This is a genomic window from Microbacterium sp. ZXT2-5 (assembly GCF_055329545.1).
This window is the reverse complement of the sequence record NZ_JBUZWD010000001.1, coordinates 2909348-3023266: the sequence shown is the minus strand read 5'-3', so window position 1 is coordinate 3023266 and position 113919 is coordinate 2909348. Positions and strand designations below refer to the sequence as shown.

The 113919-nt window shown below is 71.7% G+C and carries 106 protein-coding genes, 1 tRNA gene and 2 riboswitches; of the genes, 41 read left to right on the top strand and 66 right to left on the bottom strand.

The genetic code is table 11. The features are described from left to right. Positions 1-420 precede the first annotated feature (420 nt). The 3 genes from dapD to ACZBH1_RS13500 all read left to right on the top strand — a co-directional run bounded on the left by dapD (position 421) and on the right by ACZBH1_RS13500 (position 4943). Positions 421-1377 carry a 2,3,4,5-tetrahydropyridine-2,6-dicarboxylate N-succinyltransferase gene (gene dapD / locus ACZBH1_RS13510; protein ID WP_336396378.1) on the top strand — a complete coding sequence of 319 codons (957 nt, stop codon included), beginning with the start codon at positions 421-423 and terminating at the stop codon, positions 1375-1377. A gap of 91 nt (positions 1378-1468) precedes the next feature. Further along, positions 1469-3865 (top strand): GMC oxidoreductase, encoded by a 2397-nt coding sequence (locus ACZBH1_RS13505; RefSeq protein WP_463646631.1) that lies wholly within the window; start codon positions 1469-1471, stop codon positions 3863-3865. A gap of 4 nt (positions 3866-3869) precedes the next feature. Further along, positions 3870-4943 carry an alpha/beta fold hydrolase gene (locus tag ACZBH1_RS13500; protein ID WP_336396380.1) on the top strand — a complete coding sequence of 358 codons (1074 nt, stop codon included), beginning with the start codon at positions 3870-3872 and terminating at the stop codon, positions 4941-4943. A gap of 28 nt (positions 4944-4971) precedes the next feature. Here the strand turns inward: ACZBH1_RS13500 and ACZBH1_RS13495 are convergent, their stop codons facing one another. The 8 genes from ACZBH1_RS13495 to ACZBH1_RS13460 all read right to left on the bottom strand — a co-directional run bounded on the left by ACZBH1_RS13495 (position 4972) and on the right by ACZBH1_RS13460 (position 13452). After that, on the bottom strand, positions 4972-6270 hold the full coding sequence (locus ACZBH1_RS13495) for a citrate synthase (protein ID WP_336396381.1): 1299 nt from the start codon (positions 6268-6270) through the stop codon (positions 4972-4974). A 188-nt stretch (positions 6271-6458) separates the two neighbouring features. Further along, positions 6459-7577 (bottom strand): succinyldiaminopimelate transaminase, encoded by a 1119-nt coding sequence (gene dapC, locus ACZBH1_RS13490; RefSeq protein ID WP_463646630.1) that lies wholly within the window; start codon positions 7575-7577, stop codon positions 6459-6461. A gap of 1 nt (position 7578) precedes the next feature. Beyond that, on the bottom strand, positions 7579-7899 hold the full coding sequence (gene fdxA, locus ACZBH1_RS13485; protein WP_336396383.1) for a ferredoxin: 321 nt from the start codon (positions 7897-7899) through the stop codon (positions 7579-7581). Positions 7900-7946: 47 nt separating this feature from the next. After that, positions 7947-8345: a DUF6113 family protein gene (locus ACZBH1_RS13480; RefSeq protein ID WP_336396384.1), complete on the bottom strand. Its 399-nt coding sequence runs from the start codon at positions 8343-8345 to the stop codon at positions 7947-7949. A 42-nt stretch (positions 8346-8387) separates the two neighbouring features. Continuing rightward, positions 8388-8702 (bottom strand): AzlD domain-containing protein, encoded by a 315-nt coding sequence (locus ACZBH1_RS13475; protein ID WP_336396385.1) that lies wholly within the window; start codon positions 8700-8702, stop codon positions 8388-8390. Next, positions 8699-9481, bottom strand: a complete 783-nt coding sequence (locus ACZBH1_RS13470) for an AzlC family ABC transporter permease (protein ID WP_336396386.1) — start codon at positions 9479-9481, stop codon at positions 8699-8701. The genes ACZBH1_RS13475 and ACZBH1_RS13470 overlap by 4 nt, the downstream gene beginning before the upstream one ends. An 88-nt stretch (positions 9482-9569) precedes the next feature. After that, on the bottom strand, positions 9570-11483 hold the full coding sequence (gene typA / locus ACZBH1_RS13465) for a translational GTPase TypA (protein ID WP_336396387.1): 1914 nt from the start codon (positions 11481-11483) through the stop codon (positions 9570-9572). Between the two features lie 163 nt (positions 11484-11646). Further along, on the bottom strand, positions 11647-13452 hold the full coding sequence (locus ACZBH1_RS13460; RefSeq protein ID WP_463646629.1) for a dipeptide ABC transporter ATP-binding protein: 1806 nt from the start codon (positions 13450-13452) through the stop codon (positions 11647-11649). A gap of 32 nt (positions 13453-13484) precedes the next feature. Between ACZBH1_RS13460 and ACZBH1_RS13455 the strand changes: the two genes are divergently transcribed. Then, positions 13485-14093, top strand: coding sequence for a PH domain-containing protein (locus ACZBH1_RS13455; protein WP_336396389.1), 609 nt, complete (start codon positions 13485-13487; stop codon positions 14091-14093). 7 nt (positions 14094-14100) lie between these two features. On the opposite strand, the gene ACZBH1_RS13450 is transcribed toward ACZBH1_RS13455, so the two are convergent. From ACZBH1_RS13450 to ACZBH1_RS13440, 3 genes are all read right to left on the bottom strand, one after another. After that, the gene (locus ACZBH1_RS13450) at positions 14101-15288 is read right to left on the bottom strand and encodes an ABC transporter permease (RefSeq protein WP_336396390.1); all 1188 of its coding nucleotides are present in this window, start codon (positions 15286-15288) and stop codon (positions 14101-14103) included. Position 15289: 1 nt separating this feature from the next. Beyond that, positions 15290-16807: an ABC transporter permease gene (locus ACZBH1_RS13445; RefSeq protein ID WP_378881356.1), complete on the bottom strand. Its 1518-nt coding sequence runs from the start codon at positions 16805-16807 to the stop codon at positions 15290-15292. A 170-nt stretch (positions 16808-16977) separates the two neighbouring features. Continuing rightward, positions 16978-18828 carry an ABC transporter family substrate-binding protein gene (locus ACZBH1_RS13440; protein ID WP_463646628.1) on the bottom strand — a complete coding sequence of 617 codons (1851 nt, stop codon included), beginning with the start codon at positions 18826-18828 and terminating at the stop codon, positions 16978-16980. Positions 18829-18987: 159 nt separating this feature from the next. Between ACZBH1_RS13440 and ACZBH1_RS13435 the strand changes: the two genes are divergently transcribed. Then, complete coding sequence (locus ACZBH1_RS13435) at positions 18988-19863, top strand: CPBP family intramembrane glutamic endopeptidase (RefSeq protein WP_463646627.1); 876 nt, start codon at positions 18988-18990, stop codon at positions 19861-19863. A 36-nt stretch (positions 19864-19899) separates the two neighbouring features. On the opposite strand, the gene gcvP is transcribed toward ACZBH1_RS13435, so the two are convergent. From gcvP to ACZBH1_RS13415, 4 genes are all read right to left on the bottom strand, one after another. Beyond that, on the bottom strand, positions 19900-22791 hold the full coding sequence (gcvP, locus tag ACZBH1_RS13430) for an aminomethyl-transferring glycine dehydrogenase (protein ID WP_463646626.1): 2892 nt from the start codon (positions 22789-22791) through the stop codon (positions 19900-19902). Continuing rightward, positions 22788-23171 (bottom strand): glycine cleavage system protein GcvH, encoded by a 384-nt coding sequence (gene gcvH / locus ACZBH1_RS13425; protein ID WP_336396395.1) that lies wholly within the window; start codon positions 23169-23171, stop codon positions 22788-22790. Before gcvH ends, gcvP begins: the two co-directional genes overlap by 4 nt. After that, positions 23168-24385, bottom strand: a complete 1218-nt coding sequence (locus tag ACZBH1_RS13420; RefSeq protein ID WP_463646625.1) for a glycine cleavage system aminomethyltransferase GcvT — start codon at positions 24383-24385, stop codon at positions 23168-23170. The genes gcvH and ACZBH1_RS13420 overlap by 4 nt, the downstream gene beginning before the upstream one ends. A gap of 48 nt (positions 24386-24433) precedes the next feature. Beyond that, positions 24434-24543, bottom strand: a riboswitch (glycine riboswitch). A 1-nt stretch (position 24544) separates the two neighbouring features. Continuing rightward, a riboswitch (glycine riboswitch) is annotated at positions 24545-24641 on the bottom strand. 84 nt (positions 24642-24725) lie between these two features. After that, the gene (locus ACZBH1_RS13415) at positions 24726-25898 is read right to left on the bottom strand and encodes a MarP family serine protease (RefSeq protein ID WP_463646624.1); all 1173 of its coding nucleotides are present in this window, start codon (positions 25896-25898) and stop codon (positions 24726-24728) included. Between the two features lie 154 nt (positions 25899-26052). On the opposite strand from ACZBH1_RS13415, the gene ACZBH1_RS13410 reads away from it, so the two are divergent. The 6 genes from ACZBH1_RS13410 to ACZBH1_RS13385 are packed head-to-tail and all read left to right on the top strand — an operon-like array spanning position 26053 to position 32745. Beyond that, positions 26053-26754, top strand: a complete 702-nt coding sequence (locus ACZBH1_RS13410; protein WP_336396759.1) for an NUDIX hydrolase — start codon at positions 26053-26055, stop codon at positions 26752-26754. A gap of 26 nt (positions 26755-26780) precedes the next feature. Next, complete coding sequence (gene nadA, locus ACZBH1_RS13405) at positions 26781-28133, top strand: quinolinate synthase NadA (RefSeq protein WP_378881368.1); 1353 nt, start codon at positions 26781-26783, stop codon at positions 28131-28133. After that, the gene (gene nadB, locus ACZBH1_RS13400; RefSeq protein WP_463646623.1) at positions 28130-29713 is read left to right on the top strand and encodes an L-aspartate oxidase; all 1584 of its coding nucleotides are present in this window, start codon (positions 28130-28132) and stop codon (positions 29711-29713) included. Before nadA ends, nadB begins: the two co-directional genes overlap by 4 nt. After that, entirely contained in the window at positions 29707-30564 is an 858-nt protein-coding gene (gene nadC, locus ACZBH1_RS13395; RefSeq protein ID WP_463646622.1) for a carboxylating nicotinate-nucleotide diphosphorylase, read from the top strand. The genes nadB and nadC overlap by 7 nt, the downstream gene beginning before the upstream one ends. 22 nt (positions 30565-30586) lie before the next feature. Then, entirely contained in the window at positions 30587-31741 is a 1155-nt protein-coding gene (locus tag ACZBH1_RS13390) for a cysteine desulfurase family protein (RefSeq protein ID WP_463646682.1), read from the top strand. Positions 31742-31791: 50 nt separating this feature from the next. Then, positions 31792-32745 carry a glycosyltransferase family 2 protein gene (locus tag ACZBH1_RS13385; RefSeq protein ID WP_463646621.1) on the top strand — a complete coding sequence of 318 codons (954 nt, stop codon included), beginning with the start codon at positions 31792-31794 and terminating at the stop codon, positions 32743-32745. Positions 32746-32760: 15 nt separating this feature from the next. Here ACZBH1_RS13385 and ACZBH1_RS13380 read toward each other — a convergent pair whose 3' ends face one another. After that, on the bottom strand, positions 32761-34779 hold the full coding sequence (locus ACZBH1_RS13380; RefSeq protein WP_336396761.1) for an ABC transporter ATP-binding protein: 2019 nt from the start codon (positions 34777-34779) through the stop codon (positions 32761-32763). 47 nt (positions 34780-34826) lie between these two features. On the opposite strand from ACZBH1_RS13380, the gene ACZBH1_RS13375 reads away from it, so the two are divergent. The 3 genes from ACZBH1_RS13375 to ACZBH1_RS13365 all read left to right on the top strand — a co-directional run bounded on the left by ACZBH1_RS13375 (position 34827) and on the right by ACZBH1_RS13365 (position 37385). Continuing rightward, on the top strand, positions 34827-35030 hold the full coding sequence (locus ACZBH1_RS13375; RefSeq protein WP_336396402.1) for a hypothetical protein: 204 nt from the start codon (positions 34827-34829) through the stop codon (positions 35028-35030). A gap of 167 nt (positions 35031-35197) precedes the next feature. Then, a complete protein-coding gene (locus tag ACZBH1_RS13370) occupies positions 35198-36691 on the top strand; it encodes a DHA2 family efflux MFS transporter permease subunit (protein WP_463646681.1) in 1494 nt (497 codons plus the stop codon). Between the two features lie 91 nt (positions 36692-36782). Beyond that, entirely contained in the window at positions 36783-37385 is a 603-nt protein-coding gene (locus ACZBH1_RS13365) for a carboxymuconolactone decarboxylase family protein (RefSeq protein WP_378881379.1), read from the top strand. Here the strand turns inward: ACZBH1_RS13365 and ACZBH1_RS13360 are convergent. The 5 genes from ACZBH1_RS13360 to ACZBH1_RS13340 form a co-directional block, all read right to left on the bottom strand. Beyond that, positions 37372-37881, bottom strand: a complete 510-nt coding sequence (locus tag ACZBH1_RS13360; protein WP_336396404.1) for a hypothetical protein — start codon at positions 37879-37881, stop codon at positions 37372-37374. The genes ACZBH1_RS13365 and ACZBH1_RS13360 overlap by 14 nt on opposite strands. Before the next feature lie 34 nt (positions 37882-37915). Further along, positions 37916-38038, bottom strand: a complete 123-nt coding sequence (locus ACZBH1_RS13355) for a hypothetical protein (RefSeq protein ID WP_336396405.1) — start codon at positions 38036-38038, stop codon at positions 37916-37918. Between the two features lie 67 nt (positions 38039-38105). Beyond that, positions 38106-38936, bottom strand: a complete 831-nt coding sequence (locus ACZBH1_RS13350; protein WP_463646620.1) for a DNA-formamidopyrimidine glycosylase family protein — start codon at positions 38934-38936, stop codon at positions 38106-38108. A 55-nt stretch (positions 38937-38991) separates the two neighbouring features. Then, entirely contained in the window at positions 38992-39372 is a 381-nt protein-coding gene (locus ACZBH1_RS13345) for a hypothetical protein (protein WP_463646619.1), read from the bottom strand. Positions 39373-39470: 98 nt separating this feature from the next. Continuing rightward, positions 39471-39731: a hypothetical protein gene (locus tag ACZBH1_RS13340; RefSeq protein WP_452325313.1), complete on the bottom strand. Its 261-nt coding sequence runs from the start codon at positions 39729-39731 to the stop codon at positions 39471-39473. Between the two features lie 166 nt (positions 39732-39897). Between ACZBH1_RS13340 and ACZBH1_RS13335 the strand changes: the two genes are divergently transcribed. Next, on the top strand, positions 39898-40686 hold the full coding sequence (locus ACZBH1_RS13335; RefSeq protein ID WP_463646618.1) for an EI24 domain-containing protein: 789 nt from the start codon (positions 39898-39900) through the stop codon (positions 40684-40686). A 22-nt stretch (positions 40687-40708) separates the two neighbouring features. Here ACZBH1_RS13335 and ACZBH1_RS13330 read toward each other — a convergent pair whose 3' ends face one another. Then, entirely contained in the window at positions 40709-41893 is a 1185-nt protein-coding gene (locus ACZBH1_RS13330; protein ID WP_378881391.1) for an aminotransferase class I/II-fold pyridoxal phosphate-dependent enzyme, read from the bottom strand. A gap of 136 nt (positions 41894-42029) precedes the next feature. Between ACZBH1_RS13330 and ACZBH1_RS13325 the strand changes: the two genes are divergently transcribed. Next, positions 42030-42809 (top strand): patatin-like phospholipase family protein, encoded by a 780-nt coding sequence (locus tag ACZBH1_RS13325; protein WP_463646617.1) that lies wholly within the window; start codon positions 42030-42032, stop codon positions 42807-42809. 30 nt (positions 42810-42839) lie between these two features. Here the strand turns inward: ACZBH1_RS13325 and ACZBH1_RS13320 are convergent, their stop codons facing one another. The 5 genes from ACZBH1_RS13320 to ychF all read right to left on the bottom strand — a co-directional run bounded on the left by ACZBH1_RS13320 (position 42840) and on the right by ychF (position 46962). After that, the gene (locus ACZBH1_RS13320) at positions 42840-43640 is read right to left on the bottom strand and encodes a DUF1206 domain-containing protein (RefSeq protein WP_463646616.1); all 801 of its coding nucleotides are present in this window, start codon (positions 43638-43640) and stop codon (positions 42840-42842) included. A gap of 61 nt (positions 43641-43701) precedes the next feature. Further along, entirely contained in the window at positions 43702-44406 is a 705-nt protein-coding gene (locus ACZBH1_RS13315) for a phosphatase PAP2 family protein (RefSeq protein ID WP_378881400.1), read from the bottom strand. Positions 44407-44513: 107 nt separating this feature from the next. Continuing rightward, a complete protein-coding gene (locus tag ACZBH1_RS13310; protein ID WP_336396414.1) occupies positions 44514-45104 on the bottom strand; it encodes a class I SAM-dependent methyltransferase in 591 nt (196 codons plus the stop codon). 52 nt (positions 45105-45156) lie between these two features. After that, a complete protein-coding gene (locus ACZBH1_RS13305; protein WP_378881403.1) occupies positions 45157-45846 on the bottom strand; it encodes an alpha/beta fold hydrolase in 690 nt (229 codons plus the stop codon). Between the two features lie 42 nt (positions 45847-45888). After that, positions 45889-46962, bottom strand: coding sequence for a redox-regulated ATPase YchF (ychF, locus tag ACZBH1_RS13300; protein WP_378881406.1), 1074 nt, complete (start codon positions 46960-46962; stop codon positions 45889-45891). Positions 46963-47057: 95 nt separating this feature from the next. Here ychF and ACZBH1_RS13295 point away from each other — a divergent pair, with 95 nt between their 5' ends. Then, on the top strand, positions 47058-47714 hold the full coding sequence (locus ACZBH1_RS13295; RefSeq protein ID WP_336396417.1) for a methyltransferase domain-containing protein: 657 nt from the start codon (positions 47058-47060) through the stop codon (positions 47712-47714). Between the two features lie 25 nt (positions 47715-47739). Here ACZBH1_RS13295 and ACZBH1_RS13290 read toward each other — a convergent pair whose 3' ends face one another. Next, positions 47740-48498 carry a class I SAM-dependent methyltransferase gene (locus ACZBH1_RS13290; protein WP_452325306.1) on the bottom strand — a complete coding sequence of 253 codons (759 nt, stop codon included), beginning with the start codon at positions 48496-48498 and terminating at the stop codon, positions 47740-47742. Between the two features lie 87 nt (positions 48499-48585). On the opposite strand from ACZBH1_RS13290, the gene ACZBH1_RS13285 reads away from it, so the two are divergent. Both ACZBH1_RS13285 and ACZBH1_RS13280 read left to right on the top strand, forming a co-directional pair. After that, positions 48586-49188 carry a 3'-5' exonuclease gene (locus ACZBH1_RS13285; RefSeq protein WP_336396419.1) on the top strand — a complete coding sequence of 201 codons (603 nt, stop codon included), beginning with the start codon at positions 48586-48588 and terminating at the stop codon, positions 49186-49188. A 57-nt stretch (positions 49189-49245) separates the two neighbouring features. Beyond that, positions 49246-50565: a DNA recombination protein RmuC gene (locus ACZBH1_RS13280; protein ID WP_463646615.1), complete on the top strand. Its 1320-nt coding sequence runs from the start codon at positions 49246-49248 to the stop codon at positions 50563-50565. Positions 50566-50593: 28 nt separating this feature from the next. On the opposite strand, the gene ACZBH1_RS13275 is transcribed toward ACZBH1_RS13280, so the two are convergent. Both ACZBH1_RS13275 and glpX read right to left on the bottom strand, forming a co-directional pair. Next, positions 50594-50809: a UDP-N-acetylmuramyl pentapeptide phosphotransferase gene (locus ACZBH1_RS13275; RefSeq protein ID WP_463646614.1), complete on the bottom strand. Its 216-nt coding sequence runs from the start codon at positions 50807-50809 to the stop codon at positions 50594-50596. A 177-nt stretch (positions 50810-50986) separates the two neighbouring features. Beyond that, positions 50987-51976 carry a class II fructose-bisphosphatase gene (gene glpX / locus ACZBH1_RS13270; protein WP_336396422.1) on the bottom strand — a complete coding sequence of 330 codons (990 nt, stop codon included), beginning with the start codon at positions 51974-51976 and terminating at the stop codon, positions 50987-50989. Between the two features lie 194 nt (positions 51977-52170). Here glpX and fbaA point away from each other — a divergent pair, with 194 nt between their 5' ends. Next, the gene (fbaA, locus tag ACZBH1_RS13265; protein ID WP_336396423.1) at positions 52171-53202 is read left to right on the top strand and encodes a class II fructose-bisphosphate aldolase; all 1032 of its coding nucleotides are present in this window, start codon (positions 52171-52173) and stop codon (positions 53200-53202) included. Between the two features lie 65 nt (positions 53203-53267). Here the strand turns inward: fbaA and ACZBH1_RS13260 are convergent, their stop codons facing one another. From ACZBH1_RS13260 to ACZBH1_RS13245, 4 genes are all read right to left on the bottom strand, one after another. Continuing rightward, the gene (locus tag ACZBH1_RS13260; protein ID WP_336396424.1) at positions 53268-53819 is read right to left on the bottom strand and encodes an MOSC domain-containing protein; all 552 of its coding nucleotides are present in this window, start codon (positions 53817-53819) and stop codon (positions 53268-53270) included. Between the two features lie 40 nt (positions 53820-53859). Then, complete coding sequence (locus ACZBH1_RS13255) at positions 53860-54450, bottom strand: sigma-70 family RNA polymerase sigma factor (protein WP_463646613.1); 591 nt, start codon at positions 54448-54450, stop codon at positions 53860-53862. A gap of 131 nt (positions 54451-54581) precedes the next feature. Then, a complete protein-coding gene (locus ACZBH1_RS13250; protein ID WP_463646612.1) occupies positions 54582-55148 on the bottom strand; it encodes a DUF6264 family protein in 567 nt (188 codons plus the stop codon). Then, positions 55145-56185, bottom strand: a complete 1041-nt coding sequence (locus ACZBH1_RS13245; protein ID WP_336396763.1) for a 4-hydroxy-3-methylbut-2-enyl diphosphate reductase — start codon at positions 56183-56185, stop codon at positions 55145-55147. Before ACZBH1_RS13245 ends, ACZBH1_RS13250 begins: the two co-directional genes overlap by 4 nt. A 153-nt stretch (positions 56186-56338) precedes the next feature. Here ACZBH1_RS13245 and xseA point away from each other — a divergent pair, with 153 nt between their 5' ends. From xseA to ACZBH1_RS13210, 7 genes are read left to right on the top strand one after another with little or no spacing between them, the layout of a single operon-like run. Then, complete coding sequence (gene xseA, locus ACZBH1_RS13240) at positions 56339-57691, top strand: exodeoxyribonuclease VII large subunit (protein WP_336396427.1); 1353 nt, start codon at positions 56339-56341, stop codon at positions 57689-57691. A 10-nt stretch (positions 57692-57701) separates the two neighbouring features. Further along, the gene (locus ACZBH1_RS13235; RefSeq protein ID WP_336396428.1) at positions 57702-57959 is read left to right on the top strand and encodes an exodeoxyribonuclease VII small subunit; all 258 of its coding nucleotides are present in this window, start codon (positions 57702-57704) and stop codon (positions 57957-57959) included. Then, the gene (locus ACZBH1_RS13230) at positions 57959-58606 is read left to right on the top strand and encodes a DUF4245 family protein (RefSeq protein ID WP_336396429.1); all 648 of its coding nucleotides are present in this window, start codon (positions 57959-57961) and stop codon (positions 58604-58606) included. Before ACZBH1_RS13235 ends, ACZBH1_RS13230 begins: the two co-directional genes overlap by 1 nt. A gap of 35 nt (positions 58607-58641) precedes the next feature. Then, complete coding sequence (locus ACZBH1_RS13225) at positions 58642-59253, top strand: carbonic anhydrase (protein WP_378882122.1); 612 nt, start codon at positions 58642-58644, stop codon at positions 59251-59253. 48 nt (positions 59254-59301) lie between these two features. Further along, positions 59302-60696, top strand: a complete 1395-nt coding sequence (locus ACZBH1_RS13220; protein WP_336396431.1) for a class II fumarate hydratase — start codon at positions 59302-59304, stop codon at positions 60694-60696. Positions 60697-60743: 47 nt separating this feature from the next. Further along, complete coding sequence (locus ACZBH1_RS13215; RefSeq protein WP_463646611.1) at positions 60744-62252, top strand: sensor histidine kinase; 1509 nt, start codon at positions 60744-60746, stop codon at positions 62250-62252. Then, the gene (locus ACZBH1_RS13210; RefSeq protein WP_336396433.1) at positions 62249-62905 is read left to right on the top strand and encodes a response regulator transcription factor; all 657 of its coding nucleotides are present in this window, start codon (positions 62249-62251) and stop codon (positions 62903-62905) included. The genes ACZBH1_RS13215 and ACZBH1_RS13210 overlap by 4 nt, the downstream gene beginning before the upstream one ends. Before the next feature lie 84 nt (positions 62906-62989). Here ACZBH1_RS13210 and ACZBH1_RS13205 read toward each other — a convergent pair whose 3' ends face one another. The 4 genes from ACZBH1_RS13205 to ACZBH1_RS13190 all read right to left on the bottom strand — a co-directional run bounded on the left by ACZBH1_RS13205 (position 62990) and on the right by ACZBH1_RS13190 (position 67478). Beyond that, on the bottom strand, positions 62990-63730 hold the full coding sequence (locus ACZBH1_RS13205; protein WP_463646610.1) for a hypothetical protein: 741 nt from the start codon (positions 63728-63730) through the stop codon (positions 62990-62992). A 198-nt stretch (positions 63731-63928) separates the two neighbouring features. Next, entirely contained in the window at positions 63929-65284 is a 1356-nt protein-coding gene (gene phoH2, locus ACZBH1_RS13200; protein ID WP_336396435.1) for an RNA 5'-3' helicase PhoH2, read from the bottom strand. A 205-nt stretch (positions 65285-65489) separates the two neighbouring features. Beyond that, positions 65490-66620 carry an aminotransferase class V-fold PLP-dependent enzyme gene (locus ACZBH1_RS13195; RefSeq protein WP_463646609.1) on the bottom strand — a complete coding sequence of 377 codons (1131 nt, stop codon included), beginning with the start codon at positions 66618-66620 and terminating at the stop codon, positions 65490-65492. A gap of 72 nt (positions 66621-66692) precedes the next feature. Next, positions 66693-67478, bottom strand: coding sequence for an isoprenyl transferase (locus tag ACZBH1_RS13190; RefSeq protein ID WP_463646608.1), 786 nt, complete (start codon positions 67476-67478; stop codon positions 66693-66695). A 110-nt stretch (positions 67479-67588) separates the two neighbouring features. Here ACZBH1_RS13190 and trhA point away from each other — a divergent pair, with 110 nt between their 5' ends. Then, entirely contained in the window at positions 67589-68332 is a 744-nt protein-coding gene (gene trhA, locus ACZBH1_RS13185) for a PAQR family membrane homeostasis protein TrhA (protein WP_336396438.1), read from the top strand. Between the two features lie 55 nt (positions 68333-68387). Here trhA and ACZBH1_RS13180 read toward each other — a convergent pair whose 3' ends face one another. After that, positions 68388-68717 (bottom strand): hypothetical protein, encoded by a 330-nt coding sequence (locus tag ACZBH1_RS13180; RefSeq protein ID WP_463646607.1) that lies wholly within the window; start codon positions 68715-68717, stop codon positions 68388-68390. 115 nt (positions 68718-68832) lie between these two features. On the opposite strand from ACZBH1_RS13180, the gene ACZBH1_RS13175 reads away from it, so the two are divergent. Together ACZBH1_RS13175 and greA are read left to right on the top strand one after the other, a co-directional pair. After that, the gene (locus tag ACZBH1_RS13175; RefSeq protein ID WP_378881437.1) at positions 68833-69228 is read left to right on the top strand and encodes a DUF4307 domain-containing protein; all 396 of its coding nucleotides are present in this window, start codon (positions 68833-68835) and stop codon (positions 69226-69228) included. A 119-nt stretch (positions 69229-69347) separates the two neighbouring features. Continuing rightward, entirely contained in the window at positions 69348-69836 is a 489-nt protein-coding gene (greA, locus tag ACZBH1_RS13170; protein WP_336396441.1) for a transcription elongation factor GreA, read from the top strand. A gap of 30 nt (positions 69837-69866) precedes the next feature. Here the strand turns inward: greA and ilvA are convergent, their stop codons facing one another. Together ilvA and ACZBH1_RS13160 are read right to left on the bottom strand one after the other, a co-directional pair. Beyond that, positions 69867-71156 carry a threonine ammonia-lyase gene (ilvA, locus tag ACZBH1_RS13165; RefSeq protein ID WP_378882125.1) on the bottom strand — a complete coding sequence of 430 codons (1290 nt, stop codon included), beginning with the start codon at positions 71154-71156 and terminating at the stop codon, positions 69867-69869. An 8-nt stretch (positions 71157-71164) separates the two neighbouring features. Continuing rightward, a complete protein-coding gene (locus tag ACZBH1_RS13160; protein ID WP_336396443.1) occupies positions 71165-72355 on the bottom strand; it encodes an AI-2E family transporter in 1191 nt (396 codons plus the stop codon). A gap of 83 nt (positions 72356-72438) precedes the next feature. On the opposite strand from ACZBH1_RS13160, the gene ACZBH1_RS13155 reads away from it, so the two are divergent. After that, positions 72439-73749: a winged helix-turn-helix domain-containing protein gene (locus tag ACZBH1_RS13155; protein WP_463646606.1), complete on the top strand. Its 1311-nt coding sequence runs from the start codon at positions 72439-72441 to the stop codon at positions 73747-73749. Positions 73750-73795: 46 nt separating this feature from the next. Here the strand turns inward: ACZBH1_RS13155 and ACZBH1_RS13150 are convergent, their stop codons facing one another. The 12 genes from ACZBH1_RS13150 to ACZBH1_RS13095 all read right to left on the bottom strand — a co-directional run bounded on the left by ACZBH1_RS13150 (position 73796) and on the right by ACZBH1_RS13095 (position 85262). Next, positions 73796-74893, bottom strand: a complete 1098-nt coding sequence (locus tag ACZBH1_RS13150; RefSeq protein ID WP_463646605.1) for a DNA glycosylase AlkZ-like family protein — start codon at positions 74891-74893, stop codon at positions 73796-73798. 87 nt (positions 74894-74980) lie between these two features. After that, complete coding sequence (locus tag ACZBH1_RS13145) at positions 74981-75547, bottom strand: LemA family protein (RefSeq protein WP_336396446.1); 567 nt, start codon at positions 75545-75547, stop codon at positions 74981-74983. Positions 75548-75629: 82 nt separating this feature from the next. Beyond that, on the bottom strand, positions 75630-76943 hold the full coding sequence (locus ACZBH1_RS13140) for a D-arabinono-1,4-lactone oxidase (protein WP_463646604.1): 1314 nt from the start codon (positions 76941-76943) through the stop codon (positions 75630-75632). Continuing rightward, positions 76940-78169, bottom strand: a complete 1230-nt coding sequence (locus ACZBH1_RS13135; RefSeq protein WP_463646603.1) for an alanine racemase — start codon at positions 78167-78169, stop codon at positions 76940-76942. Before ACZBH1_RS13135 ends, ACZBH1_RS13140 begins: the two co-directional genes overlap by 4 nt. A 72-nt stretch (positions 78170-78241) precedes the next feature. Next, positions 78242-78315, bottom strand: a tRNA-Leu gene (locus ACZBH1_RS13130). 64 nt (positions 78316-78379) lie between these two features. Then, positions 78380-79819: an NAD(P)/FAD-dependent oxidoreductase gene (locus ACZBH1_RS13125; RefSeq protein ID WP_378882127.1), complete on the bottom strand. Its 1440-nt coding sequence runs from the start codon at positions 79817-79819 to the stop codon at positions 78380-78382. Positions 79820-79853: 34 nt separating this feature from the next. Next, entirely contained in the window at positions 79854-81125 is a 1272-nt protein-coding gene (locus ACZBH1_RS13120) for a S8 family peptidase (RefSeq protein ID WP_463646680.1), read from the bottom strand. After that, complete coding sequence (locus tag ACZBH1_RS13115; RefSeq protein ID WP_463646602.1) at positions 81125-81643, bottom strand: DUF501 domain-containing protein; 519 nt, start codon at positions 81641-81643, stop codon at positions 81125-81127. Before ACZBH1_RS13115 ends, ACZBH1_RS13120 begins: the two co-directional genes overlap by 1 nt. A gap of 77 nt (positions 81644-81720) precedes the next feature. Then, a complete protein-coding gene (locus ACZBH1_RS13110) occupies positions 81721-82272 on the bottom strand; it encodes an FtsB family cell division protein (RefSeq protein ID WP_336396451.1) in 552 nt (183 codons plus the stop codon). A gap of 33 nt (positions 82273-82305) precedes the next feature. After that, positions 82306-83586, bottom strand: coding sequence for a phosphopyruvate hydratase (eno, locus tag ACZBH1_RS13105; RefSeq protein WP_463646601.1), 1281 nt, complete (start codon positions 83584-83586; stop codon positions 82306-82308). 109 nt (positions 83587-83695) lie between these two features. Further along, complete coding sequence (locus ACZBH1_RS13100) at positions 83696-84382, bottom strand: O-methyltransferase (protein WP_336396453.1); 687 nt, start codon at positions 84380-84382, stop codon at positions 83696-83698. A 31-nt stretch (positions 84383-84413) separates the two neighbouring features. After that, entirely contained in the window at positions 84414-85262 is an 849-nt protein-coding gene (locus tag ACZBH1_RS13095) for an SGNH/GDSL hydrolase family protein (RefSeq protein WP_463646600.1), read from the bottom strand. An 84-nt stretch (positions 85263-85346) separates the two neighbouring features. Between ACZBH1_RS13095 and ACZBH1_RS13090 the strand changes: the two genes are divergently transcribed. Next, positions 85347-86597: an APC family permease gene (locus ACZBH1_RS13090; protein ID WP_463646599.1), complete on the top strand. Its 1251-nt coding sequence runs from the start codon at positions 85347-85349 to the stop codon at positions 86595-86597. 10 nt (positions 86598-86607) lie between these two features. On the opposite strand, the gene hisS is transcribed toward ACZBH1_RS13090, so the two are convergent. Genes hisS through nhaA form a run of 3 tightly spaced genes read right to left on the bottom strand, consistent with a single transcriptional unit; the run spans position 86608 to position 89790 of the window. Next, complete coding sequence (gene hisS / locus ACZBH1_RS13085; RefSeq protein ID WP_452325327.1) at positions 86608-87897, bottom strand: histidine--tRNA ligase; 1290 nt, start codon at positions 87895-87897, stop codon at positions 86608-86610. A gap of 31 nt (positions 87898-87928) precedes the next feature. After that, positions 87929-88597 carry a nucleoside triphosphate pyrophosphohydrolase gene (locus ACZBH1_RS13080; RefSeq protein WP_336396458.1) on the bottom strand — a complete coding sequence of 223 codons (669 nt, stop codon included), beginning with the start codon at positions 88595-88597 and terminating at the stop codon, positions 87929-87931. Beyond that, on the bottom strand, positions 88594-89790 hold the full coding sequence (nhaA, locus tag ACZBH1_RS13075) for a Na+/H+ antiporter NhaA (protein WP_463646598.1): 1197 nt from the start codon (positions 89788-89790) through the stop codon (positions 88594-88596). Before nhaA ends, ACZBH1_RS13080 begins: the two co-directional genes overlap by 4 nt. 162 nt (positions 89791-89952) lie before the next feature. Between nhaA and ACZBH1_RS13070 the strand changes: the two genes are divergently transcribed. Next, positions 89953-92625, top strand: coding sequence for a phosphoenolpyruvate carboxylase (locus ACZBH1_RS13070; protein ID WP_378881473.1), 2673 nt, complete (start codon positions 89953-89955; stop codon positions 92623-92625). Between the two features lie 15 nt (positions 92626-92640). Here ACZBH1_RS13070 and ACZBH1_RS13065 read toward each other — a convergent pair whose 3' ends face one another. Both ACZBH1_RS13065 and ACZBH1_RS13060 read right to left on the bottom strand, forming a co-directional pair. Continuing rightward, positions 92641-94341, bottom strand: a complete 1701-nt coding sequence (locus ACZBH1_RS13065) for an MFS transporter (protein WP_463646597.1) — start codon at positions 94339-94341, stop codon at positions 92641-92643. Positions 94342-94442: 101 nt separating this feature from the next. Next, positions 94443-95042, bottom strand: a complete 600-nt coding sequence (locus tag ACZBH1_RS13060) for a gamma carbonic anhydrase family protein (protein WP_336396766.1) — start codon at positions 95040-95042, stop codon at positions 94443-94445. A 198-nt stretch (positions 95043-95240) separates the two neighbouring features. On the opposite strand from ACZBH1_RS13060, the gene gdhA reads away from it, so the two are divergent. Together gdhA and ACZBH1_RS13050 are read left to right on the top strand one after the other, a co-directional pair. After that, a complete protein-coding gene (gdhA, locus tag ACZBH1_RS13055) occupies positions 95241-96623 on the top strand; it encodes an NADP-specific glutamate dehydrogenase (RefSeq protein ID WP_452325292.1) in 1383 nt (460 codons plus the stop codon). Between the two features lie 50 nt (positions 96624-96673). After that, entirely contained in the window at positions 96674-97621 is a 948-nt protein-coding gene (locus ACZBH1_RS13050; RefSeq protein WP_378881477.1) for a DUF1214 domain-containing protein, read from the top strand. A gap of 21 nt (positions 97622-97642) precedes the next feature. Here the strand turns inward: ACZBH1_RS13050 and mfd are convergent, their stop codons facing one another. After that, on the bottom strand, positions 97643-101281 hold the full coding sequence (gene mfd / locus ACZBH1_RS13045) for a transcription-repair coupling factor (protein WP_463646596.1): 3639 nt from the start codon (positions 101279-101281) through the stop codon (positions 97643-97645). An 83-nt stretch (positions 101282-101364) separates the two neighbouring features. Between mfd and ACZBH1_RS13040 the strand changes: the two genes are divergently transcribed. Continuing rightward, positions 101365-101955 carry a hypothetical protein gene (locus ACZBH1_RS13040; RefSeq protein WP_463646595.1) on the top strand — a complete coding sequence of 197 codons (591 nt, stop codon included), beginning with the start codon at positions 101365-101367 and terminating at the stop codon, positions 101953-101955. A gap of 8 nt (positions 101956-101963) precedes the next feature. On the opposite strand, the gene pth is transcribed toward ACZBH1_RS13040, so the two are convergent. Continuing rightward, on the bottom strand, positions 101964-102548 hold the full coding sequence (pth, locus tag ACZBH1_RS13035) for an aminoacyl-tRNA hydrolase (RefSeq protein ID WP_336396466.1): 585 nt from the start codon (positions 102546-102548) through the stop codon (positions 101964-101966). Positions 102549-102655: 107 nt separating this feature from the next. Then, positions 102656-103303: a 50S ribosomal protein L25/general stress protein Ctc gene (locus tag ACZBH1_RS13030; protein WP_336396467.1), complete on the bottom strand. Its 648-nt coding sequence runs from the start codon at positions 103301-103303 to the stop codon at positions 102656-102658. Positions 103304-103560: 257 nt separating this feature from the next. On the opposite strand from ACZBH1_RS13030, the gene ACZBH1_RS13025 reads away from it, so the two are divergent. After that, a complete protein-coding gene (locus ACZBH1_RS13025) occupies positions 103561-103686 on the top strand; it encodes a hypothetical protein (protein WP_336396468.1) in 126 nt (41 codons plus the stop codon). Positions 103687-103692: 6 nt separating this feature from the next. Here the strand turns inward: ACZBH1_RS13025 and ACZBH1_RS13020 are convergent, their stop codons facing one another. Continuing rightward, a complete protein-coding gene (locus tag ACZBH1_RS13020; protein ID WP_378882136.1) occupies positions 103693-104175 on the bottom strand; it encodes a gluconokinase in 483 nt (160 codons plus the stop codon). Positions 104176-104374: 199 nt separating this feature from the next. On the opposite strand from ACZBH1_RS13020, the gene gnd reads away from it, so the two are divergent. Next, a complete protein-coding gene (gnd, locus tag ACZBH1_RS13015) occupies positions 104375-105982 on the top strand; it encodes an NADP-dependent phosphogluconate dehydrogenase (RefSeq protein ID WP_463646594.1) in 1608 nt (535 codons plus the stop codon). A gap of 57 nt (positions 105983-106039) precedes the next feature. On the opposite strand, the gene ACZBH1_RS13010 is transcribed toward gnd, so the two are convergent. Continuing rightward, positions 106040-107401, bottom strand: coding sequence for an FAD-binding oxidoreductase (locus ACZBH1_RS13010; protein ID WP_452325289.1), 1362 nt, complete (start codon positions 107399-107401; stop codon positions 106040-106042). A gap of 104 nt (positions 107402-107505) precedes the next feature. Between ACZBH1_RS13010 and ACZBH1_RS13005 the strand changes: the two genes are divergently transcribed. From ACZBH1_RS13005 to ACZBH1_RS12995, 3 genes are all read left to right on the top strand, one after another. Beyond that, positions 107506-108495, top strand: a complete 990-nt coding sequence (locus tag ACZBH1_RS13005) for an SDR family oxidoreductase (RefSeq protein ID WP_463646593.1) — start codon at positions 107506-107508, stop codon at positions 108493-108495. A gap of 95 nt (positions 108496-108590) precedes the next feature. Further along, on the top strand, positions 108591-109319 hold the full coding sequence (locus tag ACZBH1_RS13000) for a response regulator transcription factor (protein WP_336396472.1): 729 nt from the start codon (positions 108591-108593) through the stop codon (positions 109317-109319). After that, the gene (locus ACZBH1_RS12995; protein ID WP_463646592.1) at positions 109316-110938 is read left to right on the top strand and encodes a sensor histidine kinase; all 1623 of its coding nucleotides are present in this window, start codon (positions 109316-109318) and stop codon (positions 110936-110938) included. Before ACZBH1_RS13000 ends, ACZBH1_RS12995 begins: the two co-directional genes overlap by 4 nt. On the opposite strand, the gene ACZBH1_RS12990 is transcribed toward ACZBH1_RS12995, so the two are convergent. From ACZBH1_RS12990 to ACZBH1_RS12980, 3 genes are read right to left on the bottom strand one after another with little or no spacing between them, the layout of a single operon-like run. Continuing rightward, positions 110932-112494: an FAD-dependent oxidoreductase gene (locus ACZBH1_RS12990; RefSeq protein WP_463646591.1), complete on the bottom strand. Its 1563-nt coding sequence runs from the start codon at positions 112492-112494 to the stop codon at positions 110932-110934. The genes ACZBH1_RS12995 and ACZBH1_RS12990 overlap by 7 nt on opposite strands. Positions 112495-112542: 48 nt before the next feature. Next, on the bottom strand, positions 112543-113421 hold the full coding sequence (locus ACZBH1_RS12985) for an FAD:protein FMN transferase (protein WP_463646590.1): 879 nt from the start codon (positions 113419-113421) through the stop codon (positions 112543-112545). A gap of 3 nt (positions 113422-113424) precedes the next feature. Further along, positions 113425-113901 (bottom strand): FMN-binding protein, encoded by a 477-nt coding sequence (locus tag ACZBH1_RS12980; protein WP_463646589.1) that lies wholly within the window; start codon positions 113899-113901, stop codon positions 113425-113427. Between the last annotated feature and the right edge of the window lie 18 nt (positions 113902-113919).

Below are 113919 nucleotides of genomic sequence, written 5' to 3'. Positions count from 1 at the left end.
TAAATTTGGCATTTGACAAGTGCACGCTGTTGAGTTCTCAAAGATCGGACGCACCCGCGTTCTGGCCTCTCAGCCGTCGCCGCAGGGCAACTTCTCTATCTTACACATCCCGACCCGCTTGTCAAACCGCCTCAGCGGGGCACGAGACCCCACCACGGCCGACAGCACACGGAAGTGGAAGAAACCCATCCTAGACCGAAACCGGACAGACTCGCCAGGAGCTGATTCGGATGGGGTGGTCCGCTGCTTGAGGGGAGCCAGGCCTTCCGGCCTTCCGCTCTACCCTTTGGGGCGAACAACAATTACTTTACGTGGCACCGACGCACGCGTCGAATCCACCCCGCATCCCGGGCGTGTCGCACCGCCGATCCGCGTGAATACGCGGAAGCGTCGCCCTCCCACCGCGCTAGCGTTGATCGCATGAGTCAAGAACGATGGGTGTGGGGCGTCGGCCTCGCGACGACCGCAGATGACGGAACCGTGCTCGACACGTGGTTCCCCTCCCCCAGCGCCGGACGGATCCCCCTGGGATTCGACCCCAAGATGCCGCCGGACGAGTTGGACCGCCTGGCTGTCGCCGACCCGCGACGTGCCGTCTCCGTCGACGTCGTCACCCTCGAGGCGGACCTCGACGCGGCGCCGACCTCCACCTCCGACGCGTACCTGCGCCTGCACGCGCTGTCCCACCGGCTCGTCCGCCCCAACGAGGTGAACCTGGACGGCATCTTCTCCCACCTCCCGAACGTGGCGTGGACGAACGCCGGCCCGATGCATCCCGATGCGCTCACCCGGCTCCGCCCCTTCCTCGCGCGCGACGGCATCCAGGTGCAGGGCCTGGACAAGTTCCCGCGTCTGCTGGACTACGTCACCCCGTCGGGCGTGCGGATCGCCGACGCCTCCCGTGTGCGGCTGGGCGCATACCTGTCTCCCGGCACGACCGTGATGCACGAGGGGTTCGTGAACTTCAACGCCGGCACCCTGGGTCAGAGCATGGTCGAGGGTCGTATCTCGCAGGGCGTCGTCATCGGCGACGGCAGCGACATCGGCGGCGGGGCATCCATCATGGGAACGCTGTCCGGCGGCGGCACGCTCAAGGTGTCCATCGGCGCACGCACGCTGCTGGGGGCGAACGCGGGTGTCGGGATCTCGCTGGGAGACGACTGCGTCGTCGAGGCCGGCCTCTACGTCACGGCCGGCACGAAGATCGTCCTCGCGGACGAGACCCCGCGCGCGGACGGCTCGTTCCCGACCGCCAAGGGCGCAGAGCTCTCCGGCCGTGACGGACTGCTCTTCCGCCGCAACTCGCTCTCCGGCGCGGTGGAGGCGGTGCGCCGCGCCGGCGTGGGCGTGACGCTCAATGAGGCGCTGCACGCGTAGCGCGCTGCCCTCGCCGCCCCGGCACTGACGCCGCGGCGCCCCCCGGTGCCATAATGTGCGCGTCAGATCGTGACGCAAAGGGGGGCGGCACGTGGATGAACGCGACGTCGAGCACGTGGATGCCCTCGTGGTGGGCAGTGGTTTCGGCGGATCCGTGGCGGCCTACCGCCTCGCCGAGGGCGGCAGGTCGGTGGTCGTCATGGAGCGCGGACGGCCGTATCCGCCGGGCTCGTTCGCGCGCACGCCGAGCGAATTCGGCGCCAACTTCTGGTCGCCGTCCGACGCGCTCTACGGTCTGTTCGAGACGTGGAGCTTCCGTGGCCTGGAGGGGGTGGTGTCCAGCGGTCTCGGCGGCGGCTCGCTGATCTACGCGAACGTCCTCCTGCGCAAGGACCCCGAATGGTTCGTGCACGATTCCCCGCTCCCCGGCGGCGGGTACGAGAACTGGCCCATCTCGCGGGAGGACCTCGACCCGCACTACGACAGCGTCGAGGCGATGCTGGGGGCGAACCCGTATCCGTACACCGACACGGCCAAGACGGTGGCGTTCGAGCAGGCGGCCCGACGTGCCGGCCTTCCCACCTTCCGTCCGCCGCTGGCGGTGTCGTTCGCGCCCGAGCGTGAAGGGCGCCCGTCGATCGGGCTCGTGCCGACACCGGCGTACGGCAGCATTCACGGCTCCGAGCGCTTCACCTGCATGCTGTGCGGGGAGTGCGACATCGGCTGCAACTACGGCGCCAAGAACACCCTCGATCACACCTACCTCTCCGCGGCGGCCCATGCCGGCGCCGACATCCGTGCGCTCCACGAGGTCAAGGGATTCCACCGCCGCGACGGAGCGTGGGAGGTGCGCTATCGCGTGCACGACGCGGATGCCGCGACCGCGGAGGACAGGATCATCTCCGCGACCTCGTTGATCCTCGCCGCGGGGACCTTCGGGTCCACCTACCTGCTGCTGAAGAATCGGGCCTCCCTCCCCGGCCTCAGCACCGCGCTGGGAACCCGCTTCTGCGGGAACGGGGACCTGCTGGGCTTCCTGTTCAACGCCCGCGAGAGCATCGATCGCACCGCCAAGGCACGATCGCTGGTCAGCAGCCGCGGCGCGGTCATCACGAGCGCCGTCCGCGTGGGCGATCGCGTCGACGGCGACGACACCGATGCGGACGGGCGCGGCTACTACGTGCAGGATGCCGGCTACCCCGGCTTCCTCAACTGGCTGATGGAGCTGAGCCAGCTGCGGTCGGTGATCTCCCGCAGCACCCGCGTGGCCGCCCGCATGCTGGCCTCGCGGCTGTTCGGCGACGGGCGGTCCAACGTCTCGCGCGACCTCGCGGCGGCGATCGGCAAGGTCTCGCTCTCGTCCTCATCCATGCCCGTGCTCGGCATGGGGCGCGACCTGCCCGACGGGATGATGTACCTCGAGGAGGGTCGCCTGCAGATCGACTGGACAACGGCCACCTCGATGGAGTACTTCGACCGCATGCGGAACACGATGGCCCGCATCGCCGACGAGCTGGGCGCCGAGTACGCCGACAACCCGCTGTGGTGGGCCAAGCGGGTCATCACCGTGCACCCGCTCGGCGGCGCGCCGATGGGGCGGAATCCCTACGAGGGCGTGGTCGACGAATGGGGCCGCGCCTTCGGCGTCGACGACCTCTGGGTGCTGGACGGCGCCTCGATGCCCGGTCCGGTCGGGCCGAACCCCGCGCTCACGATCGCCGCCTTCGCCGATCGAGCCATCGAGCATGCGCTCGAGGCTCCCGCTCCGCGGCGCCACCGACGACCCCGGACCGGTTCCGGCGGCGAGAGGAGACACGCCATGCAGGACGCGCCCCGTCCCGGTCCCGACGCCAGGAAGGTCCGCTTCACCGAGCAGATGAAGGGATTCGTCGCCCTCGGGGCGCGCGACCCGCACGACGCCTACGAGGATGCCCGCATCCTCGACGAGAAGTTCATGTTCGAGCTGACGATCGAGACCTCCGACATCGATGCCTTCGTCGCCGACCCCTCACACGCCGGGACGGCATCGGGATACGTCGATGCGGACATCCTCGGAGGTCGCGTGCCCGTCGACCGCGGGTGGTTCCACCTCTTCGTCCGACCCGATGACGGGGCGGACCGGCGCATGGTCTACCGTCTGTGGATCACCCCCGACTCCGGTGCGCCCTTCACGGTCCTCGGGATCAAGGAGGTGCGGGACGATCCGGGCTTCGACCTGTGGGACGACACGACGACGCTGTACGTGCAGCTGCTCACCGGGCACGTCCCGCCTCCCGACGTGGGAGAGCTCGGGAAGCTGCATCCCACGGGCGACGAGCTCGTCGCGGGGGCGGGGCTGCTCCGCATCAAGCCGCTCGACTTCGCCCGGCAGATGACGACGTTCCGCGCGACCGGCGAGGACGGCGCCGCCGCGATCAGCGCGTTCGGATCGGTCTTCCTCGGGCAGCTGTGGGACGCCTACGCCGGGCTGGCCGTCAAGGGGGCGTGACCGCATGGCGACGAAAGCGGACCCGGCGCCGTGGCGGTACGTGCGCCGCGGGGCGCGCGGGCACGACACGGAGCTCATCCCGTTCCCGGCGGACGACGGGGTTCCGCTGCTGATGCTCCACCTCACCCGCCCCGGTGCGGAGACTCCCCGCGGACCGGTGATGCTCGTCCACGGCGCCGGCGTGCGCGCCGAGATCTTCCGGCCGCCGCTGGAGCGGACGCTCGTCGACGCGCTGCTCGACGACGGCTTCGACGTCTGGCTCCTCAACTGGCGTGCGTCGATCGACCTGCGGCCGGTGGCCTGGACGCTCGACGACGCCGCCGCGTACGACTACCCGGCGGCGGTGCGCCTGATCCGGCAGCGGACCGGCCACCAGACCATGAAGGCGTTCGTGCACTGCCAGGGGTCGACGTCGTTCATGATCGCCGCGATCTCGGGCCTCGTCCCGGAGGTGACGACGGTCGTCACCAACGCGGTGTCGCTGCACACGGTCCTGCCCCGCTGGTCGACCATGAAGATCCAGGTGCTCTCGCCGATGGTGCGTCGCATCAGCCCCACGCTCTCGCCGAAGTGGGGCTACAAGACGGAGGGGCCCTTCTCGCGAGTGCTGCGCTCGGTCGTCACGGCCACGCACCCGGAATGCGACAGCCCCGTGTGCGCGATGGTGAGCTTCACCTACGGCGCGGGCCATCCGGCGCTCTGGGCGCACCGCAACATCGACCGAGCCACACACGACTGGATCACGGGCGAGTTCGCCGGCTCGCCGATGACGTTCTTCGCTCAGATGCGCGACAGCGTGCGCGCCGGGCATCTCGTCCCGACGGGGGATGTGCCGGAGGTGGTGCCGGATCTCCTGGCCCGTCCGCAGACCGACGCGCGGTTCGTCTTCCTCGCGGGAGCGGACAACCGCTGCTTCCTCCCGCTCGGCCAGCGGCTCTCGTTCGCGCACTTCGAGGCGTTCGCCCCCGGCAGGCACACCCACCACGAGTTCCCGGGCTACGGGCACCTCGACGTGATCTTCGGCGCCGACGCGTGGCGCGACACCCACCCGGTCATCGTGGACGAGCTCCGACGCTAGGCGAAGGACCTCGGCAGAAGCCGTCGGGTCAGGACAGGCCGGGGTAGCTGCGCTCGGATGCGCCGACGTAGAGCTGCTGCGGGCGGCCGATCTTCCCCTGCGGATCGTTCGCCGCCTCGCGCCACTGCGCGAGCCAGCCGGGCAGACGCCCGATGGCGAACAGCACCGTGAACATGCGTGTCGGGAAGCCCATCGCCTTGTAGATCACGCCGGTGTAGAAGTCCACGTTCGGGTACAGCCGCCGGTCCTGGAAGTACGCGTCGTTGAGCGCGATCTCCTCCAGCTCCTTCGCGAGGTCCAACAGCGGGTCGCTGACGCCGAGCGCCGAGAGGACCTCGTCGGCCGACTCCTTGACGAGCTTCGCGCGCGGGTCGTAGTTCTTGTACACGCGGTGGCCGAAGCCCATCAGCTTGACGCCGTCCTCCTTGTTCTTCACCCGCTCGACGAAGCGCTGCACGCTCTCGCCCGAGTCGCGAATGCGCGCCAGCATGTCGAGCACCGCCTCGTTGGCGCCGCCGTGCAGCGGGCCGTAGAGGGCGTTGATGCCGGCGGAGATCGACGAGAACTGGTTGGCGCCCGTCGAACCGACCAGGCGCACCGTGGAGGTGGAGGCGTTCTGCTCGTGGTCCTCGTGGAGGATCAGCAGGCGCTCCAGCGCGCGCGACATGACCGGGTCGACCTGGTAGACCTCGGAGAGCACGCCGAAGTTCAGCTTCAGGAAGTTGTCGACGAAGCCGAGCGAGTTGTCGGGGTACAGGAACGCCTGCCCGATGCTCTTCTTGTGCGCGTACGCGGCGATCACCGGCAGCTTCGCCAGCATGCGGATCGTGTTGAGCTCGACGTGCTCGGGGTTGTTCGGATCGGACTGGTGCTCGTAGTACGTCGACAGGGCCGACACCGCCGACGACAGCACCGACATGGGGTGCGCCGTGTGCGGCAGGGCTGAGAAGAAGCGCTTGAGATCCTCGTGCAGCAGCGTGTGGCGACGGATCTTCTCGTCGAACTCGCCCAGCTCGTCGGCGGTCGGCAGCTCGCCGTAGATCAGCAGCCACGCGACCTCGAGGTACGTGCTGTTCTTCGCCAGCTGCTCGATCGGGTAGCCGCGGTAGCGCAGCACGCCCTGGTCGCCGTCGATGTAGGTGATCGCCGACTTGGTGGCCGCGGTGTTGACGAACCCGTAGTCGAGCGCCGTGTAGCCGGTCTGGCGGGTGAGGGTCGAGACATCCACGCTCGGCGTGCCGTCCGTGCCCCGCAGCAGCGGGAACTCTGCGGTCTTGTCACCGATCGTGAGGGTGGCCTTCTCCTGCTGGGTGCCCGCTTCGCTCACGGCGCCTCCTCGCGATTGTCGTCGTACGGGGGGTTTCGTCCACTCCGGCGCGACGCCGTGACGTCGTCTGCGTGAGGACTTCGGGAGCGGGACGGGGGATGCCGCGTCGCCGCGTTCCTACAGCCTAGTGCGCCGCTGCGCCTACTGCTGACACAGCCAAACGGACGAGGCATCCGATGGAGGAATCCTCACGACCCGTCTGCGGATGCGGCGCGCAGGCGCTCGGCCGCCCGGAAGATGCCGTCGTCGGTCGCCGTCAGCGACAGCCTGATGTGCTCCGGATGGTGCGTGCCGTAGAAGTGCCCGGGCCCCGCCAGGATCCCGAGGTCTGCGAGCCGGCCGAGGCTCTCCCATCCGTCGCGGCCCTCCGTCGCCCAGAGATACAGGCCCGCTTCGCTCCCGTCGATCCGGAACCCGGCCGCCTCGACCGCAGGACGCAGCACCTCCCGGCGGCGGCGGTACAGCTCCTTCTGGGCGGCGACGTGCGCGTCGTCTTCGAGAGCGGCGACCATCGCCGACTGCACGGGCGCCGGCAGCATCAGGCCGAGGTGCTTGCGCGCGGTCAGCAGGCGCGCGACGATCGCCGGATCTCCGGCGAGGAAGGCCGCGCGGTAGCCGGCGAGATTGGACTGCTTGCTCAGCGAGTACACCGACAGGATGCCGCCGACGCCGTCGGTGACGCGGGGGTCCAGCGCTGAGGGCACCGGCTCGGAATCCCACGGCGCATCCCAGCCGAGCTCCGCGTAGCACTCGTCCGAGGCGAGCACGGCGCCGAGCTGTCGCGCGCGTGCCGCCGCGCGCCGCAGGGCGGCGGCATCCAGGACCCGCCCGTCCGGGTTGCCCGGCGAGTTCACCCACACGAGCCGCGTGCCCTCCGGCCACTCCGCCGGGTCGTCGGACGCCAGGGGCGTCGCGCCGACCAGCCGCGCGCCGACCTCATAGGTCGGGTACGCGGCGCCGGGATGCACGACGATGTCGCCGGGGCCGAGTCCGAGCAGCAGCGGCAGCAGGGCCACGAGTTCCTTGGAGCCGACCGTCGGAAGCACGTGCGCCGGCGTCAGCCCCGGCACTCCCCGCCGCCGCTCGAACCACGCCGCGATGGCGGCACGAAGCGCCGGCGTTCCGACGGTCTGCGGGTACGCGTGCGCGTCGGTGGCCGCCCGCAGCGCGTTCGCCACGACGGCGGGCGTCGCGTCGACGGGCGAGCCGATCGAGAGGTCGACGATGCCGTCGGGGTGGGAGCGGGCGCGCGCCGCATACGGGGCGACGGCATCCCAGGGGTAGTCGGCGAGGTCGGCGACCCCCACGTCAGTGTTCCTGCGGCGGGAGGGCCTCGATGATCGGGTGGTCCTTGTGGATCACGCCCACCTTGGCGGCGCCGCCCGGCGAGCCGATGTCGTCGAAGAACTCGACGTTGGCCTTGTAGTAGTCCTGCCACTCGTCCGGGAGGTCGTCCTCGTAGTAGATGGCCTCGACCGGGCAGACCGGCTCGCAGGCGCCGCAGTCCACGCATTCGTCGGGGTGGATGTACAGCGAGCGCTCGCCCTCGTAGATGCAGTCCACGGGACACTCGTCGATGCAGGCGCGGTCCTTGACGTCCACGCAGGGAAGGGCGATCACGTACGTCACGGTGCCAGTCTAGCCGCGGCCCTCGGGCCTGAGCGGCGGGACGCCGATCAGGCGGTGCGATCGGATGCCGCGACGGCGGGCACGCGCGTCTGCGGCCAGGCGATCACGATCGCGGAGACCAGCGGCACGAGGATCGTCCACGCCACGCCGGGATTGAATGCGCCGTCCGCCTCCTGCGGCACCACGACGGAGCCGCCGGGCCCGGCACCGGAGAAGACCAGCGTGGCGACCATGGCGCCCAGTGCGGTCGCCAGCGTCGCCCAGCGGTCGCTCGTGAGCAGCCGGACCGCCACGAGCAGCGCGGTCACCCCGACGAGTGCGAGCACCAGCCCGAGGGGGAACCAGCCGAGCCGGAACCCCTGGGCCACGGTGCCGGCCACGCCGTAGAAGGCGCCGATGACGAACGCCACGACCCAGGCGCCGATGCGCGACCAGAACGAACCCACGTCTCGAGTCTAGGCGGCGGGACCACGCGACGACCGCCCGGCTCAGGCCGCCCAGCCCCACAGCCGCAGGAGCGCGGCCACGAGCGCGGCCGCGATGACGACGACGAGGAACGGCGCCCGCAGCACCAGCAGACCGGCCGCGACCAGCAGCGCGGGCACCCGGGCGTCGACGACCACCGCCTGGCCGGCGCCCAGTGTCTGCACGGCGACGAGCGCTGCCAGCAGTGCGACGGTGAGCAGATCTGCGATCCGCATGGGTCGCGGCGCCGCCACCCACCGGGGCGGGATCAGGTATCCGACCGTCTTCAGCGCCACGCAGACGATGGCTGCCACGAGCACGGCGGTCCACATGGTCACGGCAGTCCCTCCCACGGCTCCTGAGCCCGCCGCTGTGCGGCGTCCTCGGGTTCGGCGCCGTCCGCCGCGTCGTCGGCGCCCAGCCAGTTCGACCAGCCGACGACGATGGCCACGGCGGCGGCGATGATGACCGGCATCCCCGGCATCAGCACCGGGGTCAGCACCGTCGCCACGACCGCGGCGGCGACACCGACCACGATGGGCTGGCGGGCGCGAAGCCGCGGCCACAGCAGGGCGAGGAACGCCGCCGCTGCCGCCGCATCCAGCCCATAGGCGCGGGGATCGCCCAGCACGTCGCCGAGCAGGGCGCCGGCGAGGGTCGAGAGGTTCCAGCCGATGTAGATGCCGATGCCCGTGACCCAGAAGCCCAGCGTGCGCGCGCGATGCGACGACTGCGCGAGCGACACCGCCGTGGACTCGTCGATCGTGAACTGCGCTGCGGCGGCGCGTCGCCAGAATCCCGGGCCGATGACCGGTGACATGCGGATGCCGTAGGCGACGTTGCGCACGCCGAGCAGCCCGGCGGACGCGATGGCGGCGGGCGCGGCGGCGACTCCCCCGGCGCCGACGATGCCGGCGAAGGCGAACTGCGATCCGCCGGTGAACATCACGAGGCTGAGGATGCACGTCTGCCAGACGTCCAGGCCGGACGCGACCGCCAGTGCGCCGAACGAGATCCCGTAGGCGCTCGTCGCCAGGGCGACCCCGAGCGCCTCGCGCACCGCCCGCCTCGCCTCTCCGGCGCTGTGCACGTCGTCGAAGTGAGGGTCGTGGGTCACCTCGTCATGGTAACCAGGGCGCCGGACGTCGCGGCGGTCCGCTCTGCGACGAGTGGCCCACCCGCCGCGGCATCCGTTCGCCCGTCTCTTACGCGTTGGCGTCCTGCCGCTTGAGACGCGCGGCGGCGCGGCCGCGCTCGGTGGCGTCGAGGACGACCTTGCGGATGCGCACCTTCTCGGGCGTGACCTCGACGCACTCGTCATCGCGGGCGAACTCGAGGCTCTCCTCGAGCGACAGCTGGCGCGGCGGCGTCATCGACTCGAACGCGTCGGCCGTCGAGGAGCGCATGTTCGTGAGCTTCTTCTCCTTGGTGATGTTCACGTCCATGTCGTCGGCGCGCGAGTTCTCACCGACCACCATGCCCTCGTACACCTCTTCGGTGGGCTGCACGAAGAAGCTCATGCGCTCCTGCAGCGCGATCATCGCGAACGGCGTGACGACGCCCGCACGGTCGGCGACGATCGACCCGTTCTGGCGGGACTGGATGTGCCCGGCCCAGTCGTCGTAGCCATGGGAGATCGCGTTGGCGATACCGGTGCCGCGGGTGGTCGAGAGGAACTCGGTGCGGAAGCCGATGAGACCGCGGGACGGGACGATGAACTCCATGCGCACCCAGCCGGTGCCGTGGTTGGTCATGCTGTCCATGCGGCCCTTGCGCGCCGCCATGAGCTGCGTGATGGCGCCGAGGTACTCCTCCGGCGCGTCGATGGTGAGGTGCTCGAACGGCTCCTTCACCTTGCCGTCCTCCCCCTTGCGCGTGACGACCTGCGGCTTGCCGACGGTGAGCTCGAAGCCCTCGCGGCGCATGTTCTCGACGAGGATCGCCAGCGCGAGCTCGCCGCGGCCCTGCACCTCCCACGCGTCGGGACGGCCGATGTCGACGACCTTGAGCGAGACGTTGCCCACGAGCTCGCGATCGAGGCGGTCCTTGACCATGCGGGCGGTGAGCTTGTGACCCTTCACCTTGCCGACGAGGGGGCTGGTGTTGGTGCCGATGGTCATGGAGATGGCGGGGTCGTCGACGTGGATCTGGGGCAGCGGGCGGACGTCCTCGGGGTCGGCGATCGTCTCGCCGATCGTGATGTCCTCGAAGCCCGCGATCGCGACGATGTCACCGGGTCCGGCGCTTTCGGCGGGGTACCGATCGAGCGCACGGGTCTTCAGCAGCTCGGTGACGCGGGCGTTGCTGGTCGTGCCGTCGTGGCGCACCCACGCGACCGTCTGGCCCTTCTTGAGCGTGCCGTTGAAGACGCGCAGCAGCGCCAGGCGGCCGAGGAAGGGGCTCGAGTCGAGGTTGGTCACCCACGCCTGCAGCGGCGCCTCGTCGTCGTACGACGGAGCGGGAACATGCTCGAGGATCGCCTCGAAGAGCGGCTCGAGGTCGCCGTTGTCGGGAAGCTCGCCGTTGCCGGGACGGTTGTGGGATGCCGCGCCCGCGCGTCCTGACGCGTACACCACGGGCACGTCCAGCAGCGCGTCGACGTCCAGGTCGGGCACGTCCTCGTGGAGGTCCGACGCGAGCCCGAGCAGCAGATCGTGAGCCTCCTCCTCGACCTCGGCGATACGCGCGTCGGGGCGGTCGGTCTTGTTGACCAGCAGGATCACCGGCAGCTTCGCCTCGAGGGCCTTGCGCAGCACGAAGCGGGTCTGCGGCAGCGGCCCTTCACTGGCGTCGACGAGCAGCACGACGCCGTCGACCATCGACAGACCGCGCTCCACCTCGCCGCCGAAGTCGGCGTGGCCGGGGGTGTCGATGACGTTGATCGTCACCGGGACCTCGGTGTGCACGCCGTTGTAGGTGATCGCCGTGTTCTTGGCGAGGATCGTGATGCCCTTCTCGCGCTCGAGGTCGTTCGAGTCCATCGCGCGCTCTTCCATGTGCTCGTGCGAGCCGAACGAGCCGGTCTGGCGGAGCATGGCGTCGACGAGGGTCGTCTTGCCGTGGTCGACGTGGGCGACGATCGCCACGTTGCGGAGGTCCGGACGGAGGGCGCGCGCCATGAGGGAATCCTTGAAAGTGAGGGGAAGAACGAGGTCGGCCCCTGAACGTGTCGAGGGGACCGGCATCCGTCATTCTACCGGTCCGACCAGGACGTCTCCCGCGAACGCCTCCGCGCCGCCCCGGAGGACCGGGACGGCGCGGCGCCGACAGAGGCCGGCCGGGTCAGCTCGCGGCGGGGCCGCTGCGCTCGAGCAGCGCGGCGCGCGCCTCGCGGCGCACCCGCTGCTCCTCGGGGTTCGGCACCGGCACGGCGGCGATGAGGCGCTGCGTGTACGGATCCTTCGCCCCGCGCAGGATCTGGTCGCGGGTGCCCGACTCGACCAGCTTGCCGTGGTGCATCACCGCGATGCGGTGCGCGAGGATGTCGACCACCGCGAGGTCGTGGCTGATGAACAGGCACGCGAACTGCAGCTCCTGCTGCAGCTCCTGCAGGAGGTCCAGGAACCGCGCCTGCACCGACACGTCCAGGGCCGAGGTGGGCTCGTCGGCGACCAGCAGCTCGGGTGCCAGCGCGAGCGCCCGGGCGATGCCCACGCGCTGGCGCTGCCCACCCGAGAGCTCGTGCGGGAAGCGGTTCCGGTACGACGCGGGCAGCTCGACCTGGCTGAGCAGCTCCTCCACGCGCTTGTCGAGGTCGTTGCCCTTCGCGACCCCGGCGAGCAGGATCGGCTCGCCGATGGACTGCCCGATCGGCATACGCGGGTTCAGCGACGATGCGGGGTCCTGGAACACGATGCCCGTCTTGCGGCGGATCGCGAACAGCTCCTTCTGCGTCGCGTGCGAGATGTCGGTGCCGACGGTGGTGAGCTTGCCCTCGGCGATCGGCAGCAGACCGATGGCGGCGCGACCCAGGGTCGTCTTGCCGGAGCCCGACTCGCCCACGAGGCCGACGATCTCGCCGGGATAGATCGCGAGATCGATGTGCTCGGCGGCGCGGAACGCCGGGATGCGGCCGCGCTTGGGGTAGTCGATGGCGACGTCCTCGAACGCGAGCACGGGGGTGCGCGTCTCGATGATCTCCTCGGCCGCTTCGCTGGCGCGCTCGCGGATGTAGGAGACCGACGGCACCGCCGACGTCTCGGTGACGACCTCCGCCGGCCCGGGCTCCGCCTCTTCGAGGACGCCGAGGCCGAGGTGCGGCACCGACGCCAGCAGCTGCTGCGTGTACGGGTGCACCGGGGCGTGGAAGATCTTGTCGACCGTGCCCGACTCGACCACGACGCCGTTCTTCATCACCATGATGCGGTCGGCGAGGTCGGCGACCACGCCCATGTCGTGGGTGATGAGGATGATCGCGGAGTCCAGCCGCTTGTGCAGGTTCCGCAGGAGGTCGAGGACCTCCGCCTGCACGGTCACGTCCAGGGCCGTGGTCGGCTCGTCGGCGATGAGCAGCAGGGGGTCGCACGAGATGGACTGCGCGATCATCGCGCGCTGGCGCTGACCGCCGGAGAGCTGATGGGGGTACTTGTGGAACGACTGCTCCGGCTCGGGCATCTCCACCATGCGCAGCAGCTCCACCGCGCGGTCCCGGGCATCGCTCGGGGCCATGCCGCGATCGTGCGAGCGCAGCGCCTCCATGATCTGGAAGCCGACGGTGTAGACGGGGTTGAGGGCCGTCATCGGCTCCTGGAAGATCACGGCGATCTCGTTGCCGCGGAGGGACCGCAGCGCCGCCTCGTCGAGGCCCCGCAGCTCGCGGCCCAGCAGCTTGATCGATCCCGTGACGCGGGAGTTCTCGGGAAGCAGCCCGAGAAGCGCCATCGAGCTCGTGCTCTTGCCGGAGCCCGACTCGCCGACGATGGCGAGCACCTCGCCGCGGCGGACCTGGTAGTTCATGTCGATGGCTGCCGGGTAGAACTGCCCGTCCACCCAGAACTCGACCCCGAGGTTGTCGACCTCGAGGATCGTCTCCGGAAGGGCTCCTCGCGACGCCGCCGCAGCGGCGTCGATGCCCGTCGTGTCAGTCATTCCGTGGTGTCCAATCTGCGAAGCTTGAAGTCATGTCGTTTCAGGAGGTCCGCTACCGGCCGGCGTTCGGCCGCATCCTCGCTGTCGTGACCGTTGTGGTGTGCGCCCTCGGCGTCGTCGCGCTGATCGTCACCGATCCCGCTGCGGCACTGCGCTATGTCTGGCCGATCCTGCTGGTCGGCGTGCTGGCGTGGGCGCTGTTCTGGCGACCGGCGCTCATCGTGCAGGAGCACGGCATCACCGTGGTGAACGTCCTGCGCACGAGCTTCGTGCCCTGGCCGTCGATCACGGCGATCGACACCCGCTACTCGCTCACCCTGCACACCGCCCACGGCCGTGTGCCCGTGTGGGCGGCACCCGCACCCGGCCGGCACCGCACCCTGGGGCTGGCCCCGAAGGACTTCGACGGCGTCGGTGAGACCGCGCGGGGCGAGGTCGGGGAGCTGCGCCCCAACGATGCCGTCACGACGCCCACCGGCAACCTGGCCCAGCTCATCCGCGGCCGCTGGGAGCGCCTGCGCGACGAGGGCGCGTTCGCGAGCGGCGTCGACCCCGAGGCGTCGACGCAGACGTGGCACTGGGGGACGATCGCCACCGTCGCGGCGCTCGGCGCCGCGACGGTGGTCGGCGCGCTGGCGTGAGAGCACGTCACCGCTCCGGATCGAGCGGCTTGTGCTGCACGTCGCCGGGCTCCTCGGGGCGCGGATCGTTGAAGTTCACGATCCGGTCGCCCGTGTAGGCCGTCTGGATGCCGACGTCGACCATCGCCGCGTCGGTCGACGGCGTCGTGTCGACCTCTGGTGCCACCGGTCCGCCCGCCCGACCCGCGCGGGCCATCGCCCGCTCGCTCGGCATCTTCTTCTGGCGCGGGTCGAACGCGTCGCGCAGCCCGTCGCCGATGAAGTTCACGCACAGGGCGATCGCGATGATGAACAGACCCGGCCACCAGAACAGCCACGGACGCGTGGAGAACGCGGCCTGGTTCTCGGAGATGATCTTGCCCAGCGAGGTGTCCGGCGACTGCACGCCGAAGCCGAGGAAGCTCAGCGCCGACTCCAGCAGGATCGCGCCGGCCATCAGCAGGGTGGCGTTGACCACGATCACGCCGACGGAGTTGGGCAGGATGTGCCGGAAGATGATGCGGCGGTCCCGCGCACCCGAGACCCGGGCGGCGTCCACGAACTCGCGCTCGCGGAGGGTGAGGAACTCGCCGCGCACCAGCCGGGCCATGGTGGTCCACGCGAACAGGCCGATGACGACGCCGAGCACGGCCGCACCGAGGCTGCCGAACGTGTTGCCGAGCACGGAGCCGATCACGATGAGGGGGATCGTGATGATGATGTCGGTGAAGCGCATGAGCACCGAGTCGGTCAGCTTGCCGTAGTACCCGGCGACGGCGCCGATCACCACGCCGAAGATCGTCGCGACGACACCGGCGATGACCATCACCATGATCGACTGCTGCGCACCGCGCATGACGACCGCGAAGATGTCGCGCCCGACCTCGTCCTGGCCGAACGGGTGGTCGCCGAACTGCAGCGGCCACAGGCTCAGCGTCGGAACGCCGTTGTCGATCTTCGGGGGGATCTCGTCCCAGGAGTACTGCCACCACCCGGGGATGCGTATGCCCCACAGGTTCACGCCGACGGAGGTGAACGCGAGGAGCACGATGAACGCCAGCACGATCATCGAGATGAGCGCAGCGCGGTGACGGAAGAACCGCCGGCGGACGATCTGGCCCTGGCTGAGGCCCTGGGTCTCCTTCTGCTCGATCGAGATCTCGGCCTTGGCCTCGGTCTCCCTCGAGTCGGAGTCGTTGACGGTCGTGGTGTTCATGTCAGCCCACCTTGATTCTCGGGTCGAGGGCCGCGTAGACGAGGTCCGCGATGAGGTTGAAGAGCACGGCGAGCGTGCCGGTGACCACGAAGAACGCCATGACGGGGTTGGGGTCGTGCACGGCCAGCGCATCGACGAAGAGGCGGCCCATGCCGGTCCAGCCGAACACCGTCTCGGTGATGACGGCGCCGCCGATGAGCGCGCCGATGTCGAAGGCGATGATCGTGGTGATCGGGATCAGCGCGTTGCGGAACGCGTGCCGGACGATCACCGTGCGACCGGTGAGGCCCTTCGCACGCGCGGTGCGGATGTAGTCCTGGTTCATCACCTCGAGCAGGCTCGCGCGCGAGTAGCGGGTGTAGCTCGCGAACGAGATGAGGATGATCGCGATCGTGGGCAGCAGCAGGTGCGTGAACAGGTCGATGCCCTGCACCCAGAAGTTGCCGCCGAGTCCAGGCGTCGAGGCCCCCACCGTCGCGATCGGACGGCCGCGCACGCGGCTGGAGTTGGCGTACGCCTCCCAATACGACATGTACTTGTCCAGCGCGATGAAGGCGGCGACGATGAACCCGACGATCGCGGTGGTCCGCACGACGGGCCCCCGGTCGGGAGCGCCCATGAACCAGCCGATCGCCCCCGAGACGACGACGGCGCCCACTGCCAGGAGCACGAAGACCCACAGCGTCATCCCGTTCAGGATGTAGTTCATCATCGGCGAGTACAGCGCGATGCCGATGGCCGCGACGATGAGGGACGCGTACAGCGCCTTGCGGTTGCGCAGGCCCGTCGAGATGGCCGTCACGCCGACGGCCACGCCGATCGCGAGGAAGGCGTACACGACGATGCCGATGCTGGGGTCTGCGAACCACTGGGTCACCGACAGGAACGTCAGCACCGCTGCGGTGGCGACCGCCGAGATGCCGAAGACGGTCAGCCGGCGGCGCCATCTCCCGCCGACCAGCGACATCCAGATCAAGCCGGCGAAGATCGACATGCCGATGATCACGGGTACCGAGATCGTCGGGTCGCCGAGCCAGTTGTTCAGCTGGATGGCACCGTACTGCTTGAGCAGCACCGCGACCCAGAAGATGGGCAGCGAGAAGAACAGGAATGACAGCAGCGTCACCCCGTAGTCGAAGCCCGTGTACTGGCGCAGCGCCGACACGATGCCGACCGTGATGCCCAGCACGATGGCCACGATCGTCGCCGTGGTGACCAGCGTCAGCGTCGACGTGATCGCGTTGCCCAGCAGGGCGTTGACGGACTGGTTCTGGATGCTGATGCCGAAGTCCCCGCGGAAGAGCGCGCCGAGCCACAGGAAGTAGCGCAGCGGCGGGGGGACGTCGAGGTTGAGGAGCTTGGTGCGAGCTTCCATGAGCTCGGCTTTGTTCGGTGCATTGCTCTGCCGCAGGTCCTCGAGGGGATCGCCCGAGAAGGACACCAGCAGATACATCAGGAATGTCGCGGCGAAGAGCACGAAGATCGACGCGATCAACCGCCGGATGATGAATGAAGCCATGTTGTGGCCGCCTGCCAATCGATGAAGCAGCGCAGGAGGGCCGGCGAGACGCTCGGCCCGTCCTCCGCCGCTGAGGAGGAGTCTAACGCGGTGGGGTGCAGGCCCCTCGGGGACCTGCACCCCACTTCGGTCACGACCCGGGCATGAGCCCGGCGTGAGCCGTTATGCGCTTACTCCTCCGAGCCGCCGTCCGTGACTTCCCAGTCCCAGGCGTTCCAGAAGATCGTCGGGGCGAGGATCGACGCGTCGATGTTGGTGACGCGGTCGCTGAAGGCGGTGACCTCGGGGAACTGGAAGATCGTGACTCCGTAGAAGTCCTCCCACAGCAGGCGGTCCATCTCCTGCTGCAGCTCGATCTGGGCCTCCGCGTCGAACTCGACGTTCAGCTGGGAGATGATCTCGTCGACCTCAGCGTTCGAGTAGAAGTTGAGGTTGTTGATTCCACCGGTCTCGAACGTCGGCAGCGAGTTGGTCACGCCGAGGCTCGTCGACTGCCAGCCGAAGAGCGACGCGTCGTAGGCGCCGGGCGTGCCGAGCAGGCCGCCCCACTCCTCCGAGCCGCAGTCCGTGACGTTGAAGCCCGCCGAGTTGGCCGACTGCTGGATGAGCGAGAACTCGTTCACACGACGCGGGTTGTTCGAGGCGTACAGGATGCAGACCTCGGTGTTGGTGACACCCGACTCGGCGAGCAGCGCCGTGGCGCCCTCGATGTCGACCTCGGCGTAGTCCGCGGAGGTGTTGTTCGCGGCCGAGTCGTCGTAGCCCTCTGCACCCGGCACGAACAGCTGCGAGTCACGCAGGATCGCGTCGTCGCCGATGATCGGCTTGATGAGCGTGTCGACGATCTCCTGACGCGGGATCGTCTTCATGAACGCCTCGCGAACGAGCGGGTTCGAGAAGATGTTCTCCGGGTTGCGACCCTGGTCGAACTGCAGATCGACGTGCTCGTAGGTGCCGCCGAGGCCCGTGTTGACCGTGATGCCGTCGATGCCCTCGAGCGCCGTCGTGATGTCGGCGGTCGCCTGGGGCTGGATGATGTCGACCTCGCCGTTCTCCAGCGCCTGGACCGCAGCGAGCGGGTCAGGGATGAAGCGGATCGTGATCTCCTCGATGTTCGCGGTGTTGTCACCGGCGTACTCGGGGTTCGCGGTCAGCGTGACGTACTGGTCGGCGACGTAGTCGCTGATCATGTACGGGCCGCTCGCGGTGACCAGCTCGGGGTCGTCGGGCATCTCGGTGAAGTTGAAGCCCGAGTTCCAGAACGACGAGATCGGCGCCAGCGCGGCGGCGTCCTCGTCCTGGATCGCGTCGAGGATCGCCTGCTTGGCCGCCTCGTTGTCGTCGAGCTCGAGAGCCTTCTTCGCGACGATGTGGGCCGGCAGCATCGCTCCGACACCCGCGAACGTGAGCTCCCAGTCCACGAAGGGCTGGTCGTACGTCATCGTGATCGACTTGCCGTCGTCGCCGACCTCGGGGGTCTCCGAGACCAGGCCGAGGCCCGACGTGGGCGTCGCACCCGAGTCGAAGTAGACGACATCGGTCGGGAACGACTCGGTGAACTCACCCGTGTCGGGGTCGGTGAACTCTGCCGGGTCGAAGTCCGGGGTGTCCAGCGAGCGCGAGTTGGCGGCCCAGTGCAGCAGCATGTCGGCGGCGTCGACGGGCGTGCCGTCGGACCAGCTCGCGTCGTCGGAGATCGTGTACTTGACGGTGAGCGGGTCTTCGCTGACGAGCTCGTACGAGCCGAACGACTCGTTCTTCACCAGCTCCGGCGTGTTGTCGTAGTAGTTGAAGCCGTCGAGCACCAAGTAGTTGATGTTGTTGTTCGCGGTCGCGTTGCCGAACGACGTGTTGCCGTTCATCGAGTAGAACGCCTGGTTCCACGCAGCCGTGATCGACGAGCCTTCGACGAGACCGGAGTCATCGTTGTTCTCCTCGCCACCACCGGCGGTGCAGCCCGAGATCACCAGTGCGCCGACTGCGGTGAGTGCCACCGCAGTCGAGATGCGCTTAATTCTCACTGTTCCTCCTGTGCAGGGTAATGCGCACACGACCAGTCGATGACCGGTCGGTGCGCGGATGGGAACACGATAAGCACCGGCTGTGAGATGGTCAAAACGATCGACGAAAACGTTACAGAGCCTTAACTCAATCGACGCCGAGTGTGACAATCTGACAAGATGACTCCCCCGAACGCGCCCGCGAACCAGAGGGAATCCACTACCCTTCCCCGGCTGGACCGGTATGGCCGGCAGCGACTGCGGTGGGAGGTCTGGATCGTCCTGGCGATCACGGTCGGCCAGTCCGCCGTGTACTCCGTCCTCTCGCTCGTCCGCAAGCTCCTCGCGCCCGTCCCGCTGGGTTCGCAGCAGACGCAGGTCAATCCGTCGCGCGACGCCCAGGCGGTCTGGGACGTGGTGTATCAGCTCCTGTCGGTCTTCTTCGCGCTGGCGCTCGTGGCCCTCGTCGTCTACCTGCTGTGGGAGCCGGGTGGCAACGCGCTGCGCCGCATCGGGCTGGACTTCACGCGGTTGGGCGGCGACGTCGGCCGCGGCATCCTGCTCGCCGCCGTCATCGGCCTGCCGGGGCTCGCACTGTACGCCGTCGGACGGGTGCTGGGCATCACGGTCGCGGTGGTGGCCTCGCCGCTGGACGCGGCGTGGTACACCGTCCCCCTCCTCCTGCTGTCCGCCCTGCGCGCCGGGCTGACGGAGGAGGTCATCTTCATCGGCTACCTCTTCGACCGCCTGCGCCGCCTCGGCTGGGGCGACTGGACGATCATCCTCACGACCGCCGCGCTGCGCGGCGCGTACCACGCCTACCAGGGCATCGGCGCGATCGTCGGCAACGTCGTGATGGGCATCGTCTTCGGCTGGTGCTACCGCCGATGGGGCCGGGTCATGCCGCTCGTGATCGCGCACACGGTGCTCGACGTCGTCGCCTTCGTCGGGTACCCGCTCGCCGTCGCCCTCTGGCCCGGCGTCTTCGCGCCCGTCCCGACGCCCACCCTCACCCCGACCCCGACCCCGACCCCGACCCCGGCCGCCGCGTCCTGACGTGCCTGGCCGCGGCATCCCGTCGCTCCGGGGGTGTCAGGCGAACGCCTCGATCGGGGGGCACGCGCACACGAGGTTGCGGTCGCCGTAGGCCTGGTCGATGCGGCGCACCGGCGGCCAGTACTTCGTGCGCACGAGCGCGTGGACGGGATACACGGCGGTCTCGCGGGAGTACGGATGCGACCACTCGCCGGCCACGACCGACTCGGCGGTGTGGGGGGCGTTGACCAGCGGGTTGTCGGCGGCGGGCCACTCCCCCGCGGCCACACGGTCGGCCTCGGCCTTGATCGCGATCATCGCCTCGATGAAGCGCTCGATCTCGGCCAGGTCCTCGGACTCCGTGGGCTCCACCATGAGCGTCCCCGCGACCGGGAACGACATCGTCGGGGCGTGGAAGCCGTAGTCGATGAGACGCTTGGCCACGTCGTCCACGGTCACGCCGGTGGCCTCACGCAGCGGGCGCAGGTCGAGGATGCACTCGTGCGCGACGAGTCCCCCCTCACCGGTGTAGAGCACCGGGTAGTGCTCGCGGAGCCGGAACGCGATGTAGTTCGCGGCGAGCACCGCGGACGCGGTCGCCGCGCGGAGGCCCTCGGCGCCCATCATCCGCACGTACGCCCACGAGATCGGCAGGATGCTCGCCGAGCCGTGGGGCGCGGCAGAGATCGGGCCGCCGTCGAACACGCCGCCGGCGTGGTCCTTGCGCTGCGAGAACGGGTGGCTCGGCAGGAACGGCGCGAGGTGCGCCTTGGCCGCGACCGGGCCGACGCCCGGTCCGCCGCCGCCGTGGGGGATCGCGAACGTCTTGTGCAGGTTCAGGTGCGACACGTCGCCGCCGAGGTCGCCGAACCGGGCATAGCCCAGCAGCGCGTTGAGGTTCGCGCCGTCGACGTACACCTGGCCGCCGGCGTCGTGCACCGCCTGCGTGATCTCCAGCACGTCCTGCTCGTACACGCCGTGCGTCGACGGGTACGTGATCATGAGCGCGGCGAGCTCGTCGGCGTGCGCCGCGATCTTCGCACGCAGGTCCTCGAGGTCGACGTTGCCCTGGTCGTCGCAGGCCACGACGACCACCCGCATCCCCGCGAGCACGGCGGATGCCGCGTTGGTGCCGTGCGCCGACGACGGGATGAGGCAGACCGTGCGACCCGGGTCGCCGTTCGCCCGGTGATAGCCGCGGATCGCCATGAGCCCGGCGAGCTCGCCCTGCGACCCCGCGTTCGGCTGCAGCGAGACGGCGTCGTAGCCGGTCACCTCCGCCAGCCACACCTCGAGCTGCTCGATCATCGCGAGATAGCCGTGCACGTCGGCCTCGGGCGCGAACGGGTGCACCCGTGAGAACTCCGGCCACGACACCGCCGCCATCTCGGTGGCCGCGTTCAGCTTCATCGTGCACGAGCCGAGCGGGATCATGCCGCGATCCAGCGCGTAGTCGCGATCGGCGAGCTGCTTGAGATAGCGCATCATGGCCGTCTCGGAGCGGTGGGTGTTGAACACCGGGTGGGTGAGGAACTCCTCGACGCGGCGGAGCTCCGCCGGCACGCCCACGAGCGGCTCGGCGTCGGTGAACGGCAGCACGCGCTCCCCCTGGGCGCCCGCACCGAGGAACTCCCCCTCCGGCAGGCCGAACGCCCACGCGACGGCCGCCAGGTCGTCCTCGGTCGTGGTCTCGTCGACCGAGACGCCGACCGTCGCGTCGTCCGCCCAGAAGAGCTGATACCCGCGCTCCCGCGCGCGCTCGATCACGCGTCGCGACGCACCGGGCGTCGCGACGCGGATGGTGTCGAAGAACGAGTCCGACCGCAGCGACAGCCCGTACTCGCGCAGTCGCGCGCCGAGCGCCTCGGCCTTCTTCGCGACGTCGGTCGCGATCGCGCGAAGGCCGTCGGGACCGTGGTAGACCGCGTACATCGAGGCCATCACCGCCAGCAGCACCTGCGAGGTGCAGATGTTCGACGTGGCCTTCTCGCGCCGGATGTGCTGCTCGCGCGTCTGCAGCGCGAGGCGGTAGGCGGCGTGACCGGCGGCATCCTGCGACACCCCGACCAGGCGTCCCGGCAGCTGCCGCTCCAGACCCTGACGCACCGCCATGTAGCCGGCGTGCGGGCCGCCGAACCCGAGCGGCACGCCGAACCTCTGGGTCGTGCCGACGGCCACGTCGGCACCGAACGATCCGGGTGAGCGCAGCAGCGTCAGCGCGAGGATGTCCGCGGCGACGACGACGAGACCGCCCGCGACGTGCGCCGCATCGACGACGCCCGAGGGGTCCCAGACGTTCCCCGAGGCGCCCGGGTACTGGACCAGCACGCCGAAGAGCTCGTCGGGCAGCGTCGCGCCGCGGGCGAGGTCGAGCTCGACGAGCCGGATGCCGACGGCCGCCGCCCGGTGGGCGAGCAGGGCCTTCGTCTGCGGGAGCGTGTCGGCGTCGACCACGAACACGTCGGAGGCGGACTTGGAGCCGCGCCGGGCGACGAGCATGCCCTCGACGACCGCGGTGGACTCGTCGAGCATCGACGCGTTCGCCGTCGCGAGACCCGTGAGATCGGTCACCATCGTCTGGAAGTTGATCAGCGCCTCGAGCCGGCCCTGCGAGATCTCGGGCTGATAGGGCGTGTAGGCGGTGTACCACGAGGGGTTCTCGAGCACGTTGCGCGCGATGACCGACGGGGTGAGCGTGTCGGCGTAGCCGAGTCCGATCATCGGGCGCGCGGTGCGGTTCTGCGACGCCAGCGCGCGCAGCTCGGCGAGCGCCTGCGCCTCCGTCGCAGCGGGCGGGATGTCGCTCGTGGACCGCGGCGTGGCGTGGATGGATGCCGGCACCGCCGCCGCCACGAGCGCGTCGACGCTGTCGTAGCCGAGCGCGTCCAGCATGAGCCGCTGGGCCGCGGCATCCGTCCCGATGTGACGGTCGGCGAACAGACCCGTCATTCGGCGCCCCCGGTCAGCGAGATGTACGCGTCGCGGTCCAGGAGCCCCGCCACCGCGGCGGGGTCCACCGTGATCTTCACGAGCCACCCGGCGCCGAACGGGTCGGCGTTGACGAGACCGGGGTCGTCCACGACGGCGTCGTTGACCGCGACGACCTCGCCCGTCAGCGGCGCGTACAGCTCGCCCACCGACTTCGTCGACTCGATCTCGCCCACGACGGTGGCGGCCGTGACGGCGCTCCCCACGGCGGGCAGCTCCACGAACACGACGTCGCCGAGCTTGTCGGCGGCGTACGAGGTGATGCCGACGGTGGCCACGTCGCCGTCGAGGGCGACCCACTCGTGCTCGGCGGTGTACTTGAGGGCGGTGAGGTCGGTCATGTGTTCCTCCGGTAGAAGGGCAGGGCGGTCACGGTCGCGGGGATGCGCGTCCCCCGCACGTCGATGTAGAGCTCGGTCCCGGGCGCGCTCGCCGCGGGCGGGACGAAGGCCATGGCGATCGGATGCCCCAGGGTCGGGCTGAGCGCGCCGCTGGTGATCGCGCCCACCGGCGTGCCGGCGTCGGGGCTGTCGAAGACGGCGTACCCGGCGCGGCCGGCGCGACGCCCCGCCGCGACGAGGCCGACGAGAACCGGGGCGTCGGCGGCGGCGCCGGCCTCCAGTGCGGCACGTCCGACGAAGTCGGCGTCCTTCGCCTTCAGCGGCGCGACGCGGCCCAGTCCGGCCTGGGCGGGCAGGACGTCGAGCGAGAGCTCATGGCCGTAGAGCGGCATGCCGGCCTCCAGACGCAGGGTGTCCCGTGCGGCGAGGCCCGCCGGCACCAGGCCGAGCGGTTCGCCGGCCGCGAGCAGCGCATCCCAGAGGGCACCGGCCGCACGGTTCGGAACGAGCAGCTCGAAGCCGTCCTCGCCCGTGTACCCGGTGCGGCCGATGAAGACGTGCTCGCCGTGGAACCGCGACGAGGACCATGCGTAGTATCCGAGGTCCGCAAGCGACGGGTCGGTGCCCTCCAGCGGGGCGGCCTCCAGCACGGCGCGCGCGACCGGGCCCTGCACGGCGATGAGCGCGACCTCGTCGGTGATGTCCGCGACGGTCGCGACGCCGCTCACGCCCTCGAGGTGGAGGAACGCCTCGGTGCCCGCACCGGCGGGAGGATCCGCGGCGAAGGAGGCTGCCACGGGCGCGCGGCGCGCGCGCTCGGCGAACGCGGCGGCCAAGGCATCCCGGTTCCCGGCGTTCGCGATCACCAGGAAGCGGTCGTCCGCGATGCGGTAGACGATGACGTCGTCGACGATGCCGCCGTCCTCGGACAGCACGAGCGAGTACTTCGCCTTCCCGACCCGCATCGGCGAGATCGCGCCCGCCACCGCGTAGTCCAGGAATGCGGCGGCGTCGCGACCGGTGACGAGGAACTCTGCCATGTGCGAGATGTCGAACAGTCCTGCGGCGGTGCGGACCGCGTGGTGCTCGGCGAGGTCCGAGGTGTAGCGCACCGGCATGAGCCAGCCGCCGAAGTCGGTGAACGAGGCGCCGAGCGCCTCGTGGCGCGCATGCAGGACGGTGGTGCGGGGCGGAGCGTCGCTCGGTTCGGTCATGAGTTCTCCCGGTCGTGGGCGGGCAGGCGCCTGTCGACGCCTGTGAACTCCCCCTCTGTCATGGGCCTGAGAGCTTCGCCGGATGCGAGGCATCCTGCTTTCACCGTCGGCGGATCCCGGGCGACGCGTCGCGTCGCTTGAATCGCTTTCCAGAGTCGGCCTGCCCGAACGGTACGCGTACCTGAGAGATTGGCGGGGAGGCTTGCTCCTTCGGTGCCCGGCGATCGCGCTGCCGAGGCTCTCCCGCCCGGGTCATGGGCCGTTGTTGACTTGCGGGGCCAGCATACCGGTCGGCGACCCGATCCACGCGGTTTCGGCGATTCCGTCCGCCGCCGCCGGTTCAGCCCACGCAGGACCCCGACGAGACCGGGTCCGACAGCGACGGCGCCTGGGCGGCGACCGGGGCGAGCTCGGCCATCGTCATGGCGTAGCCGAGGTCCTCGTCGTTCTCCGCCCGCGCGAAGACGACGCCCGCGACGGCACCGTCGGCGGTCAGCACCGGACCGCCCGAGTTGCCCGGCCGCACCACGGACTGCAGCGCATAGATCTCGCGGGGGTTCCACGACTCGTCGTACACGTCGGGGACCGTGGCGGTGCCCACCGACTGCACGGCCGCCGGCACCATGGCGAACGGGCCGCCGAAGGGGTAGCCCTGCACGACGGCCGCGTCGCCGGCGGCGAGCGTGGGAGCGAACGGCAGGGCGGTGGCGCCGAGCTCGTCGACGGCGATCACGGCGATGTCGTCCACGGGATCGAAGTACACGACGCGTCCCTCGCGCGCGGCGACGCCCGGGAGCTCGACGATGGGCGTGTCGACGCCCGCCACGACGTGCGCGTTGGTGACGACGCGGTCGGCGGCGACGACGAATCCGGTCCCGGCCGATCCCCGTCCGCAGGCGTACGCGTTGCCGGTGATGCGGGCGACGGATGCCGCGGCCCGCTGCAGCTCCGGATCGTCCAGGGCGACCGGCGGCGCCGGCTCGACGGTGACCGGCCCGAGGAGCTGGCCGAGACCGGGCAGCCCGTCGTCGAGGACGGCGCCGCGCAGCTCCGCGAGGGCCGCCGCGACCGGGTCGGGCGTGGCGGCCTCGATGCCCCGCAGGATGCTCGAGGACGCGACGGCCGACGAGACCCCCGGGATGCCGGCGACGGCGACCGCAGGAGCCACGAGGGCGAGCGCGAGGACGGCCGCGAACACCGAGGCGACGCCGCCGAGGAAGCGCTCGACGCCGCGGAGCTTCAGCCGGTCGGCGCCCGAGCGCAGCGCGGAGCCGATCGCGGAGCCCAGCGCCGCCCCCACGAACACGAGGCCGACCGCCGTGAGGAGCACGGCGGGGCCGCGCCACACCGGCGACGGAACCCAGGTGCCCACCAGGGGTGTCAGCCAGAACGCGGCCAGTGCGCCGGCGGCGAGGCCGGCGAGGGTGCCGATGCTCGCGAAGAACCCCCGCTGCGCACCGCTCACGAGAGCGGCCAGCAGGACGAGGACGACGATCACGTCGACGACGATCATCGCCACCCCTTCCGCACGGCCGGACTGCTCCCGCCAGGCTACGCATCGAGCCTGTGAGCGCACCGCGACACCCGGGCTCCGACGCGTGTTACCGCAGGGGTTTGGCTTCTGGTCACTCTGACACTATGATCGTGGATGGAGAGTTAGAGTCATGATGACAAGAACAGCACCCGACCCCGTCCCGGCCGACGCGATCCGCGTCGCGGTCTCGACGGTGATCTTCACGCTGCGCCGCCTTCCCGGCAGCGACGGCGTCCAGGTGGTGCTCCCGCTGGTGCGGCGCACCCGCGACCCGCACGAGGGCCAGTGGGCGCTCCCCGGCGGCTGGCTGGATGCGGCGGAGGGCCTTGACGCTGCGGCGTCGCGCACGCTCGCCGAGACGACGGGGCTGGCGCCGAGCTACCTCGAGCAGCTGTACGCGTTCGGCGCGGTCGACCGCTCCCCCACCAGGGTCGTCTCGATCGTGTACTGGGCGCTGCTGCGGGCGGACGAGATCGCCGACGGCACGGTCGAGAACGTCGAGTGGTTCGATGCCACGCGCCTCCCGCGACTCGCGTTCGACCACAACGAGATCGTCGACTACGCCCTGTGGCGCCTGCGCAACAAGGTCGGCTACAGCCGCATCGCCCACGGCCTCCTCGCCGACGAGTTCACGCTCGCCGAGCTGCGGGAGGTGTACGAGGTGGTCCTCGGCCGGCGCCTCGATCCGGCGAACTTCCGCCGCCAGGTCGAGAACTCCGGCACCCTCATCCCCACCGACCGGTTCCGCACCGGCAGCCACCGCCCGGCCCGGCTGTACCGGTACAACCAGGACGTCGAACTGGCCGACCGCGGCCCGCTCGGCGCCCGAGACTGACCCGCACCCGAACGAGAGAGCCCATCATGTCCGCCATCAACATCGCTCTGCAGCCTCGGCCAGACCTCGACGCGTCCGTCGATCACGCGATCCAGGCGATCGTCGCCGGTGCGCAGACCGGCGAGACCTGCAACACCGACCTCGCCGCCGGCCCGTGGGACTTCGACGCCCGCCCGGGGTACGGGCCCGGATCGTCGATGGGCGACGTGATCCCGACCGGCGCCCCCCGCCAGGGCGAGCTGCCGCGGGAGTATCGCGAGGCCTCCGAGGAAGAGCTCGACACGCGCATCCGCGCCGCCAAGTCGACCCTCGGCGAGCGCGTCGTCGTGCTGGGCCACTTCTACCAGCGCGAGGAGGTCGTCGTGCACGCGGACTACGTGGGCGACTCGTTCCAGCTCGCCAACGCGGCGCTCGAGCACCCGGACGCCGAGGCGATCGTGTTCTGCGGCGTGCACTTCATGGCGGAGACCGCCGACCTGCTCTCGCGGCCCGAGCAGGCGGTCATCCTGCCCAACCTCGCCGCGGGCTGCTCGATGGCCGACATGGCCGACATCGACCAGGTCGAGGAGTGCTGGGAGCAGCTCGCCGACGTCTACGGCGACCTCGACGCCGTCGACGAGGAGGGCCTCGTCCCCGTCGTCCCCGTGACCTACATGAACTCCTCGGCCGCCATCAAGGGCTTCGTCGGTCGCCACGGCGGCATCGTGTGCACGTCGTCGAACGCGCGGACGGTGCTCGAGTGGGCCTTCGCGCGCGGCCGCCGCGTCCTCTTCTTCCCCGACCAGCACCTCGGCCGCAACACGGCGAAGGCGATGGGAGTGCCGCTCGAGCAGATGCCCATGTGGAATCCGCGCAAGCCGCTGGGCGGGGCATCCGCCGACCAGCTCGCCGATGCGCGCGTGATCCTGTGGCACGGCTTCTGCTCGGTGCACCGCCGCTTCTCGGTCGACCAGATCGAGAAGGCGCGCGCGGAGCACCCGGGCGTGCGGGTCATCGTGCACCCGGAGTGCCCCATGGAGGTCGTGGATGCCGCGGACGAGGCCGGTTCGACCGACTACATCCGCAAGGCGATCGAGGCCGCGACCGAGCCTGCCACCTTCGCGATCGGCACCGAGGTGAACCTCGTGCAGCGACTGGCCGCCCAGCACCCGCAGCACGACATCTTCTGCCTCGACCCCGTCGTGTGCCCGTGCTCGACGATGTACCGCATCCACCCGGGCTACCTCGCCTGGGTGCTCGAGGGTCTCGTGGCCGGCGAGGTGCGCAACCGCATCACGGTGCCGCAGGACGTCGCCGATCCGGCACGACTGGCGCTGGAGCGCATGCTCGCCGCCAAGCCGCCCGCCGCCCCCGCCGCCGCATGGGAGCACGCATCATGACTCCGCAGCCGGACCGCGCTCCGCACGCGGTCATCGTCGGGTCCGGCATCGCTGGCCTCCTCACCGCCCTGCACGCGGTGGAGCACGGATGCCGCGTCACGCTGGTGACCAAGGACGTCCTCGAGCACGCCAACACCCGGTACGCCCAGGGCGGGATCGCGGGCGTCATGTTCGACGACGACCGCGCCGACGACCACCTGCACGACACCCTCGTCGCCGGAGCGGGCCTCAGCGACCCCGACGCCGTCCGGGTGCTCGTCGACGAGGGCCCTGTCCGCATCCGCGAGCTGATCGACCTGGGGGTCGCCTTCGACCGCGACGGCAGCGGCGGATTCGTGAAGGGTCTCGAAGCGGCGCACTCCTACCCGCGCATCCTCCACGCCGGCGGCGACGCCACCGGCACGGCCATCGAGCGGGCGCTGGTCGCCCGCCTGCGGTCGAGCGCCGTGACCGTCATCGAGCACGCGTTCCTCGTCGACCTGCTGACCGATGGGACGCGGGTAACGGGCGTGGAGCTGCTGGTCGGCGAGACGGATGCCTCACCCGGCCGCCGCGAGACGCTCGTGGGCGATGCGGTGGTGCTGGCGACGGGCGGCGCCGGCGAGCTCTACGCGCACTCGACGAACCCCGAGGTGGCGACGGGCGACGGCATCGCCGCTGCTGTCCGGGCCGGCGCGGCCGTCGCAGACCTCGAGTTCTTCCAGTTCCACCCGACGGTGCTCGCGGTCGGCGATTCGTTCCTCGTGTCGGAGGCGGTCCGCGGCGAGGGAGCGACGCTCGTCGACGAGCGTGGCCGCCGCTTCGCGTTCGACGCCCACCCCGACGGCGAGCTCGCACCCCGGGACGTCGTCGCCCGGGCGATCGCGCGGCGGATGGAGGAGCAGGACGGCCGGCCCGTGCTCCTCGACGCGACGGGCATCCACTCCGCCGACCCCGCGGAGCGCGCCGCGTTCCTCGCCCGCCGCTTCCCCACGATCGACCGCGCGGTGCGCGAGCGCGGGCTCGACTGGGCGCGCCAGCCGATTCCCGTGACGCCGGCCGCCCACTACCTCATGGGCGGGGTCGTGACCGACCTCTACGGACGCACGACGCTGCCGGGCCTGTACGCGGTCGGCGAGGTCGCCCGCACCGGCGTCCACGGAGCGAACCGGCTGGCGTCCAACTCGCTGCTGGAGGGCGCCGTGTTCGGCGCCCGGGCCGGCGACGCGATCGCCGCGGACGCGGCATCCGCATCGTGGCCCGCTCCCGTGCCGCCGACCTCCGGGACGCGTGAGCACAGCGCGGAAGGCGGGCGCGCACCGGCGTTCACGCGAGCGGCGCTGCAGCACCTGATGTGGGAGCACGCCGGACTCCGGCGCGACGAGGCCGGGCTCGCGCACGCGGCATCCGTCATCGCGGCGTGGCGTGCGCAGCACCGGGACCCCTCCTCCGAGCACGACCGGGAGGACGAGAACCTGCTCCTCGTCGCCGAGCACCTGGTGGCGGCGGCCCGCGACCGCAGCGACTCCGTCGGGGCGCACTTCCGCTCGGATGCCGCGCCCGTCGCCGTCGGCGCGGTGAAGGAGGCGGTCGCATGCTGAGCCGCGCCCACATCGATCGGGTCGTCGCGCTCGCACTCGAGGAGGACGCGCCGTGGGGCGACCTCACGAGCGAGGCGCTCATCCCCGAGAACGCGGTCGCGCGCGCCGACCTCGTCGCGCGGGAGCGCGGCGTCTTCTCCGGCGGCGAGGTCTTCGAGGCGGCGTTCCGGCTCACCGACCCGCGCACCGACGTCCAGCTCGTCGTCGAGGACGGCGAGTGGTTCGAGCCCGGAGCCGTGCTGGCGGTCGTGACCGGCCCTGCCCGAGGCGTCCTGCAGGCCGAGCGCATCGGGCTCAACTTCGTCCAGCGCATGTCGGGCATCGCGACGCTCACCGGCGCCTATGTCGCCGAGGTGGCGCACACCGGCGCCCGCATCGCCGACACCCGCAAGACGACACCGGGCCTGCGCGCGTTCGAGCGCAAGGCGGTGCGAGACGGCGGCGGCCGCAACCACCGCCACTCGCTGTCGGACGCGGTGATGGCCAAGGACAACCACCTCGCCGTGCTCGCGCAGAAGGGCGTGTCGGCGACCGCTGCGCTGCGCGCGGCGAAGGACCTGCTTCCCCACACGACGCACATCGAGGTCGAGGTCGACCGCCTCGATCAGATCGAGCCGGTGCTCGCCGCGGGCATCGGCACGATCATGCTCGACAACTTCTCGCTCGAGGATCTCCGCGCGGGCGTCGCCCAGGTGGCCGGCCGGGCGACCGTCGAGGCGTCCGGCGGCGTCTCGCTCGAGACCGTGCGTGCGATCGCCGAGACCGGCGTCGACGTCGTCTCCGTCGGCGCGCTGACCCACTCCGCCCGCGCACTCGACCTCGGGCTCGACGTGCGCATCGACGCCCCGTGACCCGGGCAGGCGCACGATGAGCATGCTGTACCTCGACAACGCCGCCACGACACCGGTGCGCCCCGAGGTGCTCGAGGCGATGATGCCGTACCTCACCCGGTGGTACGGCAATCCGTCCAGCCACCACACCGTGGGCGAGGCGGCGGCCGACGCTCTCGCCGACGCCCGCACCCGCGTCGCCCGCGTGCTCGGCCTGCGATCGGGAGACGTCGTCTTCACCTCGGGCGGCACCGAGGCCAACAACCTCGCGATCAAGGGCATCGCGATCGCCGCCGCGCAGCGCCGGGACGACCGGCGCGCCCACGTCATCACCACGCCGATCGAGCACGAGTCGGTGCTCGAATCCGTCGCGTACCTCGAGCGCGTGCACGGGTACGCGGTGACGCGGGTGCCCGTCGACGCGCACGGACGGGTGGATCCGGATGCTGTGGCCGAGAGCCTGCGCGACGACACGGCGCTGGTGAGCCTGGGGTACGCCAACAACGAGGTCGGCACGGTGCAGGATGCCGCGGCGATCGCGGCGCTCCTGCGCGATCGGCGGGTGCCGCTGCACCTCGACGCCGTGCAGGCGGCGGGCTGGCTGCCGCTGTCGGCGGACGAACTCGGGTACGACGCGATCTCGCTGGCCGGCCACAAGCTCGGAGCACCCAAGGGCACCGGCGTGCTCGGCGTGCGCGGGCGCATCCCGCTCGAGCCGCTGCTCCACGGCGGCGGGCAGGAGCGCGGCCGCCGCAGCGGCACCGAGGACGTCGCGGGCGCCGTCGGGCTGGCGACGGCGCTGGAGCTGGCCGAGTCCGACCGCGTGGCGGCATCCGCGCGCGTGAGCGCCCTCCGCGACCGCTTCATCACGCGGGTGCTCGAGAGCATCCCGTCGGCGCGGCTCACCGGCGACCCGGTGCACCGGCTTCCCGGCACGGCGAGCTTCACCTTCGCCGGCACCAGCGGCGAGGCGGTGCTGCTCGAGCTGGAACGGCGCGGCGTCGTGTCGTCGAGCGGGTCCGCCTGCGCCGCCGGCAGCGACGAGCCGTCGCACGTGCTCGTGGCCATGGGCGTGGCACCCGACGTCGCCCGGACAGCCGTGCGCTTCACCTTCCCGCGCTGGCTCAACGCCCCTCTCGACGTTGTCGCCGATGCCGTCGCCGCCTCGGTCGCGGCCGTCGCCGAACCGGGCCGCTGACGCCGGCGCCGCGGCGCCGGGCCGCCTCGCCGCGCCCGTAGGATCGGACGGTGACCCCCGCCGTGACCGTCATCGTCCCCGGGTACGACGTGGCGCTCTACGCCGCCGAGGCGCTCGAATCCCTCCGCGCCCAGACGCGCACGGACTGGGTCGCCATCCTCGTCGACGACGCCTCGAACGACGACACCGGCAGGCTTTTCGACGCCGCGGCGGCGCACGACGAGCGCTTCACCGTGATCCATCATCCCCGGCAGCGCGGACTGGGCGCGGCGCGCAACACCGGACTCGACCTCGTGCGCACCCCGTTCGTGGGCTTCCTCGACGCCGACGACCGGCTTGCGCCGCGGGCCCTGGAGCGGCTCGTCGGCACCGTCGCCGCCAGCGGCAGCGACTTCGCGGTGGGCGCGTACGTGCGGCTGCGGCCCGACACCGCCGGCGGATACGAGGCGGGGAGCGTGCAGCCGTGGGTGGCCGCCGCGACCGATCCGGCGCGGGTCGGCACGACGCTCGCCCGGCACCCGGAGGCGTCCGGCAACATCGTCGCGTGGTCGAAGGTCAGCCGAGCCGACCTGTGGCAGCGCGCCGGCCTGCGCTTCCCCGTCGGGAAGGCCTACGAGGACCAGGTCGTCGCGCAGCAGATGTACACGCGCGCGCGGGCGTTCGACGTCATCCCGGACGTCGTCGTCGAATGGCGCGAGCGCGCGGACGGCTCCTCCATCACCCAGCACAAGGGCGAGCTGCCCGTGCTGCGCGACTACCTGGAAGCCCTCTCCGGCGGGGTCGCGGTGCTCGACGCGGCCGGACAGCAGCGGGCGGTGGCATCCCGCGTCCGGCTGATCCTGGGAATGGACCTGCCGCCGCTCGTCGACATCGCCCGCCACCACCCCGACGACGCGTACCGCCGCGCGCTCGGCTCGTTCGCCCGGGCGCTGACGCCGCACGCCGAGCCCCGGTCGCTGCCCGACGCCGCGGCGACGGCGCTGGCCGCCGCATCCCTGTGGTGACGTCGCCGGCGCGGATCAGCCCTCGAGCGGCCGGTCGCCGACGACCGCCCGCCCGATGCCGCGCTCCTCGAGCTGCGCGGCGGTGAGCGCGAGGGGTTGGTCCGGCGCGGTGTCGGCGCGGCGTTCGGGGTGATCGGCGGGCGGCTGATCGACCTCCGCCTCGAGGATGCGGGTGGTCGCGAGCTGCTGCGCCGCGAGCTCGGCGTAGAGTCCGCCGGCGGCGAGCAGCGAACCGTGCGTGCCGGACTCCACGATGCGGCCGGCCTCGACGACATGGATCACGTCGGCGTCGATCACCGTCGAGAGGCGATGGGCGATCGAGAGGGTGGTGCGGCCCCGCGCCGCGGCATCCAGCGCCTCCTGCACCACGCGCTCGGACACCGTGTCGAGGGCCGACGTCGCCTCGTCGAGGAGGAGCACGGGAGGGTCCTTCAGCAGCACGCGGGCGATGGCGATCCGCTGCTTCTCGCCGCCCGAGAGACGGTAGCCGCGCTCGCCGACGACGGTGTCGTAGCCCTGCTCGAAGCGCTCGATCACGTGGTGGATGTTGGCCGCGCGACAGGCGGCCTCAAGCTCCGCGTCGGTCGCGTCGGGCTTGGCGTAGCGCAGGTTCTCGCGGATCGTCGCGTGGAACAGGTATGTCTCCTGCGACACGATGCCGACGCTGTCGACGATGGATTCCTGCCGGAGCCGCCGCACGTCCTCGCCCGCGAACAGGACGGATCCCTCGGATGCCTCGTACAGGCGCGGCGTCAGGTACAGCACGGTGGTCTTGCCCGCGCCGGACGGCCCGACGAACGCGACGTGCTGGCCGGGGTCGGCCACGAAGGACACGCCCTGCAGGGTCGCCCTCGTGTCGGGGGCGGCATCCGGATACCGGAACACCACGTCGCGGAACTCGATGCGCCCGACAGGACCCGGCGCCTGCGAGACGTCGATCGCATCGGGGGCGTCCTTGATCGCCGGCACCAGGTCGAGGTACTCGAAGATGCGCGCGAACAGCGCCGCCGAGGTCTGCAGGTCGAGCGAGACGCGCATGAGGCCCATGAGCGGCATGAGCAGCCGCGCCTGCACCGTCGTGAACGCGACGATCGTGCCGGCGGTGATGGCGTCGGTGCCGCTGCCGATGAGGTATCCCGACACGAGGTAGATGATCGCCGGGACGCTGGCCATGATGACCTGCACGACGGCGAAGAAGCCCTGCCCGCTCATGGCCCGCCGCACCTGCAGGCGGACCTGGTTGACGTTCTCGTCGGCATAGCGGGCGGACTCGGTGCGCTGACGGTTGAAGGACTTGGAGAGCAGGATGCCCGAGACGCTGAGCGTCTCCTGGGTGATGGCCGTCAGCTCCGACAGCGACTCCTGCGTCTCGCCGGCGATGCGCGCCCGCACCTGGCCGACGCGGCGCTGGATGAGGATGAGGAAGGGCATCAGCACGACCGCGATGATCGTGAGCCGCCAGTCGATGAGGATCATGGCCACCAGCGACGCCACGACCGTGACGGTGTTGCCGAGGATGCTCGTCACCGTGTTGGTGAGCACGCCGGAGACCCCGCCGACGTCGTTCTGCAGACGCGACTGGATGACGCCCGTCTTGGTGCGCGTGAAGAACCCGAGCTCCATCGACTGGAGGTGGTCGAACAGCTTCACCCGCAGGTCGCCGGTGACCCGGTTGCCGACCGTGGACGTCAGCCACGTCTGCACGACGCCGACCACGGCCGACAGCAGGAAGAGCACGATCATGGCCAGCACGAGCTGCCAGAGGAGCGTCAGGTCGGGGGCGGAGCCGTCGACGGGGAACAGCGCGTCGTCGAAGACCCGCTGCACCAGCAGCGGCGGGATGACCGCGATGCCCGCTCCCACGACCACGAGCACGCCGGTGATCGCGATCGAGAACGTGTACGGCCGGAAGAGCGCGACGACCCGGCGGCCCAGGTTCGGGATCCGGGGAGCCTCGGCGTTGGCCTTGCGCTGCGCCTCGGTGTCGACCGGCCGGAACCCGGGGTGCCCTCCGCCGCCTCCACCACCGCGCATGCTCACCCCGCCAGCCTAATTCCGCCCGCCGACGCTAGGCTCGTGCCGTGAACTCCACCCCGGACCGTCCCGAGCACGACGGCAGCGACCTGGCCGAGCTGCGCGAGGAGATCGACGCGCTCAAGGCCATCCCCCACGAGGAGATCGTCAGCCCGACGCCCAAGGGCATCGAGGATCGCGAGCCCGAGCCCGAGCCGACCGACGCGATCGGCTCGGAGGACTGGGACGACGAGGAGCCCGCCGGGCGCTGACCGCGCGACCGGCGCACGCCGGCATTCCCGCGGCGGATCGGGAATGCGATGTCGGAGCCTGTGGTTAAGTTGGAGGCTTGCCATCGTCGGGTGGCGCTTCGCTGTCCATCCGAGCCTCGAGGAGACGACTTTTGGCCGCCATCGAAACGAATCCCGGTACCGGCAGCATGCCCGCCGTCTCCCGCCAGGCGGCCGGTGCCCCCGTCGCCCTCCGCCCCGAGGAGAACCGCGTCATCTGGCTGCTCCTGGCGGCCGCTTTCGTCGCGATCCTCAACGAGACGACGATGGGCGTCGCGATCCCGCACCTCATCGTCGACCTCGGCATCACCGCGCTCGCCGCGCAGTGGCTGACCACGGCGTTCATGCTGACCATGGCGGTGATCATCCCGATCACCGGCTTCCTGCTGCGCCGCTTCACCACGCGGACGATGTTCGTCGCCGCGATGTCGCTGTTCTCGACGGGCACGCTCCTCGCGTTCCTCGCGCCCGGGTTCCCGATGCTCCTCATCGCGCGCGTCGTGCAGGCCTCGGGCACCGCGATCATGATGCCGCTGCTCATGACGACGCTGATGACCGTGGTGCCCGCGGCCATCCGCGGTCGCATGATGGGCCGCGTCAGCATCGTGATCTCGCTCGCCCCCGCGATCGGCCCGACGCTCGCCGGCGCCATCCTGAACAACTTCGAGTGGCGCTGGATCTTCGGAATGGTGCTGCCGATCGCGATCGTGGCGCTCGTCGTCGGCGCCCGCTGGATCCACAACCTCGGTGAGACCACGCGCGCGCCGATCGACGTGCTGTCGGTGATCCTGTCGGCCCTCGGCTTCGGTGGCCTCGTCTTCGGCCTCAGCCAGCTGGGCGCCGGCGGTCACGGGGGCGGAGCGGATGCCGCCGCTGCGACCGCCGCCTCGACGACGGCGCTCATCGTGTCGCTGAGCATCGGCGTGGTGGCCCTCGGCCTCTTCGGCTGGCGACAGGTGCGCCTCCAGCGCAAGGACGACGCACTGCTGGACCTGCGGGTGTTCCGCAGCACGAACTTCTCCCTGTCGATCGCGCAGATGGCCATCATGTCGATGGCGTTCTTCGGCGCCATCACCATCGTGCCGCTCTACCTCCAGGACGTGCTGGGCGCAGACCCGCTGACGGCGGGCCTCGTGGTGCTGCCCGGCGCGCTGGCGATGGGTCTGGCGGGTCCCTTCATCGGCCGCATCTACGACCGCTGGGGCACCACGGTACTGCTGGTGCCGGGCGCCGTCATCACCAGCTCGCTGCTGTGGTTCTACACGACGTTCACGACCGAGACGCCGGTGTGGCTCGTCGCCGTCGCGCAGACCGCGCTGTCGCTGGGTCTCGCGCTCTCCTTCACGCCGCTGTTCACGGCCTCGCTCGCATCGCTGCAGCCCCGGTTCTACTCGTACGGATCGGCGGTCGTCGGCACCGTTCAGCAGGTCGCCGGTGCTGCAGGGATCGCCCTGATGTTCGGCGTCATGGCCGCCGGCACGTCGGCCGCGGTGGCATCCGGCGCCGACGAGGCCGCTGCCGGCGCGGCCGGGACCCACGCGGCGTTCCTCACGGCCGCGTTCCTGTCGCTGCCGCTCCTGGTGGGCGCATTCCTGATCCGCAAGCCCGCCGACCAGCCGGTCGGGGCGCCTGCCGCGCACTGACGACGTATCACGCCGATGCCCCGCCCCTCGACAAGGGGTGGGGCATCCGCGATTCTGGATCGCGCCCGAGAACCGACGGGAAGGCAGCAGCATGATCGTCAGCACACCCGATGTCGACGCCGCCGTGGGACACGTCGCCGAGATGTACCAGGCGGACCTGCGAGAGGACGGGTTCGTCTTCGCCCACACGCGGGCGATGGCGGTGAATCCTGAGGCGCATCAGGCCTTCGAGGCGCTGATCGGGGCGATCCTGCCCTCGATCGGCCTGCGCACGTACGAGCTCGCCACCCTCGGCGCAGCCCGTGCCCTGGGGTCGGAGCACTGCCTCCTGGCCCACGGGCGCAAGTCGCTGCGGGCGGGACTCCTGGACGAGGACCAGCTGGCCCGGCTCGTCCGCGACGGCGCGGCTGCCGGCACCGGCCTGAGCGATGCCGACGCCGCGGTCGTGCAGTACGCCGAGAGGCTGTCGACGGATGCTGCGGCGATGACCGACGCAGACGCGCAGCGCTTGCGCGATGTGGGGTTCACCGACCGCCAGATCGTCGACATCACCCTGGCCGCCGGTGCGCGCAACTTCTTCAGCAGGTCGCTGCAGGCGCTCGCCGTGCCGGCGGACGACGTGCCGGGGCTCAGCGCGTCGCTCACCTCCGCGCTGCGCGGGACCCGCGGCGCGGCCCGCGTCAGTGGTGGATGACGGCCTTCAGAAGGATGAGGACGCCGCCGAACGCGGCGGTGGTCAGGGCGCTCAGGATGCGCGGGAGCCAGTGAGTGCTCCAGCGGGCGACGGCGATCCACCCGAGCGCGCCGAGCATCACGGTGTTGACGATGAGGGCCACCCACAGGGAGGTGCTGTCCTCGATCACCCGGGAGGTTCCCAGGAGCAGGATCGTGAGCGGCGGCACCGACGCGAGGAGCATGCCGCCGGACTGACGCGACGAGGCCCTCAGGCTGGCGCGAAGACCGGCGTGACCGTCGGTGGCCGCCAGCCTGCCCAGCGTGCCGGCGAAGACGTGTGCCGCGAAGAACACGACGACTGTCACGGCGACCGTGATGAACGCGTCCAGCGACGTGCCCGTCGACGAGCCGCTCACGACGATCATCCCGGACACGAGGATCAGGCCGTAGATCGCCTCCTCGGACATGAGGATGCGCCCGACGCGCGGGGTGATGTGCAGCTGTTCGTCGGTCATCAGCGCGGCGAGAGTCGACTTCGGGCGCCGGGCCTCAGCCCATGCCGCAGGCGCCGCCACCGCAGCAGGAGCTGCCGGACTCGACGACCGTGAGGAGGTTCTTGTCGTCGGAGACGGGGGCGAGGGTGATCGGGGCGGGCTGCTGCGACGTGGTCATGTCGTCCATGCTACCCACGCCGTGCAGCAGCGGGGTCCGCCCTGCCGCCTCGCGCCGGGGTGCGTCGTCAGAGCGGCGCGCCCCCGTTCTGGCACGTCGGGCAGTACTGCGCCACCGTGCTCGAGAACGCGAGATCGCGCACCGTGTCACCGCACACCGGGCACGCCTCGCCGGTGCGGCCGTGCACGCGCATCGAGGCCACCTTCTCAGCCTTCAGCCGGTCGATCGGGACGCCCGCGCGCGCGGCGATCGCTTCGCGCACGGTCGACACGGTCGCATCGAACAATCGGTCGGACTCGCCCTCGTCCAGCGCGGCCGCGTGGGCGAGCGGCGAGACGCGGGCCCGATGCAGGATCTCGTCGGAGTACGCGTTGCCGATGCCGGCGAGCGACTCCTGCTCCTGCAGGATCGCCTTGATCTGCTTGCGGCGCCGCCCGAGAGCCGCGTCGAAGTCTGCACGGGCGAACCCCGGGTCCGCCGGATCGGGACCGAGCTTCGCGATCGCCGGCACCGCTGCCGCGGTGGCCACGACGAAGAGCCCGAGCGAGACCCAGGTTCCGGCATCCGTCACCGCCAGCGTTCGCCCGCCGGCAAGGGCGAAGGCGGCCAGAGCAGGCGGCTCGTCGGCAGCGGAATCGGGATCGACGCCGTCGGCGTACCACCGCATCCAGCCGTGTCTGCCGAGCGAGACGACGAGGCTCCCCTCGTCGAGGATCAGCTCGACGTGCTTGCCGTGGCGTGCGGCTCCGGTGATGGTGCGCCCCACGATCGTCGCCGGGGGCGCTGCACGCGTCTTGACGACGCGGTACTCGAGGACATCGACCTCGTCGACCTGGCGGCCGGTGGCCTCGCTGCCGAGGAACCGCGCGAGCGCCTCGACCTCGGGAGACTCTGGCATGGGCACATCCTGCCACGGGCCGCCGACACGGCGAGGGCGTGGTCCCGCGTCGGCCTCACACCCGGGTAGGCGGGCGGTGCGGGATGTGCTGCGGCTTGAGGGCGCCGAGACTGCGACCGCTGTCGACGCGTTCGATCGCGTCGGCGAGCAGCGGCTCCAGCGACGGGTACCGTGCGAATCCCAGCCCCACCGACACCCACACCGCCTCGTAGGTGCCGTCCTCGAGCTCCTCCACGTACGCGATCACACTCGCCGGGTCGCTGTAGGTCAGGGCCCGATCGCACAGGCGCCACGAGCGGTCGCACAGCGGTGCGAGGACCAGCCGCCGAGCGTCTTCCTGCTGCTGCACGGTCGCCGCCGGATGCCTCGCATCACTCGTGGCGGCGGCGACCGCTCCCTTCGTCGAGGCTCCCGCGCCCCCCGTGGGTCCGGACATCGTCAACCTCCTGCGGACCGAGCATCGCCCCCCGCACGGAGATCCGCAGAGGGGGTTGACATCGGCCCGGAGACGGTCTAGGCGCGAGCTGGGCCGCTCTAGCCAGGCGTCGGCTGCGTCATTGCGAGCCGCTCGGCGATCGCATCCAGCGCCGCACGGATCGAGTCGAACTCGCACACCCCCGACGAGCCGGTCACCCACAGCAGATACACCCGCTCGTCCTTGCACTCGAGGTACGCGACCGTCCGGCGGGGATCGTTCGGGTCCGCGTCCGGATCGCACGCGACCCAGGCGCCCGACCCGACCCAGGTCAGTTCAGGGCGACGAACCCCATCGGCCGAAATCGGTGCACTGAGCATGGCCACCTCCTGCTGGCGGAGCCCGCCTCGATGCGAGCGCAGGCCCACCCTGGCGGCATCCGAAATGCGGCGACAAGGGGTTGACTTGCCGAGGATGCTGTGGGCCGTTCGCGCCGCCTGTCAAGGGCCGGGCCGGGATGCCGCGAGCGGACGTAGAGTGAGCGGGATGCGCGAGTTCGCCCGGGGAGTCGGCCTGCTCGGACGCGGCTTCGCCTACTGGCGGCGGCGTCCCGGGCTGATGGCGCTCGGGCTCGTTCCCGCGGCGATCGTCGCGGTGATCTTCCTGGCCGGTCTCATCGCCCTCGGGACGTACCTGCCGACCATCACGGAGGCGATCACCCCCTTCGCCGACGGCTGGCCGGGCGTGTGGGCCAGCGTCTTCCGGCTCGCCGTCGGCACGGCGCTCCTCGGCGCCTCGCTCGTGCTGGTCGCCGTCTCCTTCACGGCGTTGACGCTGCTCATCGGCGAGCCCTTCTACGACAGGATCTGGAGGGCGGTCGAAGCCGATCTCGGCGACGCCGGAGACGACGCCGGCTACGGGTTCTGGCGATCCGTGGCCGACGGGATCTCGCTCATCTCACGCGGCATGGTGATCGCGCTCCTGGCCGCCCTGGTGGCTCTGATCCCGGTCGTGGGCGGCGCGCTGAGCGCCGTCTTCGCAGTGTCGTTCACCGGCTGGCTGCTGGCGGACGAGCTCGCCTCCCGCGCGCTCACCGCGCGCGGACTGGTTCCCGCCGACCGTCGACGTCTGATGCGGCGGCATCGCGCGCGCGTCCTCGGCTTCGGCGTGGCGACCCAGCTCTGCTTCTTCGTCCCGCTCGGCGCCGTCGTCACGATGCCCGCCGCCGTGGCGGGATCCACGCTGCTCGCTCGTTCCCTGCTGGAGAGCGCGCCCCGGCGCGCACCCGCCGCAGAGGAGCCCGCACGGCCAGCCGGCACGGTGCCGTCCGCCTGACGCGCGTCGCTGCCTGCGGCGGTCAGGAGGCCTGCGCGAGCTCCCGGGAGACGTCGACCATGTGCGGGATCGCCCGGTCGATCATGGGCATGGTCGCCGTCAGCGAGACGCGGAAGTGATGCGGCTGATCGAACAGGTCTCCGGGCATGACGTACACCCCGCGGGCGGCGAGGGCGTCGCAGAAGACGCGCCCGTCCCCGCCGGGCGCCCGGCCCCAGAGATAGAACGTGCCCTCGGGGCGGGTGACCTGCACGCCTGCCTCCGTGAGCACGCCGTAGAGGCGGTCCCGCCTCCTCGCCAGCTCCTGCACGTCGATCGTCAGCGACTCGAGCTCGGGGACGGAGTACTGCATGATGGCGTCGGGGAACCCCCACCCGATCGCGAGTCCGAGCGGGAAGAGCGCGGCGCGCAGCTCCTCCCGCTCTGCCGCCGGGATGTGCGGCGACAGCGCCAGATACCCGAGCCGCTGCCCGGGAGCGAGGAGCACCTTGCCGTAGCTGTAGTCGATGAGCGTCCACGGGTACGAGCCGGCCGGGCTGGCGAACCCGACGCCGTCGAACCGGATCCGGCGGTACGGCTCGTCCGAGAGCAGCCAGATGCGGCGCCCGTGGCGGCGCGACGCACGCTCCAGCTCTTCCGCGAGAGCGTCCCATGCCGACTTCGGGTACACACGTCCGGTCGGATTGGCGGGCGAGTTGACGATGACGATCCGCGTGCGCGGCGAGATCGCCCGCGCGATGGCATCCACGTCCAGGTCGAAGGTCTCCGGATCGAGCGCGGCCCGCACCGGGACCAGGTCAGCGGCGTACAGCGTCGGCTCGTAGCAGAACCAGCCGGGCACCGGCACGACGACCTCGTCGCCCGCATCGGCCAGCAGCGCGAACGTCAGCGAGATCGCCCCGAAGGCGCCCTGCGTCATCGCGATGTCGTCGGGCTCGAAGTCGAGACCGAGCTCGGTGCGCAGGCCGGATGCGACGACCTCCTGCGCCGACCGCTCGCTGCTCTTGTAGGCGAACCAGTCGACGGACCGCGGCTGGGCGTTCGCGCGCAGTGCGGACGAGAGCCCCGGCAGCGCCATCTCGTGCGGGTTGCCGAACGTGAAGTCGAGGGCATCCTGATCGGCGGCGAGCGCCTGGATCCGGGAGAAGAACGTCGTGACGACGTCCACGGACTTCTTCGCCGCCCTCGCACGCGTCGACATCTCCATCGTCGGACCCCCGCTCCCCAGCGCCGGACTGTGACCTCGCTCAGCTTCCCAAGACGCCGCCGACGCGTCAATGGCCCGCGCGGACGGCGGCGCCGGCGTCTTCTGTCCGCAGCGCCGCGTGAGGCAGGATGAGCCCGTGACCGACGACGACGGACTGGCGCTCGTGCTCGGCGGGGGCGGAGCCTTCGCCGCCGCCCACGTCGGGGTGCTGCAGGTGCTCGCGGAGCGAGGCATCCGTCCCGGCATCGCCGTGGGCACCAGCTCGGGTGCGCTCGTCGCGGCCGCCTACGCCGCCGAGCTCGATCAGGGGGCGATCGAGCGGGCTGCACGCGAGTTCCGCTGGGGGGCGATCGCCCGATGGTCCCTCTCCCCCCGCTGGGGCCTGCTCGACACCGCAGCGGTGCGCGACTCGGTCATCCGCGTGCTCGGCAGGGACCCGCTCATCGAAGAGCTCCCCCGCCGGTTCGCCGCCTACGCCACGGACCTGCGCACCCGCCGCGGGGTGGTCATCGACGAGGGTCAGCTCAGCCTGGCGCTGCGATCGACGATCGCCGTCCCGGGGATCCTGCCGCCGGTGCGGCGCGCCGCGGCGCTGCTGGCCGACGGCGGCATGGTCGACAACGTGCCCGTCGAGGCGGCACGGATGCTCGGCGCCTCCCGCCTCATCGTGGTGCGGCTGCACGCCCGATGGGAGAACGTGCGCATGATGCGCACCGTCTCACGCACCGCCGAACTGGCGGGTGACCCCGCCGTCGTCCTGATCCAGCCGGAGATGGAACGCATGGCGCAGTGGACGATGTCCGACGTCCCGCGTCTCATCGCCGAGGGGCGTCGCGCGGCGCTCGTCGCCCTCGACGAGCGATCCGCGCGCGATCCGGGCGCAGGAGGCGCGGACGCGGAGCCGGTCTCCGGGTGAGACGGCCGCTCCCCGCCGCGCTCCCCCGTGTCACATCCGGGCGTAGCGGGCGCGGGCGAAGCAGAAGACGCCGTAGATGATGAGGCCGGCGGCGACGACCCACAGGATGATGCGCCCGAAGGGCAGCTCGGCGAGCGAGTGGAGGGCGGCATCCAGGCCACCGGCGGTCTCGGCGTCGTGCGTGACAGCTGCGACGACGAAGAGCACGCCCGTCACGCCCACGGCGATCCCCTTCGCGATGTAGCCGACGACGCCGAACGTCACGATGCCCTTGCGGACCGATCCTGCCGGCAGATCCAGGTGCTTCTCGAACGCGCGCGTCGCGCCCCGGATGATGAAGGCGACGCCCACCGCGAAGATGATGAGGCCCACGAGCACGAGGAGGAACACCCCGCCCGGCGTCGACATGAGCTGGGCGCTGAACGTCTGCGACGACTGGGAGGAGTCCGAACTGCCGCCCATCGCGTACACGACGGCGGTGGCGGCGATCGCGAGGTAGGCGGCGGCGGTGCCGAGGTACTTCGCGCGGTGGCCCCACTTCTTCTTCTCGTCGGGCTCGCGCTCGAGGAAGGCGTCTGCGATCTGCCATGCGGCCAGCGCCACCAGGCCGATCGCGATCGCCCAGAGCATGAAGACCCCCGCGGGGGTCTCCCGGATGGTCTGCATCGCGCCGCCCTGGTCGGCCTGCCCGCCGCCGCCCGCCGCGACCGAGATGGCGATCGCGCCGATGACGATGTGGAGCACGCCGAGCACGACGTAGCCGATGCGGGCGATGGTGCGGAATACGGGTGATTCCTGTGCGGCCCGCGCCGCGTTCTTCGCAGTGGTCATGCTGGAACCGTATCCCTCGCCGGCTCGCGCAGAAGGGACTTGAAATGCGGCCGGAGATCACTCATGTATCTCGCGAGACCGACGACTGGGCCCTGCGGATGCGCAGCGCGTGCATGAAGCACCACACCAGCGTGGCGACGGCGACGCCCTCGAGCATGCCCGCCACCACGTCACTGACCCAGTGCGCGTGCAGGTATGTGCGGCTCCACATCATGTAGACCACCCAGCATGCGCCGGCCACCCACACGTACCAGCGCCTGAGCAGCAGGCCCAGCGTCACGGCGACGGTCGTCGCGACGGCCGTGTGGCCGGAGGGGAACGAGGTCGGCACGCTCTCGGCCAGCGAGTTCTCCGGGCGGACGCGCGCGATGATCGCGGCCATCGGCGCGCCGATCGCCACGACGGTGACGATCGCGAGCGCCATGTTCGCCGCATCCCATGGACGCCTGCGCCACAGGAACACGGCGACCAAGAGGATGCCGATCACGATCATTCCGATCGTGCCGCCGACGACCGCGGGGATCCAGGCCAGGATCAGCCCCGCGTCCGTCGTGATGTCGATCATCAGCGCCTGCCACCAGATGTCGAGGGCGAGGGGCTCGTGCCCGCCCAGCGCGACGACGAACCGGAGCACGACGAAGGCCACGGTGGCGCATACGCCCACCACGAGGACGGTGCCGCGGTGCGGGTCGGGGTGCGGCAGCGGCTCGGTGGGCACGGGTGCGAGGGCGGACTGCCCGCCCTGCTGCTCCTGGTCCTCCGCCACGGACACCATTGTCGACCCGAAGGGCGCGGGCGCGAAGTTGTGCCCACACTCTTGCGTCGTCGCGGCGGGCTGGCTATAGGGCCCGCGATTCAGCGGGACGCCGTCCGTCAGCGGGACGCCGTCAGTGCGTATCGCTCGTCGGCGATCGGCCCGCCCCACAGCTCGGCGTCCGGGAGCTCCCGGAGCGAGCCCTCCTGGAGACCGCTCGCAGCGACCAGCCGGCGCGCGTCCTCGGCGGTCATCCCCGCGCCCGTGTGCCACCGCCCCTCGATGAGGACGATCCTGCCGTCCGGCCGCAGCAGGTCGGCCCAGTTGCGCAGAGCCTGGGCGGGGACGGTCATCGCCCACAGCACGTGACGGCTGAGCACGACGTCGAAGTGCGCCACCGGGAGCGGCGGAGCCGAGGCGTCCGCGCACACGAACGTCGCGTCCGCGCCCGCGGTGCGGCTCTTCTCCCGCGCCCGCTGGATCATCGACGGCGAGAAGTCGAGGCCCGTGACCTCGTGGCCGAGCTCGGCGAGCAGCACCGACAGCGTGCCGGTGCCGCACCCGAGGTCGGCGATCCTCGAGCGCCGCTCCCCGACGAGCGACACCAGCAGCGCCCGCCAGGCCTCACGTGCGACCGGATGCCGCAGCCCGTGGTCGACGGCGTCGTCGAAGGTCGCGGCCTCGGCGTCCCACATCGCTGAATCCGACATCGTCACAGCCTGGCAGTCGCCACGGTCCTTTCCGGCACCGGCGGACGACGGGTCAGTCCCAGTCGAGGTAGTCCTCAATGGGCCACGCCGTCGCGCCGATGTGGGTGACGGGGAACAGGTGCCCGCCGCCCTCGACGGTGGTCACGCTCACCCGGTCGGGCGCGGATGCCTGGAGGGCCTGGCCGTTCGCCGGCGGCGTGAGGCGATCCTCCGAGCCCTGGATGACGAGCACGGGGAGCGCGGGCGGGAGCGTGGACCACTCCACGTCGGGCGTCGACGCCTGTGCCGCGCGCTGCATCGCGACGACGTCGCCGTCGCGCGCCTGCGCGGGGACGTCGGAGTCGCCGGCGGCCAGCTCGTCGGTCGCCACCGCGCCCTCGACGCCCAGCAGCAGCACGCCGTTGACGCGGCCGGGGTGATCCAGTGCCACCGTGCGGGCCACGGTGCCGCCGAACGCGTGGCCGCCGACCCAGGCGCCCGCGAGACCGACGTGCGCCATCACGTCCACGACGTCCTGCGCCAGGTCGTGCAGCGACACCTCGGCGTCCGCGGCGGTGGCGGGGTGGCGCGGCCCGATGCGGACGACGTGGAAGTCCTCCTCCACGAGGGCGTGCGCGAGCGGGCCCAGATAGCTGATGTTCAGGCCCTGGCCGGGCAGCAGCACCAGCGCGGGACCGTCGCTGCGCTCGTCGACGTACGGTATCGCCCGGCCGTCGGGCTCGAAGATCTGGGTTTCAGCCACGGGTTGTCCTCTCGAAGGGCGGATCGGGTGCGGGTCGGGGGCTCAGACGTTGAACCGGAACTCGACGACGTCGCCGTCCTGCATGACGTAGTCCTTGCCCTCGAGGCGCGCCTTCCCCTTGGCGCGCGCCTCGACGACCGATCCCGCCGCGACCAGGTCGTCGAACGAGATGACCTCGGCCTTGATGAAGCCCTTCTCGAAGTCCGTGTGGATCACACCGGCAGCCTGCGGGGCCTTCCACCCCTTGCCGATGGTCCACGCGCGCGCCTCCTTGGGCCCCGCCGTCAGGTAGGTCTGCAGGCCGAGCGTGTCGAAGCCGATGCGGGCGAGCTGATCGAGACCGGACTCCTCCTGGCCCGTGGAGGCCAGCAGCTCCGCCGCGTCCTCGGGGTCGAGGTCGATGAGCTCGGACTCGATCTTCGCGTCGAGGAAGACGGCCTTGGCCGGGGCCACCAGCGCTTCCAGCTCCGCCTTGCGGGAGGCATCCGTCAGCACGGCCTCGTCCACGTTGAAGACGAAGATGAACGGCTTGGCGGTCAGCAGGCCCAGCTCCTTGATCGGCGCGAGGTCGATGCCCGAGGCCGAGAGCAGCACGCCGCGTTCGAGCGCGTCCTTCGCCTCGGTCGCCGCGGCGAGCACGGCGGGGTCGAGCTTGCGGCCCCTGACCTCCTTCTCATACCGCGTGATCGCCTTCTCGAGCGTCTCGAGGTCGGCCAGCTGCAGCTCGGCGTTGATCGTCTCCATGTCGCCGCGCGGGTTCACCGCGCCGTCGACGTGCACGACGTCGTCGTCGGCGAAGCCGCGCACGACCTGCGCGATGGCGTCGGCTTCGCGGATGTTCGCGAGGAACTTGTTCCCGAGCCCCTCGCCCTCGCTGGCCCCGCGGACGATGCCGGCGATGTCGACGAACGACACCGCTGCGGGGAGGATCCGCTCCGACGAGAAGATCTCGGCGAGCTTGTCCAGTCGCGGGTCGGGCAGGTTGACCACGCCGATGTTGGGCTCGATCGTGGCGAACGGGTAGTTCGCCGCGAGCACCTGGTTCTTGGTCAGCGCGTTGAAGAGGGTCGACTTGCCGACGTTCGGGAGTCCGACGATTCCGATGGTGAGAGCCACGGGCATCCAGTCTAGTTCGGGACGGATGCCGCTCCCCGCCGCTCCGCGATGGCCGGGCCGTTGCCGGGCCCGAAGCACGGCGGGATACTGAGCCCGTGGACGAGTGCTGCACGCCACGCACCCCCGACGGCTACGACCGCGAGTTCGGCGACCGGTTCGCCCGCCGCCTGGCGCGCGACTACCGGCGCGACGGCCTGACGCCCAGCGCACGGCTCGTCCTCGACTTCGCCCGCACGACCGGGCTGGAGGGCGCCTCGGTGCTCGAGATCGGCGGCGGCATCGGCGACATCCAGCTCGAGGCGCTCAAGGCCGGCGCCGCCCGCACCACCAACGTCGAGCTGTCGCCGGCGTACGAGCCCGAGGCCCTCCGGCTCCTCGACGAAGCGGGACTGCGGGACAGGGCGACGAGGATGCTCGGAGTCGACCTCGCCGGTGCGCCCGAGGCCGTCGAGCCGGCCGACATCGTCGTGCTGCATCGCGTGGTCTGCTGCTATCCGGACTACCGGCGGCTGCTCCGCGCCGCCGCCGGTCGTGCCAGGCGCGCCGTCGTCTTCAGCCACCCGGGGAACGCGCTGTGGACGCGCGTCGCCTCCCGCGCGCTCAACGCGCTGTACACGGTGACCGGCAACCCGTATCGCTCCTTCGCCCACGACCCGCGCGCGATGGAGGACGTCCTCGTCCACCACGGCTTCGCGCCGCGCTACCGCGAGCGCAGCGGCCCCTGGCACGTCGTCGGCACCGTCCGGGGATGACGGCGCGGCATTCCTTCCGCGGCGCTCAGGGACGGATGCTGCGGAACGCGCGGGTGACGTACGGCAGGTCGACCACCTCGGCGCCGGTGGCATCGGTGAGCAGGCGCTCGTCGAAGAGGGCCGACACCGCCGCGAGGATCGCGGCGCGGTCCGCGTCGGGCGCGGTGATGACATAGCTGCGCGAGGCCGCCATGTCCAGCAGTGCGGCCCGCGTGAGCGAGCGCGTCCAGGTCCACGTGCGCGCCTCGAGCGCGTCGAACGGATACGCGACCTGCGCTCCGTCCCCGGCGAGCATCTCCTCGGCGTGGGAGCCGTGCAGGGCGGCGGTCAGGCGCGCGACCCACGGATCGGACTCGTCGCGGATGTTCCAGGCGAGGCCCAGCACGCCGCCCGCCCGCAGGACGCGTCCGGCCTCGGCGGACGCCGCGGCCGGGTCGACCCAGTGCCAGGCCTGACCGAGCAGCACCGCGTCGAGGCTGTGGTCGGGAAGCGGCATCCGCTCTGCGGTCCCCACGAAGGTGGGGACGCCGCGCACGTGCTCCCGGAGCGCGGCGAGCATGGCCGGGTCCGGGTCGATCGCGACCACCTCGGCGCCTGCCTCGACGACGGTGCGGGTCAGCTTGCCGGTCCCCGCGCCCACGTCCGCCACGCGGAGCGCGCGTCCCGTCTCGCGCACCGGCGCGAGCATCCAGTCCACGGCCTCGCGCGGATAGTCCGGACGCCCGGATTCGTACGCGCCGGCGGCGGCGCCGAACGACAGCGACATCTCCTCGCGACCGGCCATGGTCCGAGCCTATGCCGCGGTGGCGACGGCGGCCCGCGTTCGGCGCGCCTCCGCCCCGCCGGCGCGGGTCCGGGTGAGTCTGGGGACGTGGCACTGGACTTCACCGCGATCGACTTCGAGACGGCGAACTCCAGCAACGCCTCCGCGTGCGCGGTCGGGCTGGTGCGTGTGCGCGACGGGCGCATCGTCGACAAGGCCGGATGGCTGATCCGCCCGCCCGCGGGCCACGACGTCTTCTTCGAGCTCAACGTGCGGATCCACGGGATCCGGCCCGAGGATGTGGCCGGCGCCGCCACGTGGGGCCGGCAGCTCGCCGATCTCGCCGCCTTCGCGGGCGACGACATCCTCGTCGCCCACAACGCCGGCTTCGACATGGCCGTGCTCAAGCGCGCGTGCGACGCGACCGGCGACGAGTGCCCGCCCTACCGCTACGCGTGCAGCCTGCAGGTGGCACGCAAGGTGTACCGCCTGGACTCGTACCGGCTGCCGTTCGTCGCCGCCGAGGCGGGTTTCGCCGACTTCCCCCACCACAACGCCACGGCGGACGCCCTGGCCTGCGCCCACGTCATGATCGACGCGGCGAACCGCGTCGGCGCGGCGGACATCGAGGGCCTCGCCGCGGCCGTCGGCGTGCGGGTCTCGCAGATCGCGGTCGCGGAGGCTCCCGCTGTCTCGTTCGCGGTCGCCTAGAGCGGATGCCGCGGCACGGTGCCCGGCGATGTCGGAGGGATCGGGCACGCTGAGGCCATGGACGCAGTCGTGATCAGTGCCGTGGTGATCGCCGGGATCGTGGTCGGGGCCCTCGCCGGGTGGGCGGCGGGGCTCGCGCGCGGCGCGGCGCGCGCGGCGCGGCAGCACGCCGAGCTGACGGCGCACCTGGCCGCGTCCGAGGCCGGGCGCCAGGGCGTGCAGGCTCAGCTCGAGCATCAGCAGCTGCTCTATCGCGAGCTGGCCGCGCAGGCTCGCCACGACCAGGCGGCGCGCGAGGAGCGCGAGCGCCGCGAGCAGTCCGTGCTCCGCGCCCTCGCCCCGGTGCAGGAGACCCTGGCCGCGATGCATGTCAAGGTCGACGAGCTCGAGCGCGATCGTCACACGCAGTTCGGCACCCTGGCCGAGCAGCTTCGGCGCGCGCACGAGTCCGATGAGGCGCTGCGGGCCACGACCGAGTCGCTCGCGAGCGCGCTGCGCTCGGGCAGCACGCGCGGCGTGTGGGGCGAGACGCAGCTGCGCCGCGTCGTCGAGGCGGCGGGCCTGACCCGTCACGTCGACTTCGACGTGCAGACATCGATCACGACGGATGCCGGCGCCGGCCGTCCCGACATGGTGATCCGGCTGCCCGGCGACAAGGCGATCGCCGTCGACGCGAAGGTGCCGCTCGACGCCTTCCTCGAAGCCAGCGCCATCCCGCTCACCGCGCAGGGCGCGGAGGCGGCCCGGCGCCGCGCCCTCCTCGACAGGCACGTCAAGGCCGTACGCTCGCACGTCGACGCGCTCGCCCGGAAGACGTACTGGGCCGGGCTGTCGTCGAGCCCCGAGTTCGTCGTGTGCTTCCTGCCGAGCGAGTCGCTCCTGGCGGCGGCGCTGGAGGAGGATCCCGCGCTGCTGGACTACGCGTTCGGCAAGCGGGTGGCACTGGCCTCGCCGGTCAACCTGTGGGCGGTCCTCAAGACCGTGGCGTACACGTGGACGCAGCAGGACGTCTCGCACGAGGCGCGGGCGCTGTTCGACCTCGGCAACCAGCTCTACGAGCGGCTCGGCTCGCTCGCGTCGCACGCCGACGACCTCCGCCGCGCGATCGAGCGCACCGTCGACAGCTACAACCGGTTCGCCGGGTCGCTCGAGACCCGCGTGCTGGTGAGCGCCCGCAAGTTCCCCGGCATCGACGCGACGAAGCTCGACGCGGTGAGCGAGCCCGCGACCATCGACAAGACCCCGCGCCGTCTCACCGCCCCCGAGCTGCTCGTCGGCACCCTCACCACGCCGGACAGCGACGAGGCCACCGAGACGCCGGCGGCCATCGCCGAGCTGGGCGAGGTGCGGACGCGGATCGCCTCACCGCGCGAATAGATGCGCGGGAGCCGCTGCGCGGTGGTGGTCAGTGACCGCCGGGGACGAAGCTCAGCAGCCCGATGACGGCGGCGGAGACGCCGACGAACGCGCCGATCATCCACCACGCGCTGACCTCGTGGCCCTCGTCGCGGCGCACGCGAAGCAGCACATCGGGGCGGCGAGCCGGGTCGACCGCATTGGCGACGACCGCGTGCGCGCCGGTCTGGGGCGACGAGGTCTCTCCGGTCTGCTGCGTGGCCATCGTCACACTCCTCGCGTGGAAACACTGTGATGTCTCCGTCGGCACCACTTCGATTGTGCCAGAGATCGGTCGCGACGGGGTCACGGACGCATCACAACGACAACATCCGTCACAGCCGTCACACGGCTCCCGCCGATGGATGCCGGCGCGTCGATCGTCGGGCGCGGCGGGCGGGGCTCAGAGCCACTTGGAGACGAGATGCTCCGACGTGATGCGGCGAAGCGTGCCCGAGGCGCCGCGCAGCACGACGCTCTCGGTGTACACGTACCCGCCCTCGCGGCGCACGCCGGCCACCAGCGCGCCGTCGGTCACACCCGTCGCGACGAAGATCGTGTTGTTGCCCTTGACGAGCTCGTCGGCCTCGTACACGTGGTCGTCGAGCTTGAGGCCCGCGTCGACGCCGCGCTGCCTCTCCTCGTCGCTGCGCGGCCACAGACGCCCCTGGATGTGCCCGCCGAGGGCCTTGATGGCGCACGCGGTGACGATGCCCTCCGGGCTGCCGCCGATGCCCACGCACATGTCGGTGCGGGCGTTGTGACGCGCGGCGTTGATGCCGCCGGCGACATCGCCGTCGCTCATCAGGCGCGTGCCCGCGCCCGCCTCGCGGATCTCGTCGATCAGCTTCTCGTGGCGCGGGCGGTGCAGCACCGAGACGACGAGCTCGTCGACGGGCTTGCCGAGCGCCTTGGCGAGCCGGCGGATGTTCTCGCCGATGGGAAGGCGGATGTCGACGACCCCGACCCCGGCCGGGCCGGTGACGAGCTTGTCCATGTAGAAGACGCTCGACGCGTCGAGCATCGTGCCGTGATCGGACACCGCGATCACCGACAGCGCGTTGTTGCGTCCGGCCGCGGTCAGCGACGTCCCGTCGATGGGGTCCACGGCCACGTCCGCCCGGGGGCCGCGACCGTTGCCGACCCGCTCGCCGTTGTAGAGCATCGGCGCCTCGTCCTTCTCGCCTTCGCCGATGACGATGGTGCCGTCGAAGTTGACGGTGGTGAAGAACGCGCGCATCGCATCGACGGCGGCGCCGTCGGCGGCCTCCTTCGCCCCGCGGCCGATGAACGGCACGGCGCGGATCGCGGCCGCCTCGGTCGCACGCACCAGCTCCAGGGCGAGGTTGCGATCAGGGTGGAGGGGACTCATATCCGCGGTCAGGCTCACCATGCGGTCAGCCTAGCCAGCATCCCGCCCCGGACCCGCTGATTTCGGTGGCACAGCGGTGAAGGAATCGCGATTCTTTCCGTCATCGCAGGGACGGGGATTTCCCGGCCTTACGGGAGCGGACGCATCCGTCACTGCGTGGACCCCCCTTCGATAGAGTTTGCGGTGACGCCCGCCACTATCAACAGGGAGCACCCATGCCCGTCGCCACCCCGGAGCAGTACGCCGACATGCTGGATCGCGCGAAGGCCGGTGGCTTCGCGTATCCCGCCATCAACGTCTCGAGCTCGCAGTCCATCAACGCGGTCCTGCAGGGCCTGACCGAGGCCGGCTCGGACGGCATCATCCAGGTCACCACCGGCGGCGCCGACTACTTCGCCGGTCACACCGTCAAGGCCCGCGCCGCCGGCGCGCTCGCCTTCGCGAAGTTCGCCACCGAGGTCGCCAAGAGCTACCCGATCACGGTGGCACTCCACACCGACCACTGCCCGAAGCCGGCGCTGGCCGACTTCGTGCTCCCGCTCATCGAGGCCTCCGAGGAGGAGGTCAAGGCGGGGCGCAACCCGATCTTCCAGTCGCACATGTGGGACGGCTCGGCCGTGCCGCTCGACGAGAACATCGAGATCGCCAAGGACCTGCTCCCCCGCCTCAAGAACATCAACGCCATCCTCGAGGTCGAGATCGGCGTCGTCGGAGGCGAAGAGGACGGCGTCCAGCACGAGGGCTCGAACGACGCGCTGTACACGACGGTCGCCGACGTGACGAAGGCGGTCGAGGCGCTGGGGCTCGGCGAGAACGGCCGCTACATCTCGGCCCTCACGTTCGGCAACGTCCACGGCGTCTACAAGCCGGGCAACGTCAAGCTGCGTCCCGAGCTCCTGGGCGAGATCCAGGAGGGCATCGCGGCGAAGTTCGGCACCGGCCCCAAGCCCCTCGACCTCGTCTTCCATGGCGGCAGCGGCTCGTCCGACGACGAGATCGCGCTCGCCGTCGCCAACGGCGTCGTCAAGATGAACATCGACACCGACACCCAGTACGCCTTCACCCGGTCGGTCGCCGGATTCATGTTCTCGAACTACGACGGCGTGCTGAAGGTCGACGGCGAGGTGGGCAACAAGAAGGCCTACGACCCGCGCGCGTGGGGCAAGGTCGCCGAGTCGGCGATGGCCGCCCGCGTCGTGGAGGCCACCCGGCAGCTCGGCTCGCACGGCAAGAGCCTGGCAGCCTGACGCACGATTCCAGCGGATGCCGCGGCATCGCGCCCTGATGGGCGCGGCGTCGCGGCATCCGTCGTCTACACGGGATCGACGTAGCGCTCCAGCAGGCCGGGCGCGCCGTCCGGGCGGTGGATCACGACCACCTCGTCACCGGCCCGGACCGTTCCGCTGCGGACCACGCGCAGGTACGGGCCGAGCCGGCGCTCGGCCGAGAACCGCCTGACCCACCCGCGCGCCGCCGGGCCGCCCACCCACCGGGCGAAGGTCTGGCAGGGCGTACGCGGCATCGTGACCTCGACCTCGACCCGCTCGCCGATCCGCCAGCGCTCGCCGATGAGGGCGGCGTTCACGTCGAGCCCTTCGACGCGGAGGTTCTCACCGAACCAGCCGGGCGGAAGGCTGCGGCCGAGCTCGGACTCCCAGAAGGCGGCGTCCTCCTGCGCATAGGCGTAGAGCGCCTTGTCGAGCCCGCCGTGGTGCTTCCGGTTGGCCTGGACGTCGCCGCGCACGCCGTACGGCCCGACGCGCACCGGTCCGTCCACGGCGCCCTTGTCGATCGCGGTCACGCCGTTGGTGCCGGCGTCGGGTCGGAGCTGTCGGACGGCGCAGACGGCGACGATGCGGGGCATCCGCTCATCGTAGCCAGCCGGCGCCGGGCGAGCGCATCGTTCACCCCGGCGGGTCTTCGACGCCCGGCGGCGGGAGGAGGGCGTCGGCCCGATCTGGCGTCACGCCCTTCTCCTGCAGCGTCCGGCGCAGGGCGCGCAGGCCGTAGTGCAGGCGGGACTTCACCGTCCCCTCGGGGACCTCCAGCTCGCCGGCCATCTCGGCGACCGACATTCCGCGGTAGTACGCCCGGACCACGACCGACCGGTGCTCGATCGTCAGCGCGGCCAGCGCCTCCCCGATCAGGATCGCCTCGAACAGCGCGTCGATGGCGTCGGGCACGACGCGCTCCGGGACCTCGGCGACGCCGATCTCGCGTCTCCGGTGCGCGCTGCGGGCCTCGTCGACCACGAGGTGCCGGGCCACGGTGAACATCCACGACCTCGTCGCCGACGGGTCCTCCTCGAGGATCCTGGGCGTGCGCCACGCCCTCAGCAGCGTCTCCTGCACGATGTCGTCCGCGCCGGCGCGATCACCCGTGAGGTGCACGACGTAGCGCCACACCGGCGCCGCCTGCTCGTCGTAGAGCGCGGCCAGGCGCTCCGCGTCGCGGCTGTCGGCGCTCCGCCGTCGTTCCACGCTGTCGTGCAGCATCCCTCACCTCCCGCAGGAGACGGAAGACGCGGCGCCCGCGGTGTCAGCCTGACCAGCCGCCGCGCCCGTCCGTCACACCGAGTATGGACCCGGCCGCGGTCCACGCGCGCACGGCTGCGCGTCGCGGACGATCAGCGCGCGCCGCCGGCGCTGTCGACGAGGGCCTGCCACACCGCCGGGTCGTTGACGATCGGCACCATCATCAGCGCGCCCGCCGCGAAGGAGAACACGACACCGGCGACGAGCGGGATCCACCAGGTGAGCCGGCCCTTGCGCAGGCTCCAGAGGGAGACGAGCAGTGTGAGGATCCATCCGACGGCGAGCACGAGCGCCGCGGCGATCCCCCACGGGCGGCCGGCGGCCGGGTCGGAGAGCTGCGCGTCCACCCCCATCAGGCCGAGCACCATCTCGGCATACCCGCCGTAGTCCGTGTAGGCCGGGAAGGCGGAGACGACGCTGATGAGACCGTAGGCGAGCAGCGCGAATGTGACGATGCGGTCGACCGTCCGCGGGCGCGGCGGCGCAGCAGGCGCCGGCGACGCGGGGCTCGGAACCGGCGCTTCGGCGACCGCAGGCGCCGTCGTGGGCAGCTGCCAGGGGGCCGGCTCCTGGATGCGGGCGCGCTGCTCCTCGGCCGTCGCGTACTCCCCGTACTGCGGCCGGGGCCGCGGGTCGGTGTGACGGGCCGGGTCGGTCACGAGCGGCTCCGGCCACCGATGGCGCGCTCGTCGCGCCTGCCGGCGGCATCCTGCCGCAGCTCCTTGGGCAGGGAGAACATCAGATCCTCCTCCGCCGTCCGGACCTCCTCGACCTCGCCGTAGCCGGCGGCCGCGAGGTCGCGCAGCACTTCCTGGACGAGCACGTCGGGGACGGATGCGCCGCTGGTGACGCCGACCGTCTCGACGCCCTCGAGCCACGCCTGCTCGACCTCGTCGGCGTAGTCCACGCGGTAGGCGGCCTTCGCGCCGTACTCCAACGCGACCTCGACGAGCCGCACGCTGTTCGAGGAGTTCGCCGAGCCGACCACGATGACGAGGTCGGCGTCCTTCGCGACCTTCTTGATCGCGACCTGTCGGTTCTGCGTCGCGTAGCAGATGTCGTCCGACGGCGGATCCTGCAGCTGCGGGAAGCGCGCCCGCAGGCGCCGCACCGTCTCCATGGTCTCGTCGACCGAGAGAGTCGTCTGCGACAGCCACACGACCTTCGACGGGTCGCGCACCTCGATCGTGTCGGCCTCGTCGGGCGAGTTCACGATCGTGACGTGGTCGGGCGCCTCGCCCGCGGTGCCCTCGACCTCCTCGTGGCCGACGTGGCCGATGAGGAGGATCTCGAAGTCGTCGCGTGCGAAGCGCACCGCCTCGCGGTGCACCTTCGTCACGAGCGGGCAGGTCGCGTCGATCGCTCGCAGTCCCCGATCGGATGCCGCGTTCACGACGGCGGGCGACACCCCGTGGGCGCTGAACACCACGTGCGCCCCCTCGGGGACTTCGTCGACCTCCTCGACGAAGATCGCGCCCTTCGCCTCGAGCTCGGTCACGACGTGGATGTTGTGCACGATCTGCTTGCGCACGTACACCGGCGCACCGAAGCGCTCCAGCGCCTTCTCGACGGCGATGACCGCCCGGTCGACACCCGCGCAGTATCCGCGCGGAGACGCCAGCAGCACCTTCTTCTGTCCGGGTACGGCGATATCCTGGAGCGGTTCGCGCCGCCTCGGGATGCGCGGGACGGGCATGCTCACAGGGGCATGGCTCACACGGGTCGATCCCACGGTGCTGGTGCTCACCCCACGATTCTACGGGCGGCCTCCTGAGCGGGGCCTCGGCGCGGAGCCCGTGCCGCCGCGGTCCCATCCGCGGGCACCCACGGCCGGGCACGAAAGGACCGCATGACCTCCTTCCAGCCCGCCGTCGTCCCCGGCGAGCCGCCGCCGGCCGACTCGGTGCGACCCCGGGACTCCACCGCGCAGGCGCCGACCTCGGTGGCCCGCCTCAACGACACGATCCGCGGATTCGTGCAGACCTGGGGCTCGGTGTGGGTCGAGGGCGAGATCACCGCGTGGAACCAGCGCGGCGGCAATGTGTTCGGTCGCCTCAAGGACCTCGTCACCGACGCGACGATCTCGTTCCGCGTCTGGTCGTCCACGCGGGACCGGCTGCCCGGCGACCTCAAGGTCGGCGACCACGTCATCACGTGCGTCAAGGCCGACTACTTCGTCAAGAACGGCGACTTCGGCTTCAGCGTCTCGGCGATGCGCCACGTCGGACTGGGCGACCAGCTCGAGCGGCTCGAGCGGCTCCGCGTGCAGCTGCGCGGCGAGGGGCTGTTCGACCCGTCGCGCAAGAAGGCGCTGCCCTTCCTGCCCCACCTCATCGGCCTCATCACCGGCGAGAACTCCGACGCCGAGAAGGACGTCCACCGCAACGCCGAGCTGCGTTGGCCGCAGGTGCGGTTCCGCACGAAGTACGCCGCGGTGCAGGGCGACCGATGCGTCCCCGAGACGATCGCCGCGCTGAAGGCGCTGGATGCCGCACCCGACGTCGACGTCATCATCATCGCGCGCGGCGGCGGCGATCCGCAGACCCTCCTCGGGTTCAGCGACGAGCGCCTCCTCCGCGCCGTGGCTGCCGCGTCCACCCCCGTCGTGAGCGCGATCGGCCACGAGAACGACCACCCCCTCCTCGACGACGTCGCGGACCTGAGGGCGTCGACCCCGACCGACGCCGCCAAACGGGTGGTGCCGGACGTCGCCGAGCAGCGCGCCCTCGTCGCCCAGCTGCGCGCACGGCTGACGACGCGCCTGACGCAGCGCATCGGCCACGACATCGCGCAGCTGGAGCAGCTGCGCTCCCGGCCCGCGCTGCGCTCGCCGGAGTCGCTGCTCACCTCGCGCGCGCACGAGGTGGAGCTGCTCGCCGCGCGCGGCCGGGAGCGGGTCGACCGGGCGGTGCAGGTCCACGAGCGGCGCACGGCCGAGCTGCGTGCGACGCTGCGCGCGCTCTCCCCCGCCTCCACCCTCGCTCGCGGGTACGCCATCGCACACCTCGCCGACGGTGTCATCGTGCGCGATGCCACGCAGGCTCCGGCATCGACTCCCGTCGTGGTCACCGTCGGACGCGGGTCGTTCGCTGCCCGCTCGGAGGGCGAGGTGGCCGAGGGCGCCTCCCCGGCCGGCGGCGAGCCGGGCGGGGCGTCCGCCGGCGACCCCCAGGGGTCCGGGGCCGTCCCCGCGCCGAACTAGACTGGGGGCCATGACCGAGTCGAGCGGCGCCCCCAGCGACGTCGCGACCCTCTCGTTCGAGCAGGCGCGCGACGAGCTCGTCCGCGTCGTCGCCGAACTCGAGCAGGGCGCACCGACCCTCGAGCACTCGCTCGCTCTGTGGGAGCGCGGCGAGGCCCTCGCGGCCCGCTGCGAGGAGTGGCTCCTCGGCGCCAAGCGCCGGCTGGAGGCCGCCCGTGCCACGGCCGACCCCGGCGTCCGCCGCACCGACGAGAACGGCGGCGCGTGATGGCACGCGAACCGCGGATCGTGGCGGAGCTCGGCCGTCCGGAGACCCCCGACGAGACGGCGGCGCGCAAGGCCGAGTCCTCCCGGGTCTACCGTTCGAGCCAGAACGTCCGCAACCTGGTCGCCGCGCTCCTGGTGACGCTGGGCGTCGTGGTGGTGATCATGTTCGCCGTCCCCCGGGGCACGCCGCCCGCGCGCGAGCCCATCGACGTCGCGGCGGTCGCCGAGCGCGTCTCGAGCTCCGAGGATCGCGTGGTCATCGCGCCCGAGCTGGCGGACGGATGGACGGTCAACAAGGCCGGCATCGAGGGCAGCGGCTCGGTGCGCGCGTTCACCGTGGTCTACGCCCCCTCGGGCGTCGACGACCGCGGATTCCTGCGCGTCGCCCAGGGCTTCGATGCCGATGAGTCGTGGCCGGCGCGCGTGCTCTCCGGCGCTGCCCCCCAGGACACCGTCACCATCGACGGAATCACGTGGGACCGCTACGAGCTCGACCCCGATCGCACCGGGAACATCTCGGTCGCGATCGCCACGGACGCAGGACCCGACACGGTGCTCATCTACGGCACCGCCCCCGACGACGCGCTCGAAGAGACGGCGCGCTCCGTGACCGATCAGATCACCGCACTGCGCGAGGAGGCCGAGTGACCGACCAGCTCACACCCGCGAAGGTCTGGCACGAGATGGAGAGGGGCAACGCGCGATTCGTCGCCGGTGAGCCCCGGCATCCGCGCCAAGACGTCGACACCCGTCACACGCTCGCCGACGGCCAGCGTCCCCGGGCGGCGCTGTTCGGATGCTCCGACTCCCGGCTGGCCGCCGAGATCATCTTCGACAAGGGCCTGGGCGATCTCTTCGTGGTGCGCAACGCCGGACAGGTCATCTCCGACTCCGTCGTGGGCAGCCTCGAGTACGCGGTCGCCGTGCTCGAGGTGCCGCTGATCGTGGTGCTCGGACACGACGCGTGCGGCGCCGTGCGGGCCGCGATCGACAGCATCGACATGGATGCCGCCCCCCTGCCGCCTCACATCTGGCGGCTCATCTCGCCGATCGTCCCCGCGGTGCGGCGGGTGCAGCGCCAGACGGCCGTCGACGGCGTCGTTCCCGACACCATCGACGCCGAAGAGGTCGGACGCGAGCACCTGCGCGACACCGTCGCCGACCTGCTCCACTCCTCGGAGCTCATCAGCGAGGCCGTCGCAGAGGGCAGGCTCGCGATCGTCGGCGCCAACTACCGGCTCGCCGAGGGCACCGCGATCCCCGACGTCATGGTCGGCATCACGCAGCCGTCCTGAGCCCCCAGATCTCCCCACCCCCAGTACCGACACGTGAGGAACGACGACGTGACCGACACCGAGTACCGCATCGAGCACGACACCATGGGCGAGGTGCGCGTCCCCAAGAACGCGCTCTACGCTGCGCAGACGCAGCGCGCCGTCGAGAACTTCCCGATCTCGGGCGACCCGCTCGAGGCGGCGCAGATCGTCGCCCTCGCGCGCATCAAGAAGGCCGCCGCACAGGCGAACAAGGAGCTGGGCACGCTGGACGGCGCGATCGCCGACGCGATCGCCGGCGCCGCCGACCGCATCATCGCCGGCGAGTTCGCCGATCAGTTCCCGATCGACGTCTACCAGACCGGCAGCGGCACGTCGTCGAACATGAACATGAACGAGGTCCTCGCGACCCTCGCGACGCAGTCGCTCGGGGCCACGGTGCACCCCAACGACCACGTCAACGCCTCGCAGTCGTCGAACGACGTCTTCCCCACGTCCGTGCACATCGCCGTGACGCAGGAGCTCATCGACGATCTCATCCCCGCGCTCGACCATCTCGCGGTCGCGCTGGAGGCGAAGGCCGAGGAGTGGAAGACCGTCGTGAAGTCGGGACGCACGCACCTCATGGATGCCACGCCCGTCACGCTGGGCCAGGAGTTCGGGGGCTACGCGCGCCAGATGCGTCTCGGCATCGAGCGTGTGCAGGCCGTCCTCCCCCGCGTCGCGGAGGTGCCGCTGGGCGGCACCGCGGTCGGCACCGGCATCAACACCCCGCTGGGCTTCCCGCAGCGGGTCATCGAACTGATCGTCGCCGACACCGAGCTTCCCATCACCGAGGCCAAGGACCACTTCGAGGCCCAGGCCAACCGTGACGGCCTGGTCGAGGCATCCGGCGCCCTGCGCACCATCGCCGTATCGCTCACCAAGATCAACAACGACCTGCGCTGGATGGGCTCCGGGCCGAACACGGGCCTCGGCGAGCTGCACATCCCCGACCTGCAGCCCGGCTCGTCGATCATGCCGGGCAAGGTCAACCCCGTCGTGCCCGAGGCGACGCTCATGGTCTGCGCGCGCGTCATCGGCAACGACGCCACCGTCGCCTGGGCGGGCGCGTCCGGTTCCTTCGAGCTCAACGTGGCGATCCCCGTCATGGGCACCGCGGTGCTCGAGTCGATCGAGCTGCTCGCCAACGCTTCGCGACTGCTCGCCGACCGGACGATCTCCGGACTCCGGGCCGATGTCGAGCGCGCCGCGGCCTATGCCGGCATGTCACCCTCGATCGTCACGCCGCTGAACAAGCTCATCGGATACGAAGCCGCCGCGAAGATCGCCAAGCACTCCGTCGCCAAGGGGATCACCGTGCGCGAGGCGGTCATCGACCTCGGCTACGTGGAGCGCGGCGAGCTCACCATCGAGCAGCTCGACGAGAAGCTGGACCTGCTGTCGATGACGCACCCGGGCTGAGCCGGCCTCCCGTGCCGGATGACGTGCCAGGGCGGGATAATCAGGGCATGGCCCGCACGCCTCGCCCGATCCCCGCGCGCGTCAGGATCCTCGCAGCGATCCTCGCGGTCGCGTGCGTGGGCCTGGCGATCGTGGGCAGCGTGACGTTCCTGGTGCAACGGGAGCAGGCGATCTCCGACGTGAACGAACGGCTGCGGACGCAGGTGGCCGCCCTGACCACGCTGGCCGAGGACTCCGGCGCCTCCGGGGCGTCCGGCGGCGCCTCGGCGGCCGCGGAACAGCTCGACCCCGACGACTACGAGACCGTCGACGACTACCTCTACGCCGTCGTCGCCCGGCTCGTGCCGGCGCGCAACGAGGCGTCGCTGGCACTCCTGGACGGCGCCCCGCGCTGGGTTCCGTCGACGTTCTCGGGCTTCCGCATCGCGGACGATCAGGAATTCATCGATCGTGTCGTCGCCGAGACCAGCGGCGGCGAGACGAAGCGGGGCACGGCGGTCACCGACGAGCGCTCGATCCGGTACATCGCGATCCCCGTCTCGATGCCCGGAGACCCCCGGCAGGGCCTCTACGTGCGCGCGGTCGACCTCGGGGCGGAGCTGCAGCCGGTGACCACGGCCATGGCGACCTACGTGATCGCGGCGGTCGCGGTGCTCGGCGCGATCGGCATCGTGGGGTGGTTCGTCACGGGGCGCCTGCTGTCGCCGATCCGCCACCTGCGTGACACCGCCGACGCGATCTCGATCAGCGACCTGTCACTGCGGCTGGAGCCCCAGGGCAACGACGACATCGCCGACCTCTCCCGCACCGTCAACTCCATGCTCGATCGACTCGAGGGCTCGGTGGACGGACAGCGTCAGCTTCTGGACGACGTGCGGCATGAGCTCAAGACGCCGATCACGATCGTCCGCGGGCACCTGGAGCTCATGGATCCCACGGACGCCGGCGACGTCGCGGCCGCGCGGGAGATCGGCATCGCCGAGCTCGATCGGCTGGCCCGCCTGGTGGAGGACATCGACGTGCTGGCGGCGGCCGAGGCCGAGTCGTACACGCTCGCCGAGGTCGACCTCGGTGCGCTGACGGCTCGCGTCGGTGAGCTGGTGGCAGTGATCCCCGGCCACACCTGGCGCGTCGAGGCGATCGCCGAGGGCATCACCGTCGGCGATCAGGACCGCCTGCTCCAGGCCTGGCTGCAGCTCGCCGACAACGCCGCGAAGTACACGCCCGCCGGCAGCCCCATCGAGATCGGCAGCGCGCACGACGCCACCGGCGCCAGCCTGTGGGTGCGCGATCACGGGCCCGGCATCCCCGCAGCCTCGCGGACGCGGATCTTTCAGCGGTTCAACCGCGCGCACGTCAAGCGCTCCGTGGGAGGATCGGGGCTCGGACTCGCGATCGTCGACGCGATCGCCAAGGGCCACGGCGGGCACTGCTCGGTGACCGACACCCGCGGTGGCGGCGCCACCTTCACGATCCACCTGCCTCCGACGGAGGCCGATCTTCCGGCGCCCGTGCGCGCGGGGGATGTCGTTCTGCAACGGGAGGCATCGGGATGACGAAGATCCTCATCATCGAGGACGAGCCGCGGATCGCCGCGTTCGTCAGTCGCGGCCTGGAATCCGCGGGGTACGAGACGCTCGTGGTCGAGGACGGCCCGGAGGGCCTTGAGGCGGCGCTCCGCGGCGACGGCGACCTCGTGCTGCTGGATGTCGGCCTGCCGACGATGGACGGGTTCGAGGTGCTGCGAGAGCTTCGCGCCCGCGGCTCGGCGGTCCCCGTGATCATGCTCACCGCGCGGTCGAGCACGCGCGACACGGTGGCCGGTCTGGATGCCGGCGCGAACGACTACGTGCCCAAGCCGTTCACGTTCGAAGAGCTCCTCGCCCGCGTCCGCTCGCGCCTGCGCGAGAGCGTCCCGCAGCCCGGCGTGTCGATCTCGCGCGGCGACGTCACGCTGGACATCCTGGCGCGACGCGCCACGGTGGCAGGGCGCGAGGTGGACCTCTCGGCCCGCGAGTTCGCCCTGGCCGAGCAGTTCCTGCGCAACCCGGGCCGAGTGCTCAGTCGCGAGCAGCTGCTCAGCCGGGTGTGGGGGCTGGACTTCGACCCGGGCTCGAACGTCGTCGACGTGTACGTGCGCTACCTGCGCGGAAAGCTCGGCTCGGACCACATCGTCACGGTCCGAGGCGCGGGCTACCGCTGGGAGTGAATCGCACACGCGGGCACGAAGAAGCCCCCGGTGCTGGGGGACACCGGGGGCTGTGAAAGGCCGGACTGGGGGATCCGGCCATCATCAGTCGCGCTTGTCTGGGGGATTGCGCGACTGGCCCTTCTTCGCGTCGGGATCGGCGTCACCGCCGTGCCCGACGTTCGAGCCCGCGTGTGCGGGACGCTGTGCGTGGGAGGGGTTCTCAGCCTCTCCGACGTCATGGGTTGCGCTCGACGGCTGCGGAGCCGGTGCCATGCGTCGCTCGGCCTCCGAACCGACGAGCTGCTGCTGGTCGCTGCCGGAGTCGCCCGGTGCGGGCGCGTCGGGGCCCTGGCCCTTCTCTGCGGTCTGCTCGCGTTCCAGGCGCGCCACCAGCGCGTCGATGCGCCCGGCGGACCAGCCCTGGGCTGTCGCCCACGCGCGGACGGCGTCCCACGAGCCCGAGGTCTTCCCGGCCGCGACGACCGACTCGAGGTCGTCCGCGGGCGCCGGGACGGCGGCATCCGGGATCGAGACGGTCGCCGCAGGACCGGCATCCGCGCGGTCCACGACCACCGGGGCCGGGGCCTCGACGATCTCGGCCCGCGGCGGGGCGGTCGCGTCCGGCGCCGCCGTGGGTGCGGTGTCAGGCGTGGGCCGGGGTGCCGGCGGCGTGGCCGTGGTCGGCGATGCGGCGGCGGGCACGAGGATGCGGCCGGCCGTGACGGTGGCACCCGGGGAATCCTGCAGCGCAGCGGTGTTGGTCAGCGCGACGGCGGTCACCACGGCGACGCTCGCTGCGACAGCGGTCAGACCGCCGATCACGAGCCCCGTGCGTCCGTCCACGTCGTTGTCCTGCCTTCCGTGCGCGAGCGGCGTCCATGTCCGCCTTCCATCGTCGCAGACGGGCCGACGCGGGAGCGCCGAGCGGCATGAGACTCTTCTCATCCTCACCGCGGATGACGGCGCGGACCGTCGGCCGGCCACCGGGGGCGGGATGCGCATCCCGCCCCTGGTGTTCCGACGGCTCGATATTGCGCCCGCTCAGGCGAGCTCGCCGGCCTCCAACAGGTCCGTGACCAGCGCCGCGATCGCCGACCGCTCCGAGCGGACGAGCGTCACGTGACCGAAGAGCGCGTGCCCCTTGAGCGTCTCGATGACCGACGCGACGCCGTCGTGGCGGCCCACGCGCAGATTGTCGCGCTGCCCGACGTCGTGGGTGAGCACGACGCGCGAGTTCTGCCCGATGCGGCTCAGGACCGTCAGCAGCACGTTGCGCTCGAGCGACTGCGCCTCGTCCACGATCACGAACGCGTCGTGGAGGGAGCGCCCGCGGATGTGGGTCAGCGGCAGCACCTCCAGAAGCCCGCGCTCGATGACCTCGTCGAGCACATTGGCCGACACGACGGATCCGAGGGTGTCGAACACCGCCTGGCCCCAGGGGTTCATCTTCTCCTGCTGATCCCCCGGAAGGTAGCCGAGCTCCTGGCCGCCGACGGCGAACAGCGGCCGGAAGACGATGATCTTGCGCTGCTGCTGGCGCTCGAGCACCGCCTCGAGGGCGGCGCACAGCGCGATCGCGGACTTGCCGGTTCCTGCCCGTCCGCCCAGCGACACGATGCCGACCTCGGGGTCGAGCAGAAGGTCGATGGCGATGCGCTGCTCCGCCGAGCGACCGTGGAGCCCGAAGACCTCGCGGTCGCCGCGGACCAGCCGGTACTCGCCGTCACCGACGACCCGGCCCAGGGCGGACCCGCGCTCGGAGTGGATGATGAGTCCCGTGTTCACCGGCAGACCGCGCACCTCTTCGCTGGCGGCCACCTCGCTCTCGTACAGGTCGGAGATGTCATCGCCCGACACGTCGAGGTCGCAGATGCCCGTCCACCCGGAGTCGACCGCCTGCTCGGCGAGGTACTCCTCGGCGGTGATGCCGAGCGACGCCGCTTTGACGCGCATCGGGAGGTCCTTCGAGACGACGGTGACCTCCTGCCCGTCCTGGGCGAGGTTCATCGCGACGGCGAGGATGCGGCTGTCGTTGTCGCCGAGGCGCATTCCGGACGGCAGCACCGAGGCGTCGGTGTTGTTCAGCTCGACGCGGAGGGTGCCGCCGGTGCCCACCGGGACCGGGAAGTCGAGGCGTCCGTGCTCGACGCGCAGCTCGTCGAGATGGCGCAGCGCCTGCCGGGCGAAGTATCCGATCTCGGGGTCGTGCCGCTTCCCCTCGAGCTCCGTGACCACCACGACGGGGATCACGACGCTGTGTTCGGCGAACCGGAAGAACGCCCGAGGATCGCTCAGCAGCACGGAGGTGTCCAGAACGTAGGTGCGCAGATCCTGATCGGATCCGGCGACCTGCCCGAGGTCCTGACGGCGCTGCTCGTGTGGTGCTCGTGTGGTCACAACCCACTCCCGCCCCGGGTGGTTCACCCGGCAGTTACGAGTCGACCAGGGGTCACGAGTCGCGATCCGTGAGGCCGACTCGACCGGGCTCCTTGCCCGATGCGATCACGCTACGACTCCCCTGCGACACCGGCCCGCCCCGACACGCCCGAATCTCGTGACGTCTCGGTGAACGGATGCCGCAGCGTCCGCACCGGGCAGGCGGTCACCAGACGCGTGCCGACGAGAACGCGGCCAGTGCGTCGCCGAACAGCCGCAGTGTATCGGCGCCGGTGCCGACGTGGGGCGACACGCGGATCCGCCCGCCGCGGGCCGTCACGGTGAGGCCGTGGTTGGCGAGGGATGCCGCCAGCGCCGCGGCGTCCCTCGGCTCCGGCTCCAGCGTCACGATGCCGGCCCGGCGCCCGGGATCGCGGGGGGTGACCACGGGGATCCCGTAGCGGTCGGCGAAGAACATGACGTCGGCGGATCGATCCGCCAGCACCGACTCGATGCTGCGGACTCCGGCATCGGCGATCTCGCGCAGCGCCGTCGCGAGTCGGGCGGCGGCCAGCGTGTCGGGGCCGGAGACCGAGAAGGCCTGGGCTGAGGCCGACGGCGCGGGCACCGTGTCGAGCGGGAGGTCGCCGTCGACGCCGCGGAAGCCGGAGAGCACCGGCGCGATGCGCGCCAGCGCTCGCTCGCCGAACCAGGCGAACCCGGTGCCGCGGCCGGCGCGGAGCCACTTGTAGCCGTGGCCGCACACGACGTCGGCCGCGGCGTAGTCGGCCTCGATCATGCCGAATCCCTGGACGGCGTCGACGATGAGGAGGCGATCGCCGATCACCTCGCGCAGCGCCGTCAGGTCGGTGCGGTAGCCGGTGCGGAAGTCGACGAGGCTCACCGCGACGGCGCGCGTCTCGTCGGTGACCGCCGACCGGACGGCATCGGGCGTCATGAACCCTCCGACGGGATCGACCCACTGCAGCTGCAGCGATCCCAGCGCGTCGAACGCCCGGGCCGCCGCCACCGTGAGGCTCGGGAACTCCGCCCGGCTGAGCAGGAGCCCCCCTGCCAGACCGTAGACGGCGTGCATGAGGCCGTACGTGGTGGACGGCTGCAGCACCACCTGGTCGGCCTGGGCGCCGAGGAGCTCTGCGACCAGCTCGCGGGCCTCACGGACGTGGTCCGCGACGAGCTGGATGCTCGTGCGGCGGCCGGTGCCCAGCAGCTCGGTGTCGCCCTGCGCCTCGCTGCGCACCGCCGGCGACAGCGGGCCGAACGCCGCCCAGTCCAGGTAGCCGGGCTCGGCGTCGAACGACGCCAGGTAGGGGTCCAGATCGGTCACGCGGATCATTCTGGCAGAGCGCCGGCGCACAGCCCCCCGCACCCGCCTGTGCGCGAAACGGCGCCGCGGATCCGCTTCGGTTCAGCCGCCGTAGCGGCGGTCCCGCGAGCCGAAGTCACGGATCGCGCGGAGGAAGTCGACCTCGCGCAGATCGGGCCCGAGTGCCTCGACGAAGTAGAACTCCGAATGGGCGGACTGCCACAGCAGGAAGTCGCTCAGGCGCTGCTCCCCCGAGGTGCGGATCACGAGGTCGGGGTCGGGCTGGCCGCCGGTGTACAGGTGCTCCCCGATCTGCTCGGGGGTGAGGCTCGCGGCCAGCTGCTCGAGCGAGCCGCCCTCCTGGTCGTGCTTGGCGATGATGCTGCGGACCGCGTCGACGATCTCGCCCCGCCCGCCGTAGCCGACCGCGAGGTTCACATGCATGCCTGCGTTGCCGCGCGTGCGCGCCTCCACATCGGCCAGCACGCGCGCGAGGTCCTCGGGGAGCGCGTCGGCGCGACCGACGTGCTTCACCCGCCAGTCGCGCTCGTGCGAGAGCTCGTCGGCGAGTTCGGCGATGATCTCGATGAGGTCGGACAGCTCGCGCGAGTCGCGCTTGCGGAGATTGTCGTTGGAGAGCAGGTAGAGCGAGACGACGCGGATGCCGACGTCGTCGCACCAGCGCAGGAACTCCTTCATCTTCGCCGCACCGGCACGGTGGCCGTGCGCGGCGGAGTCGTAGCCGAGCTGCTTGGCCCACCGGCGGTTCCCGTCGATCATCATCGCGAGGTGATGCGGCACGGACGCGCGGTCCAGGCGCCGGCGCAGGCGGTTGATGTAGAGGCGGTAGAGAGGTCCTCTGCCTTCGTTCGTCGAACCGCGCGCCACACGCCTACGCTACCCCGCGGGCGGGCCCGGCCCTAGCGCGCGGCCGGGTGCCGGCATCCGCGTCCCGGCGTGTGCCGTCGACGGCATGCGTCGCCGTCTACCCTGGGAGGATGAGCCGTCGCCGCCGCCTCACCGAGGCCCCTGACGTCCCGTCGCTGCCGCTCATGGACGCCGCGTCCGTCGATGCCGCCGCACCCGAGATCCGGCCCACGTGGCGGGGCTGGGTCCACGCCGGCACGTTCCCCGTGGCGATCGTCGCCGGCATCGTGCTGATCACCGTCGCACAGGGCGCCCCCGCCAAGTGGGCCTCGGCGGTGTTCATGGCCACGTCGCTGCTGCTGTTCGGCAACTCGGCCCTCTATCACCGCTTCGACTGGAAGCCCCGGACGAAGGCGATCCTCAAGCGGATCGACCACGCCAACATCCTGCTGCTGATCGCGGGCACCTACACCCCGATCGCCACGCTCGCCCTGCCACCCGAGAAGGGCGTTCTCCTGCTCACCCTGGTGTGGGCCGGAGCGCTCCTGGGCATCCTGTTCCGCGTCTTCTGGCTCCACGCCCCGCGATGGCTGTACGTCGCGCTCTACCTGGTGCTCGGGTGGGCGGCCGTCATGTACCTCGTGGACCTCTTCGAGGCCAATGCCGCCATGATGATCCTCGTGGCGGTGGGTGGCGTGCTGTACACCGTCGGCGCCGTCGTGTACGCCATGAAGCGGCCGAACCCGTGGCCCGGCCACTTCGGCTTCCACGAGATCTTCCACGTCTGCACGGTGCTGGCGTTCCTGTGCCACTGGACCGCGGCGCTGCTCATCGCCCTGGATCCGCTGTCGCCCTCGCTGGGCGTCCCGGCCTGACGGCGATGACGGATGCCGCGGCTCGCGGCATCCGATCGCTCCCCCGTCGCGCGGGTCAGGCCTTCGGCGGGGCGGTGCCGTCGGGCTCGTCACCGGTGCGGTCGTCTCCGGCCGCGCCGGCGTCCTCGTCGTCCGTCGTCGTCGCGGCGGCGGCGCGCTGCGCCTGCTCCTCCGCGTCGAGCTCCTCCTGGATGTCGGCGCGCACGCGCCCGCGGCGGATGCGGCGCATCATGTCCCAGACCAGGAAGATGACCGCCACGGCGACCAGCGCCGTGATGACGAATCCCCAGACCCCGGGGGTGACGAGGTCGGGGTCGACGTCCGCCGTCGGGGTCGGCGCGGGGGTCGTCGCAGCGCTGACGAGGGCGGCGAGCGCGTGATGCATGGGTGTCCTCGCTTGCCCGCGAGGCGGGCGGTGTCGTCGGGGATGCGCGCGAGCGCATAGCCTGGAGTTCCCAGCCTAATCTTCGCAGGGCGACCCCCGAGACCTCAGGAGCGGCGTGACCACGCAGGACATGCTCGACGAGCGCTACGGCCGGCGGCGTTCTCCGGCCCGACGCTGGATCATCGGCGCCGGCGTCGCGCTCGCGGTGGCTGCCGTCGCGCTCTTCGGCTGGACGACGGTGCAGGGGACGCTCGCGGCCGTCGACGCCGACACGACGTCGTTCGAGATCGCCGACGGACACTCCGTCACCCTCGGGTTCCAGATCTCCGCTCCCGTGGGGGCGGCGGTGGCCTGCGCCCTCGAGGCGCAGGACGAGGAGCACGGCGTCGTGGGCTGGCGGGTCGTGGAGCTGCCGGCATCCGACCTCCCCGCCCGTGCGTTCCGCGAGGTGATCCCCACCACCGCACCCGCGACCACGGGTTTCGTGAACTCGTGCTGGGTTTTGTCCTGATCGGCAACGTGTCGTAGTCTGACGGGAGATCATCCATTCGCGCCCTGGCCCGTGAGCCGGGGCGTTCGGTTTATGTCCCGTCGCGCTACGCGCCGACGGGCGCTACGAAGGAGTCAGCCGTGTCCGATGCACCCGTGACCTTCCTCACCCAGGACGCGTACGACCGCCTGGCGGCCGAGCTCGAGCACCTCTCGACGACCGGCCGCGAGGAGATCGCCAAGCGCATCGAGGCCGCGCGCGAAGAGGGCGACCTCAAGGAGAACGGCGGCTATCACGCCGCGAAGGACGAGCAGGGCAAGCAGGAGGCGCGCATCCGCACGCTGCAGCAGCTGCTGAAGACGGCCAAGGTCGGCGAGGCCCCCGAGAGCAGCGGCGTCGTCGAGCCCGGCACCGTCGTGACGGCCGTCATCGCCGGCGGCGAAGAGGTCTTCCTCCTCGGCAACCGCGAGATCGCCGTGGGCTCCGAGCTCGACGTCTACAGCGAGGCGTCTCCCCTCGGCACCGCGATCCTCGGGCGCAGGGAAGGCGAGAAGACCTCGTACACCGCGCCCAACGGTCGCGAGATCGCCGTCGAGATCGTCAAGGTCGAGACCTACAACGGGCAGTGACTCCGCGGGCCGGCCGGCGGACCCGGCCGGTCAGTCGTGCACGACGGTCGGCATGTAGCCGGCGTCCTCCAGCACAGAGATGACGTGCGCGCGGTGCTCCTCCCCGCGCGTCTCGACGCTCAGCTGCAGGATCACCTCGCTGATCTGCAGCCCCTGGCCGTGACGGGTGTGGAGCACCTCGATGACGTTCGCCCCGGCGATCGCCAGCAGCTCCGACACGCGCGCGAGCTGGCCGGGCCGGTCGGGCAGCGGGATCCGCAGGGTCATGTAGCGGCCGGATGCCGAGAGACCGTGCGCGACGACGCGCTGCAGCAGCAGCGGGTCGATGTTTCCGCCGGAGAGCACGGTCACCGTGGGGCCGTGCGCCACCACCTTCCCCGCGAGGATCGCGGCCACGCCGACGGCGCCCGCGGGCTCCACCACCTGCTTCGCCCGCTCCAGCAGCACCAGCAGGGCACGGGCGATGTCGTCCTCCGAGACGGTCACGATCTCGTCGACGTACTCGCGGATGATCTCGAACGGCAGGTCGCCGGGGCGCGCCACGGCGATGCCGTCGGCGATCGTCGGAGACGTCGGGACCTCGAGCGGATGCCCCGCCGCCAGCGACGCCGGGTAGGCGGCCGAGTTCTCCGCCTGCACGCCGATGACGCGCACGGCGCGGCCTTCGGCGGCGGCTCGCGCCTTGACGGCCGCGGCAACGCCGGCGATCAGCCCTCCCCCGCCGATGCCGAGCACGACGGTGTCGAGGTCGGGAAGCTCGTCCATCAGCTCGAGCCCGAGCGTGCCCTGCCCCGCGATCACGTCGGGGTGGTCGAACGGGTGGATGAACACGGCGCCGGTGCGCTGCGCGAACTCGGCGGCCAGGCGCAGCGGCGTCTCGACCGTCGCGCCCTCCAGCACCACGTCGGCGCCGTACCCGCGGGTGGCCAGGAGCTTGGGCACCGGGACGCCGAGCGGCATGAAGATCGTCGCGTGGATGCCGAGCGCTTTCGCCGCCAGCGCCACGCCCTGCGCGTGGTTGCCCGCCGAGGCGGCGACGACGCCGCGCGCGCGCTCCTCGGCTGTCAGCCGCGAAAGGCGGTAGGTCGCGCCGCGGATCTTGAACGACCCGGTGCGCTGCAGGTTCTCGAGCTTCAGGTGCACGGGCACGCCGAGGACATCGGAGAGGTGCTGCGACTCGTCGAGCGGCGTGTGGGCGATGACCCCCTCGAGGGTGGCCGCGGCATCCGCGAAGTCCTTCAGGGTGGGCGCCGGCGATCGCAGCGCCGCCGCGGCGGGCGGCAGCCCGTCGGCGCGCTCGGTGTGGTCGGCGGATGGCATGGCAGTGGTCACTTGCGGACTCTCCTCGGCCGGGGGACGGTGCTCCAGATGAGGTCTCCGGTGGGCTTGGCGCCGGTCTCCCACGCGCGTTCGCCGAGATACACGGCGACGACGTTGACGAAAGCTGCGAGCGGGACGGCGAACAACGCCCCCGGGATGCCGGCGATCATCGCGCCGCCGGCGACGACCAGCACGACGGCGAGCGGGTGCACCTTCACGGCCGAGCCCATGAGCAGCGGCTGCAGGACGTGACCCTCGAGCTGCTGGACGCCGAGGACGACGACGAGCATCCACAGCGCGATCCACGGCCCGTTGTACACCAGTGCGAGGAAGACCGCGACGGCGCCCGTGACGACGGCACCCACGATGGGCACGAACGCGCCGAGGAAGACCAGCACGGCGACGGGGATCGCGAGCGGCACTCCGAGCAGCGCGGCGCCGAGGCCGATGCCCACGGCGTCGATGGTCGCGACCAGCAGCTGCGTGCGCGCGTAGTTGACCACCGTGATCCAGCCCGCCCGGCCTGCGCCGTCCGCGGCGGGACGGGCCTTCTTGGGGAAGAGCTTGAGCGTCCACCGCCAGATCCCGGCGCCATCCGCGAGCAGCGTCAGCAGGATGAACAGCGCGAGGATCCCACCCGTGGCGACGTGGCCGATGGTGGTGCCGAGGGCGAGGGCACCCGACCACAGCACCCCCGCCTGCTCCTGCGCCAGCGCCGACCCCTGGGTCAGCAGATCGTCGATCTGCTCGGCGCTGAGGTGCAGCGGCCCGTCGATGAGGTACTGCCGGAACTGGGCCATCGCCGCGACGGTGCTCTCCTGCACCGAGCCCCACTGCCGCACGACCTGCCATCCCACCAGCCACAGCAGCCCCGCCACGATGGCGAGGGTGCCCAGGACCGAGAGGACGATCGCGAGCCAACGCGGCACGCGGTGCCGCAGCATCCAGGTGAAGGCGGGCCACAGCAGCGCGGTGACGAGGATCGCCACCAGCAGCGGGATGACGAGGAGCTTCAGCTGGATGACCAGCCACACGGCGACGCCGATCGCCGCGGCGACGACGATCAGTCGCCACGAATATGCGGTCGCGATGCGCAGACCGCGCGGGACGGCGGCGGACGTGTCGGTGGTGACGATCCGGCTGCGATCGCGCACGGCGTCGAACAGAGAGCCGCGTGGCTTGTCGTCGGAGCCGCTCATCCGCCCAGTCTAGGCGCGTCGCATTCCGTGCCGGTGATGAAGCGGACCGGGCGATGTCGGCGGCTCTGGCTAGGCTGACGCGCGTGAAGTCGTCGCTGAGCGCCGCCGAGGCGCGCCGGGTCTCGCTCGCCGCCCAGGGCTTCGACCGCGCGCGCCCCGCCGCGGCCGGCACCCGCCAGCTCAACCTCGCGCTCGCGAGGATGTCGACGCTGCAGATCGACTCGGTGAACGTCTTCGCCCGCTCCCACTACATGCCGCTGTTCTCGCGGGTGGGCAGCTACGACACCGCCGCCCTCGACCGGCTCCTCTTCGCCCGGCGCTCCCCCTACGTGGAGTACTGGGCGCACGTCGCCGCTTTCGTGCCCGCCGCCGACTGGGGCCTGTTCCACTTCCGCATGCAGGATCTGCGGGCCAAGTACGGCTCGAAGCCCGGCGGGTGGTTCGACACGCATCGCGACCTGGTGGACTGGGTCCGCGCCGAGCTCGCCGATCGCGGCCCGCTGCGGCCGGCGCAGATCGAGCACGACGTCAAGAAGGGCGCGCGCGGGCCGTGGTGGGACTGGGACGTCGTCAAGCACGCGCTGGAGTACCTGTGGCTGTTCGGCGAGGTCGCGATCGCCGGTCGCCGGGGCTTCGAGCGCCGGTACGCCCTCGCGGAGGATGTGATCCCTCGGGAGGTGCTCGAGGCTCCCGTGCCGCGTGACGAGGCCGTCCGCGAGCTCGTCCGGCGCGCCGCGCGCGCCTGTGGGGTCTCCACGGCTGCCGATGTCGCCGATTACTGGCGCATCGCCGACCGCAAGGCGGTGACCGCCGCGCTGCACGAGCTCACCGACGCCGGTGAGCTGCATCCCGTGACGGTCGAGGGCTGGACGACGGCGGGACGGCCCTCGCGCGCCTGGCTCCACCGCGATGCGACGGTGCCGCGACGCATCGATGCCGCGGCGATCCTGACGCCGTTCGACCCCGTGGTGTGGTTCCGCGACCGCGCGGAGCGCCTCTTCGACTTCGAGTACCGCATCGAGATCTACACACCCGCACCCCAGCGCCGCTACGGCTACTACTCGCTGCCCGTCCTGATCGGCGACGACATCGTCGGGCGCGTCGACCTCAAGGCCGATCGCTCGGCCTCCCGCCTCCTGGTGCAGTCCGCATGGTGGGAGCACGGACGCCCGGCAGAGGCCGCGGCGCGGCTGGCCGACGAGCTCCGGCTCGCCGCCGCCTGGCAGGGGCTCGAGACCATCTCGATCTCGCACTGGGGCGACGCGACCGACGATCTCGCCCGCGCCCTGCCCGCGGCGACACGTCACGAGTCCGGCTCCCGGGAGGCCGTGGCGCTCGCCGCCGACGAGCCCGACGGCCTCGACGCCGCGGGTGGGGACGGCCTCGCGAGCTGACATCGGATGCGGACGCCCGGCGTCGCCGTCGGGTCGGCGTCCGGGCTCACGGCCGCGCGGGCCCGGACACCTCCAGTCCCAGCCAGCGTGCGAGCTCGCTGACCTGCGCGTCCACGGCGTCGCGCACGGCATCGGTGAACGGCTCGTCCTCATGCACCGCCTGCACGCGGAGGACGCCGGCCTTGCGATCGGCCTTCGCGTCGAGCTTCCCCACGAACCGGTCCCCGTGCAGGATCGGCACCGCGAAGTACCCCCAGCGCCGCTTCGCCGCGGGCTTGTACATCTCGAGGAAGTACTCGTAGCCGAAGATCTCGTCCAGCCGCCGCCGGTCGAACACCAGCCGGTCGAACGGCGACAGCAGAGCCGTCCGCGGCGAGAACCCGTCGAGTGCGTCGAGCGCTGCAGGGTCGACACGCCACGTGCCGGCGACGCCGTCGACGACCGCCTCCTCGCCGACCGCACCCACGTCGATCGGCTCGAAGGGCTGTGCGACGCCCTTCGCCCGGGCGATGCCGAGCGACGTCAGCCGGCGCTCGGCGCGCTCACGCGCCGCCTCGTGCTCGTCGAGCACCGGAACGTCGGGCGGATACACCCGGTCGGCGACGTCGAAGAGCCGGCCGCCGGAGTCGCGGGAGTGCACCGCCACGTCGCCGCAGAGCACCAGCATCTCGAGCAGCTGCATCGAGTTGCGGTTGTCGGTCCACCCCGACGAGCGCCACGACACCTGCGCCGTGTCGGGGATCTCGGCCGCCCGCAGCGGCCCCTCGCTGCGGAGCCGTGCGAGCACCTCACGCCGGAACCGGTCGTTCGCGGCGAGCCACTGTCGGGCCTGGGCCGACTCGGGCCGCCGCCGCATCTCGGGCAGCAGCAGGGCGAGGTCGGTCATGGCGCGGTAGAACCCGCCCCACTCGAAGATCGCCCGGTCCTCCTCGACGAGCCTGACGAGGTCCGCCGGCTGGTACGGCCACCCCAGCCTGCTCCACAGGATGAGGTCCGCGCTCGGCGCGACCGCCGCCGTCGGCTCGATGTTCACGACCGTGAGCGCGTCGACGGTCTCGACGATGCCCGACGGCCGGTCCGCGCTCAGCAGCTGCGCCTGCACCGCGATGCGGCGCGCCTCGCCGCGGGTGAGCTGGAGTGTCACACGCCCGACGCTACCGGCGGGCGCGGACAGTGAGATCTGGATACGCGGGAGATCTCGATACGCTCGTTTCTCGCGACCCGCCTCGACTCAGAACTGCACGCGCGGGGGCTCGGAGATCGCGGCGCCGTCGATGACCTCGAAGAACTCCCGCTCGTGGAAGCCCAGGTTGCGGGCGAACATGTTGTTCGGGAAGACCTTGATCTTGGTGTTCAGCTCGCGCACGCCGCCGTTGTAGAAGCGGCGCGAGGCCTGGATCTTGTCTTCCGTGTCGACGATCGACTGCTGCAGCTGCAGGAAGTTCTGGCTCGCCTGCAGCTGCGGGTAGGCCTCGGCGACGGCGAACAGCGACTTCAGCGCCTGCTGCATGCGGCCCTCCGCGGCCCCCGCCTCGGCGGGCCCGGAGGCCGAGAGCGTGTCGGCGCGGGCCTGCGTCACCCGCTCGAACACCGCCTTCTCGTGGGTCGCATAGCCCTTCACCGACTCGATCAGGTTGGGCAGCAGGTCGGCTCGCCGCTTGAGCTGCACCGTGATATCGCTCCAGGCCTCGTCGACGCGCACGTTCAGCTGCACCAGCGAGTTGTACGTCGCCCACAGATAGATGCCGACGATGACGGCGAGCGCCACCACGATGAGGACTGGGATCAGCCATTCCATTGCCGGGGCTCCGTTCGGTAGTGCACTCATACTATCGACGCGGGTCCACCGCATAACGGGCCCGGCCTGGGACTCTCAGCCGTTACCCACCGAGAACCCGTTCGAGATATCGGTTGCGGAAGACCCGCTCCGGGTCGAGGCGGTCGCGCAGTTCCACGAAGGCGTCGAAGCGCGGGTACCGCGGCCGCAGCGCGTCGGCGTCCAGGGTGTGCATCTTGCCCCAGTGCGGCCGCCCGTCGAAGCGGAGCATGATCTCCTCCACCGCCTCGAAGTACTCGGCCGGGTCCTCACGCCAGTACCGGTGCACCGCGATGTACGCGGACGCGCGGTCGTGCGCGGTGGACAGCCAGCGGTCGTCGGGCGCCGCGAAGCGGACCTCCACCGGGTACCCGACCCGCCAGCCGCGTGCGTCGATGAGAGCGCGCACCGCCTCGAACGCGGGGCGGACGTTCGCGACCGGCAGCGCGTACTCCATCTCGCGGAAGCGCACCGACCGACGCGTGGCGAAGACGCGGGCCGAGGCATCCGTGAACTCGCGATTCCCCCAGATCCGCGCGGACACCCGGTTGATCGGGGGCACCAGCGGCGGCACCGCGGCGCCCGCTGCGCACGCGACGCGATGGAGGCCGCCGCCGACGAGGACGTCGTCGACCCACTTGCCGACCCGCGGGAGCGGATGCCGCGGCGCGCTCTCGGGCAGGCGGATGTTGGTCTTGGTCATCGCCCGGTCGGTGTGGGGGAACCAGTAGAACTCGAAGTGATCGACGCCGGCGACGCGGTCCTCCAAGCCCGCGATCACCTCATCGAGGGGCTCGGGCTGATCCACCGCATGGAGCACGAAGGCGGGAACGCACTGCAGCGTGACCTCGACGAGGATGCCCAGCGCACCCAGCCCGAGCGCCACGGCCGGGACGAGCTCGGGGTTCTCGTCCTCGTCCACGCGCAGGAGATCCCCCGTCGCCGTCACGAGAGTCGCCCCGACCACCTGGGCGGCGATGCCCCCGAACCGCGCGCCGGTGCCGTGCGTGCCGGTCGAGACGGCGCCGGCGATCGACTGCCGGTCGATGTCGCCGAGGTTCTCCATCGCGAGGCCGTAGCGCGCGAGGAGGCCCGGAATGCGGTGCAGCCGGGTGCCGGCGAGGAGCGTCACCCGGGAGCGCTCGACGTCGACGGCGACGAGGCCGCTGAGGTCCGCGAGCTCCAGCAGCACCCCGGGGGCGACGGCGATGCCGCTGAAGCTGTGACCGGCGCCCACTGCCTTGACCGGCAGTCGCTGGGCCGCGGCGGCGGCGACGGCGCGCTGCACCGCCGCGACCGTGCGCGGATACTCCACGCGCTGGGGCCTCACCGCCTCGGTGCGCGCCCAGTTGCGCCATGTCCCGCCCGGACGCGTCACAGGAACACCTTCCCCTCACCGCGGTACGTCGGCAGGTCGGCGACGACGGCCCCGCCGTCGACGACGTGGTAGCGGTCGACGTGCTCGGCCGGCTCACCGCTCTTGGCGTGGCGGAACCACACGCGGTCCCCGACGCGCAGGTCTCGTGCCGCGTCGCCGCGCAGCGGCGTCTGCACCTCGCCGGCGCCCTCGCGCGGGGCCATGCGCAGCCCCTCCGGCCACACCGCTCGCGGCTGTCGTGACGCCAGCGCCGGGCCTGAGGCGATCCAGCCCCCGCCGAGCACCGTCGCGACGTCGGGCGCGGGCTTGCGCACCACGTCGAGGGCGAACGCGGCCGCCGGCGCCGGATGGAAGGCGCGGTAGCCGTCGAACAGGTGGCCCGCGAGCAGCCCGCTGCCGGCGGTCACCTCGGTGACGGACTGATCGGATGCCGTGCGCTCCAGCGAGCCGGTGCCTCCGCCGTTGACGAACTCGAGCGGGGCGATGTCGCGCAGCCCTGCGACGATCGAGGCGCGGCGGTCGAGCAGCTCAGCCGCCGAGCGCCGCTGCATCCACCGGATCACGGCGTCGCCAGCGCCGGTGGCGTCGCCCTGCCCGGCGATCTGCGCCTCGTACATCATCAGCCCGACGAGCCGGAACCCCGGACGCGCCGCGATCGAACGCGCGAGCGCCGCCACCTCCGACGCCTCGTGCACGGGCGAGCGGAGGACGCCGATGTGACCCAGCCCCGACGCTCGCCACGACGCATCGGCGTCGATCGCGACGCGCAGCTCGGGGCGCGCGCCGGGAGCGGCCACGGCGTCGACGAGGTCGAGCTGCGCGAGGTCGTCCACCATGAGCGTGATCCGGGCCGCCGCGCGTTCGTCGGCGGCGAGCGCCGCGATCGCCGCGCGGTCGGCGGTCGGGTACCCGAGCACGATGTCGTCATGCGTGTCTGCCAGCCACAGGGCCTCCGGCAGCGTGTACGCGAGGATGCCGCGGTACCCGGGGAGGGCGAGGACGGCGTCCAGCACCTCGCGCACGCGCACCGACTTGGTGGCGACACGGATCGGCACGCCTCCCGCGCGCACGACGAGGTCCAGCGCGTTGTACCGGAGTGCGCCGGCGTGGACGGCGGCGACCGGGCCGCTGACGTCGGCCACCGCGCCGGTCATCTCGCCCCAGTACGCGGCGGGACGACTCCACGGCTTCGCCGCCGGGGACGTGGACAGCAGGTCGAGACTCAACGGGCTCGGCTCCGGTGCGCGCGCATCGCCCCAGCCTACGACGAGCCGCGGTGAGCGCGCAGACCGGGTCGGTACCCCCGGTGGGATTCGAACCCACACTTCGGCGAGTTTAAGTCGCCTGCCTCTGCCGGTTGGGCTACGGGGGCGATCGCGGGAACGCGGATGCCGCAGGCTCATCCTCTCAGACGAGCCTGCGGCATCCGTTCCACATCAGTTCGCGGCGACCTTGCCGGCGTCGGCGGCAGCCTTGGCCGGAGTCTTGCGGGCCGGCGCCTTGCGAGCGGGCGCGGCGGCCGGCGTCTCGGCGGGGGCCGCCTCGACCGGCTGCGGCGGACGCGGACGCGCCGCGAACTCCTCGAAGACGTAGCGGGGGTTCTGGACGGTCGACAGGTTCACCAGGTCGCGGCCCAGCCAGAAGTTGTTCCACCAGCCCCACAGCACGCGCCACTTGCGCTCCCACGAGGGCATCGCCAGGCCGTGGTAGCCGCGGTGGGCGAGCCACGCGATCGGGCCCTTCAGGGCGAGGTTGCCCGACTGGAAGACGCCCACCCACAGGCCCAGGCCTGCGACGGCGCCGAGGTTCTTGTGGTGGTACTCGCGCGGGAGCTCGCCCCGCAGCACCGCGACGAGGTTCTTCGCGAGGAGCTTCGCCTGACGCACCGCATGCTGGGCGTTGGGCACGCAGTAGCCGCCCACGCCGCCGCCGCTGAGGTCGGGAACGGCCGAGACGTCACCGGCCGCCCAGGCGCCCTCGACGATCTCTTCCTCGGTCCCCACGCGCAGGTCGGCGCGGGTGCGGATGCGTCCGCGCTCCTCGACCGGCAGGTCGCCGCCGCGCACCACCGTCGGGTTGGCCATGACGCCCGCCGTCCAGATGATGAGGTCGCTGGGGATCGTCTCGCCGGTGGAGAGCTCGATGTTGCCGCCCACGGCGCCGGTGACCTGCGTGTCGAGGTGCACCGAGGCGCCGCGCTGGGCGAGGTTCTTCAGCACCCACTCGCTGGTCTTGAGCGAGACCTCGGGCATGATGCGCCCCATGGCCTCGATGAGGTGGAAGTGGGTGTCGCTGAACGTCAGCTGCGGGTAGCTCTTGACCAGCGCGGAGGCGAGCGAGCGCAGCTCGGCGAACACCTCGATGCCCGCGAAGCCGCCGCCGACCACGACGACCGTCAGCAGCCGGTCGCGCTCGGGACCGGGGGGCAGTGTGGAGGCCTTGTCGAAGTTCGACATCAGGCGGTCGCGGATGGCGACGGCCTCCTCGATGGTCTTCAGGCCGATCGCGTTGTCGGCGATGCCGGGGATGGGGAAGGTGCGCGAGACGGCGCCGGCGGTGACGACGATCTGGTCGTACTCGAACTCGTACGGCTCGCCCGCGATGGGGGTGATCGTGGCGACCTTGTTCGCGTGGTTGATGCCGGTGACCTTGGCGGCCACGACGGTCGTCTTCTTGAGGTGGCGACGCAGCGCCACGACGGAGTGACGCGCTTCGATGGAGCCGGCCGCGACCTCCGGGAGGAAGGGCTGGTAGGTCATGTAGGGCAGCGGGTCGACGATCGTCACGTCCGCTTCGCCCTTGCGCAGATGCTTCTCGAGCTTCCAGGCCGTGTAGAAGCCTGCGTATCCGCCACCGACGATGAGGATCTTGGGCACGGTGTTGGTCACGGTTTGGAGTACTCCTCCTGTGTCAGCGGCTCGGCGCGCGGGACGCCAATCGGATGCGTCGGACAGCAGCGGTGACGCCGAGCGCCACCAGTATAGCCGCCGCCGTGAGCATGGTGAGCGGAAGGGTGCCGTACAGCACGGTGTTCCGGTCGGGCAGGAGCGGCGACGACAGCCTGGTGGGCGCGTCCGGTTCGGGCAGCGCCGGCACGGGGGCGCTGGCCTGCGGCTCCTCCGTGACCGGCTCCGCCGGGGCCCGCCGGTACAGCCTCACCCAGTCCGCGAGGCTTCCCATCGGGTTGGCGGTGACGGCCGCCACGTCGGCGGCGACGGCGGCCGCGGCATCCACCAGTCCGAAGCCGTAGAGCAGGCGCGACTCATCGGTGTCGCCCACGGGCTCGGCCGTCTTGACGATGCGGTTGATGACGTTCGCCGCGTCGAGGTCGGGATGGGCGGCCCTGACGAGCGCCGCGATGCCGGCGACGATCGGCGCGGCGCCGCTCGTGCCGTTCCACGAGACCAGTGTCGAGTCCGCCGACACGCCGATGAGCTCTTCGCTGGGCGCGGACACCCCGATCGTGATGCCCTGCGTCGAGGCATCGACGCTCGCCTTGCCGGAGCGGTCGACGCCGCCGACGGTCAGCACGCCCGGGATCGTCGCGGGCGCTCCCACCTTGGTCGTGCCGCTTCCGCGGTTGCCGGCGGCGACGACGATGACGACGTCGTTCTCGAAGGCGTAGAGGAAGGCGTCGTCCCAGCTCTCGGGCCAGTCCGGGACGTTCGTGGTCAGCGACATGTTGATGACGTCGGCGCCGTTGTCGACCGACCACCGGATCGCGTCGGCGATCTGGTCCGAGAACGGCCGGGTGGCCGACGAGCCGAAGGCGACCGACACCGAGAGCAGCTGCGCCTCGGGCGCCACGCCGACCATGCCGGTGTCCGGTCCCGTTCCGCGGCCGGCTGCGAGCGAGGCGACCCAGCTGCCGTGGTCGGCGTCGACGGCGCCCACGGGCGTGCGCCCGTCAGGCGAGCCGGCGCCGGAGACATCCGTGCCGCCGACCACCGCACCGGTGAACTCGATCGGTCCGCGGCCGATGCCGGTGTCGATCACGGCGATCTTCACGCCGGCGCCGCGGGTCGTCTCCCACGCCTTCTCGATGCCGTAGTCGTCGAGCCAGTACTCGGCGGCCCGGACCGGATCCTCGTCGGCCGGCGCGGCGATCGCGGCCGCGGGGGCGGCCGTGACGAGCGTGAGCGTCATCGCGGTGGAGGCGATGGCACCGACGAGGCGACGCATCATCCGCCGGATCCCGGCTGGGTGCACACGCAACGCTGCGGAGACCAGGACGACATCGCGAGGGCCCGGTCCCCGATCGGATTGACCCCGGGACCGGCGGCGAGCGCGTGGCCGGCGAGAGCGTGCAGGCACTTCACGCGCGTCGGCATGCCGCCCGCGGAGATGCCCTCGATCTCCTCGACGGCGCCGTACGCCGCGCGGTCGCCGAGATACGCCTCGTGCGCCAGGCGATAGGCCTCGGCCACCTCGTCGTCGCCGGCGAGCACCTCCGAGAGCTCCCGCATCACGTGGTCGGCCTCGAGCATCGACATCGCCGCCGTCGCCGCCGGGTGGGTGAGGTAGTAGAACGTCGGGAAGGGCGTCCCGTCCGGCAGTCGTGGCGACGTCGCGACGACGGTCGGGTTGCCGCACACGCAGCGCGCCGCGATCCCCACCACACCGCGGGCGGGTCGTCCGAGCTGCTCGCGGAGCACGGCGAGATCGGCGTCGTTGACAGGGGGGAACGGCGGGGTCGTCACGATTCCAGGCTAGCGGCGCCGCCTGGCAGGGCGCTGGACCGCGCCCGCGTGCGGGCGGATGCCGCAGCCGGCCGCGCTCACGGCGACGGCGTCGTCGCGGGCTCCGGGTCGGGGACGCCCACCGTCAGGGGCGCCACGGTCTGGGCGAGCCCGGCTTCGGCGACCGATCGCACGAGCTGCGACATCCAGTCCGCGCGTGCGGCCTCGAGCTCCTCGCTCACCGGCTCCTGCTCCTGCGGCTCGAGCTCGGGCGGCAGATCGTCGTCGACGAGGTAGACCACTTCCCCCGGCTTGACGTAGTACAGCCGCTCGCGAGCCTGCGTGGTGATGTAGGCGGGATCCTGCCACCGCTCGCGCTGGGACTCCAGTTCCTCCACCTCGTCGCGGCTGACCTGGACCGCCTCCTCGAGCGCGGCGATCCGCTGGCGCTGATCGACGTACGTGCCGATCGTGGGCACCAGCACGAAGGCGGCGAGCACCACGAGGCCCATCATGATCACCATGAAGCCCGAGAGCCGGATGCCGCCCAGCCACGCGCGCACGTCGACCGGGGCCCGGCCGCCCACCGGACGACGGCGCGCGGCCGGCGCCTGCCGGGTACGGGAAGGGGGAGCCGTCGTCTTGCCCACGGCTCCCCCTCTCGTCAGAACGCTGTCAGCGCATCAGCCCTGGAAACGGGGGAACGCTCCGCGGCCCGCGAACACCGCGGCCTCGCCGAGCTCCTCTTCGATGCGCAGAAGCTGATTGTATTTCGCGACGCGCTCGCTGCGGGCGGGCGCGCCGGTCTTGATCTGACCCGCGTTCACCGCGACCGCGAGATCGGCGATCGTGGTGTCCTCGGTCTCGCCCGAGCGGTGCGACAGCATCGAGCGGTAGCCGTTCTGCGTGGCCAGCGAGATCGCATCGAGGGTCTCGGACAGCGTGCCGATCTGGTTCACCTTCACCAGCAGCGCATTGGCGACACCGAGGTCGATGCCGCGCTGCAGGCGCTCGGGGTTGGTGACGAACAGGTCGTCGCCGACGAGCTGCACCTTCGTGCCGATCTTGTCGGAGAGGGCCTTCCACGCGTCCCAGTCGTCCTCGGCGAGGGCGTCCTCGATCGTGACGATCGGGTAGTTCGCGACGAGGTCGGCGAAGTAGTCGGTCAGCTGCTCGGCCGACCACGGCTTGCTCTCGACGGTGTAGACGCCGTCCTTGAAGAACTCGGTGGCGGCGACGTCCAGGCCCACGGCGATGTCGCGGCCGGGGGTGAAGCCGGCCTTCTCGATCGCCTGGATGAGGAAGTCCAGGCCCTCGCGGTTGCTGGGGAGATCGGGGGCGAAGCCGCCCTCGTCGCCGAGGCCCGTCGCGAAGCCGGCGGCCTTCAGCTCGCCCTTGAGGACGTGGTAGACCTCGGTGCCCCAGCGCAGCGACTCGGCGTACGTGTCGGCGCCGATCGGGGCGAGGAAGAACTCCTGGAAGTCGATGCCGTTGTCAGCGTGCTCGCCGCCGTTGATGACGTTGAACAGCGGCACGGGCAGCACATGGGCGTTGGGTCCGCCGAGGTAGCGGAACAGCGGCAGGTCGGCCGAGTCCGCGGCCGCCTTGGCGACCGCCAGCGACACGCCGAGGATGGCGTTGGCGCCGGTGCGGGACTTGTTCTCGGTGCCGTCGGTGGCGATGAGGATCTCGTCGATGACGCGCTGCTCGCTCGCCTCGACCCCCTCGATGGCCGGGCCGAGCTCGTCGATGACGGCCGCGACCGCCTTCAGCACGCCCTTGCCGCTGTAGCGGCTCTTGTCGCCGTCGCGCAGCTCGTACGCCTCGAAGGCGCCGGTCGACGCACCCGAGGGAACGGCCGCGCGCTGGACGATGCCGTCGTCCAGCAGCACCTCCACCTCGACGGTCGGGTTTCCGCGCGAGTCGAGGATCTCGCGCGCGCCTACAGCCTCGATCTGTGCCACAGGGGTTTCTCCTTGCTTAGGGTGATTCGCCGGAGCGTCGTCGGTCCGCCCTTCAGCGTAGCGACCGGCACGGTCCGGTGGTGACGGATGCCGCGGCCACAGGCTCGCGTCACACCACGAGTGCGATCGCGATGCCGTCGTATCCCTTCGCGTCGAGCGTCTGGATGGCCGTGGCGTCGAAGCGCGGGTCGCGGCTCAGCATCTCGAGGCCCCGCTGGACGCCGATGACCTGCGGATTCTCGGTCGCCGGATTGGCCACCTCCCCGCCGCGCACCGTGTTGTCGACCAGGACGACGGTGCCCGGCCGGCCGAGACGCGCCGCCCAGTCGAGGTAGATCGTGTTGGATTCCTTGTCGGCGTCGATGAAGACGAGGTCGAACGCCCCCTCGCCCTCGAGCGTCGGCAGCACGTCGGCGCCCCGCCCGAGCCGGATGTCGACCCTCTCCCCCACGCCCGCACGGTCGAGGTTGACGCGCGCGATCTCGGCGTTGCGGGGTTCGGCCTCGATCGTCACGACGAGCCCGTCCGGAGGGAGGGCGCGTGCCAGCCAGATCGTCGAGTACGCGCCCAGCGTGCCGATCTCGAGCACACGCCGGGCGCCCGACATGCGCGCGATGAGATGGAGCAGCTTGCCGTTGACCGGCGCGACCTCGATCGCCGGCAGTCCGGCCTCGTTCTGGTCGGCCACCGCCCGTTCGAGCCCGGGGTCGTGCCCGACGAGCAGCTCCGTCAGGTACGCGTCGACGCGGGACCACTTCTCGGGGGTGGGCCAGGTGTCGGGTGCGGGTGCCGCCATGCCCTCAGCCAATCCGGCCGCGGGCCGGGCGTCAAGGCCTGGCGGCCGCCCGGCTCACCACGGCCTCGAAAAGCGCGGCTCCCGACTCGAGCTCCGCGAGGAGAGCCGGCAGCAGCGCCTCGGCGGTGCGCCGGTACCCCAGTGCGCTCGGATGGAATCTGTCGAGACTGAACATCTCGTCGGGCTGGGTGACGAAGAACGGACCCACCGCGCGCCTCAGCGACACCGGTCGCGCACCGCACCGGGAGGCGGCATCGGCCTGGGCGTCGGCGAGCTGGCGCGACAGGCGCGAGCCGAGCGCGCGCAGCGGCTGCGGCACCGGTCGCAGCGCCCCCAAGTCGGGGCAGGTCCCGACCACCACCACCGCACCCCGAGCGCGCAGGCGCAGGATCGCGTGTTCCAGGTGCGCGATCGAGGTGGGCACGGGCACGCGGTGGGTGATGTCGTTGCCGCCGACGACGATGACCGCCGCGTCGGGCGCGTAGTCGGCGGGGAGCCCGTCGACCTGCTGGGCGAGCACCGACGACTCCGCGCCGACGATCGCGGCGGTCCGCAGCCGCACCGGACGGCCGAGCTTGCGCGCGACCCCCTTCGCGAGTCGGGCGCCCAGGGTGTCCTTTCGGCGCTCGGCGCCCAGTCCCGCGGCGATCGAATCGCCGAGCACGACGAGGTCGACCGGCTCGCCGTCGAAGCGCCGCGCCCAGATGCGGTCGGCGTCGAGCGCCTCCTCCCCGAGCGGCTTGCCGATGCGACGGCGGGCGACTGCCGCCTGCCGTGACAGCACCGCGCGGCTGCCGAGCAGCACGAGCCCCGCCCCGATGGCGGCGCCGGCGAACGCGGCGGCGACGGCGCCCGGACCGGCCTGGTGGGTGCGCGGCATGGCGTCATGGCACAGCACCCGCATGAACGGATGCCGTCGCCCCGGTGACGCGGAGATGCCACGCCGACGCGCTAGGGTTCGGCCGTGGCATCCCCCTCCCTGCAGCGCCGGCTCGGCCTCGGCGACGCCGTGTTCATCGGTCTGGGCTCCATGGTCGGCGCGGGGGTCTTCGCCGTCTGGGGCCCCGCGGCGGATGCCGCGGGCACGGGACTGCTCATCGGGCTCGCGATCGCGGCGCTCGTGGCCTTCGGCAATGCGACGTCGTCGGCGCAGCTCGCCGCGGCGCACCCGACGTCGGGAGGGACCTACGCCTACGGGCGCGCCGAGCTCGGGCCGTGGTGGGGATTCGTCGCCGGCTGGGGCTTCATCATCGGCAAGACCGCCAGCTGCGCGGCGATGGCGCTCACGTTCGCCGCCTATGCCGCGCCGAGCGGCTGGGAGCGACCCGTGGCCATCGGCGCGGTCGTCGTCCTCACCGCCGTGAACTGGTTCGGGGTGACGCGCACCGCGTCCGCCGCCCGCGTGATCGTCGTGATCTCGCTGGGGGCGCTCGCCGCCGCCGTCACCGCCGCCTTCTCCGCGGGCGCCGCTCCCGGGTGGCTCTCGGCCGAGACCCTCTGGACGGGCGGCGCGTACGGCATCCTGCAGTCGGCCGGCCTGCTGTTCTTCGCGTTCGCCGGCTACGCGCGCATCGCGACGATGGGCGAGGAGGTCCGCGACCCGCGCCGGGTCATCCCGCGGGCCATCGTGATCGCCTTCGCCATCGCGTTCGCCGTGTACGCCGTGGTCGCGGTGGCGGTGCTCGGCTCCCTCGGTCCGGCCGCCGTCGCGGCGTCGACCGAGCCGGTGGCCGATGCCGCGGCGCGCTCCGGCTGGGCCTGGATCGACACCGCGGTCCGCGTCGGCGCGGCGGCCGCCTCGCTCGGGGCGCTGCTCGCCCTCATCGCCGGCGTCAGTCGGACGACGTTCGCGATGGCTCGGGAGCGGGACCTGCCGCGGTTCCTCGACGGCGTGCACCCCCGCTGGCATGTGCCCCACCATGCCGAGCTCGTCGTGGCCGCGGTCGTGGTGGTGCTGGTCGCGCTGGTCGACCTGCGCGGCGCGATCGGGTTCTCGTCGTTCGGCGTGCTGCTGTACTACTTCGTGGCGAACGTCGCGGCCTTGCGTCAGCGCGGCGACGCACGGCGGTATCCGGCAGCCCTGCAGATCCTGGGCGGCGTCGGATGCCTCGTCCTCGCGGTGACGCTCCCCTGGCCGTCCGTGGCGGCGGGAGCGGTCGTCGTCGCCGCCGGCGTCGCCTACCGCGCGCTGCGTCTGCGCTTCGGGCGGGCCTGACCGGCCGGCGTCAGCCCAGCGGCTTCACCTCGAGCGCAGCCGTCGCGGCGCCGGCGCCGACGGTGGCGAACGCCGTGTAGCCGTCCGCCGCCGCGCGCTCCAGCAGCGCCTTGAGGTTCTTCGTGCGCTGCTCGAGGCGCACACGCGATCCCTGACGCACGAGGGCCGCCTTGTGCGCCAGGAGCTCCCCCTCGGGCACGTCGCGGTCATGGACGAGGACGACAGCCGGGGCCGCGGCATCCGTCTGCTCCGCGATGAGGTCCACGATGCGCTCGAAGCCGATCGAGAACCCGACCGCCGGGGCGTCCTGCCCGAGGAAGCGGCCGATCATGCCGTCGTAGCGGCCACCGCCGCCGAGCGAGTACTCCACGGACGGGTGGGCGAGCTCGAAGATCGTTCCGGTGTAGTAGCCCATGCCGCGCACGAGGAAGGGGTCGAACACGACCGGGATGTCCGCGAGACCCTCGTCGCCTGCCGTCGCGCCCGGCGTCGCCGCGCGGGCCGCGGCCACCGCGTGCCCGATGCCGACGAGATCCGCGACGACGTCGTCGGGCGCGCCCTCGGGCAGCGCCTTGCGGATCTGGCGTTCACCGTACGGGTTGTACTCGAGCGTCATCGGGCGGCGCAGGAACGCCTCGAAGGCGTCGACCGCGGCCGGGGACGCCCCGCGGTCGCGCAACTCGGCCACGATCCCCTCGGGGCCCAGCTTGTCGAGCTTGTCGACGGTGATCAGCACGCCCGGACGCTCCTCGACGCCGAATCCGAAGCTGTCCAGCATCCAGTCCAGCACCCGGCGGTCGTTGATGCGCACGCTCCCGCCGTCCAGGCCCATCGCGTCGAGCGTGTCGAGGGTGGCCACGATGAGCTCGGCCTCGGCGCGGGGCGACGGGTCGCCGATGATGTCGATGTCGCACTGCACGAACTGGCGGTAGCGGCCCTTCTGCGGACGCTCCGCGCGCCAGACCGGTGCGATCTGGATGGAGCGGAAGACGGCGGGGAGCTGCCCGCGGTTGGTCGCGTAGAACCGTGCGAGCGGGACCGTGAGGTCATAGCGCAGGCCGAGATCGGTCAGGCTCGCCGGGTCGTCGGCGGCCGCGCGGATCGCCTCGGCGTCGAGCCCCCGCTTGAGCACGTTGTACGCGAGCTTCTCGTTGTCGCCGCCGATCCCGGCGTGGAGCCGGGAGTACTCCTCCATCACGGGCGTCTCGATCTCGTCGAAGCCGTGCACGCGATAGCGCTCACGGATGACGGCGAGCACACGCTCGCGCCGGGCCTTCTCAGCGGGGAGGAAGTCGCGCATGCCGCGCGGCGGATTGACGGATGCCACGCCCCTATCCTTCCAGGTCGCCCGGGGTGCCCTCGGCGGCGCGGATGTCGTGCTCGAGCCCGCGCAGACGCTCGCGCAGCGCGCGCTCGGCGTCCCACCCGTTGGCGCGCGCCGTCGCCACGAGGGCCAGCAGCGCGTCGCCGAGCTCGGCCTCGGAATCCGGCTCGGACGACCCGGCCGCTGCGGAGACCCCGACCTGCGACCCCTTGGACAGCAGCTTCTGGGCGAGCGCGAGGCTCGGCATCCGCTCGCTCACGCCCTCCAGCACCGAGCGTCGGTGGTGCTTCTCCGCTGCCTTGGCGGCGTTCCAGTGCACGAGCACCTCTTCGGGCGTGGTCGCCACGGCGTCGCCGAAGACGTGCGGGTGGCGTCGCACCATCTTCTCGGTCAGCCCGCGGGCGACGTCGTCGATGTCGAACGGTGCCTCGGGGTCGCGCGAGGCGATCTCGGCGTGGAACAGCACCTGCCACAGCAGGTCGCCCAGCTCTTCGCGCAGCTCGTCGCGGGTGCCGTCCTCCACGGCGTCGATGAGCTCCGCGCTCTCCTCGACGAGGTACGGGACCAGTGCGCGGTGGTCGATCTGCTGCGTCCACACGCAGCGGTCGCGCACCGCGCGCATGACGTCGGCCGCCTCGCGCAGCGGGTCGGACGCGGGACCGGATCCGGCGGTCATGCGATCTGGCCCTCCGTCGCGGCCGGCGGGGGCATCTCATCGCTCGGCGACGCGGACTCCGAGCGGCGGTAGTGCCGCGCCCGCTGGGCAACGAGGACCGCCGCGAGCAGGATCGAGATCATCGATCCGCCCAGCACGCCCAGGGTCGCCTCGTCGCGCAGAAGCGGATCGCCGGAGAAGGCGAGCTCGGACAGCAGCAGCGAGACGGTGAAGCCGATCCCGCCCAGGGCTCCTGCCGCGAGCAGGTCGGCGAAGGACAGATGCGGCGTCGCGCCGCGGTTGCCCACGCGCAGCGAGATCCAGCCCGCGAGGGAGATGCCGATGACCTTGCCGACCGGGAGCGCGACGAGGATGCCCCAGAACGCCGGCGACAGCTGGGACGGAGAGACGGACGGGATGACGACGAGCGCCGCCGAGAACGCGAACAGGGGAAGCACGATGCCGTTCACCCACGGCTCCAGCTCGTGCCGGGTGCGCAGGGCGGGACGCTGCGCCATCGCGAGACCGAGTGCGACGCCGGCGATGGTGGCGTGGACACCCGACAGGTAGACCAGCACCCACGTGGCGATCGCCAGCACGCCGAGCACGATCGCGATCGGCACCTGCGCGCGGGTGTCGAGCCGGCGGCTCAGGAAGCCGAACACGATCACGACGACCGCGGCGAGCGCGAGCAGTCCGACGTTGACGTCCTCGGTGAACAGCACCGCGATGAAGACGATGCCGACGATGTCGTCGAGGATCGCCAGAGCGAGGAGGAAGATGCGGATCCCGGAGGGAAGGCCCCTGCCGAAGACGGCCAGCACGCCGAGGGCGAAGGCGATGTCGGTCGCGGTGGGGATCGGCCACCCGTCGACCGCGTCGGAGCGTGCCGCGAACAGCAGGAACACCCCGATCGGCACGACGACGCCGCCCGCGGCCGCGATCGCCGGCTGCAGCGCCTTGCGCGCCGAATTCAGCTCGCCGTTGGTGAGCTCGTACTGCAGCTCGACGGCCACGATGAAGAAGAAGACGGCCAGGAGCCCGTCCTGCACCCAGTGCCCCACCGACATCTCGAACACGCCCGGAATGCCGACGTAGGCATCCTTGACGGACGCGATCGCGGGTCCGAGCGGCGAGTTGGCGAGCACGAGCGCGAGGATCGCCGCCGCGAGGAGGACGATCGCCGGAAAGCGGGCAGAGCGGAGCAGGGACACACGGGTCCTTTCGTCGATCATCGGGTTCCGGCGCCGAAGCACCGCGCCGACCAGACTTCCCGGCACACCAGGGGCCCAGTCTATCCGGACGGCGCCCGGCGGCCTTCGTCACACAGCGTCCCGCGTGACGTCGCCGAAACGACGCGCCGTTAGCCTGGAGGGATGCGCGAACTCACCCACACCGAAGCGATCGACCTCGTCGGACGATTCGAGGCGGAGCAGGCGATTCCCGAGAAGATGCGCGGCGACGTGCGCATGCTCGGCACGCTGCTGGGGCAGGTCCTGCGCGAGAGCGGCTCGCCCGGGCTGTACGAGGACGTGGAGCGACTGCGCACCGCGACCATCCAGGCCTACACCGATGAGACGCCGGAGGCCTTCGCCCGCGCCGCCGAGATCGCCGAGTCCTTCACGATCGCCCGCGCCGACGAGGTCGCCCGGGCGTTCACGGCGTACTTCCACCTCGTGAACCTTGCCGAGGAGCACCAGCGCGTGCGTGTCCTCCGCGAGCGCGACGGGCGCCCCGACCGCGAGCAGGCCACCGACTCCGTCGCCGCGGCCTTCGTGCGCCTGGCCGCCGAGGTCGGCGACGACACCGCGCTGCAGCGCCTCCAGGCCATGCGCTTCCACCCGGTCTTCACGGCTCACCCCACCGAGGCGCGCCGTCGGGCGGTGTCGTCGAGCATCCGGCGGCTCGCCGCCCTGCTCGAGGAGCACGACGCGTCCCTGCGCAACGGCGCGGACGAGCGGCGGGCGGAGCGGCGCATGCTGGAGGAGATCGACACGCTCTGGCGCACCGCTCCGCTGCGCCCCGAGAAGCCCTCGCCGACCGACGAGGTGCGCGCGGTGATGGCCGTCTTCGACGAGACGCTCTACACCGCCGTGCCCCACGTGTACCGCCGCGTCGACGACGCGCTGCAGGGTCCCGCCGCCGGAGGCCGCGCCCCCGTCGTGCGCTCCTTCGTGCGCGTCGGCTCGTGGGTCGGCGGCGACCGCGACGGCAACCCGTTCGTGACGGCATCCGTCACCCGCAAGGCATCCGCGATCGCCAGCGAGCACGTGCTGCTCGGTCTGGAGCGCACGGCGAGCCGCATCGGGCGGACGCTGACGCTGGATGCCTCCACCACGCCGCCGAGCGACGCGCTGGTCGCCCTGTGGCAGCGCATGAAGGCCGCCGACGAGGACGCGGCGAAGGAGATCGCCAAGCGATCGCCCGACGAGCCGCACCGCCGCATCCTGCTGCTCATCGCCCGGAAGATCGAGGCGACGCGTCAGCGCGACGCCGACCTCGCCTACCGGGATCCGGAGCACCTCCTCGCCGATCTGCGGGTGGTCCAGGACTCGCTCGTGCAGGCGGGCGCGCCCCGTCAGGCGTACGGGCACCTGCAGCAGCTGCTGTGGCAGGTGGAGACGTACGGGTTCCACCTGACCGAGCTCGAGGTGCGTCAGCACTCGGCCGTGCACGCCAAGGTGCTGGCGGAACTCGAAGCGGGCGGCCCGCTCAGCGAGCAGGCCGAGGAGGTGCTCGACGTGATCCGGAGCGTCGGGTTCCTGCAGGAGCGCTACGGCCCGCGAGCGGCCGGACGCTACATCGTGTCGTTCACGCAGTCGGCGGACGACCTCGCGGCGGTTCACAAGCTCGCCCGCTTCGCCGTCGGACCCGACGGCACGCCGCCGGTGCTCGACGTGATCCCGCTGTTCGAGACCTTCGCCGACCTGCAGGCGGCCCCCGCGATCCTCGCCGAGATCGTGCAGCACCCCGAATTCGCCGCGCGTCTGGATGCCACCGGCCGGCGCCTGGAGGTCATGCTCGGCTACTCGGACTCGTCGAAGGACGTCGGACCGGTCGCCGCGAACCTCGCGCTGTACGAGGCGCAGGCGAAGATCGCCGCGTGGGCGGACGAGAACGGCATCGAGCTGACCCTGTTCCACGGCCGAGGCGGAGCCCTCGGACGCGGCGGCGGGCCGGCGAACTCCGCGATCCTCGCGCAGCCGCCCCACTCGGTGGACGGCCGATTCAAGCTCACCGAGCAGGGCGAGGTCATCTTCGCCCGCTACGGCGATCCCGCCATCGCGATGCGCCACATCGACCAGGTGGCCGCGGCCATCCTGCTGGCATCCGCGCCGTCGAACGAGCAGCGCAACAGGGCGGCTGCGGACGAGTTCGCCGCCGTCGCGGCGACGATGGACGAGGCATCCCGCGAGCGCTTCTTCTCGCTCGTGAAGGCACCCGGCTTCGCGCCCTGGTTCGCCCGCGTCACCCCGATGGAGGAGATCGGCCACCTCGCGCTCGGCTCGCGTCCCGCGCGGCGCGGGCTCTCCGTCGAGTCCCTCGAGGACCTGCGTGCGATCCCGTGGGTGTTCGCGTGGACCCAGGCCCGCATCAACCTCGCCGGCTGGTTCGGGCTGGGCACGGCCCTCGAGCGCGTCGGCGACGAGGAGCTGCTGCAGCGGGCCTACCGGGAGTGGCCGCTCTTCCGCACCCTGATCGACAACGTCGCCATGAGCCTGGCCAAGACCGACGACCGCATCGCCCGCCACTACCTCGAGCTCGGCGACCGCGACGACCTCGCCGCCCTCGTGCGCGACGAGATGAGGCTCACGCGGGACTGGGTGATCCGGGTCACCGGCGGCACCGAGCTGCTCGGCAACAAGCCCGTCCTCCAGCGCGCGGTCAAGATGCGCAGCCCCTACGTGGACGCGCTGTCGCTGCTGCAGCTGCGCGCCCTGCGGGCGCTGCGCGCCGCACCCGAGGGGGCACCCGTCGATCCCGAGCTCCAGCGCCTCCTGCTGCTGTCTGTCTCGGGCGTGGCCGCAGGCCTCCAGAACACCGGCTGAGCACGCGCTCGCGCGTCAGGGCTGCCCGTCCTCGGCGGCCGGCGCCTCGCCCGCCGTGCCCTTCGGTGCGTAGCGGCCGAGCCGGACGTCGACCGCCGCGGCGGCGGTGCGGGCGCTGGGACCGTATCCGACGACGACGGCGATGAAGCGGTCCGCCGCCAGCCCCTTGAGCGCGAGGGCCGTGCGCGCCACGACGGTCGCCGTGCGCCGGGTGCGTCGCAGGAGTGCGATCTCGCCGAACCCCTCCCCCTCCCCCAGCGTCGCCACCACGCGATCGTCGCCGATCACGTCCGCCTCACCGGACGCGATGACGTAATAGCGGTCGCCGACGTCCCCGGCCACGAACACCGCCCGCCCGGCGGGCACGTCGACCGGCTCGAGCCCCCGCGCCAGCTGCTCGATCGCCGGAAGCGGCAGGGGCTGGAGCATCGGCACCCGCTGCAGCAGGGCGACGTCGGCATCCAGCGCGCCGACCGCGCCGTCCAGCCGGCGCAGGCGCCACCACGAGAGCATCGCCAGCACCGGGCAGATGAGGCCGATGCCGATGAGGGCGGGCTCCAGGCCGAGCCAGGCGATGAGTGCCGAGGCCAGGATCGATCCCACGCCGATCGAGATGACGACCAGGCTCTCGAGCACGCCGAAGATGCGGGCCATGACCTCGTCGGGGGCGAGTCGACCGATGAGCGTGAACCCCGCCAGATCGATCAGCGCGTTCCCGACGCCGACGAACGAGAGCAGCAGCAGCGCGGCCGCCTGCCCGGAGAACACGCCGACCAGCGCGATCGGCAGACCCCACAGCGCGACCCCCACCGCGAACCACGCGCCGAGTCGTCCGGTGCCGACCAGCAGCGAGGCGCACAGCGACCCCACGACTGCGCCCACGCCCACGGCGGCCATCAATGCGCCGGCGCCCGACTCGCCCATGCCCAGCAGCTCGATCGCGACGACGACCGAGAACACCGTGAGCGCGCCGCGCGTCAGCGCCTGAGCGGCCGCGAGGCCCAGGATGAGCAGGAGGTCGCGGCTGCGCACGACGGCGCGAAGGCCGTCGATCGCCTCCCGCATCAGGTCGGGTCGCGGCGCCGGTGGCCGCGGGGGCGCGTCGTAGCGGACACGAAGCAGCAGGACTGCCGCCCAGAAGGAGGCCGCCGCCGCGACCGCGAACACGATCGACACGTCGGCGACCGCCAGCAGGACCGCCGCGATCAGCGGTCCGATGAGCGTCGCGATGGAGTCGAGCAGACCCCGAACCACGTTCGCGCTCGCGAGTTCGTGCCCGGTGCGCGACAGCGTCGGCAGCAGCGCGGAGTGGGCCGGGCGGAAGAGGGTCGCCGCGATCGTGGACAGCACGGCCAGCGCGTAGACGACGAGGACCGGGCCGGCGAGGACGACCACCGCCGCGGCGACAGCGGTCGCCGCCCCGCGCAGGAGCGAGACCGTCACGAGCACCCGCTCCCGCCGTCCGCGGTCGGCGAAGGGCGACAGGATCGGCGCCAGGAGGGCCGACGGAAGCATGCGCAGGAGGCCGACCAATCCCAGCGCAAGCGCGCCGCCGTCGTTGTAGGCCACGATCCCCAGCGCGACGGTGAAGGCCCACTCCGCCGTCCAGGCGCCGAGGAAGCTCAGCTGGGCGCGGCGCAGATTGGGGTTGCGCCAGTTGCTCGAGAAGGCCCCCGCAGCCTGTTCGAGCTTCGATCGGGTCCCCAGAAGGCCCATGGACCGACCCTAGATGCTCCCGCGAGCGCCCACCAGGGTCCCGAGGTCGCTTCGCGCAACGCCGGCGGGCCGGCCCGCCCGGAGAAGGCGACGGGCTCGCGTCAGTCCAGCCGGCGGTCGTCGGCGTGGCGGGCGAGGCTGCGTCCGTAGCGCTCGGTGAGCTGCACCATGAGGTCGGGCGTCTCGCGGTCGAGGCCGAAGACGTAGCCGGGGAAGTCGAGCTCCCGCTGCGCGGCCCAGATCTCCTCGTGCCGGTCCGGCGAGAGGATCTGCACCGGGTGTCCGACCGCGACCCATCCGATCGGCACGGTGGAGTCGGGCGGCAGCGTCGTCCGCAGGTGCACCACGGCGTTGATGCGCACCTCGCTGCGCGCTCCCACATACGCGCCGTTGAACACCCGCGTGCCGGTGGCCAGGAAGACCTCCTCCTCCACCACCGCTCCAGAGATGCTCGCCATCGGCCCGACGAGGACGTGGTCGGCGATGTGCACCGGGTTGGTGGCGGTCGCCCGGATGAGCGCGTTCTCCATCACGATGACGTTCGACCCGAGCGTGATCGCGCCGCCCTCCGCGGTGACGACCGCGCCGTGCAGGATCTGGCAGTCGGGTCCGATCACGACGTCGCCGCTGATCACCGCCGTCGGGGCGACCACCGCGTCGGGATGGATCCGGGGCGTGACCCCGAGGTGCTCGAATCGCATCATGCCTCCTCGCCTCCGCTGCCGTGCGTCATCGGCGCCGGCGCGGCTCGGTTCACAGCGTAGTGCGATGCCGCAGCCCCGCGCCCGGCGCCGGGCGCCGGGGACCGGCGTCACACGGGCCGAGTGCCGTTCGGCCGTGGGTAGGGTGAAAAGGTGCCGCATCCCGGCCCATCGCTCCACCCCCCGAAAGCCTGCACCATGACTTCTGCGCTGCCCATCGCCTCGCCCCCCGCCGCGATCGCCGCCTCCGACTCCATCCGCCTCGTCCTTGACACCGTCGAGGCGCGCAACCCGCACGAACCGGAGTTCCTGCAGGCGGTGCACGAGGTGCTCGAGTCCATCGCGCCGGTGCTGGAAGCCCACCCGGAGTTCGTCGACGGCGGCATCCTCGAGCGGCTCGTCGAACCCGAGCGCCAGATCCTCTTCCGCGTGCCGTGGGTCGATGACACCGGACGCCTGCAGGTCAATCGCGGCTACCGGGTGCAGTTCTCGTCGGTCCTCGGCCCCTACAAGGGCGGCCTGCGGTTCCACCCGTCGGTGAACCTCTCGATCATCAAGTTCCTCGGCTTCGAGCAGATCTTCAAGAACGCCCTCACCGGCCAGGGCATCGGCGGCGCCAAGGGCGGCAGCGACTTCGATCCCCACGGCAGGTCGGACGCCGAGATCATGCGCTTCTGCCAGTCCTTCATGAACGAGCTCTACCGCCACCTCGGCGAGCACACCGACGTGCCGGCCGGCGACATCGGCGTCGGCGCCCGTGAGATCGGATACCTGTTCGGCCAGTACCGCAAGGTGACCAACCGCCACGAGTCGGGCATGTTCACCGGCAAGGGCGTGCAGTGGGGCGGCGCCGAGGTGCGCACCGAGGCCACCGGCTACGGCGCGGTCTTCTTCGTCGACGAGATGCTCGGCGTCCACGGTGAGACCCTCGAGGGCAAGCGGATCGGCGTCTCGGGCTCGGGCAACGTGGCGATCTACGCCATCGACAAGGCACGCCAGCTCGGCGCGACGCCGGTGACGGCATCCGACTCCTCCGGCTATGTCGTCGACGACGCCGGGATCGACGTCGACCTCCTCCGGCAGATCAAAGAGATCGAGCGCGCGCGCATCTCGGAGTACGCGGCGCGCCGCTCCGGCGCGCGCTATGTCGAGGGCGCGCGTCCCTGGGAGGTGCCGGTCGACGTGGCGATCCCGAGCGCGACGCAGAACGAGCTGGAGGCCGAGGACGCGCGCGCGCTGGTCGCGAACGGGGTGCGCGCGGTCGCAGAGGGCGCCAACATGCCCTCGACGCCCGAGGCGATCGAGCTGTTCCAGTCGGCGGGTGTGCTCTTCGGCCCCGGCAAGGCCGCGAACGCCGGCGGCGTCGCGACGTCCGCCCTGGAGATGAGCCAGAACGCGGCCCGACAGCGCTGGAGCTTCGACGACAGCGAGGCGAAGCTGCGTGCCATCATGGCCGACGTGCACGACTCCGCGTTCGCCGCCGCCGAGAAGTTCGGTCACCCGGGCGACTACGTCGTCGGCGCCAACTGCGCCGGCTTCGAGCGCGTCGCGCACGCGATGCTGGCTCAGGGCGTCATCTGAGCCGACCGCGGCTTCGCGAGCCTCCGGGCCGATGTGTCAGGATCGGCGTCGTGAGCATCCACGTGAGCGCCGACAACTTCACCCGCGCCGAGACGGACCGCATGTTCCGCGACCTCCAGCACAAGGCGGGCGGCGTGAACCGGTTCGTGCACAATCGGACGCCTGCGGCGATCGACGACCAGACCGTCATCCGGCTCAACCGCGACACCCTGTACAGCTTCGCCGTGGTGGATGCGACCGCCGGCGCGACGCTGACGCTCCCGGAGCACGGAGACCGCTACCTGTCCGCGATGGTGCTCGACCAGGATCACCACGTCGTGGCGGTCTACCACGATGCCGGTGCGTACCAGCTGAGCGCAGCCCGACCGGGCAGCCGCCACGTCGTGGTGGCCGTGCGGACGCTCGTCGATCCCGGCGACGCCGACGACCTGGCTGCCGTGCACGAGATCCAGGACGCCATGGGTCTGACAGCAGCCTCCGCTGCCGCCTTCGACTATCCGGACTACGACACCGGCTCGCTCGACGAGACCCGCGACGCCCTCCTGGCACTCGCCCGCAACCTGACGTCGTTCGACCGCACCTTCGGCACGCGGGACGAGGTCGACCCGATCCGTCACCTCATCGGCACCGCCGCGGGCTGGGGCGGGCTGCCCACCAGCGAGGCGGTCTACGTCAGCGAGGATCCCCGCCTCCCCGTCGGCCGGTACGAGCTCACCGTCGGCGAGGTGCCGGTCGACGGATTCTGGTCCATCTCGGTCTACAACGCCGCCGGCTACTTCGAACCGAACGACCGCGACGCGTACACCGTGAACAGCATCACCGGCGTGCGCAATCCGGACGGGTCGACCACCGTGCGCTTCGGCGACTTCCCGCCCGGGACGGCCAACGCGATCCCCGTCACCGAGGGCTGGAACTACCTGGTGCGCCTCTACCGGCCGCACCCCGAGGTGCTCGACGGCTCGTGGACCTTCCCGCGCCTGGAGGCGTCCGGCTCCTGAGTCCGGCGCACCGCCGCCCGATCAGGCCGTCGCCGCCTCGGACGCCGCCGGCTCCGCCTTCTTCTCGGGCCAGAGCTGCTCGATGAGCTGCGCCACCCACGCGACGAGCTCGTCGTCGCCGAGCTGCTCGCCGCCTGCGGTCGGCAGGGGCACGACCAGCGCCTCGCCGCCGGCGACGACCTTCGCCTTCGGGTGCAGGCGCTGCAGCCGCACCCGCATCGAATCGGGCAGGTTCGCCGGCGCGATGCGCAGGTTCGGGCCCATCGCGACGACGTCGGCGAGGCCGGCCTGACCGGCGCGGCGCCGCAGCCGCGCCACCGCGAGCAGCCCCTCGACCTCCGCCGGCGGCTCCCCGTAGCGGTCGGTCAGCTCCTCGATCACCAGGTCGATCGCGTCGGGCGCCGCGGTGACGGATGCGGCCGCCGACAGCTTCTGGTAGGCCTCGAGACGCAGTCGCTCGCTGTCGATGTACGAATCGGGTATGCGCGCCTGCACCGGCAGCTCGAGCCGGAGCTCCGTCGGGCCCTCGGTGTCCTCGCCCCGGAAGGTCGCCACGGCCTCGCCGATCATGCGGAGGTACAGGTCGAACCCGACGCCGGCGATGTGCCCGGCCTGCTCGGCGCCGAGGAGGTTGCCCGCGCCGCGGATCTCGAGGTCCTTGAGCGCCACCTGCATGCCCGAGCCCAGGTCGTTGTTCACGGCGATCGTCTCGAGGCGGTCGGCCGCCGTCTCGCTCAGCGGCTTCTGGTCGTCGTACAGGAAGTACGCGTACGCCCGCTCGCGCGCACGGCCGACGCGGCCGCGCAGCTGGTGGAGCTGGCTCAGCCCGTACTTGTCGGCGCGGTCGATGATGATCGTGTTGGCGTTGGCGATGTCGAGGCCGGTCTCGATGATGGTCGTGGAGACCAGCACGTCGGCCTTGCGCTCCCAGAAGTCGTCGACGACCTGCTCGAGCTGGTGCTCCCCCATCTGCCCGTGCGCGACGACGATCCGCGCCTCCGGCACGAGCTCGGCCAGCTGCGATGCGACGCGCTGGATCGACTGCACGCGGTTGTGGACGTAGAAGATCTGCCCCTCCCGCAGCAGCTCGCGCCTGATCGCCGCGGCGATCTGCTTGTCGTTGCGTGGGCCGACGTAGGACAGGATCGGGTGCCGGTCCTCCGGCGGCGTCTGCAGCGTCGACATCTCGCGGATGCCGGTCACCGCCATCTCGAGGGTGCGCGGGATCGGCGTCGCGCTCATCGCGAGGATGTCGACGTTGGTCTTGAGCTTCTTCAGCTGGTCCTTGTGCTCGACGCCGAAGCGCTGCTCCTCGTCGATGATCATGAGGCCGAGGTCCTTGAACAGCACCTTCTCGGTGAGGATGCGGTGCGTTCCGATGACCATGTCGACGGTGCCGTCCGCGAGGCCTGCGACCACGTCGCGCGCCTGCTTGTCGGTCTGGAACCGCGACAGCGCACGCACCTTGACCGGGAACCCGGCGAACCGCTCGGTGAAGGTCTCGAGGTGCTGCTTGACCAGGAGTGTCGTGGGCACCAGCATCGCCACCTGCTTGCCGTCCTGGATGGCCTTGAAGGCCGCGCGCACGGCGACCTCGGTCTTGCCGAATCCGACGTCGCCGGAAAGCAGCCGGTCCATCGGGATCGGCTTCTCCATGTCGGCCTTGATCTCGTCGATCGTCTGCAGCTGATCGGGGGTCTCGGCGAAGGGGAAGGCCTCCTCCAGCTCCCGCTGCCACGGGGTGTCGGGGCCGAACGCGTGCCCCTTGGACGCCATGCGCGCCGAGTACAGCTTGACGAGCTCGACGGCGATGTCGCGCACCGCGCGACGGGCCTTGCTCTTGGCCTGCGCCCAGTCGCTGCCGCCCATCTTCGACAGCGACGGCGCTTCGCCGCCGACGTAGCGCGAGAGCAGGTCGAGCTGGTCGGTGGGCACGAACAGCTTGTCGCCCGGGTAGCCGCGCTTGGACGGCGCGTACTCCAGCACGAGGTACTCGCGCACGCTCTTCACGGCGTTGCGCCCGCCGCTGGAGACCTCGCGCTGGGTGAGCTCGACGAACCTGCCGATGCCGTGCGTGGCGTGAACGACGTAGTCGCCGGCCTTGAGCTGCAGCGGGTCGACGACGGTCTTGCGTCGCGACGCGAGCTTCTTCACGACACGGCTGTCGCCGCCGATGGTCCTGCCGTAGAACTCCGACTCGGTGAGCACCGCGAGCTTGGCGTCGGGGAACTGGAAGCCGCGCTCGAGGACGCTCACCACGACGTGGGCGATGCCGGGTTCGGGGGCGTGGTGCACCTCGTCGACCTTGCGCGCGGCGATGCCGCGCTCGGCGAGGACATCGCGCGCCCGCTCCACGAGGCCGGCGCCCGACGCGGCGACCACGACGCGCCACCCTTCGGCCAGGAGCGCGCCGACATGCTCGGTGGCGCCGTCGACGTTGCCATGGAATGAGGGCACGGGGGCGCCGGGGACCCGGATCGCCGCAGCGGCCTCGAGCGCGACGTCGACGTCGTCGTCGATCGCGGCGTCGAGGAGGCCTTCGGCCACGGCATCGGCCTGCCCGGAGTCGAACGAGCTCATCCGCCACCAGACACTCCCCCGCTCGCGCGCCGCCTCGCGGAGCTCGGGAAGGGTGAGGAAGTCGCCGGCACCGAGGTCGACCGGAGTCCGGGCGCCCGCTGTCGCCGCGCTCCAGGCCGCGTCCAGGAACTCGCGGTTGGTCTCGCCCAGCGTGATCGCGCGCGTGACGGCGCGCTCGGGATCGACCAGCGCGACGGCGGATCCTTCGGGGAGGTAGTCCGCGAGGGTCACGAGGTCGTCGACCACGGCCGGAAGCAGCGACTCCATCCCCTCGACCGGGATGCCCTCGGCCATCTTCTCGAGCATCGCGGCGAGTCCGGGGAACTCGTCCTTGAGCTGTCGCGCGCGTCCGCGCACGGCCTCGGTGAGAAGGAGCTCCCGGCTCGGCAGCAGCGTGACCTCGCGCACATCCCCGGCGAGGGAGCGCTGGTCGGCCACCGAGAAGGCGCGGATCTGGTCCACCTCGTCGCCGAAGAACTCGACGCGGTACGGGTGGGCGGCCGTCGGCGGGAACACGTCGAGGATGCCGCCGCGTACGGCGAACTCGCCGCGTCGCGACACCATGTCGACCCGGTGGTAGGCGAGCTCCACCAGTCGCGCCGACACCTCGCCGAGGTCGTGCCCGCGGCCGCCGACGACGATCTCGATCGGCTCGACGTCGTCCAGTCCCGCCGCCAGCGGCTGGATCGCGCCGCGCACCGATGCGGTCACCACGAGCGGCGTCGAGGCGTCCCATCGTGCGATCCGGCGGAGGATGTCGAGGCGGGCGCCCACCGTCTCTGCGCTCGGGCTCAGCCGCTCGTGCGGCAGCGTCTCCCACGCCGGGAAGTGGAGCACCTCGGCTCCGGGCAGCAGCGCTCCCAGCGCAGGCCCGAGGGATTCGGCACGGCGCCCCGTCGGGGCGATCACGAGCACGGCAGGCGGACGCCCGGCGGCGCGCCGGCGTTCCACCAGCGCCGCCAGGAGGGGGGCGTCGAGGCCCTCGACGAGCGAGAAGTCGGCGTCGACGGATGCCGCGGCCACAGCGTCCCGGAACGGTTCAGCCTGTTCGAGGGCGCGCACGATCCCGGGAACTGTCACCGCACGAGTCTACGACGCGCCGCCGACACCGGGCGCCGCGAGCCAGGGGCAGGGCGGCCGCGAACGTCGTCGGCGCTCCTAGGATGAGTCGCGTGAGCGATCCCTCGCAGCCCTCGGGCACGCCGCCCCCGCCCCCGCCCGCACCCCCGCAGACGTGGGCGCCGCCCGGAGCGGCACCGTTCGGTCCTCCGCCCGCCTCCGCGTACGCGCCCCCGCCGGGCTATGCGCCGCCCGCCGGGTTCGGCGGCACTCGCGGCGCCGCGCCGGCCATGTCGCCCTCCGCGGCACCCGCACCCGCGCGGCGCCGCGGCACGCTCGGACTCGTCGCCCTCGGCCTGGCTCTGATCGCGACGGTCGGCGCGAGCCTGCTCGCGGCGGTCGCCGCGTTCAACATCGGGCTCGGAGCGGGTCGCGAGATCAGCGCACGCACCGCCACCGGCGATTTCGACTGGTCGATCCTCTCCCCCGTGCGCGATTGGGTGCTCATGGGCGAGATCGCCTTCTGGGCCGGCACCGCGCTCGGCCTGTGGGCGCTCATCCAGGGCGTGGTGGCCATCGTGACCTCCCGCGGCCGGGGAGCCGGCATCGCGGCGGTGATCATCGCCGCTCTCGGCCCCATCGCCTACGGCGCGGTGGCGCAGGGCTTCCTGACGGCCGGCCTCGCCGCGGGCTGAGCCCGGAGTCACTCGCGGGGCGCGTGGTGCTTCTGCTGCGCGGCGAGGAGTCCCTCGTCGACCAGCTGCTCCACGGCGTCGGCGGCGTCGCCCAGGAGGATCGGGAGGTTCTTGCGCTCGGTGGCGCCGAACGGGTCGAGCACCCAGTCCGCCGGGTCCTGCCGGCCGTGCGGGCGGCCGATCCCGACGCGCACGCGCGGGAACGCCGGGGTGTCCAGCGCTTTGGCGACGTCGCGGACGCCGTTGTGACCGCCGTGGCCGCCGCCGACCTTCAGCTTGATGGTGTCGAACGGGATGTCCAGCTCGTCGTGGATCACCACGACGTGCGCGGGGTCGATCCCGTAGAACTTCGCCAGCCCCGCGACGGGACCGCCCGACACGTTCATGAACGTGTTCGGCTTGGCCAGCACCAGCTTCGCGCCGCCCGGCCGCAGCCACGTCTCGACCACGCGGGCGTTCGCCTTGTGCGTCTTGAAGGACTCGCCGCGCCGTCCCGCCAGCTCGTCGACCACGAGCTGGCCGACGTTGTGGCGGGTCAGCTCGTATCGGGGCCCCGGGTTGCCCAGGCCTACGATCAGCCACGCCTCTGCCATGACTTCCATCCTGCCCGACCGGGCGTCCGGCCCGGATCGAGCTCGTCGTGGAACGGGACGAGGGGGTGCGGCATCCGCACCCCCTCGCCTGAAAAGCGCTCCGAGGCTTACTCGGACTCGTTCTCCTCGGCCGGGGTCTCGGAAGCCTCCGACTGCTCGGCGGCGACCTCGGCGTCGGCCTCGGCGATCTCGTCCTCGGCGGCCAGCGTGGCAGCGGGGACCGAGATGGCGACGACGAGCATCTCCGGGTCGGCGGCGAGGGTCGCGCCACGGGGCAGCGTGAGCTCGCCGGCGGTGATGTGCGTGCCCTCCTCGAGGCCCTCGACGTCGACCTCGATGTGCTCGGGGATGTGGGTCGCCTCGACCTCGAGCGCCACGGTCTGCGCGTCCAGGTTGACGATCGTGCCGGCGAAGGGCTCGCCGTTGACGATGACCGGGACGTCGACCTGGATCTTCTCGCCCTTCTTCACGACGAGGAGGTCGATGTGCTCGATGATCTGGTGCACCGGGTCCTTCTGGACGTCCTTCACCAGCGTCAGCTGCGCCTTGCCGTCGAGATCGAGCTCGAGCACCGCGTTGGCGCGGCGGATGAGCAGCGACACCTGGTGGCCCGGAAGGGCCACGTGGACGGGATCGGTGCCGTGGCCGTAGATGACGGCGGGGATCTTGCCGGCGGCGCGCAGGCGGCGGGCGAAGCCCTTGCCGAAGTTCTCGCGCAGCTCGGCCTGGACCTTGGTGTCGACCTCAGTGGACATGGGTTCTCCTTGCGGGCCTGGGGCCCGTTGTCGCTCGGCCCGCGAGATGGCGGACCGTGGGTATCGGGGGTGTCTTCGACTCGAACGCGCGCGCGTGAGGAAAGCCGGGGGCCCGCATCACCGCGTCGATCACGGATGCCGCAGCCCGCCGGTGGCCGACAGGCGCGAGGCATCCCTCGCCGAAGTTCGACACGAGTCTACCAGCGCCCCCACTACGATGAGGAACGCACCGACTTCCCGCTCACACGGAGGACCCCATGGAATACGGCTTCTGGTCTCACGCCCTGCTCTGGCTGATCGGCGCGATGGCCGCGGTCGGCGCCCTCGGGACGGCGCTGGCCTTCTGGGGCCTCGGGCGTCAGGCGTACCGCAACAAGGACTGAACGGGGCTATCGGAGCGCCGGATACCGCCGGATCGCGTGAACCGCGGCGTCGACGACGTCCGCCAGCGGCGGGTCCCCCGCCACCACCACGCCCGGCTCCTCGGGCTCCAGGTGCTCCAGCGTCTGCAGCTGGGAGGCCAGCAGCGACGACGGCATGAAGTGCTCTCGCGTCGCCATGCGCCGGGCCAGCTCGCGGGTGGACGTCCGCAACTCGACGAAGACCGTCGCCGGTGCGCCGGAGAGGATGCGCTCCCGATAGCGTCGTGCCAGCGCCGAGCACGCGACCACGACTCCACCGGGCGCGTCGTGGAGCTCGGCGGCCACCACGTCCAGCCATGGCATCCGATCCGCGTCGTCCAGCGGCACCCCGGCGGCCATCTTCGCCACGTTCGCCTCCGGGTGCAGGTCATCGGCGTCCACGAACGGGAGAGCGAGGCGTGCGGCCACCGCGCTCCCCACCGCGGACTTCCCCGAGCCGCTCGGACCCATCACGACGATCCGGGGGCCTTGCGCAGCGGGACTGCCGGCGGTCGCGCCGGAGTGAGACGGGATCACCCCGCCACGGTAGCCGACGGCCGCCCGCGCGTCACAACCCGGCTGCGTGCCGTGTGAGCTTCCGGCCGCTGCGGCGTAACACGGAGCCGTCAGACTCTAGGCTGAAAGCGACGACTCAACCCCAGGAGCACGCGTGTCTTCCAACGATCCTTCGCTGACCGGCGAGCAGGCCCAGACCACCATCTCGACGGATCAGGACCAGGCGCCTGATGAGGCGACGACGGCGCACGAGGCCGCGCCCGCCCCCGAGGACGTCGGGCGCCCCACCCCGGAGCCGGAGGGCCCGGAGCTCGCCGTCGCCGCGGCGGCGAACATCGGCGTGGTGGGCCTGGCGGTGATGGGCTCGAACCTCGCCCGCAACCTCGCCTCCCGCGAAGGCAACACCGTGGCGGTGTTCAACCGGTCCCGGTCCAAGACCGACGAGCTGACCGCCGCGCACCCGGAGGCGGGGTTCGTGCCGGCGTTCTCTTACGACGAGTTCGCCGCGTCGCTGCAGAAGCCGCGCGCGGCGATCATCATGGTCAAGGCCGGCCGCCCCACCGACGCGGTCATCGACTCGCTGGTCGAGGTGTTCGAGCCCGGCGACATCATCGTCGACGGCGGCAATGCCCTCTTCACCGACACCATCCGCCGCGAGAAGGCCGTCCGCGAGACCGGCATCAACTTCGTCGGCGCCGGGATCTCCGGCGGCGAGGAGGGCGCGCTCAACGGCCCGTCGATCATGCCCGGCGGCTCGGACGAGTCGTGGGTGACCCTCGGACCGATCCTCAAGTCCATCGCGGCGGTCGCGGAGGGCGAGCCGTGCGTCACGCACGTGGGTCACGACGGCGCCGGCCACTTCGTGAAGATGGTGCACAACGGCATCGAATACGCTGACATGCAGCTCATCGCCGAGGCCTACGACCTGATCCGCCGCGGCACCGGAAAGACGCCGGCAGAGATCGCCGAGGTGTTCGCCGAGTGGAACCGCGGCGAGCTGGAGTCGTACCTGATCGAGATCACCGCCGAGGTCCTGCGCCAGGTGGACGCCGCGACCGGAGAGCCCCTGGTCGACGTCATCCTCGACCAGGCCGGCGCCAAGGGCACCGGCGCGTGGACCGTGCAGACCGCGCTGTCGCTCGGCGTCCCGGTCTCGGGCATCGCCGAGGCCACCTTCGCACGGTCGCTCTCCAGCCACCCCGAGCAGCGCGCGGTCTCCCGCGGCCTGCCCGGCCCCGCCGAGGGCCTCCAGGTCGACGACCCCGACGCGTTCATCGAGGACGTCCGCCTCGCGCTGTACGCGTCGAAGATCGTCGCCTACAGCCAGGGCTTCGACGAGATCCGCGCCGGTGCCGCCGAGTACGGCTGGACCATCGACCTCGGCGCCGTGTCGAAGATCTGGCGCGCGGGCTGCATCATCCGGGCCCAGTTCCTCAACCGCATCGCCGAGGCCTACGACCAGACCCCCGACCTGGCGGTGCTGCTGACCGCCCCGTACTTCGCCGACGCGCTCGGCCGCGCCCAGGGCGCATGGCGCCGCATCGTCTCGGCGTCTGCGAACTCCGGCATCCCGGCTCCCGCGTTCTCGTCGTCGCTGGCCTACTACGACGGCCTGCGCGCCGAGCGCCTGCCCGCCGCGCTGATTCAGGGCCAGCGCGACTTCTTCGGCGCCCACACCTACAAGCGCATCGACAAGGAAGGCACCTTCCACACCCTGTGGTCGGGCGACCGCACCGAGATCGAGGCGGAAGACACCCACTGACGCACCGCCTGAGCGGACAGAGGGCGGATCCCCGGCCGGAGATCCGCCCTCGGCGTCTCAGGCGGCCTGTCCGTCCGAACCCGGCCGGCCGTCGCCCTCGGGCTGCACGTTGTGGTTGCGGCAGAAGACATTGCCCGGGTCCCACGTGCGCTTGACCGCCGCCAGTCGCGCCATCGTCGCCGGCGGGTAGATTCGCGCGGCGTAGGAGGGGTCGGTCGACACCGTGAAGTTGCCGTACACGCCCGAGCCGCTCGCCTCGATGGCGTCCCACGCGGCCAGCGCCCGCGCCCGGGCGTCGTCGTCGACCATGCCCGGGATGTCGAACGCCCCCGCCATGGCGAACCACGTCGCGTTGCGCGCCGGGAACGCGGAGTCGTCCTGGGCGACGTCCCCGTACGCCCCGCCGAGCGACCGCAGCAGCACGACCGATGCCGGGTTCGCCTCTCGGAACGAGACGATCCGATCGATCGCGTCGTCGTCGAGGTCCGCCACGAGCGTGTTCCCCCCGAGGAACCCCGGCATGGGCTGGTCGGGGTCGAACTCGGGCGCCTCGAGCAGCACATCGGGGTAGCTCTGCACGCCGAACTCGCGCTCGGACACCCCGGGGGCTTCGGCGAGCGGCGCGAGCGCGCGGCGCGCCTCCTCCTCGTCGGTGCCGATCCATACCGCGGTCACCGTGGCGCCGGCAGGAGCGTTCGGGTCCATCGGCGGGACGTCCATGTAGGTGACGGTGAGCTCGCGTGGAGCGTCTGCGAGGATGTCGCGCAGCACCCGCAGGGCGGGCCGTGCGTCTGCGTCGATGCCGTAGACGGCGTGCACCACGCCGTTCAGCCGGTGCGCCTCGAAGTCGAAGCGCGTGACGACGCCGAAGTTGCCGCCGCCGCCGCGGAGGGCCCACAGGAGCTCGGGGTGCGAGGCATCCGTCACCTCCACCACCTCGCCGCGGGCGGTCACGAGCTGCGCGCCCACCAGCTGGTCGCACGCGAGCCCCCATGCGCGCACCATCCAGCCGATGCCGCCCCCGAGGGTGAGGCCGCCGACGCCGACGGACGCGGTGTCGCCGGAGCTGAGTCCGAGGTCGTGCTCGGCGAGCGCGTGCGCGACGGCACCCCACCGCGCACCGCCCCCGACACGCACCCGCGTGCCCTCGACGGAGATGGCGTCCAGCGCCGAGATGTCGAGGGTGAGACCGCCCGGGACCTCGCCCCACGCGCTGTGGCCGCCGCCGCGGATCATGACCTCGAGGCGCTCGGCCGAGGCGTAGCGGATGGCCCCTCTCACGTCGTCGACGGTGGAGGCCCGGATGACGGCGGCGGGCGAGCCGATGCCGGAGTGGAAGCGACGTGCGGACTCCCACTCGGGGTCGCCCGGACGGATGACGGTGCCGACGGAGGCGGCGCTGAGATCGTCGTTGCTCATGCGCGCCAGACTAGGGGGCGGGACCGACATCGCGCACCGGGTCCGTCCACGGCGGGCGTCGGCGACGAGACGCGTCGCCCGTGGTCGGGCGTAGGCTCGCGAGGGTGACGAGCATCCTCTACATCGGCGGTACCGGAACCATCAGCGCGGCGTGCGTCCGCCGCTCCGTCGCCCTCGGGCACGACGTCGCGGTGCTCAACCGCGGCAGCGCCCGGCGGCCCATCCCGCCCGAGGCGGAGCTGATCGAGGCCGACATCCGCGATGCCGCAGCGGTGCGCGCCGCACTGGGCAGTCGGCGCTTCGACGTGGTCGCGGAGTTCCTGGCCTTCACGCCCGACCACATCGCTTCCGATCTCGAGCTCTTCGAGGGGCGCACCGGGCAGTACGTGTTCATCAGCTCGGCCTCGGCGTACGAGAAGCCCCCGCGGCGGGTGCCGGTCACCGAGTCGACGCCGCTGCGCAATCCCTATTGGCAGTACTCGCGCGACAAGATCGCGTGCGAGGACGTCCTGGTCGCCGCCCACCGGGAACGGGGGCTTCCCGTCACCATCATCCGCCCCTCGCACACCTACGACGAGCGTCTGCTCCCCACCCTCGGCGGCTGGACCGACATCGCCCGCATGCGCGCGGGGCGTCCCGTCATCGTGCACGGCGACGGCACGAGCCTGTGGACGATCACGCACAGCGACGACTTCGCAGTCGCGTTCACGGGGCTCGTCGCGAACCCCGCGGCGATCGGGGAGGCGTTCACCATCACCGGAACGCACGCACCGACCTGGAACCAGATCTACGGCTGGCTGGCCGAGGCCGCGGGCGTGGCCGACCCCGACATCGTCCACGTCGCCTCCGAGACGATCGCGGCGTTCGCCCCCGACCTCGGTCCCGGCCTGATCGGAGACAAGGCGCACTCGATGCTGTTCGACGTCTCGAAGGTGACCGAGCTCGTGCCGGAGTTCCGCACGACGATCACGTTCGACGAGGGGGCGCGGCGGATCCTGGCGTACTACGACGCCGACCCCGGCGCCCGCCGGGTCGACGAGGACCGCGACGCGCTGTTCGATCGCATCGCGGCCCACGCGCGTTCGGCCGGCTGACGCCGGATCCGATTCCCGCGCCGCGAACTGGATCTCACAGCCCGCGCATAGCCGGCTCCATAGGAAGCGCATAGAAAGCCATCCACAATGGACGCATGACCAACCCGGCACCGGCCCTCCTCCGTCCCGACGGCTCCAGCCTGCGCGTCCTCGTCGTGGACGACGAGCAGATGCTCACCGATCTGCTGTCGATGGCGCTGCGGATGGAGGGCTGGGAGGTGCGCACCGCCGGGTCGGGGTTCGAGGCGCTGCAGTCGGCACGCGAGTTCGAGCCAGACGCCATGGTGCTGGACATCATGATGCCCGACCTCGACGGCATGGCCGTGCTGCAGCGGCTGCGCCAGGCCGGCGACGACGTCCCCGTGCTCTTCCTGACCGCCAAGGATGCCGTCACCGACCGGGTGGCAGGCCTCACCGCCGGCGGCGACGACTACGTCACCAAGCCGTTCAGCCTCGAGGAGGTGGTCGCGCGGCTTCGCGGCCTCATGCGCCGCGCCGGCACCGCGCACGCGGCGGGCGCCGAGCCGATCCTGCGCGTCGGGGACCTGACGCTCAACGAGGACAGTCACGAGGTCGAGCGCGCCGGCGAGCAGATCGAGCTCACCGCGACGGAGTTCGAGCTGCTGCGCTACCTCATGCGCAACCAGCGACGCGTCGTGTCGAAGGCGCAGATCCTGGACCGCGTGTGGAACTACGACTTCGGCGGCCGCTCCAGCGTCGTCGAGCTCTACATCTCCTACCTCCGCAAGAAGATCGACGCCGGCCGCGAACCCCTCATCCACACCGTGCGTGGTGTCGGCTACATGATCAAGGCGCCCCAGTGACGGACCGGAGCCGTACGACGACGGAGCCGGATGCCGCGACCGGCGCCGGCATCGAGCCCCCGCGCGACGAAGAGGCGCCGGGGACGGGTGCTCCTGTCTCGGACGAGCTTCCCCGGCGCGCCGCGTGGACGCTGCAGCGGAAGCTCATCGTCACCGTCGTCGGCATCACGTCGTTCATCATGGTGCTGGTCGGCGTGGCGACCAGTGCGATCCTGGGGACGGTGCTCGAGGAGGGACTGAGCAGCGAGCTGCGCTCGACCGCCGACCGCATGTCGGTGCTCACCCGGCAGCCCGTGGGTGCGGGGCTCACCGCTCAGGAGATCCTGGAGCAGCAGCCCCAGCAGGCCGGATTCCTGCTGGCCATCGAGACTCCCCCCTCCTCGCCCACCGCGGCGGTGACCGAGGCGGACGGCACCGTGACCGCGCTCGACGACGAGCAGATCGAGCAGCTCGCGGCGGGACTGCGCGCAGAGGGCCCGCTGGTGGTGACCATCGACGGCGTCGGCACGTTCCGCGTCGAAGGGCGCAGCGTCGACGGTCAGTCGATCGTCGTCGTGGGACTGTCCCGCGACGAGGTGGCCGCCACGATCGCGCGCATGCTCACCACCATCGGCCTGCTGACCGCCGGCGGCCTCATCCTCCTCGCGGTCGCGACGGCATGGACGATCCGCGCCGGCCTCGCGCCGCTGCGCGCGGTCGCCGCCACGGCCGAGCGGGTCTCCCGGCAGCAGCTGGACCAGGGCGAGGTGTCCATCAGCGAACGGGTCCCGGCGCGCCAGGCCGACCCCCGCACCGAGGTCGGCCGGGTCGGCGAGGCGCTGAACACGCTCCTGGACCATGTCGACGAGTCGCTCACCGCCCGCCAGCGCAACGAACAGCGCATGCGCGCGTTCGTCGCCGATGCCAGTCACGAGCTGCGCACGCCGCTCGCCTCGATCCGCGGCTACTCCGAGCTGTCGCTGAAGGCGCTCGGTCTGGCACCGCGGCCGGAGCCCGGGCCCGCCGCCGCGACCCTCGAGACGACCGAGGCGTCGCTGGAGCGCATCCAGGCGCAGTCGCTGCGGATGACGTCCCTCGTGGAGGATCTCCTCCTCCTCGCCCGGCTCGACGAGGGCCAGGAGCTGGTGTACGGCACGGTCGATCTCACGCGGCTCGCCATCGACGCGGTCGGCGATGCCCGCCCGACCGGTCCCGACCACGAGTGGGTGCTCGAGGTCGGCGACGAGCCCGTGCTCATCGCGGGCGACACGAGCCGCCTCCAGCAGGTCGTCACCAACCTGCTGGCGAACGCGCGCACCCACACACCCGCCGGCACCACGGTGACGGTGACGGTGGCGCGGGACGGCGGCACGGCCGTGCTCCGCGTCCATGACGACGGCCCCGGCGTCGACCCGCGCATCGCCGACGAGCTGTTCGAGCGCTTCGCCCGCGGCGACCGCTCACGCGCTCGTCAGACCGGGGGCACGGGCCTCGGCCTCTCGATCGCGCGCGCCATCGTCGACGCGCACGGGGGCTCCATCTCGGTGGACAGCCGGCCCGGCGACACCACCTTCGAGGTGCGCCTGCCCGCCCGTCCCCTCGATCCGGCCCCAGGGACCGGCGTCGGCACGGCTCAGTAGCCGCTGAAGGCGTCGGTGGTGATCGAACGGGCGCGCTCGAGGGCGGGAGCGAGATCGGCGATCAGACCGGCCGGCCCCGAGATGTAGGCGTGGCGGGAGGCGATGTCGGGTACCACCCGCATCAGGCCCTCGGCGTCCAGGCGCACGCCCCGCGCCCACTGCCAGTGACTCGGCAGGTCGACCGGACGGTCGCGCGTGAAGACCACGACGCGAGCGGCGGATGCCTCGATCTCGCCGCGGAACGCCAGCTCCGAGGCATCCGACGCGACATAGACCAGCACGATGTCGCGCTCGAGGCCCGCCGCGGTCAGATGCCGCAGCTGCGACACGAAGGGCGTCACGCCGATGCCGGCGGCGACCATGAGGATCGGCGCGGCATCGCGCTTGGGCAGCAGGAAGTCGCCCCACACCCCGGTGATCGCGAGGTCGTCGCCCGGCCGCACCTGCGCGAGGGCCTTCTTGTAGGAGCTCAGCGGCTTCGTGCCCGTGCCGTCCTTGAACGCGACCTTGAGCAGCGGCAGGTCCTCGGGCGCGGACGCGATGCTGAACTCGCGCCGCGTGCCGCGCGCGTCGGGGTGACGGTGCGGCACCTCCAGCTCCAGGTACTGCCCGGGCAGGAAGGCCAACCGGTCGTGCACCCGGAATGTGAGCTCTTCGACGGTCGGTGTGGGCTCGGCCCGCGAGACCAGGGTCAGCCGCACCGCCGTGCGCAGCGCGAACGCGAACGCGACCAGGTTGCCGATGAGCAGCGCCCGCTCCTGTCCGAGGGTGATGTCGCCGAGTGAAATCGGCCAGCCCGCGAGCACTCCGACGACCGCGGCGACGGTGAACTGCTGCCAGCGCCGGGGCGGCAGCGTGAGCGGCTCGGACAGCATGAAGGCGCCGAGGAACAGGAAGGGCGAGGACCACAGCACAGGCCACAGCACGTCGAGGATCTCCACCTCGACCCCGGCGGCCTGATACTGCGCGGCCGTGCGGATGACGGCGACCGCGACGGCGACGACGAGGAACACCGCCACGACCCGGAGCTTCTCGGTGCGCACCAGCACCGCCAGGCCCAGCACGATGACCGGTGCGGCGAGGGCGGGCGTGCCCACCCACCACGCCGACGAGCCGAGCGCCGGCCACGCGAGGCTCAGCAGCGTGAGCACGGTGGCACCCACGGCGGCGGGGTTGAAGATGTGGCGCCCGCGCCAGGCGAGCAGGTACTTCGAGAGGGACGCGACCGCGGCGGCGATCGCGATCCCCGCCAGCCCGGCGAGCTCCAGCGTCGGGCGCAGCACGAAGAGCAGGATGTGCGCCGTGATGAGCGATGACTCCAGGCGCCACGGCAGGGTCAGCACCCGCTGGGCGGCGGCATCCACCCCCACGCAGACGGCGGCGAGCACGAGCAGCGTCGCGATGAGCTCGACCGGGTCGGGTCCGACGAGGTCGAAGAGCGAGAGCACCAGGGCGACGACCGCGAGCGCCGCGAGCGCGAGGTAGACCAGGCGGTACATCGACACGCGGCCGAGCACCGCGAAGACGCGGTTCCAGAAGGCGGTGAGCGTTCCCACGTCACACCACCACGATCGGCTCGTGAATCACCGTTCCACGTTATCCGCTCACAGGAACAGCTCGGCGCCGCAGCCGGGCGACCACTCCGCACGCCCGTCGGTCGTCATGCGCACCCATTCGACACCCCGCTCGTGCGCGAGGCGCGGGCCGCCGTCGAAGAACAGCGCGGTCGCGACCGCGTCGGCCGTCATCGCGTCCCGCGCGACGGCCCACGTCGCGGCGATCGTGCGCACCGGCTGCCCCGTCCGCGCGTCGAGCACGTGATGCAGCGTCGTGCCGGTGGCCGACGGCCAGGCGCGCCGGGTGACCGCCGACGCGCACAGCGCGGCATCCGTCACCTCCCACACGCCGATCGCGCGACGCGGATCGAACGGATGCTCCAGCCCGATGCGCTGCGGCGTCCCCCGCACCGCCAGATCGCCGCCCGCGTCGACCGTGACGTCCCCCGCCGTCTCGTCGCATACGACGTCGAGCACGATGTCGACCAGGCGTCCCTTGCCGAGGGCGCCGACGTCGATCGTCGCGGCGCTGGAGAGCATGAGCCGCTCGTCGTCCCACGCGAGCAGCCTGCGCCAATCGGGGGGCGCCGCCACCGCCCCGCGATCGACCAGCGAGTACCGCGCGTCGTAGCCGAGCGCTTCGAGGGATCGCCCGACGAGCGGGTTCACGGCACCGTCCGTCGCCTCCCACACCGCCGCCAGCGCGTCGAGCATCGGCCCGGCGTCGTCGGGGAGCGGGACTTCCCCGCCGGCCCGCGCGAGCCGGGTCACCACGGAGTCCTTCCGGAACCGCGACCAGCTGCGGTCGAATGCCTCGATGCGGCCCCGTACGCGGTCGCGGGCAGGCTCGGGCAGCGGCTCGACGGTGACGACCTCCCAGACGGTGCCGATGGCGTCGAATCGCCAGGAGGACGCCGACCCGCCCATGGCTCAGGCGGCCGCCTCGGACTTGATCGCCTCGATCGCCTCGTTGAAGCCTCCGCTGGTCAGCGACGAGCCCGCGACGCGGCTGACCTGGATGTCGTCGATGTCCTGCCCGACCACGACGTCCGCGATGCCGCCGATGAACCGCCCCTGGTACTCCTCGGACTCGCTCTTCTGCGGGTCGCCGGTCACCTCCACATCGGTGATGACGTCGCCCTCCAGGGTGACGGTGACGGAGATGGTCTCGACGGACTCGGGGGTCGCGTAGGCGCCGTCGGCGGTGTACGTGCCGTCGGCATACGAGCCCGAGGCGCTGCCGGAGCCCGTCGACCCGGAGCCGGTCGCTTCCTGATCGGCTCCGGTGGCCGGCTCCTCCGCATCGGAGGCCGTCGCCGCGCAGCCGGCGAGGAGCGCGATCCCGGCGGCGGCGCTCAGTGCGGCGCCGGCTCGGACGGTGCGGGATGCGGGGGCGGTGCGGATCATTGCGGTCCTCCAGCTCGT

Coding starts and splice junctions, on each gene's coding strand:
- ACZBH1_RS13365 (WP_378881379.1), top strand. CDS start 36,783: ATGATCGTCAGCACACCCGATGTCGACGCCGCCGTGGGACACGTCGCC.
- ACZBH1_RS13500 (WP_336396380.1), top strand. CDS start 3,870: ATGGCGACGAAAGCGGACCCGGCGCCGTGGCGGTACGTGCGCCGCGGG.
- ACZBH1_RS13280 (WP_463646615.1), top strand. CDS start 49,246: ATGGACGCAGTCGTGATCAGTGCCGTGGTGATCGCCGGGATCGTGGTC.
- gcvP (WP_463646626.1), bottom strand. CDS start 22,791: ATGACGGGTCTGTTCGCCGACCGTCACATCGGGACGGATGCCGCGGCC.
- ACZBH1_RS13310 (WP_336396414.1), bottom strand. CDS start 45,104: ATGTCGGATTCAGCGATGTGGGACGCCGAGGCCGCGACCTTCGACGAC.
- ACZBH1_RS13390 (WP_463646682.1), top strand. CDS start 30,587: ATGCTGTACCTCGACAACGCCGCCACGACACCGGTGCGCCCCGAGGTG.
- ACZBH1_RS13460 (WP_463646629.1), bottom strand. CDS start 13,452: ATGACTGACACGACGGGCATCGACGCCGCTGCGGCGGCGTCGCGAGGA.
- ACZBH1_RS13340 (WP_452325313.1), bottom strand. CDS start 39,731: ATGCTCAGTGCACCGATTTCGGCCGATGGGGTTCGTCGCCCTGAACTG.
- ACZBH1_RS13420 (WP_463646625.1), bottom strand. CDS start 24,385: ATGACCGAACCGAGCGACGCTCCGCCCCGCACCACCGTCCTGCATGCG.
- fbaA (WP_336396423.1), top strand. CDS start 52,171: ATGCCCGTCGCCACCCCGGAGCAGTACGCCGACATGCTGGATCGCGCG.
- dapD (WP_336396378.1), top strand. CDS start 421: ATGAGTCAAGAACGATGGGTGTGGGGCGTCGGCCTCGCGACGACCGCA.
- ACZBH1_RS13260 (WP_336396424.1), bottom strand. CDS start 53,819: ATGCCCCGCATCGTCGCCGTCTGCGCCGTCCGACAGCTCCGACCCGAC.
- ACZBH1_RS12985 (WP_463646590.1), bottom strand. CDS start 113,421: ATGGGCGGGTCGGCGTCCTCCTGGCGATTCGACGCCATCGGCACCGTC.
- ACZBH1_RS13225 (WP_378882122.1), top strand. CDS start 58,642: ATGGAGAGGGGCAACGCGCGATTCGTCGCCGGTGAGCCCCGGCATCCG.
- ACZBH1_RS13100 (WP_336396453.1), bottom strand. CDS start 84,382: ATGGCGGCACCCGCACCCGACACCTGGCCCACCCCCGAGAAGTGGTCC.
- glpX (WP_336396422.1), bottom strand. CDS start 51,976: ATGGTGAGCCTGACCGCGGATATGAGTCCCCTCCACCCTGATCGCAAC.
- ACZBH1_RS12980 (WP_463646589.1), bottom strand. CDS start 113,901: ATGATCCGCACCGCCCCCGCATCCCGCACCGTCCGAGCCGGCGCCGCA.
- ACZBH1_RS13350 (WP_463646620.1), bottom strand. CDS start 38,936: ATGCCAGAGTCTCCCGAGGTCGAGGCGCTCGCGCGGTTCCTCGGCAGC.
- ACZBH1_RS13410 (WP_336396759.1), top strand. CDS start 26,053: ATGACAAGAACAGCACCCGACCCCGTCCCGGCCGACGCGATCCGCGTC.
- ACZBH1_RS13360 (WP_336396404.1), bottom strand. CDS start 37,881: ATGACCGACGAACAGCTGCACATCACCCCGCGCGTCGGGCGCATCCTC.
- ACZBH1_RS13025 (WP_336396468.1), top strand. CDS start 103,561: ATGGAATACGGCTTCTGGTCTCACGCCCTGCTCTGGCTGATCGGCGCG.
- ACZBH1_RS13290 (WP_452325306.1), bottom strand. CDS start 48,498: ATGGCCGGTCGCGAGGAGATGTCGCTGTCGTTCGGCGCCGCCGCCGGC.
- ACZBH1_RS13370 (WP_463646681.1), top strand. CDS start 35,198: ATGCCCGCCGTCTCCCGCCAGGCGGCCGGTGCCCCCGTCGCCCTCCGC.
- ACZBH1_RS13160 (WP_336396443.1), bottom strand. CDS start 72,355: ATGAGCGGCTCCGACGACAAGCCACGCGGCTCTCTGTTCGACGCCGTG.
- nadC (WP_463646622.1), top strand. CDS start 29,707: ATGCTGAGCCGCGCCCACATCGATCGGGTCGTCGCGCTCGCACTCGAG.
- ACZBH1_RS13065 (WP_463646597.1), bottom strand. CDS start 94,341: ATGGGCCTTCTGGGGACCCGATCGAAGCTCGAACAGGCTGCGGGGGCC.
- ACZBH1_RS13335 (WP_463646618.1), top strand. CDS start 39,898: ATGCGCGAGTTCGCCCGGGGAGTCGGCCTGCTCGGACGCGGCTTCGCC.
- ACZBH1_RS13320 (WP_463646616.1), bottom strand. CDS start 43,640: ATGACCACTGCGAAGAACGCGGCGCGGGCCGCACAGGAATCACCCGTA.
- ACZBH1_RS13230 (WP_336396429.1), top strand. CDS start 57,959: ATGGCACGCGAACCGCGGATCGTGGCGGAGCTCGGCCGTCCGGAGACC.
- ACZBH1_RS13275 (WP_463646614.1), bottom strand. CDS start 50,809: ATGGCCACGCAGCAGACCGGAGAGACCTCGTCGCCCCAGACCGGCGCG.
- hisS (WP_452325327.1), bottom strand. CDS start 87,897: ATGCGCGACTTCCTCCCCGCTGAGAAGGCCCGGCGCGAGCGTGTGCTC.
- ACZBH1_RS13095 (WP_463646600.1), bottom strand. CDS start 85,262: ATGCCGCGCACCCACCAGGCCGGTCCGGGCGCCGTCGCCGCCGCGTTC.
- ACZBH1_RS13235 (WP_336396428.1), top strand. CDS start 57,702: ATGACCGAGTCGAGCGGCGCCCCCAGCGACGTCGCGACCCTCTCGTTC.
- ACZBH1_RS13145 (WP_336396446.1), bottom strand. CDS start 75,547: ATGGAATGGCTGATCCCAGTCCTCATCGTGGTGGCGCTCGCCGTCATC.
- ACZBH1_RS13355 (WP_336396405.1), bottom strand. CDS start 38,038: ATGACCACGTCGCAGCAGCCCGCCCCGATCACCCTCGCCCCCGTCTCC.
- gcvH (WP_336396395.1), bottom strand. CDS start 23,171: ATGACCGACCTCACCGCCCTCAAGTACACCGCCGAGCACGAGTGGGTC.
- ACZBH1_RS13245 (WP_336396763.1), bottom strand. CDS start 56,185: ATGCCCGTCCCGCGCATCCCGAGGCGGCGCGAACCGCTCCAGGATATC.
- gdhA (WP_452325292.1), top strand. CDS start 95,241: ATGACTTCTGCGCTGCCCATCGCCTCGCCCCCCGCCGCGATCGCCGCC.
- xseA (WP_336396427.1), top strand. CDS start 56,339: ATGACCTCCTTCCAGCCCGCCGTCGTCCCCGGCGAGCCGCCGCCGGCC.
- ACZBH1_RS13380 (WP_336396761.1), bottom strand. CDS start 34,779: ATGCGCGGTGGTGGAGGCGGCGGAGGGCACCCCGGGTTCCGGCCGGTC.
- typA (WP_336396387.1), bottom strand. CDS start 11,483: ATGGCGCGCGCCCTCCGTCCGGACCTCCGCAACGTGGCGATCGTCGCC.
- ACZBH1_RS13060 (WP_336396766.1), bottom strand. CDS start 95,042: ATGCGATTCGAGCACCTCGGGGTCACGCCCCGGATCCATCCCGACGCG.
- ACZBH1_RS13445 (WP_378881356.1), bottom strand. CDS start 16,807: ATGGCTTCATTCATCATCCGGCGGTTGATCGCGTCGATCTTCGTGCTC.
- nadA (WP_378881368.1), top strand. CDS start 26,781: ATGTCCGCCATCAACATCGCTCTGCAGCCTCGGCCAGACCTCGACGCG.
- ACZBH1_RS13120 (WP_463646680.1), bottom strand. CDS start 81,125: ATGCGTCGCCTCGTCGGTGCCATCGCCTCCACCGCGATGACGCTCACG.
- trhA (WP_336396438.1), top strand. CDS start 67,589: ATGAGCCGTCGCCGCCGCCTCACCGAGGCCCCTGACGTCCCGTCGCTG.
- ACZBH1_RS13040 (WP_463646595.1), top strand. CDS start 101,365: ATGAGTCGCGTGAGCGATCCCTCGCAGCCCTCGGGCACGCCGCCCCCG.
- ACZBH1_RS13255 (WP_463646613.1), bottom strand. CDS start 54,450: ATGCTGCACGACAGCGTGGAACGACGGCGGAGCGCCGACAGCCGCGAC.
- ACZBH1_RS13210 (WP_336396433.1), top strand. CDS start 62,249: ATGACGAAGATCCTCATCATCGAGGACGAGCCGCGGATCGCCGCGTTC.
- ACZBH1_RS13070 (WP_378881473.1), top strand. CDS start 89,953: ATGCGCGAACTCACCCACACCGAAGCGATCGACCTCGTCGGACGATTC.
- ACZBH1_RS13215 (WP_463646611.1), top strand. CDS start 60,744: ATGGCCCGCACGCCTCGCCCGATCCCCGCGCGCGTCAGGATCCTCGCA.
- ACZBH1_RS13195 (WP_463646609.1), bottom strand. CDS start 66,620: ATGATCCGCGTGACCGATCTGGACCCCTACCTGGCGTCGTTCGACGCC.
- ilvA (WP_378882125.1), bottom strand. CDS start 71,156: ATGCCATCCGCCGACCACACCGAGCGCGCCGACGGGCTGCCGCCCGCC.
- ACZBH1_RS13455 (WP_336396389.1), top strand. CDS start 13,485: ATGTCGTTTCAGGAGGTCCGCTACCGGCCGGCGTTCGGCCGCATCCTC.
- ACZBH1_RS13020 (WP_378882136.1), bottom strand. CDS start 104,175: ATGGGTCCGAGCGGCTCGGGGAAGTCCGCGGTGGGGAGCGCGGTGGCC.
- pth (WP_336396466.1), bottom strand. CDS start 102,548: ATGGCAGAGGCGTGGCTGATCGTAGGCCTGGGCAACCCGGGGCCCCGA.
- ACZBH1_RS13330 (WP_378881391.1), bottom strand. CDS start 41,893: ATGGAGATGTCGACGCGTGCGAGGGCGGCGAAGAAGTCCGTGGACGTC.
- ACZBH1_RS13345 (WP_463646619.1), bottom strand. CDS start 39,372: ATGTCCGGACCCACGGGGGGCGCGGGAGCCTCGACGAAGGGAGCGGTC.
- ACZBH1_RS13450 (WP_336396390.1), bottom strand. CDS start 15,288: ATGAACACCACGACCGTCAACGACTCCGACTCGAGGGAGACCGAGGCC.
- ACZBH1_RS13180 (WP_463646607.1), bottom strand. CDS start 68,717: ATGCATCACGCGCTCGCCGCCCTCGTCAGCGCTGCGACGACCCCCGCG.
- ACZBH1_RS13415 (WP_463646624.1), bottom strand. CDS start 25,898: ATGATCGTCGTCGACGTGATCGTCGTCCTCGTCCTGCTGGCCGCTCTC.
- ACZBH1_RS13080 (WP_336396458.1), bottom strand. CDS start 88,597: ATGACCGCCGGATCCGGTCCCGCGTCCGACCCGCTGCGCGAGGCGGCC.
- ACZBH1_RS13030 (WP_336396467.1), bottom strand. CDS start 103,303: ATGTCCACTGAGGTCGACACCAAGGTCCAGGCCGAGCTGCGCGAGAAC.
- nadB (WP_463646623.1), top strand. CDS start 28,130: ATGACTCCGCAGCCGGACCGCGCTCCGCACGCGGTCATCGTCGGGTCC.
- ACZBH1_RS13010 (WP_452325289.1), bottom strand. CDS start 107,401: ATGAGCAACGACGATCTCAGCGCCGCCTCCGTCGGCACCGTCATCCGT.
- ACZBH1_RS13435 (WP_463646627.1), top strand. CDS start 18,988: ATGACTCCCCCGAACGCGCCCGCGAACCAGAGGGAATCCACTACCCTT.
- ACZBH1_RS13000 (WP_336396472.1), top strand. CDS start 108,591: ATGACCAACCCGGCACCGGCCCTCCTCCGTCCCGACGGCTCCAGCCTG.